This is a genomic window from Streptomyces sp. NPDC051109 (genome assembly GCF_044455885.1).
Taxonomy (GTDB): Bacteria; Actinomycetota; Actinomycetes; order Streptomycetales; family Streptomycetaceae; genus Streptomyces.
Genome location: NZ_JBITFF010000001.1, coordinates 182794 through 294900, shown reverse-complemented (window position 1 = coordinate 294900; position 112107 = coordinate 182794). Strand labels below are relative to the sequence as shown.

Annotated in this window: 99 protein-coding genes and 2 pseudogenes (1 of these 101 only partly in view); 51 read left to right on the top strand and 50 right to left on the bottom strand. The window is 74.2% G+C overall.

Annotated features, from left to right (window positions below; genetic code table 11):
* Window positions 1-273: 273 nt before the first annotated feature.
* The gene (locus ACIBAD_RS01260; protein WP_398903548.1) at window positions 274-3006 is read left to right on the top strand and encodes a DNRLRE domain-containing protein; all 2733 of its coding nucleotides are present in this window, start codon (window positions 274-276) and stop codon (window positions 3004-3006) included.
* Between the two features lie 71 nt (window positions 3007-3077).
* On the opposite strand, the gene ACIBAD_RS01255 is transcribed toward ACIBAD_RS01260, so the two are convergent.
* Complete coding sequence (locus tag ACIBAD_RS01255) at window positions 3078-3530, bottom strand: DUF3224 domain-containing protein (protein ID WP_398903546.1); 453 nt, start codon at window positions 3528-3530, stop codon at window positions 3078-3080.
* Window positions 3531-3645: 115 nt separating this feature from the next.
* On the opposite strand from ACIBAD_RS01255, the gene ACIBAD_RS01250 reads away from it, so the two are divergent.
* Window positions 3646-4626, top strand: coding sequence for a helix-turn-helix transcriptional regulator (locus tag ACIBAD_RS01250; RefSeq protein ID WP_398903544.1), 981 nt, complete (start codon window positions 3646-3648; stop codon window positions 4624-4626).
* Window positions 4627-4825: 199 nt separating this feature from the next.
* Here ACIBAD_RS01250 and ACIBAD_RS01245 read toward each other — a convergent pair whose 3' ends face one another.
* Complete coding sequence (locus tag ACIBAD_RS01245) at window positions 4826-5278, bottom strand: hypothetical protein (protein WP_398903542.1); 453 nt, start codon at window positions 5276-5278, stop codon at window positions 4826-4828.
* 96 nt (window positions 5279-5374) lie between these two features.
* Here ACIBAD_RS01245 and ACIBAD_RS01240 point away from each other — a divergent pair, with 96 nt between their 5' ends.
* Window positions 5375-5803: a hypothetical protein gene (locus ACIBAD_RS01240; RefSeq protein WP_398903540.1), complete on the top strand. Its 429-nt coding sequence runs from the start codon at window positions 5375-5377 to the stop codon at window positions 5801-5803.
* On the opposite strand, the gene ACIBAD_RS01235 is transcribed toward ACIBAD_RS01240, so the two are convergent.
* Entirely contained in the window at window positions 5716-6555 is an 840-nt protein-coding gene (locus ACIBAD_RS01235; protein WP_398903963.1) for a MerR family transcriptional regulator, read from the bottom strand. The genes ACIBAD_RS01240 and ACIBAD_RS01235 overlap by 88 nt on opposite strands.
* Before the next feature lie 62 nt (window positions 6556-6617).
* Window positions 6618-7058, bottom strand: coding sequence for a hypothetical protein (locus tag ACIBAD_RS01230; RefSeq protein WP_134068100.1), 441 nt, complete (start codon window positions 7056-7058; stop codon window positions 6618-6620).
* Window positions 7059-7525: 467 nt separating this feature from the next.
* Here ACIBAD_RS01230 and ACIBAD_RS01225 point away from each other — a divergent pair, with 467 nt between their 5' ends.
* The 3 genes from ACIBAD_RS01225 to ACIBAD_RS01215 all read left to right on the top strand — a co-directional run bounded on the left by ACIBAD_RS01225 (window position 7526) and on the right by ACIBAD_RS01215 (window position 10326).
* Window positions 7526-8278, top strand: a complete 753-nt coding sequence (locus ACIBAD_RS01225) for a peptidoglycan-binding protein (RefSeq protein WP_398903538.1) — start codon at window positions 7526-7528, stop codon at window positions 8276-8278.
* A 343-nt stretch (window positions 8279-8621) separates the two neighbouring features.
* Window positions 8622-9698: an RNA ligase (ATP) gene (locus tag ACIBAD_RS01220; protein WP_398903536.1), complete on the top strand. Its 1077-nt coding sequence runs from the start codon at window positions 8622-8624 to the stop codon at window positions 9696-9698.
* Between the two features lie 37 nt (window positions 9699-9735).
* Window positions 9736-10326 carry an HD domain-containing protein gene (locus ACIBAD_RS01215; protein ID WP_134068097.1) on the top strand — a complete coding sequence of 197 codons (591 nt, stop codon included), beginning with the start codon at window positions 9736-9738 and terminating at the stop codon, window positions 10324-10326.
* Between the two features lie 89 nt (window positions 10327-10415).
* On the opposite strand, the gene ACIBAD_RS01210 is transcribed toward ACIBAD_RS01215, so the two are convergent.
* Window positions 10416-11153 carry an SDR family oxidoreductase gene (locus ACIBAD_RS01210; RefSeq protein ID WP_134068096.1) on the bottom strand — a complete coding sequence of 246 codons (738 nt, stop codon included), beginning with the start codon at window positions 11151-11153 and terminating at the stop codon, window positions 10416-10418.
* Between the two features lie 154 nt (window positions 11154-11307).
* On the opposite strand from ACIBAD_RS01210, the gene ACIBAD_RS01205 reads away from it, so the two are divergent.
* Window positions 11308-12183, top strand: coding sequence for a LysR family transcriptional regulator (locus ACIBAD_RS01205; RefSeq protein ID WP_398903534.1), 876 nt, complete (start codon window positions 11308-11310; stop codon window positions 12181-12183).
* Window positions 12184-12185: 2 nt separating this feature from the next.
* Here ACIBAD_RS01205 and ACIBAD_RS01200 read toward each other — a convergent pair whose 3' ends face one another.
* The gene (locus tag ACIBAD_RS01200) at window positions 12186-13496 is read right to left on the bottom strand and encodes an ROK family transcriptional regulator (protein WP_134068094.1); all 1311 of its coding nucleotides are present in this window, start codon (window positions 13494-13496) and stop codon (window positions 12186-12188) included.
* A 228-nt stretch (window positions 13497-13724) separates the two neighbouring features.
* Here ACIBAD_RS01200 and ACIBAD_RS01195 point away from each other — a divergent pair, with 228 nt between their 5' ends.
* The 5 genes from ACIBAD_RS01195 (at window position 13725) to ACIBAD_RS01175 (ending at window position 19349) form a co-directional block, all read left to right on the top strand.
* The gene (locus ACIBAD_RS01195) at window positions 13725-15041 is read left to right on the top strand and encodes an ABC transporter substrate-binding protein (RefSeq protein WP_398903531.1); all 1317 of its coding nucleotides are present in this window, start codon (window positions 13725-13727) and stop codon (window positions 15039-15041) included.
* Between the two features lie 10 nt (window positions 15042-15051).
* Complete coding sequence (locus ACIBAD_RS01190; RefSeq protein WP_398903529.1) at window positions 15052-15981, top strand: carbohydrate ABC transporter permease; 930 nt, start codon at window positions 15052-15054, stop codon at window positions 15979-15981.
* On the top strand, window positions 15974-16867 hold the full coding sequence (locus ACIBAD_RS01185; protein ID WP_398903527.1) for a carbohydrate ABC transporter permease: 894 nt from the start codon (window positions 15974-15976) through the stop codon (window positions 16865-16867). The genes ACIBAD_RS01190 and ACIBAD_RS01185 overlap by 8 nt, the downstream gene beginning before the upstream one ends.
* Before the next feature lie 22 nt (window positions 16868-16889).
* A complete protein-coding gene (locus ACIBAD_RS01180) occupies window positions 16890-18275 on the top strand; it encodes a GH1 family beta-glucosidase (RefSeq protein ID WP_398903525.1) in 1386 nt (461 codons plus the stop codon).
* 156 nt (window positions 18276-18431) lie between these two features.
* Complete coding sequence (locus ACIBAD_RS01175) at window positions 18432-19349, top strand: NADP-dependent oxidoreductase (protein ID WP_208329051.1); 918 nt, start codon at window positions 18432-18434, stop codon at window positions 19347-19349.
* A gap of 71 nt (window positions 19350-19420) precedes the next feature.
* Here the strand turns inward: ACIBAD_RS01175 and ACIBAD_RS01170 are convergent, their stop codons facing one another.
* From ACIBAD_RS01170 to ACIBAD_RS01155, 4 genes are all read right to left on the bottom strand, one after another.
* Window positions 19421-21577: a discoidin domain-containing protein gene (locus ACIBAD_RS01170; protein WP_134068089.1), complete on the bottom strand. Its 2157-nt coding sequence runs from the start codon at window positions 21575-21577 to the stop codon at window positions 19421-19423.
* Between the two features lie 323 nt (window positions 21578-21900).
* Complete coding sequence (locus ACIBAD_RS01165) at window positions 21901-24828, bottom strand: poly(A) polymerase (RefSeq protein ID WP_398903523.1); 2928 nt, start codon at window positions 24826-24828, stop codon at window positions 21901-21903.
* Window positions 24828-26687, bottom strand: a complete 1860-nt coding sequence (locus ACIBAD_RS01160; RefSeq protein ID WP_398903520.1) for an RNA ligase family protein — start codon at window positions 26685-26687, stop codon at window positions 24828-24830. Before ACIBAD_RS01160 ends, ACIBAD_RS01165 begins: the two co-directional genes overlap by 1 nt.
* A gap of 116 nt (window positions 26688-26803) precedes the next feature.
* The gene (locus ACIBAD_RS01155; RefSeq protein ID WP_134068086.1) at window positions 26804-27457 is read right to left on the bottom strand and encodes a TIGR03086 family metal-binding protein; all 654 of its coding nucleotides are present in this window, start codon (window positions 27455-27457) and stop codon (window positions 26804-26806) included.
* A gap of 107 nt (window positions 27458-27564) precedes the next feature.
* Here ACIBAD_RS01155 and ACIBAD_RS01150 point away from each other — a divergent pair, with 107 nt between their 5' ends.
* Entirely contained in the window at window positions 27565-28551 is a 987-nt protein-coding gene (locus ACIBAD_RS01150; RefSeq protein WP_134068085.1) for a WYL domain-containing protein, read from the top strand.
* On the opposite strand, the gene ACIBAD_RS01145 is transcribed toward ACIBAD_RS01150, so the two are convergent.
* The 4 genes from ACIBAD_RS01145 to ACIBAD_RS01130 all read right to left on the bottom strand — a co-directional run bounded on the left by ACIBAD_RS01145 (window position 28545) and on the right by ACIBAD_RS01130 (window position 31291).
* Window positions 28545-29195: an NAD(P)-dependent oxidoreductase gene (locus tag ACIBAD_RS01145; RefSeq protein WP_398903518.1), complete on the bottom strand. Its 651-nt coding sequence runs from the start codon at window positions 29193-29195 to the stop codon at window positions 28545-28547. The two genes, ACIBAD_RS01150 and ACIBAD_RS01145, sit on opposite strands and share 7 nt — an antisense overlap.
* Before the next feature lie 207 nt (window positions 29196-29402).
* Complete coding sequence (locus tag ACIBAD_RS01140) at window positions 29403-29864, bottom strand: hypothetical protein (RefSeq protein WP_398903515.1); 462 nt, start codon at window positions 29862-29864, stop codon at window positions 29403-29405.
* Between the two features lie 33 nt (window positions 29865-29897).
* Window positions 29898-31148 (bottom strand): hypothetical protein, encoded by a 1251-nt coding sequence (locus ACIBAD_RS01135; RefSeq protein WP_398903513.1) that lies wholly within the window; start codon window positions 31146-31148, stop codon window positions 29898-29900.
* Window positions 31145-31291 carry a hypothetical protein gene (locus tag ACIBAD_RS01130; protein ID WP_398903511.1) on the bottom strand — a complete coding sequence of 49 codons (147 nt, stop codon included), beginning with the start codon at window positions 31289-31291 and terminating at the stop codon, window positions 31145-31147. Before ACIBAD_RS01130 ends, ACIBAD_RS01135 begins: the two co-directional genes overlap by 4 nt.
* Window positions 31292-31601: 310 nt before the next feature.
* Between ACIBAD_RS01130 and ACIBAD_RS01125 the strand changes: the two genes are divergently transcribed.
* The 4 genes from ACIBAD_RS01125 (at window position 31602) to ACIBAD_RS01110 (ending at window position 35136) form a co-directional block, all read left to right on the top strand.
* Entirely contained in the window at window positions 31602-32615 is a 1014-nt protein-coding gene (locus tag ACIBAD_RS01125) for an NUDIX hydrolase (protein WP_134068081.1), read from the top strand.
* 110 nt (window positions 32616-32725) lie between these two features.
* Complete coding sequence (locus tag ACIBAD_RS01120) at window positions 32726-33394, top strand: GNAT family N-acetyltransferase (protein ID WP_134068080.1); 669 nt, start codon at window positions 32726-32728, stop codon at window positions 33392-33394.
* Window positions 33395-33484: 90 nt separating this feature from the next.
* Window positions 33485-33979 carry a hypothetical protein gene (locus ACIBAD_RS01115; RefSeq protein ID WP_134068079.1) on the top strand — a complete coding sequence of 165 codons (495 nt, stop codon included), beginning with the start codon at window positions 33485-33487 and terminating at the stop codon, window positions 33977-33979.
* A gap of 212 nt (window positions 33980-34191) precedes the next feature.
* Window positions 34192-35136, top strand: a complete 945-nt coding sequence (locus ACIBAD_RS01110; protein WP_398903508.1) for a class I SAM-dependent methyltransferase — start codon at window positions 34192-34194, stop codon at window positions 35134-35136.
* Window positions 35137-35188: 52 nt separating this feature from the next.
* Here the strand turns inward: ACIBAD_RS01110 and ACIBAD_RS01105 are convergent, their stop codons facing one another.
* Both ACIBAD_RS01105 and ACIBAD_RS01100 read right to left on the bottom strand, forming a co-directional pair.
* Complete coding sequence (locus tag ACIBAD_RS01105) at window positions 35189-36688, bottom strand: DEAD/DEAH box helicase (RefSeq protein WP_398903506.1); 1500 nt, start codon at window positions 36686-36688, stop codon at window positions 35189-35191.
* 65 nt (window positions 36689-36753) lie between these two features.
* Window positions 36754-37248, bottom strand: a complete 495-nt coding sequence (locus ACIBAD_RS01100; RefSeq protein ID WP_134068076.1) for a MarR family transcriptional regulator — start codon at window positions 37246-37248, stop codon at window positions 36754-36756.
* Window positions 37249-37356: 108 nt separating this feature from the next.
* Between ACIBAD_RS01100 and ACIBAD_RS01095 the strand changes: the two genes are divergently transcribed.
* Both ACIBAD_RS01095 and ACIBAD_RS01090 read left to right on the top strand, forming a co-directional pair.
* Window positions 37357-37710: an HGxxPAAW family protein gene (locus ACIBAD_RS01095; RefSeq protein ID WP_134068075.1), complete on the top strand. Its 354-nt coding sequence runs from the start codon at window positions 37357-37359 to the stop codon at window positions 37708-37710.
* A 117-nt stretch (window positions 37711-37827) separates the two neighbouring features.
* Window positions 37828-38034: a cold-shock protein gene (locus tag ACIBAD_RS01090; RefSeq protein ID WP_134068074.1), complete on the top strand. Its 207-nt coding sequence runs from the start codon at window positions 37828-37830 to the stop codon at window positions 38032-38034.
* A gap of 134 nt (window positions 38035-38168) precedes the next feature.
* Here the strand turns inward: ACIBAD_RS01090 and ACIBAD_RS01085 are convergent, their stop codons facing one another.
* Both ACIBAD_RS01085 and ACIBAD_RS01080 read right to left on the bottom strand, forming a co-directional pair.
* Entirely contained in the window at window positions 38169-38777 is a 609-nt protein-coding gene (locus tag ACIBAD_RS01085) for a TetR/AcrR family transcriptional regulator (protein WP_398903503.1), read from the bottom strand.
* A gap of 19 nt (window positions 38778-38796) precedes the next feature.
* Window positions 38797-39150: a DUF1304 domain-containing protein gene (locus ACIBAD_RS01080; RefSeq protein WP_134068072.1), complete on the bottom strand. Its 354-nt coding sequence runs from the start codon at window positions 39148-39150 to the stop codon at window positions 38797-38799.
* 168 nt (window positions 39151-39318) lie between these two features.
* On the opposite strand from ACIBAD_RS01080, the gene ACIBAD_RS01075 reads away from it, so the two are divergent.
* Window positions 39319-40317, top strand: a complete 999-nt coding sequence (locus tag ACIBAD_RS01075) for a BtrH N-terminal domain-containing protein (RefSeq protein ID WP_134068071.1) — start codon at window positions 39319-39321, stop codon at window positions 40315-40317.
* A 44-nt stretch (window positions 40318-40361) separates the two neighbouring features.
* Here the strand turns inward: ACIBAD_RS01075 and ACIBAD_RS01070 are convergent, their stop codons facing one another.
* The 3 genes from ACIBAD_RS01070 to ACIBAD_RS01060 all read right to left on the bottom strand — a co-directional run bounded on the left by ACIBAD_RS01070 (window position 40362) and on the right by ACIBAD_RS01060 (window position 42233).
* Window positions 40362-40565, bottom strand: a complete 204-nt coding sequence (locus tag ACIBAD_RS01070; RefSeq protein ID WP_134068070.1) for a ferredoxin — start codon at window positions 40563-40565, stop codon at window positions 40362-40364.
* A gap of 5 nt (window positions 40566-40570) precedes the next feature.
* Window positions 40571-41758 carry a cytochrome P450 gene (locus ACIBAD_RS01065; RefSeq protein ID WP_398903499.1) on the bottom strand — a complete coding sequence of 396 codons (1188 nt, stop codon included), beginning with the start codon at window positions 41756-41758 and terminating at the stop codon, window positions 40571-40573.
* A gap of 136 nt (window positions 41759-41894) precedes the next feature.
* A complete protein-coding gene (locus ACIBAD_RS01060) occupies window positions 41895-42233 on the bottom strand; it encodes a thioredoxin domain-containing protein (protein ID WP_134068068.1) in 339 nt (112 codons plus the stop codon).
* 294 nt (window positions 42234-42527) lie between these two features.
* Here ACIBAD_RS01060 and ACIBAD_RS01055 point away from each other — a divergent pair, with 294 nt between their 5' ends.
* Window positions 42528-42797, top strand: coding sequence for a hypothetical protein (locus ACIBAD_RS01055; RefSeq protein WP_134068067.1), 270 nt, complete (start codon window positions 42528-42530; stop codon window positions 42795-42797).
* A gap of 50 nt (window positions 42798-42847) precedes the next feature.
* Here the strand turns inward: ACIBAD_RS01055 and ACIBAD_RS01050 are convergent, their stop codons facing one another.
* Window positions 42848-43234, bottom strand: coding sequence for a hypothetical protein (locus tag ACIBAD_RS01050; RefSeq protein ID WP_134068066.1), 387 nt, complete (start codon window positions 43232-43234; stop codon window positions 42848-42850).
* A 174-nt stretch (window positions 43235-43408) separates the two neighbouring features.
* Here ACIBAD_RS01050 and ACIBAD_RS01045 point away from each other — a divergent pair, with 174 nt between their 5' ends.
* Both ACIBAD_RS01045 and ACIBAD_RS01040 read left to right on the top strand, forming a co-directional pair.
* Entirely contained in the window at window positions 43409-43768 is a 360-nt protein-coding gene (locus ACIBAD_RS01045) for a YciI family protein (protein WP_134068065.1), read from the top strand.
* Between the two features lie 131 nt (window positions 43769-43899).
* Window positions 43900-45120 carry an RNA polymerase sigma factor gene (locus ACIBAD_RS01040; RefSeq protein ID WP_398903960.1) on the top strand — a complete coding sequence of 407 codons (1221 nt, stop codon included), beginning with the start codon at window positions 43900-43902 and terminating at the stop codon, window positions 45118-45120.
* A gap of 19 nt (window positions 45121-45139) precedes the next feature.
* Here the strand turns inward: ACIBAD_RS01040 and ACIBAD_RS01035 are convergent, their stop codons facing one another.
* The 4 genes from ACIBAD_RS01035 to ACIBAD_RS01020 all read right to left on the bottom strand — a co-directional run bounded on the left by ACIBAD_RS01035 (window position 45140) and on the right by ACIBAD_RS01020 (window position 54030).
* Entirely contained in the window at window positions 45140-46714 is a 1575-nt protein-coding gene (locus tag ACIBAD_RS01035) for a condensation domain-containing protein (protein WP_134068063.1), read from the bottom strand.
* 142 nt (window positions 46715-46856) lie between these two features.
* Window positions 46857-47870, bottom strand: coding sequence for an ABC transporter ATP-binding protein (locus ACIBAD_RS01030; RefSeq protein ID WP_134068062.1), 1014 nt, complete (start codon window positions 47868-47870; stop codon window positions 46857-46859).
* Complete coding sequence (locus ACIBAD_RS01025; RefSeq protein WP_398903495.1) at window positions 47867-50740, bottom strand: FtsX-like permease family protein; 2874 nt, start codon at window positions 50738-50740, stop codon at window positions 47867-47869. Before ACIBAD_RS01025 ends, ACIBAD_RS01030 begins: the two co-directional genes overlap by 4 nt.
* Entirely contained in the window at window positions 50737-54030 is a 3294-nt protein-coding gene (locus tag ACIBAD_RS01020) for an FtsX-like permease family protein (RefSeq protein WP_398903493.1), read from the bottom strand. Before ACIBAD_RS01020 ends, ACIBAD_RS01025 begins: the two co-directional genes overlap by 4 nt.
* Window positions 54031-54228: 198 nt before the next feature.
* Here ACIBAD_RS01020 and ACIBAD_RS01015 point away from each other — a divergent pair, with 198 nt between their 5' ends.
* Window positions 54229-54942: an ABC transporter ATP-binding protein gene (locus ACIBAD_RS01015; protein WP_134068059.1), complete on the top strand. Its 714-nt coding sequence runs from the start codon at window positions 54229-54231 to the stop codon at window positions 54940-54942.
* Here the strand turns inward: ACIBAD_RS01015 and ACIBAD_RS01010 are convergent.
* A complete protein-coding gene (locus tag ACIBAD_RS01010) occupies window positions 54931-55311 on the bottom strand; it encodes a hypothetical protein (protein ID WP_398903491.1) in 381 nt (126 codons plus the stop codon). The two genes, ACIBAD_RS01015 and ACIBAD_RS01010, sit on opposite strands and share 12 nt — an antisense overlap.
* A 22-nt stretch (window positions 55312-55333) precedes the next feature.
* On the opposite strand from ACIBAD_RS01010, the gene ACIBAD_RS01005 reads away from it, so the two are divergent.
* A complete protein-coding gene (locus tag ACIBAD_RS01005; protein WP_398903489.1) occupies window positions 55334-55603 on the top strand; it encodes a hypothetical protein in 270 nt (89 codons plus the stop codon).
* 89 nt (window positions 55604-55692) lie between these two features.
* Here the strand turns inward: ACIBAD_RS01005 and ACIBAD_RS01000 are convergent, their stop codons facing one another.
* Entirely contained in the window at window positions 55693-56274 is a 582-nt protein-coding gene (locus ACIBAD_RS01000; RefSeq protein ID WP_398903487.1) for a LysR substrate-binding domain-containing protein, read from the bottom strand.
* A 169-nt stretch (window positions 56275-56443) separates the two neighbouring features.
* Window positions 56444-56572: pseudogene (locus ACIBAD_RS00995) on the bottom strand (LysR family transcriptional regulator); the annotation flags it as partial.
* A 71-nt stretch (window positions 56573-56643) separates the two neighbouring features.
* Between ACIBAD_RS00995 and ACIBAD_RS00990 the strand changes: the two are divergent.
* A complete protein-coding gene (locus ACIBAD_RS00990; protein WP_398903485.1) occupies window positions 56644-57489 on the top strand; it encodes an NAD-dependent epimerase/dehydratase family protein in 846 nt (281 codons plus the stop codon).
* A gap of 4 nt (window positions 57490-57493) precedes the next feature.
* Here the strand turns inward: ACIBAD_RS00990 and ACIBAD_RS00985 are convergent, their stop codons facing one another.
* Entirely contained in the window at window positions 57494-58240 is a 747-nt protein-coding gene (locus ACIBAD_RS00985) for a GntR family transcriptional regulator (protein ID WP_134068055.1), read from the bottom strand.
* Window positions 58241-58484: 244 nt separating this feature from the next.
* Here ACIBAD_RS00985 and ACIBAD_RS00980 point away from each other — a divergent pair, with 244 nt between their 5' ends.
* The 5 genes from ACIBAD_RS00980 to ACIBAD_RS00960 are packed head-to-tail and all read left to right on the top strand — an operon-like array spanning window position 58485 to window position 63325.
* Window positions 58485-59648: an ABC transporter substrate-binding protein gene (locus tag ACIBAD_RS00980; RefSeq protein ID WP_398903482.1), complete on the top strand. Its 1164-nt coding sequence runs from the start codon at window positions 58485-58487 to the stop codon at window positions 59646-59648.
* A complete protein-coding gene (locus tag ACIBAD_RS00975) occupies window positions 59648-60556 on the top strand; it encodes an ABC transporter permease (RefSeq protein ID WP_398903480.1) in 909 nt (302 codons plus the stop codon). Before ACIBAD_RS00980 ends, ACIBAD_RS00975 begins: the two co-directional genes overlap by 1 nt.
* The gene (locus ACIBAD_RS00970) at window positions 60544-61503 is read left to right on the top strand and encodes an ABC transporter permease (protein WP_398903478.1); all 960 of its coding nucleotides are present in this window, start codon (window positions 60544-60546) and stop codon (window positions 61501-61503) included. Before ACIBAD_RS00975 ends, ACIBAD_RS00970 begins: the two co-directional genes overlap by 13 nt.
* 5 nt (window positions 61504-61508) lie before the next feature.
* Window positions 61509-62618 carry an ABC transporter ATP-binding protein gene (locus tag ACIBAD_RS00965; RefSeq protein WP_398903476.1) on the top strand — a complete coding sequence of 370 codons (1110 nt, stop codon included), beginning with the start codon at window positions 61509-61511 and terminating at the stop codon, window positions 62616-62618.
* A gap of 26 nt (window positions 62619-62644) precedes the next feature.
* Window positions 62645-63325, top strand: coding sequence for an HAD family hydrolase (locus ACIBAD_RS00960; protein WP_398903958.1), 681 nt, complete (start codon window positions 62645-62647; stop codon window positions 63323-63325).
* Here ACIBAD_RS00960 and ACIBAD_RS00955 read toward each other — a convergent pair.
* Window positions 63283-63765 (bottom strand): hypothetical protein, encoded by a 483-nt coding sequence (locus tag ACIBAD_RS00955; protein ID WP_398903474.1) that lies wholly within the window; start codon window positions 63763-63765, stop codon window positions 63283-63285. The two genes, ACIBAD_RS00960 and ACIBAD_RS00955, sit on opposite strands and share 43 nt — an antisense overlap.
* A gap of 115 nt (window positions 63766-63880) precedes the next feature.
* Between ACIBAD_RS00955 and ACIBAD_RS00950 the strand changes: the two genes are divergently transcribed.
* Window positions 63881-64948, top strand: a complete 1068-nt coding sequence (locus ACIBAD_RS00950; protein WP_134068049.1) for a DUF2330 domain-containing protein — start codon at window positions 63881-63883, stop codon at window positions 64946-64948.
* A 117-nt stretch (window positions 64949-65065) separates the two neighbouring features.
* Here ACIBAD_RS00950 and ACIBAD_RS00945 read toward each other — a convergent pair whose 3' ends face one another.
* From ACIBAD_RS00945 to ACIBAD_RS00935, 3 genes are all read right to left on the bottom strand, one after another.
* Complete coding sequence (locus ACIBAD_RS00945) at window positions 65066-66670, bottom strand: carboxylesterase/lipase family protein (RefSeq protein WP_398903472.1); 1605 nt, start codon at window positions 66668-66670, stop codon at window positions 65066-65068.
* Complete coding sequence (gene surE, locus ACIBAD_RS00940; protein WP_398903470.1) at window positions 66667-67599, bottom strand: 5'/3'-nucleotidase SurE; 933 nt, start codon at window positions 67597-67599, stop codon at window positions 66667-66669. The genes ACIBAD_RS00945 and surE overlap by 4 nt, the downstream gene beginning before the upstream one ends.
* Window positions 67600-67747: 148 nt before the next feature.
* Entirely contained in the window at window positions 67748-68995 is a 1248-nt protein-coding gene (locus tag ACIBAD_RS00935; RefSeq protein WP_398903468.1) for an MFS transporter, read from the bottom strand.
* A gap of 799 nt (window positions 68996-69794) precedes the next feature.
* On the opposite strand from ACIBAD_RS00935, the gene ACIBAD_RS00930 reads away from it, so the two are divergent.
* The 3 genes from ACIBAD_RS00930 (at window position 69795) to ACIBAD_RS00920 (ending at window position 73281) form a co-directional block, all read left to right on the top strand.
* The gene (locus ACIBAD_RS00930) at window positions 69795-70526 is read left to right on the top strand and encodes a phosphatase PAP2 family protein (protein ID WP_398903467.1); all 732 of its coding nucleotides are present in this window, start codon (window positions 69795-69797) and stop codon (window positions 70524-70526) included.
* 125 nt (window positions 70527-70651) lie between these two features.
* Entirely contained in the window at window positions 70652-72187 is a 1536-nt protein-coding gene (locus ACIBAD_RS00925) for a carboxylesterase/lipase family protein (RefSeq protein WP_398903465.1), read from the top strand.
* A 62-nt stretch (window positions 72188-72249) separates the two neighbouring features.
* A complete protein-coding gene (locus ACIBAD_RS00920) occupies window positions 72250-73281 on the top strand; it encodes a LacI family DNA-binding transcriptional regulator (protein WP_398903463.1) in 1032 nt (343 codons plus the stop codon).
* Between the two features lie 259 nt (window positions 73282-73540).
* Here ACIBAD_RS00920 and ACIBAD_RS00915 read toward each other — a convergent pair whose 3' ends face one another.
* Entirely contained in the window at window positions 73541-74305 is a 765-nt protein-coding gene (locus ACIBAD_RS00915) for a phosphatase PAP2 family protein (protein ID WP_398903461.1), read from the bottom strand.
* 165 nt (window positions 74306-74470) lie between these two features.
* Complete coding sequence (locus ACIBAD_RS00910; protein ID WP_134068042.1) at window positions 74471-75433, bottom strand: alpha/beta hydrolase; 963 nt, start codon at window positions 75431-75433, stop codon at window positions 74471-74473.
* A gap of 246 nt (window positions 75434-75679) precedes the next feature.
* On the opposite strand from ACIBAD_RS00910, the gene ACIBAD_RS00905 reads away from it, so the two are divergent.
* The 10 genes and pseudogenes from ACIBAD_RS00905 to ACIBAD_RS00860 all read left to right on the top strand — a co-directional run bounded on the left by ACIBAD_RS00905 (window position 75680) and on the right by ACIBAD_RS00860 (window position 86685).
* The gene (locus ACIBAD_RS00905) at window positions 75680-76183 is read left to right on the top strand and encodes an ATP-binding protein (protein WP_134068041.1); all 504 of its coding nucleotides are present in this window, start codon (window positions 75680-75682) and stop codon (window positions 76181-76183) included.
* A gap of 169 nt (window positions 76184-76352) precedes the next feature.
* Window positions 76353-77984, top strand: a pseudogene (locus ACIBAD_RS00900) (AMP-binding protein); the annotation flags it as partial.
* 144 nt (window positions 77985-78128) lie between these two features.
* The gene (locus ACIBAD_RS00895) at window positions 78129-78560 is read left to right on the top strand and encodes an acyl-CoA thioesterase (protein ID WP_398903956.1); all 432 of its coding nucleotides are present in this window, start codon (window positions 78129-78131) and stop codon (window positions 78558-78560) included.
* Between the two features lie 52 nt (window positions 78561-78612).
* Window positions 78613-80916, top strand: coding sequence for an FAD-dependent monooxygenase (locus ACIBAD_RS00890; protein ID WP_398903458.1), 2304 nt, complete (start codon window positions 78613-78615; stop codon window positions 80914-80916).
* A gap of 9 nt (window positions 80917-80925) precedes the next feature.
* Window positions 80926-82131 carry a carbon-nitrogen hydrolase family protein gene (locus ACIBAD_RS00885; RefSeq protein WP_398903455.1) on the top strand — a complete coding sequence of 402 codons (1206 nt, stop codon included), beginning with the start codon at window positions 80926-80928 and terminating at the stop codon, window positions 82129-82131.
* Window positions 82128-83282 (top strand): cupin domain-containing protein, encoded by a 1155-nt coding sequence (locus tag ACIBAD_RS00880; protein ID WP_398903454.1) that lies wholly within the window; start codon window positions 82128-82130, stop codon window positions 83280-83282. The genes ACIBAD_RS00885 and ACIBAD_RS00880 overlap by 4 nt, the downstream gene beginning before the upstream one ends.
* 17 nt (window positions 83283-83299) lie before the next feature.
* A complete protein-coding gene (locus ACIBAD_RS00875) occupies window positions 83300-84223 on the top strand; it encodes a fumarylacetoacetate hydrolase family protein (protein ID WP_398903452.1) in 924 nt (307 codons plus the stop codon).
* Between the two features lie 36 nt (window positions 84224-84259).
* On the top strand, window positions 84260-85042 hold the full coding sequence (locus tag ACIBAD_RS00870) for an Asp/Glu racemase (RefSeq protein WP_398903450.1): 783 nt from the start codon (window positions 84260-84262) through the stop codon (window positions 85040-85042).
* Between the two features lie 61 nt (window positions 85043-85103).
* Window positions 85104-85934 carry a PaaX family transcriptional regulator C-terminal domain-containing protein gene (locus ACIBAD_RS00865; RefSeq protein ID WP_134068037.1) on the top strand — a complete coding sequence of 277 codons (831 nt, stop codon included), beginning with the start codon at window positions 85104-85106 and terminating at the stop codon, window positions 85932-85934.
* 193 nt (window positions 85935-86127) lie between these two features.
* Window positions 86128-86685, top strand: coding sequence for a DUF3291 domain-containing protein (locus ACIBAD_RS00860; RefSeq protein ID WP_398903447.1), 558 nt, complete (start codon window positions 86128-86130; stop codon window positions 86683-86685).
* Window positions 86686-86687: 2 nt separating this feature from the next.
* Here the strand turns inward: ACIBAD_RS00860 and ACIBAD_RS00855 are convergent, their stop codons facing one another.
* The 7 genes from ACIBAD_RS00855 to ACIBAD_RS00825 all read right to left on the bottom strand — a co-directional run bounded on the left by ACIBAD_RS00855 (window position 86688) and on the right by ACIBAD_RS00825 (window position 95433).
* Window positions 86688-87542 (bottom strand): DMT family transporter, encoded by an 855-nt coding sequence (locus ACIBAD_RS00855; RefSeq protein ID WP_134068035.1) that lies wholly within the window; start codon window positions 87540-87542, stop codon window positions 86688-86690.
* A gap of 93 nt (window positions 87543-87635) precedes the next feature.
* Complete coding sequence (locus ACIBAD_RS00850) at window positions 87636-88442, bottom strand: RimK family alpha-L-glutamate ligase (RefSeq protein ID WP_398903445.1); 807 nt, start codon at window positions 88440-88442, stop codon at window positions 87636-87638.
* Window positions 88439-89359, bottom strand: coding sequence for a RimK family alpha-L-glutamate ligase (locus tag ACIBAD_RS00845; RefSeq protein WP_398903443.1), 921 nt, complete (start codon window positions 89357-89359; stop codon window positions 88439-88441). The genes ACIBAD_RS00850 and ACIBAD_RS00845 overlap by 4 nt, the downstream gene beginning before the upstream one ends.
* 129 nt (window positions 89360-89488) lie before the next feature.
* The gene (locus ACIBAD_RS00840) at window positions 89489-92860 is read right to left on the bottom strand and encodes a hypothetical protein (protein ID WP_398903441.1); all 3372 of its coding nucleotides are present in this window, start codon (window positions 92858-92860) and stop codon (window positions 89489-89491) included.
* Between the two features lie 145 nt (window positions 92861-93005).
* On the bottom strand, window positions 93006-93737 hold the full coding sequence (locus ACIBAD_RS00835) for a zf-HC2 domain-containing protein (protein WP_398903439.1): 732 nt from the start codon (window positions 93735-93737) through the stop codon (window positions 93006-93008).
* Window positions 93734-94339 carry a sigma-70 family RNA polymerase sigma factor gene (locus ACIBAD_RS00830; RefSeq protein WP_134068030.1) on the bottom strand — a complete coding sequence of 202 codons (606 nt, stop codon included), beginning with the start codon at window positions 94337-94339 and terminating at the stop codon, window positions 93734-93736. The genes ACIBAD_RS00835 and ACIBAD_RS00830 overlap by 4 nt, the downstream gene beginning before the upstream one ends.
* Before the next feature lie 98 nt (window positions 94340-94437).
* A complete protein-coding gene (locus ACIBAD_RS00825) occupies window positions 94438-95433 on the bottom strand; it encodes a DUF1996 domain-containing protein (RefSeq protein ID WP_134068029.1) in 996 nt (331 codons plus the stop codon).
* A 124-nt stretch (window positions 95434-95557) separates the two neighbouring features.
* Here ACIBAD_RS00825 and ACIBAD_RS00820 point away from each other — a divergent pair, with 124 nt between their 5' ends.
* The 3 genes from ACIBAD_RS00820 to ACIBAD_RS00810 all read left to right on the top strand — a co-directional run bounded on the left by ACIBAD_RS00820 (window position 95558) and on the right by ACIBAD_RS00810 (window position 101618).
* Window positions 95558-96295, top strand: a complete 738-nt coding sequence (locus tag ACIBAD_RS00820) for a DUF1838 family protein (RefSeq protein WP_134068028.1) — start codon at window positions 95558-95560, stop codon at window positions 96293-96295.
* A gap of 539 nt (window positions 96296-96834) precedes the next feature.
* A complete protein-coding gene (locus ACIBAD_RS00815; RefSeq protein WP_134074040.1) occupies window positions 96835-98619 on the top strand; it encodes a S8 family serine peptidase in 1785 nt (594 codons plus the stop codon).
* Window positions 98620-98816: 197 nt separating this feature from the next.
* Complete coding sequence (locus ACIBAD_RS00810; protein WP_398903434.1) at window positions 98817-101618, top strand: AAA family ATPase; 2802 nt, start codon at window positions 98817-98819, stop codon at window positions 101616-101618.
* A 36-nt stretch (window positions 101619-101654) separates the two neighbouring features.
* On the opposite strand, the gene ACIBAD_RS00805 is transcribed toward ACIBAD_RS00810, so the two are convergent.
* From ACIBAD_RS00805 to ACIBAD_RS00785, 5 genes are all read right to left on the bottom strand, one after another.
* Window positions 101655-102569 (bottom strand): glycoside hydrolase family 19 protein, encoded by a 915-nt coding sequence (locus ACIBAD_RS00805; RefSeq protein WP_398903432.1) that lies wholly within the window; start codon window positions 102567-102569, stop codon window positions 101655-101657.
* A 457-nt stretch (window positions 102570-103026) separates the two neighbouring features.
* Window positions 103027-103218 (bottom strand): DUF5302 domain-containing protein, encoded by a 192-nt coding sequence (locus ACIBAD_RS00800; protein WP_030160954.1) that lies wholly within the window; start codon window positions 103216-103218, stop codon window positions 103027-103029.
* A gap of 234 nt (window positions 103219-103452) precedes the next feature.
* On the bottom strand, window positions 103453-104379 hold the full coding sequence (locus tag ACIBAD_RS00795; RefSeq protein ID WP_134068027.1) for a ketopantoate reductase family protein: 927 nt from the start codon (window positions 104377-104379) through the stop codon (window positions 103453-103455).
* A gap of 59 nt (window positions 104380-104438) precedes the next feature.
* On the bottom strand, window positions 104439-104810 hold the full coding sequence (locus tag ACIBAD_RS00790; protein WP_030160958.1) for a hypothetical protein: 372 nt from the start codon (window positions 104808-104810) through the stop codon (window positions 104439-104441).
* Between the two features lie 315 nt (window positions 104811-105125).
* Window positions 105126-106046: a MurR/RpiR family transcriptional regulator gene (locus ACIBAD_RS00785; RefSeq protein WP_134068026.1), complete on the bottom strand. Its 921-nt coding sequence runs from the start codon at window positions 106044-106046 to the stop codon at window positions 105126-105128.
* 210 nt (window positions 106047-106256) lie between these two features.
* Between ACIBAD_RS00785 and ACIBAD_RS00780 the strand changes: the two genes are divergently transcribed.
* Window positions 106257-107087 carry a PP2C family protein-serine/threonine phosphatase gene (locus ACIBAD_RS00780; RefSeq protein ID WP_134068025.1) on the top strand — a complete coding sequence of 277 codons (831 nt, stop codon included), beginning with the start codon at window positions 106257-106259 and terminating at the stop codon, window positions 107085-107087.
* A gap of 45 nt (window positions 107088-107132) precedes the next feature.
* Window positions 107133-108086, top strand: coding sequence for an MASE1 domain-containing protein (locus ACIBAD_RS00775; protein WP_134074033.1), 954 nt, complete (start codon window positions 107133-107135; stop codon window positions 108084-108086).
* 10 nt (window positions 108087-108096) lie between these two features.
* Here the strand turns inward: ACIBAD_RS00775 and ACIBAD_RS00770 are convergent, their stop codons facing one another.
* Window positions 108097-110412, bottom strand: a complete 2316-nt coding sequence (locus ACIBAD_RS00770) for an alpha-N-acetylglucosaminidase (protein ID WP_134068024.1) — start codon at window positions 110410-110412, stop codon at window positions 108097-108099.
* A gap of 247 nt (window positions 110413-110659) precedes the next feature.
* The gene (locus tag ACIBAD_RS00765) at window positions 110660-111313 is read right to left on the bottom strand and encodes an RDD family protein (protein WP_398903429.1); all 654 of its coding nucleotides are present in this window, start codon (window positions 111311-111313) and stop codon (window positions 110660-110662) included.
* A 308-nt stretch (window positions 111314-111621) separates the two neighbouring features.
* On the opposite strand from ACIBAD_RS00765, the gene ACIBAD_RS00760 reads away from it, so the two are divergent.
* Window positions 111622-112107: the 5' portion of a phospholipase D-like domain-containing protein gene (locus tag ACIBAD_RS00760; protein ID WP_398903427.1), read on the top strand. Its footprint extends 1173 nt past the window's final position; 486 of the gene's 1659 nt are visible here — the first part of the coding sequence; its start codon is at window positions 111622-111624; its stop codon lies beyond the right edge, outside the window.

Sequence of the window (112107 nt, the reverse complement as noted above, 5' to 3'; positions counted from 1 at the left end):
GACGAGCACTCGACGAGCACCCCGTCGCAGTCGAATACGACGAGTTCGATCGGGTTCAGTAGAAGTGATCATGGCGCGAAGGACATGGGGCATGGGGCGCCCGATCCGCCTGCGGGGCCCTCGGGGCGTCCGCGAATTTGGCATCCGATGCGCCAAGAGGGGTGAACGGGGGAGCAAAGGGGCCTAGGGTGCGCCCGTAGGCACGGTCGAGGACGGCGGCTGAACGACTGTTTTCGGCCAATCAGCGCACAGTGACACCGAACTGGGGGGTTCATGCGTAGATCCAGAGGGCTCGCGGCCGCTCTCGCCCTGTCCCTGGCCGGGACCGGCGCGGGCATAGGCTTCGGCCTCGTCCCGCAGGCGGCGGCCGTCACCCCGCCCGTGGCCTTCACCGCCGACCCGCTGTCCACGTGGCAGCCCAACGGCGTCGTCTGGGCCCTCGCCGAGGCGGGCGGCACGGTGTTCGCCGGAGGCACCTTCTCCGCCGTCCGGCCTCCCGAGGGCGACGGCGGCGCGGAGCAGTCCGCGGTGAACTTCGCCGCGTTCGACGCCGCGACCGGCGCCCCTACCTCATGCCACCTCTCGTTCACGGTCGGCGGCGGCACCGCCACCGTCCGCGCGCTCACCCTCTCCCCGAACAAGCAGACCCTGTACGCGGGCGGCTACTTCGGCGCGGTCAACGGCACCCCGGTCTCCAGCCTCGCCGCCGTCGACGTGGCGACCTGCACCGTCAAGGCGTCCTTCCGCCCGGCCTTCGCGGCCACCGTGCGCGCCCTGGCCGTCACGAACGACACCGTCTACGCGGGCGGCGATTTCCTCACCGTCGCCGGCCAGCCGCGCGAGCGGTTCGCCGCCGTCGACGCGGCCGACGGCGCGCTGCGGCCTTTCCGGGCCGACGCCGACGAGCCCGGCCGCGCCGTCGAGGTCACCCCCGACGGCAACGACGTCATCCTCGGCGGCGACTTCTTCACCGTCAACGGCACGAACACGCATGCGCTGGCCGTCGTCGACTCCACCAGCGGCGCGCTCACCAAGGGCTACCCCGGCTTCATCGAGACCAACTCCGTCGTCAAGGACGTCGCGACCGACGCCACCGGGTTCTACACCGGCAACGAAGGCACCGGCGGCGGCGTCTTCGACGGCCGGATCGCGCTCAACCTCAGCGACTTCAACCAGCGCTGGCGCGACACCTGCCTCGGCGCCACGCAGGCCGTGCTGCCGTACCAGAACGTGCTGTACAGCGCCTCGCACGCGCACGACTGCTCCAGCGTGGGCGAGTACCCCGACGGGCAGCGCCACCACCTGCTCGCGCAGCCGACGACCGGCGTCGGAAAGCTGGGCTGGGCCCCCGACACCAACGACGGCATCGGCGAGGGCATCGGCCCGCGCGTGATGGCGGTCGGCTCCAAGGGAGGCGTCCAGTACCTGTGGGTCGGCGGCGAGTTCACCACCGTCAACGGCTCCGCGCAGCAGAGCCTGACCCGCTTCGCGTCCACCGGCGACACGGGCGCGCCCACCGTGCCCGTCGCGACCGCGGCGAGCTTCAAGCCCGGCGAGGTGCAGGTGCGCTGGCGCACCAGCCTCGACCTGGACGACAGCGCGCTGACGTACCGGGTCTACCGCAACGGCTCGGCTGCGCCGATCGCCACGGTCACGGCCGACTCGCTGTTCTTCAAGCGCCCGCAGGCCTCCTGGACCGACACGACCGTCACCGCGGGCCAGTCGTATACCTACCGGGTGACGGCCACCGACGCGGCCGGCAACACCAGCGCCCTGTCGGCGACCGCGAGCGTGACCGTCCCGACCTCGGCCGACGCGTACCCCAACCAGGTCCGCGCGGACGGCGCCCAGCTGTTCTGGCGCTACGACGACGCCTCCCTGCCGAACGCCGCCGACTCCTCCGCGAGCGGCAACCAGAACGGCGTGCACCTGAACGCCCCCGCCCTGCGCCAGACGCCCGCCGCCGTGTCGGGCGCGAGCACGGCGATCGGCTTCAACGGCACGGACAACCGGGTCTACGGGGACCTGCGCCAGAGCATCGGCAGCAGCTACACCATCGAGACCTGGTTCAAGACGAACACCACCCGGGGCGGCAAGCTCTTCGGCTTCGGCAACAACCAGGTGCGCGGCAGCAGCCAGTACGACAAGCACCTCTACATGACCAATGACGGGCGCCTCGTCTACGGCGTGTACACCGGCGCCACCCGCACCATCGCCACCGGCACCGCCTACAACGACAACAAGTGGCACCACGTCGTCGCCACCCAGGGACCCGGCGGCATGGTCCTCTACGTGGACGGCGCGCAGAAGGGCACCCTCGGCGTCACCACGCACGAGAACTACGCCGGCTACTGGCATGCCGGCGGCGACAGCCTCGGAGGCTGGCCGGACCGCCCGACGAGCGAGTTCTGGGCGGGCCAGCTCGACGAGACGGCCGTCTACCCGGGCGTCCTGAGCGCGGCCCAGGCGCAGAACCACTACGCCCTGGCCACCGCCCCGGCCGACTCGGTCGTCCAGGTGCAGGCCGCCGAGGACACGTACGCCAACGCGGGCGCACCGGACGGAAACTACGGGGCCTCGTCCTCGCTCGCGGTCCGCGGCACCTCGCCGTACACGAGCTACCTGCGCTTCGACCTGCCCGCCGCGCCCGCGGGCACCGTGCTGAAGTCGGCCTCCCTGAGCGTCAAGACCAGCACCATGAGCGGGGCCGGTACGACGGACACGGTCTCGGTGGTCCCGGTCACCGGTCCGTGGACGGAGGCGGGCACCACCTACAACAACCGTCCGGCCACGGGTGCTCCGGCGCTCGGCAGCTTCCCCGCGATCCCGGACGGCTCCGCGGTGCACACCACCGGGCTGAGCGCGGCCGCCCTCGCGGGCGCGCTCGGTACCGGCTACGGCCTGGCGCTGACCAGTGCGGGTACGGACGCGCTGTGGCTGTGGTCCTCCGAGGCGGCGGCGAACGAGGGCACGCCGCAGCTGACGCTGACCTTCGGCGCGCCGTAGCCGTAGCCGCGGCCGGCGGGACGTACGGGCAGGGGGCGCGGGCCGATGCGGTCCGCGCCCCCTGTGGCCGTCTACGCCGTGGTGTAGCTGAACTCGTACGCGACGGACGTGTCGCCGTGGCGGTAGGTGAACGCCCCCGAGCCCGACAGCCCGGCCAGCTCGCCCGACCCGGAGCCGGGGACCACCTCGAACGTGCAGCTGGTGCCAGAGGCGTCGAAGGTGCCCCGCTGCTCCAGGACGAACGCCCCCTTCCGGCCGTCCACGGCACCCGACAGCAGCTCCAGGCCGGTGTAGGAGCCGGTGCCCTCCCCGGTGTACGCGATCGTGTAGCCGGCGCTGGTCGCCGCGGCCTCGATGCCGCCCGTGAAGGCGTTGACGACCGTCGAGCGGGCGAGGCGCGGGGTGGAGTCGGCCGCACCGACCGGCTGCTCCTGCCAGTCGGCGAACGTGAAACGGCCGGTGGTAGTGGTGTGACCGGCGGCGCCGCCGGTGGGGGCGTCGGTACGGGCGGACATGGCGGACATGGAGGACCTCCTGGTGCACGGCCGGGCGGGCTCGATCCCCCCGGCGCGAGAGCAGCCTGTCAGGGATACCTGACACCTCCTGTCAGGTATCCGGAATCCCGGCCACAATGGCCCCATGCGCGCCGACCGGCTCCTCTCCCTGCTCCTCCTGCTGCAGAACCGCGGCCGGATGACCGCACCCGAACTCGCCGCCGAGCTGGAGGTGTCGGTCCGTACCGTCTACCGCGACATCGAGGCCCTCGGCGCCTCCGGCGTCCCCGTCCAAGCCGACCGCGGACCGGCCGGCGGCTACCGGCTGACGGACGGCTACCGCACCCGGCTGACCGGCCTCACCGACGCCCAGGCGGGCTCCCTCTTCCTGGCGGGTGCGCCGGGGCCCGCGCAGGACCTGGGCCTCGGCGCCGACCTGGCCGCCGCACAGCTCAAGCTCCAGGCGGCGCTGCCCGCAGCCCTCGCCGACCGGGCCCGCCGGCTCCAGGACCGCTTCCACCTGGACGCCCCGGCCTGGTTCCGTGACGCCGACCCCGTACCGCACCTCGCGCGGATCGCGCAGGCGGTGTGGGAGCAGCGCGTCCTGCTCACCCACTACCGCCGCTGGAGCGGTGAGGAGCGGGCCGGGCGCCCGCTGCACCCCCTCGGCCTCGTCCTGAAGGGCGGCATCTGGTACCTGGTGGCGCGCGCCGCCGACGAACGCGTACGCAGCTACCGGGTCTCCCGGTTCCTCGCCGTGGACGCCGCCGAGGAGGGCTTCGAGCGTCCGCCCGGCTTCGAACTCGCCGCGTACTGGGCGGAGTCCGCGCGCCGGATGGAGGCGGCGACCCGGCAGGGTACCGCCCGGCTGCTGCTGTCCCCGCGCGGGCGCAGACTGCTCGCGATGCAGTTCGGCGCCGCCGGCGTACGGGCCCTGGCCGGCGCCGGCCCCGCCGACCCCGGGGACCCAGAGGGCTGGATCCGCGTCGACCTGGAGGTCGAGTCCGAGGCCGTCGCGGTCGGAGACCTGCTCCGCCTCGGCACCGAGGCCGAAGTCCTCGCCCCACCCGAACTCCGCCGGGCCCTCGCGGCCACCGTCGCCGCACTGGCCGAGCGGTACGCCTGAACACACCGGAACTCGGGCGCCGGTGACGGGCGGCGCCGTCCGGCGGTGCTCCCAGCGGATCCGGCCGTCCTCGCGGTGTCGGGTCGGGGCGAAGTCCCGGCGCCGCCGGGGAGCGCCGACCACCCGGAGCAGGTACACCGTGCCGGAGACCCGGGCCGCCACGATGCCGCCGGGCTCGACGGGCGCGGGGTCGGGCCGGTCAGCGCGGCGGTTCCACCTCCAGAAAGCGGCGTCGGCGCGGGCCCCGGTAGAGCAGACAGCCCCAGCCCAGGGGTTCCAGCGCGGCCGCGCAGGCCGTCAGCCGCTCCCGCTCCGCCTCGGCCGCGCCGCCGCCGGGCGGCCCGAGCCAGGTCACCTCCACCGCCGCGCCCCCGGACGGACCGGGCGCCACCCGGTACCCCGTTCGCGTACGACGGCCCTGCGCGTCCACCGCCGACGGCGGGAGGCCCGCGGCCTCCAGTACGAGGGCCACGGCGCGCGGCATCTGCCGCAGCTCCCACGGCGCGGGAACCGCCGTACCCGCCCGGCCGTTCACCAGGCGGCGGATCTGCAGCAGGCCCTCGTACGCGGTGCGGACCTCGGCCTCCCGCGCCGCCGTGGCGGGCCGTGCCGGTCCGTCGCCGGTCGCCGGCTCGAAGGATGCCGTCACCACCCACCACCCTTCCTCGGTGCGTCTGAGTACCTCACACCCAACGGCCTGAGTATCCGCCCCGATTCCCCGTGATCCCGCCGCTGATCGAATAGGGGCATGACCTTCGACGCCGCCGCGGCCCGCCCGCGCCGCATGCAGCACGTGACCACCGCCGGCTCCGCCCTGGCCGTGGCCCTGGTCCCGCTCGTGGTCGGCGTCCTGGTGGCCAAGGGCATCGCCGCAGACCCGCACACCCCCGTCAACGCCCTCATCACCGGCGGCGGCCAGCGGGCGGGCCTGCCCCGAGCCGAGTGGCGCCGCCGCGGCCACGCCACGATGCACCGCCTGCGCACGGCCCGCCGGCGCACGGCCCGCCGCGCTGCCTGCCCCCGCCCCTGCCCCCGCCCCTGCCCCCGCCCCGCCGCCGTCCGACAGGGCCCGGGCCGGTCCGACGGCTCCTACACGACGGGTGCGAGCGGCTCCTGGAGTTCCGTGACCCACTGGGTCCGGTCCTCCGGGCAGGCGAGGGACACCTCGCGTGCGTAACCCGCCGAGCGGTGGCCGTTCGCGTCGATCCAGTGCGCGAGCGCCTGGGCGGTGGGCAGGACGGCGTCCATCGAACCCCGGTGCACCACGGTCGCGGCCCGCTCGACCCCGGGCAGCTCGACCACGCGTACCGCGCCCCCGAGCGCCTCGGCGCGCACCGAGGCCCCCACCGGCAGTCCGGCATGGACGAGGACGGCCCCGGGCTCCGTGTCCGGCGCGTCCTCGTAGTACGCGACGCCCGGGCCGGTCGGGACCACCCCGGCGGCCTCGATCCGGCGGCAGAGTTCGTCGTAGAGCGGGCCGATGACCGGCCCGATGTCCTGCGGTTCGTAGCTCCCCGCGATCCCGGTCAGCTCGACGAGCCGGACGGGCGGGAGGTTTTTGACGACGATGTCGACGGTGGACATGGATCCTTCGCTCTCGATGGTCCGGAGCCTCGTCTCGACCTGGGTCAGCCGGGCCGCCGCGGCGGCCACGGCCGACTCCAGTTCCGCCCGGCGCAGCCGGAGCATGCCGCGCAACTCCTCCGCGCCCAGCCGCTCGTCGAGGATCGACCCCACCTGGTCCAGGCTGAAGCCGAGCTCCTTGAGCGCGATGACACGGTTGAGGCGGGCGAGTTGCCCGGCCTCGTAGTAGCGGTAGCCGCTGGCGGGGTCGACACGCGCCGGGCGCAGCAGTCCGATGGCGTCGTAGTGGCGCAGCATGCGGACCGATACCCGGCCGTGCTTGGCGAAGTCTCCGATGGTGAACATGACGCCCTCCAGTGCAGGCCCTGACACGGGGGGAGGGTCAAGTCCTGAGCGATGTCTGCTGGTCAGCGGCCATATTGCCGGATGCAGAGATCGACGATGGAGGGCGGTACGGCCCCCTCGGCGGCCGCGCACAGCTCGTCCGGTCGGGGCACCCGCGGCGCGGCCGGCTGCCGCGGGGTGCGCGGCGGCGCGGGCTTGGGCGGGTGCGCCCGGCGGGGCGCCGCGGGCGGCTTCGCGCCGCGTGCGGCGGGCGGCCGCGCCGGGGCGGCCCGGACCGGCGGCTCGACGGGAGGCTCGGGGAGCCGTCCCAGCGGCAGGGGCAGGGACTCCGGCGGACCCGGCGGCAGGTCGGGGGCGGGCGGCCCCGCCGGTGTGTCCTGGGCGCCGGCCGGCGCCGAGGTGCCGCGAGCCGGAGCCGGGGCCGCCTCCGGGCCGACGGACACGCAGCCGGCGCTCGCGAGCAGCGCGGCGAGGGACAGGGGCAGGGCCCGGCGTAACTGCATCCGACCACCTTGCCGCACCGCAGGCCGCCCGACGGACCGTACTCACGCGTCCGGGTGAAGCGGCAGCGGAGTCGGCTGCGCCGCGCGCGCAGAGCCCGCAGCGCCCGCAGCGGAGCCGGTCCCCGGCGTCCTCATCGTCACGGTCCGGATGCCGAGGGCTACCGGGGCCGAAAAGCGGAACGGACGGATGGGGCAGTTCGGACACCCGGCTTGACCCGGGCCGTTCAGGGAGGAAAGAGTGCGCCGATCAAGCACTCAAGAACCACCGCATGAGCTGCACTTCGGAGATATCTCATATGTTCGTACCGGTCCGCGATTCGCTTGACCCCATGACAACCGCGGGCGCCCTCCAGCCGGGTGCCGCCACGGGCATGGTCCTGGTCGCGCGGCGGCGCAGGGCCTGACCGGCAGGGTGGGGGCCGACACCGCACCGCCGCGCCGGTCCCCACCCCCGCCGGGAGACAACCGTGTCCCACCACTCCGACTCCGACGGGAGCGCGGGCGTGCCCGACGACCGCCTGTTCGTGCGCCCGTACGCGACCCCCTCCGGGCGGGCACCCCGGGCGACGACGCCCGCGTGGCCGCACACCGGGCCCGTCCCCGTGTCCTTCCGCGCGCCCGAACCGCGGCGTGGCGAAGTACCCGGGCGCGCTCCCGGGGCGGAGCCGCCCGGTGCCGGCACCGGGCGGGAGCGCGGCAGCCGGGTCCCGCTGGTGGCCATGGCCCTGTTCGCCCTCGCCGCGGCCGGCGGGACGGCCTTCCTGCTGAGCGGACCCGACCCGGAGCCCCGGCGGGCCGTGAAGCCACCGGAGTTGTCCGTTCCCGTGCTCCCGGCGCGCAGTCCCGGAGCCGGCGCCGATCCCTCGCCCAAGGGCTCCGCACGGTCCTCCGCGCCCCCGTCGGCCGCATCGGCCTCGGCGTCGGGACCCGGACCGGCGGGAGCGTCCGCGGGACGGACCCCCAAGCCGGCGGCGCCGGAAGCCCCGTCCGGGCCGCCGTCGCCGGGGGCCTCCGGGACGCTGCGGATGGGCGACCGCGGGCCCGAGGTGCGCGCCCTCCAGGAGCGGCTCTACGGGCAGGGGTTCACGTACGTCTCGGTCACCGGCGAGTACGACAGCCAGACCAAGCGCGGGGTCGCACAGCTCCAGCGCGACCGGGACATCAAGGGCGACCAGCCCGGTGTCTACGGCCCAGCCACGCGGGCGGCCCTCGGAGGCTGACGCCGGAGCCGGCGGCCGCGGCCGCCGCCGTCGGCGGCCGCCCGAGACCCGCAGGACGGCGCCCGTCGTGTACGAGGCGTCTGGTGACGGCAGCCAGGCGCCGCCCGTGCGCGCTGCGCGACGGCCCCGGCGGCCGATGCCCCTGCCGCCCCCGGTGACGACGGTGACCGGACGACGTGGCACCGGGACCCGCCGGGCGGGGATGACGGGACGGCAGGGTGGCGGGGCGCGTCAGGCTAACACCGGGATATCGGCTGGACCAGCAGAAATGCCAGGTCGCACAGTGGACCCCGGTGCACACGGCACCGTCCGCCCCGTCCGCCCCGTCCGAGGAGTTGGGTACATGTCGACCCTGCGGGTCACCGCCGAGGAACTGACCGTCCACGAGCACCCGAACGCCGACGCGCTGGAGCTGGCCCAAGTGGGCCTCTACCGCGCCGTCGTCGCCAAGGTTGCCTACCGCACCGGCGAGTTCGCCCTCTACATACCCGAACAGGCCGTACTGCCCGCCGATCTGATCGAGGAGCTCGGCCTGACCGGCCGCCTCGCCGGAGGCGCCGCCGACCGGGTCAAGGCGGTCCGGCTGCGCGGCGAGCTGTCGCAGGGGCTGGTGTGCCGGCCGCGTGCGCTGGCCGATGTGGACCTGGCGCGGGCGGCCGAGGAGGGTACGGACTTCGCCGAGCTGCTCGGGATCACCAAATGGGCGCCGCCGGTCCCGACGGCGATGAGCGGCGAGGTGGAGGCCGCGCCCGAGTTGCTGCCGTGGGTGGACATCGAGAACCTCCAGCGCTACCCGGACCTCTTCGAGTCCGGCGAGCCGGTCGTCATCACCGAGAAACTGCACGGCACGGCCTGCCTGTTGACGTACGTCGCCGACGGCGGCCGGGTGCTGGTCTCCTCCAAGGGCTTCGGCTCGAAGGGGCTGGCCCTGCGCGAGGACGAGCGCAACCTGTACTGGCGGGCCGTACGCGGCCACGGCGTACCGGAGGTCGCCGCGAAGCTGGCCGAGCGGCTGGGCGCCACCCGGATCGGCGTCTTCGGCGAGGTGTACGGCGCGGGCGTCCAGGACCTCGCGTACGGTACGGACGCCCGTACGGCCGCCACCGGGCCGGGATACGCCGTCTTCGACGTATCAGCGGAGATCGACGGGCAGGTGCGGTGGCTGGACCCGCAGGAACTGCTCCCCGCCGGTGAAATACCCTTGGTGCCGAGGCTGTTCGAGGGGCCGTACGCGCTCGACACGGTACTGGAGCTGGCGACCGGCCGGGAGACGGTGTCCGGCCGGTCCATGCACCTGCGCGAGGGAGTCGTGATCCGCCCGGCGGTGGAGCGCCACAGCCCGGTGGTCGGTGGCCGCGCCGTGGCCAAGGCGGTCAGCCCGGCCTACCTCACCCGCAAGGGGGGCACGGAGTACGAGTGACCAGGGCGCGCGGCGGGGGTCCCGGTAGCCTGACGCCATGGCCGACCCCGCCGGACTGACCCGGGCCCTCAACGCAGCCGCGGATCCACCGCTGCGCGCATTGCCGCCCGGTGTGGGCGAGCTGCTGCGCGAGCTGGCCGCCCCGCCCCGACTGGTCGCGCACCTGCGGCTGGTCCACGACGTGGCCGGCCAACTCGCCGACTGGCTGGCGGCGTATTCTCCCGGCCTGTCCTTCGCCCGCGACGCCGTGCTCTTCGGCGCGGCCACGCACGACGTGGGGAAGGCCGTCCACACCGCCGAGCTCAGCGGACCCGGCTCCGCGCACGAGGAAGCCGGGCGGGAGCTGCTCCTCGCCCACGGGTTCACCGAAGGGCAGGCCCGCTTCGCCGCCACCCACGCCGACTGGGCGGCGCCCGGCGTCAGCGTCGAGGAGCTGCTGGTGAGCACGGCCGACAAGGTGTGGAAGGGCAAGCGCGTACCCGGACTCGAAGACCTCCTGGTCGCCCGGATCGCGGAGGCGGCGGGTACCGAGCCGTGGGCCGTCTTCCTCGACCTGGACGAGCTGCTCGGCACGATCGCCGACGGCGCCGACCGGCGGCTGGCCTTCCAGGGCGGGTTCCCGGTCTGACGCCGCAGCCCGGCGCGGCCGTCGCCGGCGCCCGCTTCGAACGGTGCCTGCGGCGCCGCGGACCGGCCCGCTGAGCCCGGGCGCGGGGTTCAGACGAGGCGGGCGCCGCCGTCCACGTGCAGGACGGTGCCGGTGACGAACGGGTTGGTGATCGCGTACAGCACCGACCGCACCACGTCCTGGGGGGTGCCGGACCTCCTGGCCGGGTTGCGGTCCGCGACCCCGCGCAGGAAGGACTCCTTGTCCTCGCCGAGCCGGTCCCACGCCCCGGAGTCGATGATGCCGGGGGAGACGGCGTTGACCCGCAGGGGCGCCAGCTCGACGGCCAGCGCCTCCACCAGGAAGGACAGGGCCCCGTTGGTGGTGGCCATGACCACCCGCTCCGGGGCGGGCCGCCAGGCCGCGAAGCCCGAGAAGAAGGTGAGGGAGCCGCCCTCGTCCATCCGCCCCGCCAGGTGCTTGGCGAGCAGCAGCGGCCCGAACACCTTCGCGGCGAAGGCCCGCTGGACGTCGGCCAGTACGAGATCCGACACCGGCCCGTTGGCGGGGAGGGCGGCCGTCGAGACGACGTGGTCGGCGCGGCCCGCGGCTTCGGCGAGGGCGGCGATCGACCGCTCGTCGGTGAGGTCGGTCGGCTGGATGCGCGCCGGTCCGGGCAGGGCGGCCGCCGTCGCCGACAGCCGGTCCGCGTCGGGTCCGGCGAGGACGAGCTCGGCACCGGCCGCCGACGCCGTGAGGGCCAGCGCCCGCCCGATGTGCGAGCCGGCGCCGACGACGACGAGCCGCTTGCCGTCGAGGGAGTCCTGGAAAAGGGCAGCAGTGGTCATGGGATGTCCTGGGTCGGGGGTATGAGGTCGGGGTGGTGAGGTCGGCTCCGGACCGCGGGGATCTGAGGTCCTCGTCCTGTGCCTCCCCGACTCTGCATCCGGCGGAGCCCATACGTCCAAGACATGGTTTTTACCGCTGTCATAAGATCTGTTCATGACTACCCTGCGGCAGCTGGAGTACCTCGTCACCGTCGTCGACACCGGCTCCTTCACCCGCGCCGCCGAACTCCTGCACGTCTCCCAGCCCGCCCTGTCCCATCAGGTCCGCGCGCTGGAGCGGGATGCCGGCGGGCCGCTGCTGGAGCGGCTGGCGCGCACGGTCCGGCTGACCCCGATGGGCCGCGCCATGCTCCCGCATGCCCGCGCCGCGCTCGCCGACGCCGAACGGGCCCGGACCGCCGCCCGCCGTGCCGTCGGCCTGGACGGCGGTGAGATCCAGGTCGCCGCCGTCTACTCGGTCACCCTCGGGATCCTGCTCCCGGTGCTGCGCACCTGGCACGAGAGCCACCCGCAGGTCCGCGTCCGGCTGATGGAGTTCCCGCACACCGACGCCCTGCTCGCCGCGATGACCGCGGGCCGCGCCGACCTCGCCGTGGGCCCCCGGCCGAACCAATGGGACGGTCCTGTAACGGAATTGGGCGAGGAGGAGTTCGTACTGGCCGTCCCCGCCGGCGATCCGGCTCCGGACCGGGTACGCCTCACGGACCTGGCGGACCGCTCATGGGTGCACTACGCCCCCGGCAACGGCCTGGCCGAGGTGGTGGACCAGGCCTGTGCGGCCGCCGGATTCCGGCCGCGGGCCGCCGTACGGACCGAACAGACCGCGGCGGCGCCCCTGTTGGCCGCCACCGGGCTCGGTCCGGCCCTGGTCCCCGAGAGCGTCGTGCCGGCCGGCTTCGCGGGCCGGGTGCTGCGCCCCGAGCCGCCCGTGCGCCGGATGCTGGCCGCCTACACGCGCCCGCACCCCGACCCGCTCACCACGGCCTTCCTGGACACCCTCGCCGGGCACGCGGCGGAGGGTGGCGCCTGAACTCAGGCCGGTCGGGCCGGAGATCCGGCGCGGACTTCCAGGGACGTGCGCCAGCCCGGGGCTTCCGGCTGCGGTGGCCGGGGCGTGGGGCGGCCGCCCGCGGCGAAGAACGCCGACAGCGGGAGCGTCGCCGCGCCGACCGTGACCGCGTCCGGGCCCAGGGAGCCCAGGTCGATGGTGACGCGCTCGGCGGGATGGCGCAGGGAGTACCGGGCCGCGTGCTCCCGTACGGCCGGCAGGATGTGCGGGCCCAGCAGCAGGCCCGCCCAGCCGCCGATCAGGATGCGCTCCGGCCGGAACAGGTTGACCAGGTCCGACAGGCCCGCGCCGAGGTACTCCGCGGTCTCCTCCAGGACCTCCAGGGCCACCGGATCCGCCGCGGCGGCGGCCGCCAGCAGGGCTGACAGGGCCTCCTCCTCGTCCGCCGCGTCCGGGGCGCCGCCGCCCCGCTCCGACCACCGCTGCAGCAGCGACTCCGCCCCCGTGTACGCCTCCAGGCAGCCCAGCGCACCGCACCGGCAGCGCCGTCCCCGTACCGAGACGGTCAGGTGCCCCCACTCCAGCGGGGTGCCCTCGGTCGTGTCCCCGTCGGGCGATCCGTCCGTGATCAGGCTGGCGCCGACGCCCGAGCCGAACAGGACGACGACGGCCTCGCGGGCGCCGCGCCCCGCCCCGAACCACATCTCGGCCTGGCCGAGCGTGCGCGCCCCGTTGTCGATGATGTACGGGACTTCCGGCGGTACGGCTTCCGTCGCCCGCAGCAGTGCCTCCAGCGGGACGGCGTCCCAGCCGATGGTCTGGCCGTGGACGACCGCTCCGCCCGGTGCCTCGCGGTCCACTATGCCGGGGACGCCCACGCCCACCCCCAGCAGCCGCACCGCCGCGACCCCGGCCTCCGCGAGGACGGAGGCGATCCCGTTCCGGACGTGGTCCACGATCGGGCCGACGTCGTAGCAGCCGCGCGGCTGCAACGGCAGCTCACTGCGCGCGAGTTCGGTCAGCGCCAGGTCGAACAGTTCGACGCGGACCCGGGTTTCGCCGACGTCGACCCCGATCATGTGGGCGCTGCCGGGGGCCACGCGCAGCAGGGTGCGGGGCCGACCGCCGTCCGAGTCGACGATGCCGGCCTCCTCCAGCAGTCCGTCCGCGACGAGTTCGCCGACCACGTTGCTGACGGAGCCGGAGCTCAGCCCGGTGGCGGGCCCGAGTTCCTGCCGGCTCATCGGCCCGCCGAAGTACAGCCGCTGGAGCACGGCGCTGCGGTTGCCGCGCCGCAGGTCCCGTACCGTACGGCCGCCACGCCCTGTGGTCATCTGGCTCCTTCCGTCCTGCCGTCCGCCCTGTCGTCGCTCGCAACATACCCTTGCGAGACCCCTTGACGCGACCCTTTCACGAGGCTTAACTCACGTCCTGAATTAAGGCCTTGAGGTGCTCGGCTCCGATGCGGTGAGCGCGCCGAAGCATCGCCACCGGAGCCTCGCCGCCCGGGCCGAGAACACCCGCCGGCCTTCCCCGACCCTGCCGAAAGGGGCCGATCCGCCATGCGCAGAACCCGAGCCGCCGCTGCCGCCGTCACCGCCTCCCTGCTCGCCGCCGCCACCGCCTGCGGCGGCGGCACCGCGGACACCGGGGGCGGCACCAACACCGCCCCCAGGGAACTCACGTACTGGGCCTCCAACCAGGGCCCGGACCTCGCGGCGGACCAGGCGACCCTCGGCCCGGAGCTGAAGAAGTTCGAGGAGCAGACCGGCATCAAGGTCAAGCTCGAAGTCGTCCCCTGGTCGGACCTGCTCAACCGGATCCTCGCCGCCACCGCCTCCGGCCAGGGACCCGACGTCCTCAACATCGGCAACACCTGGTCCTCCTCCCTCCAGGCCACCGGCGCCCTGCTCCCGTGGAACGCCGAGAACTTCGCGGCGATCGGCGGCAAGGACCGCTTCGTGGACTCGGCCATCGGCTCGGCGGGCGCCACCGGCCAGGACCCGGCCGCCGTCCCGCTGTACTCGATGGCGTACGCGCTCTACTACAACAAGAGGATGTTCCAGGAGGCGGGCATAGCGAAGCCCCCGGCCACGTGGGACGAGATGGTCACGACCGGGCAGCGGCTGTCCAAGGACGGCAAGTGGGCCCTCGGCGCCGAGGGCGCCAACCCCTCCAACAACATCCACCAGGCCTTCGTCCTCGCCAAGCAGCACGGCGCGGACTTCTTCGACGCCGCGGGCAGGCCCGCCTTCGACTCCCCGGGCGCCGTCGACGCCGTCAAGCAGTACGTCGACCTGATGGCCAAGGACAAGATCATCGCGCCGGGCAACGCCGAGTACGCCCAGAACCAGTCCCTCCAGGACTTCGCCAACGGCAAGACCGCCATGGTCCTGTGGCAGAGCGCCGCCTCCTCCTTCAAGAGCCACGGCATGAAGGAGGGCGACTGGGGCGTGGCCCCGGTCCCGGTGCCCGCGGGCGCCACACCCGGCTCGGGCGCGGGCACCAACTCCATGGTCGCCGGCATCAACCTCGCCGTCTTCAAGAACACCGACAACATCGACGGCTCCCTCAAGTTCGTGAAGTTCATGACCGGCGACGACGAGCAGAAGATCCTCAACAAGGCGTACGGCTCCATCCCGCCGGTCAAAGCCGCCCAGAGCGACCCCGCGTTCGCGAGCGACGACCTCACCGTGCTCCGCACCACCCTGGGCACCAGCGCCGCCCCGCTCCCGCAGGTCCCCCAGGAATCCCAGTTCGAGACCGCCGTCGGCACCGCCGTCAAGGAGCTCTTCGCCGACGCCGCGGCGGGCCGCCCCGTCACCACCGAATCCGTCAAGGCCAAGCTCACCAAGGCCCAGCAGCAGATGGCGAGCTGAGTCCGGCCCGATGAGCCTCATGTACGCGCGCCTGCGCCGCAGTTCCCTCCCGTACCTCCTGCTCCTGCCCGCCCTCCTCCTCGAACTGCTCATCCACCTCGTCCCGATGGTGATGGGCATCCTGATGAGCTTTCGCGGCCTGACCCAGTTCTTCATCCGCGACTGGTCCCGCGCCCCCTGGACGGGCTGGGCCAACTACGAACTCGTCCTCGACGTCAACCGGCCCGTCGGAGAAGCCCTCCTGCGCTCCTTCCTCACCACCTGCCTCTTCACCCTGCTCTCCGTGGGCCTGTGCTGGCTGCTGGGCACCGCGGCGGCGGTGTTCATGCAGGAGGGCTTCCGCGGCCGCGGCCTCCTGCGCGCCCTGTTCCTGGTCCCGTACGCCCTGCCCGTGTACGCGGCGGTCATCACCTGGGCGTTCATGTTCCAACGGGACAACGGCCTGGTGAACCACCTCCTGCACGACCAACTCGGCCTGATCGGAGGCGAGCACACCTTCTGGCTGCTGGGCGGCAACAGCTTCTGGGCCCTGTTGACCGTCTCCGTCTGGAAGGGCTGGCCGTTCGCCTTCCTCATCGTGACCGCCGCCCTCCAGAACATCCCCGGCGAGCTGTACGAGGCCGCCGCGCTGGACGGCGCCGGCGTCTGGCAGCAGATCCGCCGGATCACCCTGCCCTCGGTCGGGGCGGTCAACCAGGTACTGGTCCTGGTGCTGTTCCTGTGGACCTTCAACGACTTCAACACGCCGTTCGTCCTGTTCGGCAAGTCCGCCCCCGAGGCCGCCGACCTGATCTCCCTCCACATCTACCAATCCAGCTTCGTCACCTGGAACTTCGGCACCGGATCGGCCATGTCCGTCCTGCTGCTGCTCTTCCTGCTGCTGGTCACCGCCGGCCACCTGCTCGTCACGAGCCGCGGAAGGAGGAAGGGCCATGCCTGACCAGAGCAGGAGCAGCAGCGGCAGCAGGAGCCGCCGATCCTCGCCGCTGTCCCCGCCCCTCACCTTCCGGGTGATCCGCGCCGTCTTCCTCGGCCTGCTCTCCGGCTTCGTCCTGCTGCCCGTCTACGTCATGGTCACCAGCTCCCTCAAGCCGCTCCAGGACGTCGCCGGCCGCTTCCGCTGGATCCCCAGCGGGCTCACCGTCCGCCCCTACATCGACATCTGGCACACCGTCCCGCTCGCCCGGTACTTCGTGAACTCCCTGATCGTGGCGGGCGCGGCCACCGCCGCCTCCGTCGTCATCGCCGTCTTCGCGGCCTACGCGGTCAGCCGCCACCGCTTCCGCGGCAGGCGCCTGTTCACCGTCACCGTCCTCTCCACCCAGATGTTCCCCGGGATCCTCTTCCTCCTCCCGCTGTTCCTGATCTTCGTGAACATCGGCAACGCCACCGGAATCGCCCTCTACGGCTCCCGCGGCGCGCTGATCCTCACGTACCTGACCTTCTCCCTCCCCTTCTCCATCTGGATGCTCATCGGGTACTTCGACTCGGTGCCCCGGGACCTCGACGAGGCGGCCACCGTCGACGGCTGCGGCCCGCTCGGCGCACTGCTGCGCGTCGTGGTCCCGGCCGCCGTCCCCGGCATCGTCGCCGTCGCCGTGTACGCGTTCATGACCGCCTGGGGCGAGGTGCTCTTCGCCTCCGTCATGACCAACGACACCACCCGCACCCTCGCCGTCGGACTGCAGGGCTACTCCACGCAAACCGACGTCTACTGGAACCAGATCATGGCCGCCTCGCTCGTCGTCAGCATCCCCGTCGTCGCCGGATTCCTGCTGCTCCAGCGGTACTTGGTGGCCGGCCTCACGGCGGGAGCCGTCAAATGACCCTTTCGGCAGGAGCCGTCGAATGACCCTTTCCGGAACCCGTTCCGACACCAGCGAAGAACTCGGCTCCATCGACCTCGCCGCCCTGCCGCGCGAGTTCGCCTGGGGCACCGCGACCTCCGCCTACCAGATCGAGGGCGCCGTGGCCGAGGACGGCCGTGCCCCCTCCATCTGGGACACCTTCTCCCACACCCCGGGCGCCGTGGACGGCGGCCACACCGGTGACACCGCCTGCGACCACTACCACCGCTGGCGCGAGGACATCGCCCTGATGCGGGAGCTCGGCACCAACGCCTACCGGATGTCCATCGCCTGGCCGCGCGCGGTCCCCGGCGGCGACGGCCCGGCCAACCCCAAGGGCCTCGCCTTCTACGACCGGCTCGTCGACGGGCTGCTCGCCGCCGGGATCACGCCCTCCGTCACCCTCTACCACTGGGACCTGCCCCAGGCCCTCCAGGACCGGGGCGGCTGGCCGGAGCGGTCCACCGCCGAGCACTTCGCCGCGTACGCCGGGCTCGTCGCCGCCCGCCTCGGCGACCGGGTCACCCAGTGGGCCACCCTGAACGAGCCCCTGTGCTCGGCGTGGATCGGCCACCTGGAGGGGAGGATGGCCCCCGGCTGGACCGACCTGACCGCCGCCGTCCGCGCCTCGTACCACCTGCTGCTCGGCCACGGGCTCGCCACCCAGGCCGTGCGCGCCGCCGCCCCCGACGCGCAGATCGGCATCGTCAACAACCTCTCCACGATCGAGCCCGCCACCGACTCCGAGGCCGACCGGGCCGCGGCCCTGCGCATGGACGGCCACGTCAACCGCTGGTGGCTCGACCCGGTCCACGGCCGCGGCTTCCCCGCCGACATGCGCGAGGTCTACGCCGTCGACCTCCCCGAACGCCCCGGCGACCTCGCCGCCATCGCGACCCCGCTCGACTGGACCGGCCTGAACTACTACTTCCCGCAGACGGTCGCCGCCGACCCGGCCGGCCCCGCCCCGTACGCCCGCCAGATCGACCGGCCCGGCGTCGCGCGCACCGGCATGGACTGGGAGGTCGACGCGAACGGCCTGGAGGCCCTCCTCGTGCGGCTGACCGAGGAGTACGGGGCCCGGCGCATCCACGTCACCGAGAACGGCTCCTCGTACCACGACACGGTCGCCGCCGACGGCAGCGTCCACGACCCCGAGCGCGCCCGGTACCTCACCGGGCACCTGGCCGCCTGCGCCCGCGCCGCCCGCCGCGGCGCACCGCTGGCCGGCTACTACGCCTGGTCCCTCCTGGACAACTTCGAGTGGGCCTACGGCTACGACAAGCGCTTCGGCCTGGTCCGCGTCGACTACGACAGCCAGCGGCGCACGATCAAGACCAGCGGACGCCGCTACGCCGAGGTGATCGCCGCGCACCGGGCCCTGTGAGACAGCGCCTCCCGGCGCCTGCCCGCGCCGCGCCGCGCCGTGCCCGCCCCGCTTCTCGGGGCGGGCACGGCGTTTCGTGGTGGGATGGGAGACGGTGCTTCCACCAGCTCACGGCTCATGGCACACGGAGAGGTCGGGTAGATGTCCCAGGACACCATGCGGGCGATGGCGTACGAGACGTACGGCGGGACGGAGGTGCTGACCGAGACCGAGCTGCCGATGCCCAAGCTGGCCCCCGGCGAGATCCTCGTCCGGGTCAAATGCGCCTCGGTCAACCCCGTCGACTGGAAGATCATGGCGGGGGGCCTCGACCCCCTGATGGACGTCATGTTCCCGGTCGTCCCGGGCTGGGACGTCGCGGGGACGGTCGAGCGGGTCGGCATCGACGTGCCGGAGTTCGCCGTCGGCGACGAGGTCATGGCGTACGCCCGCAAGGACTACGTGCACGGCGGGACCTTCGCCGAGTACGTCAGCGTGCCGGTGCGGGCCGCGGCCGCCAAGCCCGCGTCGCTGTCCTGGCAGGAGGCGGCCGGCCTGCCGCTGGCCGGGCTCACCGCGTACCAGCTGCTCACCCGGCTCGCGACCGGCAAGGACGACACCGTCCTCATCCACGGGGCCGCGGGCGGAGTCGGGTCCTTCGGCGTGCAGATCGCCCGCGCGCTGGGCGCCCGGGTCATCGGCACCGCCTCCCCGCGCAATCACGACCGGCTGCGCGAACTCGGCTGCGAGCCCGTGCAGTACGGGGAGGGCCTGGTCGACCGGGTGCGCGCGCTCGCCCCCGACGGAGTCACCGTCGCCGCGGACTTCGTCGGCGGCGTCCTCGACGTCACCCAGGCAGTCCTCGCCAAGGGCGGCCGGCACGCCTCCATCGCCGACCACACCGTGCTCGGCGCGGGAGGCCAGTGGATGTGGGTCCGGCCGGACGCCGAAGGCCTGGCCGAACTGGCCCGGCTCGCCGAGGGCGGGCAGCTCAAGGTCACCATCGCCGAGACGTTCCCGCTCTCGCAGCTCGCGGAGGCCTTCGAACTCAGCCAGACGGGACGCGCCGCCGGAAAGATCGTCCTGGAGGTCTGACGCCCCGCGCGGACGCGCGGACGCGCGGGGCGGCCCCCCGGCCGCCCCGCGCCTCGCCGGCCTTGCGCGGGTCAGGGGAAGGAGACGACCGTGGAGGGGGTCGTCGACGTTCCCGAGGTGGGTGCGCCGGTGGTGTTGATGACGTGCTCGTACTGCCCCTGGCCGCCGAGCGAGACGACGAGCAGGTCGTGGAACTTCACGCCCGGCCTCACCGGCGCCTGGAACCCGTGGTCCTGACGGATCGTCGGGTCCACGTTGTAGTAGCAGTAGCTGCCCAGGCCCCAGCCCTCGTGGACGGTCACCGAGTCGGCCACCTTGTACGCGGCGTAGCCCTTGGTCGCGCCGTTCTGGACCGCCGCCTGGTTCGGGGCGTCGTACGCCTTCTCGTTCTGGAAGAAGACCGTGCGGCCGCGCTCGCCGTTCCACTGCACGTCGTACTTGTTGAAGTGCTCGACGAACAGCCCGGTGGCCAGTACGTCGTCACCGTTCACGCGGAACCCGTAGTCGGCGCGGTTGGTCTCCCAGCCCACCCCGTCTCCGTGGTCGGCGCGCCAGATCCAGGTGTGGTCGACGATCGTGTCATGGTTGTTGATCACCATCCCGACGGTGGCCTTGCCGGGGCCGGCGCCGCCGACCCGGATGAACACGTCCTGCACGGTCGTCGGGTTGCCGCCGTGGTCCGTCGTCGTGCCGGCCGGGCCGACCTCCAGCAGGCTGGGCGAGTTGACCGGACCGGCGTCGATCAGGAAGCCGGCGAGCCGCACCCCGTCCACGTCGGCGACCTTCATGGCCGTCACCCCGTTGTCCGGGACGATCGTGGCCAGGCCGAGACCCAGGACGACCGTGTCCGCGCGGTTCACCTGGAGGGTCCGGTCGACGTGGTAGACGCCCGGAGTGAAGAGCAGGTGCAGGCCCTGGGCCAGCGCCTGGTTCATCGTCGCGGCGGTCGTGCCCGGCTTGACCAGGTAGAACCGGCTCAGCGGGAGCGAGGTGCCCTGCGGCGCCCCGTTGCCCCACGAGGTCCCGCGCGCGTTCTCGCGCTTGGCCGGGACGAAGACCTTGTACTCGGTCCCGTCGAGGTAGAGGAAAGGCTTCTCCCGCGAGACGGGGGTGGTGTCGAGCGTGGTGTACGGCGGGTTCGGGAAGGACTGGGCGGGTGCGCCCTGGACCCCGGAGAAGACCTGGTTCCAGACGCCGTTGCCCCAGCCGCCGATCGCGCTGTCGCGCGTGTACCACTGCTGCTGCGAGTAGTTGCCCACCTGGCCGTCGATCTTCGAGTCGGCGATGTAGCCGCCGGAGGCCCAGCCGAAGCCGTCGGGGGCGAGGTTGAGTCCGCCCTTGACGTGCATACGGCGGAACGGCGCGGCCTGGGACACGGCCCAGCGGTCGGTGCCGTTCACGGGGTTGAGCGCCAGGTTCTCGGCCGAACGCCAGAAGTTCTGGGTGGCGTTGCCGCCGAACCAGCCCGCGTCGACGGTCACGTCGCCGTTGAGGGTGGTGTCGTCGGGGCTGAGGCCAAGACCCGAGACGGAGGTGTAGAAGCCGATCTGGGCGTTGAGGCCGTTGTACGTGCCCGGCTTGAAGAGGAACTGGTAGCGGCCGGCCCCGAACTGGGCCGACTCCTGCTGCCGGAACACCTCGTCCAGCCTGGCCTGGATGTTCGGGGTCGACGGGTCGAAGACGATCACGTTGGGGCCGAGGTCGCCACCGCCGGGGAGGGTGGGGCCGCCGCCTGAGGTGCCGAAGACCTGGAACTCGTAGAGGGAGTAGCCCCACTGGGTGGCGCGCTGGGTGCCGTACACGCGGACGTAGCGGGCGGTGCCGGTGATGTCGTGGGTGGCGACCCCGCCGGTGGCTGCGGCCGTGGAGTAGGCGGTGCTCCAATGGCTGCCGTCGTCGGACAGCTCGATGCGGTAGGCCTTCGCGTACGCGGCCTCCCAGCGCAGGACGACCTGGCTCAGCTGGGCAGGGGCGCCGAGGTCGACCTGGATCCACTGCGGATCGGCGAACTGGCTCGACCAGCGGGTGGCGTTGTCGCCGTCGACGGCGGCGGGGGCGGGCGTGCCGGCGTTCTCCTGGCTGGAGGCGGTGGCGGGCCTGCCTTGGGAGAGGAGGGCGGGCGCGGCCTGGGCGGTGGATTGCGGGAGGAGCACGAGGAGTGCCGCGATGAGCGCGGTGACGAGGGCCGCGGCCGTCAGCCGCGGCGGATGGTCCGAGAGGCGGGGCATGGGGGGCTCTCCTGACGTCGTGGATCCGGGGGGATCGAAGCGTGAGTGAAGCGCTCGCCATGGAGGCCGTCAAGGGTTTGAGCGTTCATGAAGTGAACGCCTGAGAAGGTGTCAATTGCGTTTGGCGGCTGTGAACTCGGAGTTTCTTCAGCCCTTGTGAAAAGTGTTGACGAAAAAAAGGGGCAGGGCTCTACTGAGACTCCTGGCCGCTCTGTCCCGCCACACCCGCTGGGCGGGACAGAGCCTGGCCGTCTTCGGGGAATGGCCCTGAGCGGAGGGCGAGGGCCGGTGTGCGTTCGCTACTTGGCGCCCCGAGGGGGCGGTCACCCGAGGGAGGGGACCGCTCCGCCCTCCGCCCAGGTGACTTCGACGCCGGGGAGGTCGGCGGACCAGCGGCCCGCGAGCGCGGCGAGCCCCGCCGCGTCGGGCGGGGCCGCGCCGAGCCCGATCGCGTACCGGGCCGAGTCGGGGCAGAGCGAGAACGGACGCGGCCAGGCGTGCGCGTCCCGGACACCGGCCTCCGCGAGGGCGCCGAGCAGCGCGCGCATCCGGCCCCGGACCCGGCCCACACGCTCCTCGAACTCCCGGGGTTCGCCGGCCCGTACGGTCACCACGGCCCATGCCGCGTGGCGGCGGTGCATCGGCGGGGCGGCGAGGGCGAGGTCGGGGGCGAGGGCCCCGGCGTCGCCCTCCGTCTCCAGGAGCTCCCAGGTGCGGTAGAGCTCCCGAACCAGCAGATCGCGCAGGCCCGGGCCGACCTGGGCCGTGCAGCTGCGGACCGGCGCGGAGGGGGTGAGGACCGTGACGGGGTCGGCGTCGGGGATGGCGTCGGGGTCGGGAGCTCGGGTCGGGTCCGGAGCCCGGCGCGGATCCTGGGCCCGGGGTGTCAGGGCGATCGGGTCGCGCCAGTCCCAGGCGGCCCAGGTCCCGAAGAACTCCCGGAGCAGGGCCGCGGGGGACAGGTCGGCGGCCTCCCGGACCGTACGAGCCGCCAGCACCGCCCAGGCCAGCCCCGGCAGCCCGCCGAACGGCGCCGAGTCCAGGCCCCGGGCGCGGGCCCACGCCTTGACCTCCCGGGCCAGCCGGACGAACTCCGCCTGCCGCGCGTCGCCTACGAAGTCCCGTACCGCATCGGCGTCGCTGACAGCGCTGAGCGCGATCGCGGCCGCCTCGCCGAACTCCGCCCGCGACTCCACCGCCTGTGCCGGGTCCACCGCGCCCGTGGCGACGACCACCAGGTCCACATCCCGACCGGCCGCGCGCAGGCGCAGCCCCGGGACCCGCGCCCCGACGACCTCCCGCAGCCGCTCGGCCTCCGGAAGCGCCGCCTCGACCCGCCTGCGCACCTCCGCGATCCCGGCCGCGCCCGGCAGGGCTGCGACCAGGTCCAGGTCCGCCCCCGGCAGGGCACAGCCCATGCGGCGGGACCCGGCGAGGTGCACCGCGCCGTCGCCCAGCGCCCGGGCGATCCGGGCGGTGACGGCCGCCGCCTCGGCCTCATGGGCCGACGGTGCCTCCGGTGCGGATACCGGTTCCGGTACCCACCGCCACGTACCCGTGCCGAGTTCCACCGTCGCCCGTACCCGCATCGGCCCGTCGCCGCGCCGGGACAGCACCGCGAGCTCCCCCACCCGGGCCGAAGTCCCGGCCCCGGTCCCGGATCCGCCGAGCCGCGCGGCGAACTCCGCCGACGCCCGCTGCGGATCCCTGCTGCGGCCGAGCGTCAGGTGCGGGGTGAAGCCCTCGCGCCCCCGGCACCCGGGGAACCGCTCGGCGAGCCCCCGCCGCAGCTGCTGCCACGGCTGGTCGCCGGCCGCCGCGGGGTCCAGCCACAGCGTGGCGTCCTCCCGGTGCCCGAAGCTGTGCACCCCGGCCAGCCGGGCCGTGAACGGCGCCGCCCGGGCGGCCGCTTCCGCCAGCAGCGGCAGGGCCGCCTCGAACGAGGACTCCGGTACGAACCCGAACAGCAGGTTCACGTGCGCCGGCCAGCGGCGGACCGCCGGGTCGTGCGCCCGGCGCAGCTCCTCGACCGCCGGATCGTGCGGCGGCAGCCAGGCCACCGCCGTCCGCGCGGTCGCCCGTACGCCGAGGACCGCGTGCCCGTCGCCCCGCTCTCCGAACTCCACGACCGCCTCCACCCCGAAGTGGTCGGAGACGAACAGCCCGTCCGGGCCGGGGGTGTCGCCCCGCAGGGCAGCCTCCCGCACCCGTGCCGCCGCCGAGCGCAGCAGGACCCGGTCCAACCGGCCGGGCCGCCCCGACAGCGAACCCACCGCGGCCAGCGGATTGGCCACCGGATCGAAGGTCGGCGTGGTGTCCCGCGCCCCGTGCACCTCGGTCCAGGCGTCCCGCATGCCCAGCGCCGCCGCCGGCCCCCGGGGTCCTGAGCGTCCGTCGTTGAAGTCGCCGAGCAGCGCGGCGTCCGCCTCGATGCCGCTCAACCCCTCGGCGATCCGGGCCAGTTCGGCGCTTCGCCGATCGGCGCCGTTCTCCGTGTGATCGCTCGTCAGATGAACGGAGGCGACGACGAGGGGGCCGCTCGCGGTGTCCACCGTCACCGCCGCGACCGCCTTGTGCGGCCCCAGCAGGTGCAGCCCCGCCTCCCGCACGGGCAGCCGGCTCAGCACCAGCAGCCCGCTCGCGGCGACGTCCTTGCCGCGCGGATCGGTGCCCACCGTGTAGGCGGCGCGCACCCACGGCTGTGCCAGCACCATGTCGAGCAGCGCCGGTTCCACCTCCTGGAGGGCGATCACATCGGCATCGGCGGCCGCCAGGTCGGCCAGCAGCATCGGCCTGCGCCGCGCGGTGTCGATGCGCGGGGCGTCGTACCGGTCCCACAGGGTGTTCCAGGTCAGCAGCCTTACACGCCCCGGCCCCGGCCCGGGGGCCGGTGTCACGGGCCCGGTACCTGCCGGCTCCTGCGCCGGGCGCCAGGCGCCGCCGCCCGCCGGATCCCATGTGTACGGGGTCCGGGCGGTGAAGAACGGGGCCCGCAGCAGCCGCGGTTCGCGGATCCGGCCGGCCTCGGTGGAGTCGATCCGGTCCACACCGCTCGCCCGGTCCCACACGAGCTCGCCGTCCGCCTCCACGAACAGCACCCGGTGCCAGGGGATGTCGCCGCCCGGTACGAAGGACGGCAGTGGCACCCGTTTCGGCGGCGCCCCGCGCTGGTGCAGCCCGAACACGAAGCGCGCGGGGTCGAAGCGGGGGTCCCAGCGGACCTGGTGGTAGAGCTCCTCACTGGTACGCATCAGCCGTCCTCGCCCACTGCCACTGCCACTGCCGCGGCCGCCGGCACCGAAGCCCGGGCCGGCGCCGTCCCGGCCGCGGTCCCGATCGTCCCCGCCGTGTCCTCCACCGTCCCGCCCGCCCCGATGTACCGGAGGCGGTGCGCGGCCCCGTGGCCCGGATACGGCGGGCTGAACCGGTGCAGCTGGGCGCTCAGCACCTGTGCCGGTACGGGATGGGGCCGAACGGCATTGCGCCGCACCAGCTCCGCCTCCTCGACCAGCAGCACGGCCTGGGTGACCAGCGCGTCCCGGCGCCGCGCGACCGCACCGGCCAGGCCCCGCTGCTGCTCGGTGAGGGAGGTGGCGTCCCACACCACCGTGGACCCGGCTCCCGCCGCCGCGGCCAGCGCGGCGTCCAGCCGGTCCAGGCCCTCGCGCAGCACGTCCGCGTTGGAGCGCTGGTCGGCCCGGGAGCCCCGGGCGGTGCGCAGATCGTCCAGACTGATGTACGCGGCCACGCCCGGCAGGCTCCGGGCGTACGTGCTCTTCCCGCTGCCCGAGGGCCCGCAGAGCTGCACCAGCCGCGGGAACCGGCCGTCCCGCCACCGCCAGGTCGCGGCCACCGCCTCCTCGGCGGTGGAGATCCCGCCCCGCCCGAACGCCTCCCGGGCCTCCGCCCAGCAGCGGTCCGCCGCGTCCGTGCCGAGACCCCCGAGGGCCTCCCGCAGTCCCGCGCGCAGCGGGCCCAGCGGATCGGGGCCGAGCAGCCCCGCCTCCTCGGCGCAGAGGGCGGACCACTCGACGCACTCCCGCGCCTGCGCCGCATCCCCCGCGGCCGCCCCCGCGAGCGCGTGCAGCACCCCGAGATCGGTGGCGACGGCCATCCGGACCAGCCCGGCCCGCCGCCCCTCGTCCGGGAACGGCCGCTGCAGGTACGGGTAGAGCCCGACCAGGTCGGCGACCTGCCGGGCGAGCGGCATCCCGACCGGGCCCGCGGCCAGCCGCGCCGCGATCCGGGCCCGCGGCGCGCGGTGCAGTACGGCGGCCAGTACCCCGGCCAACCGGGCCCCGCCGGTGCGGCCCGAAGCGTCGAGCCGGCCCGCCACCTCGGCGACGACCGGCCCGACCGCCGAGAGGTCCGGCTCGTTCCCCGCGACGACCGGCCCTGCTCCGCCGCCCTCGGGCACGGAATCCAGGCCGAGGGCGGCCGCCAGCTGCGCCGCGTCGGGTTCGGAGCCCGAGCGCACCGCCCACAGCGGGGCCTGCGGACCGAGTCCGTTGGGCACCACCTGCGCGTACATCCAGTGCGTGTCCGTTTGCACGTGGCCGCCCCGCACCCACTTGGCGACGGAGCGCCCGAAGTCGGCCCGCGCGAACCCGGCCACCGTCCGCACGACGTACCCCTCCTGCCGCGTGGTGTCGAGCCGCAGCTTGCGCAGCGCGCGTTCGTCGAAGACGCCCCGCCAGAGCACGCGCGGGGTGGGGACCCCGAGGCCGTGCAGGAAGCCCACGGTCCGGTCCCAGTCCAGGCAGTGCTCGCCGTCCCACACCGAGAACCCGTAGAACCAGCCGTCGAGGTCCTCGTACGGGAGCGAGTGGCGGGCGTACAGGTTCTCCCCGCACACCCGCCACCCCGCCGGTATGCCGGCGCCGATCCGGCTCTGGAGGCCCTTGACCGAGGCCCGCGAGGGGTGGTGGCCCGAATCCAGCGACCGCGCGTGGAGGCCGTCCGCGTACAGGGTGGTGTTCTCCCCGTCGAGCTTCTCGGTGACCACGACCTCGCGCCCGGCCAGCCCCGCGAGCCCGCAGGCGCGCACGTCGTCCGCCGCCGCCCCGGGGGACCAGGGCAGGTGCGGGGTACGGGGGTAGTGCGTGCGCATGGCCGGCTCCAGCTCGACGAGGGGTTCGTCGTCACTCTAGGTATCCGGAGCCGGGGCATCCAATCATTAACGCGGCCCTCGGCCTCGGCCCTTCGGGGCCGCGGGGCCCCGGAACCTCAGGGCCGGCGCCCGGCCCAGGCCACCAGCCGGTCGATGGCCGGGGCTTCGGGGTCCACGGTCACGACCTCGGCGAACGGGATCCGTCCGCCACGGGTTTCGGCGGGCAGCGCGCGGCGTACGACGCCGATCACCCGCTCGATCAGGGCCTGGTCCCAGTCCGGGTGCTGGCCGGTCGCCCGGGCCAGGTCCCAGGTGTGCACGGTGAGTTCGTGGGTGTACACGGCCGCGGCGGCCGCGCCCGGCAGGACACCCATCGGAAGGCGCAGCTGCCGGCCGAGGATGTCCGGGTCCGCCCACACCTCCGCGACCTCGCGGGCGCCCGGCTCCCAGGCCGCCGCCCATCCGCCGTCGGCGATCTCGTCGGCGAAGGAGGGGACGCTGAACGGGTCTTCGCCCCGCCCGATCACCGAGATCCTGCGGACGACGGCGACGAGGTGGCTGGACAGCCGCCGGACGTCGAACTCGTCGCAGGGCGTCGCGGCGTCGTACTGCTCGGGCCGGACGGCGGCGAGGGTCCGGCCCGCCAGTTCGACGGCCGCGGCGAGGTCGAGCCGCGGGTCGATGGAGGAGGTGACGACGGTGTCGGTAGCGGCGGCCGTCGCGTCGGAGTCGGCGGAGGGGGTCTCGATGAGCTGCTTGGTCTCGTTCATGTGCTCATCCTGTAATCCAAACTGGCCACCTTCTGGCCAGTTTCCCGAAGAGAATGAAACGGAACCGAAAAGACGGGAAAGACACCGACCCGCGAGGAAAGAGGCACATGAGAGCCGACCGCTTGGTGGCGACGCTGCTGTTCCTCCAAGAGCGCGGCCGCGTCACCGTCCCCGAAGTGGCCGCCGAACTGGAGGTGTCCGAGCGCACCGCGCGCCGCGATCTGGAGGCCTTGGCCGCGTCCGGCATCCCCGTCTACTCGCAGCGCGGCCGCGGCGGCGGCTGGTCCCTCGTCGGCGGGGCCCGTACCAACCTCACCGGCCTGACCACCGACGAGATCCGGGCGCTCTTCCTCGTCACCGGGCCCCTGACGGCCACCCCCGAACTGCGCACCACCCTGCGCAAGCTGGTCCGGGCCCTGCCGCCCACCCTGCGCGCCGAGGCCGAAGCCGCCACCCGCGCCGGAGTCGTCGACGCCACGGACTGGTCCCGCAACGCCGTCACGGCCGATGCCGCCCACCGCTCCGCGCTCCAGGGCGCCGTCGTCGACGGGATCCGAGTCCGCCTCGGGTACGCGGGCGTGGGCAAACCGGCCGGCGAGCGTACGGTCGACCCCCTCGGGCTCGTCACCAAGGCGGGGCTCGACTACCTGGTCGCCGGTACGGACAAGGGCCTGCGCACCTTCCGGCTCAGCCGGGTCACCTCCGTCGAGCCGACCGGCGAACCCGTGGTCCGGCCGCCCGACTTCGACCTCGCCACGGCCTGGCGGGCCCTGTCCGGGGCCTTCCAGGACGGCATGAACGCGGTGACCGCGCGGGCTCGCGTCCGCCCCGACAGGCTGGCCCTGCTGCAGCGGCTCCTCGGCGGCCGGGTGCGCGTCGGCGGCCCGCTGCCCGACGGCTGGACCGAGGTGTGGGTCGACGGCCCGGCCGCCGAGGCACTGGCCGGCCACCTGGCGGGGCTGGGTGCGGGGATCGAGGTCCTGGAGCCGCCCGGGGTACGGCGGCGGCTGGCCCGGCTCGGTGCCGAACTCACGGCGATGTACGCGGGGGACGACGCGGGGGAGGACGGGCCGGACGCACCGCCCGGTCAGTAGCCGATGGTGAACCGCTTGCCCGCGTGCGCGTCGCGCTCGATCTCGTCGACGAGGGCCACGGCGTAGTCCTCGACCGAGATGTGGCTGTCGCCGTCCTCGTCCACGACCAGGTCGTCGAGGGCCAGCCGGTACGTGCCCGTCCGCGTGCCCGGCGCGATCTGCGCGGCCGGGCTCAGACAGCTCCAGCTCACTTCCTCGACGGGCACGGTGTTCAGGAAGTCCAGGGCCTCCCCGTGGGCGTGCATGAGGGCGCGGACCGGCTCCGGGACGCCCGCCGCCTCCCAGACCAGCGGGCCGCCGGGGGTGCGCAGCGAGCCCGCCCCGCCCACGACGATCACCCGGGGGCGGGGGACGTCCGGGCCGAGGGTGCAGACGCCGCCGATCAGGGACTTGGCGGCGGCCACGAGGATGCCCGGGTCCCCGGAGCCGGGTCCTACGGCGCTGACGACCACGTCGCGGCCGTCGGCCACCTCGGCGACCGAATGCGGGTCGAGGACGTCGCCAGCCACCACCTCGGCTCCGGAATCCGCGAGCTTCGCGGGGTCGCGGACGACCGCGGTGACCTGGTGGCCGCGGTCGAGCGCTTCGTGCAGCACGCGGGCTCCGATGGTGCCGGTCGCGCCGAACAGGGCGATCTTCGCCATGGCGACTCCCTGGGGTGGTGACGGTACGGGCCTCAGGTCGGACCCGCGCCGCCCATCCAAGCGAACCGGTCCCCCGACACCGGGCAGCCGGGCCGAGTCCACACGGATGATCCGGACTGATCCGGAAGATGCGGCCCCAAGGAGTGCCGTCACAGCGGCGTCGGCCGCCCTGAGGGCGCCCGGCACGATTTCGCGGACACCCTCTGGCTAGTGGCACAGGGCGACGATGGCCGGGGAGACGGTGCCCTTGGCCGCCTCGCACAGGGGTGCCATGTCGTACGTGCGCGGCGGCTGCGGCGCGGGCCGGGGTTTCGGCTGTACGGGCCGGTGCTTGCGGGGCGCCGGCGCCGGGGCGGGGCGCACGGGCCGCGCCGGCCGGACCGGCGCGGGTTCGCGGGCCCGGGGATGTGCCCGCCGGCTCTCCTCTGCCGGCGCCGCGGCCGGCGCGGGAGACTCCGGCGCAGGCGCCGACGGGGTTTCCGACGCAGGCAGCCGCCCCAACGGCAGGGCCTCGACCGCCGCTGCCCGCCCGCCCGCGGTCCGGTCGGAGACCGGAGTCGTACGCGCCGCCTCCGCGGGCCGGTCCGGCCGTATGGTCACGCATCCGGTGGTCAGCGCCACCGCGGCGAGGATCAGGGCAAGGGGCTGGGCCGTCTGGCGCAACTGCATCCGCCCACCCTGCCGTACGACGGCCGCCGGAACCTACGCACCGTCACACACACGAGTGACGGCACGCCGGTCGGCCTCGAACGCGGCCCTGCGCGGCCAGTCGGAGCAGGTGCTCCAGCGGCCCCCGGCGCAGCGGACTGTCCGCCCAGAAGTGCTGCCAGGCCCGGGCCGCCGCCAGCGCCACGCCCGCGAAGGCCGCCAGCGCTCGCCCCAGGACGCGGCCCCGTGGGCCGGCCCGGCCAACACCGGCGCATGCAGGACGTACGCGCTGAGCGCCATCGCCCCGAGCGCGGCCGGCGGCCGCAGCAGCCGCGCTCCGGCCCGACCGCGCGCGGCGGGCGCGAAGAGCCCGATGAGCGCGCAGCCCACCCCCGCGTTGCCGATCGTCTCCGGCGGCGTCCGGCTGTACGGGTCCGCCACCAGCAGCCAGTCCCAGGAGGTGCTCGGCACGGCGCCGAACTGCCCCCGCAGCACCTCCCGTACGGGATCGGCCGCACCCAGGGCCTCCGGATGGCGGGCCGCGACCACGTCGAGCAGCCGCTCCCGGCCGCCGAGGACATGGGCGGCCACCCACGCGGCGCCGTAGCCCGCGGCGGCGGCGGCCGCGCCCCACAGCGCCATCCGCCGGGCGACCCGGCGTCCGCGCAGATCGCACAGCCGGCCGAGGGCCAGCCCGACCAGGACGTACGGGAAGTAGGTGGCCAGCGGATAGGCGCCCGTGAGCAGCAGTTCGCACAGCGTCCGGCCCGGCCCGTCCCAGCCGGTCGGGGAGGTGGGTTCGGGGACCGCGCCGCGCCCGGAGGCCTCGTACCCGAACACCGGGCCGAGCAGGAACGAGATCAGTGGACCCGCGACCACGGAGAACCCGGCGACGGCGGTCAGCACCGGGGTGGTCAGCCGGGTGAAGGGCTCGGCGGCGAGGAAGTAGACGGCGAAGAAGGCCAGGATGACGAGGATCCCGGGCCACAGTCCGGCCAGCAGCAGGCCCAGCCCGGCCAGGACCGCGCAGCGGATCAGCAGCGGGCGGTGGCGCCGCGCCCGGCCGGCCGGCTGCTGCGCGGGGGTGCGGCCGCGCTGGGCGAGGGCGAGCGAGAACCCGGCAAGGAGGGTGAACAGCGCCGGCGCCCGCCCGTCGGCCGCGAGAATCAGGTACGCGGCGGCCTCGGGCCGCGGGTCGGGGCCGACATGTACGGCGAACATCCCGAGGACGGCCACCCCGCGGACGGCGTCGGGCGGCAAGCCTGCTGTTGCCGCCGCCGCCGCCGCTGCCGCTGCCGCTGTCACGCGTCCCCGCATCCGCACGTGATGCCGTCTCGCGGCGCATTGCGGGTCTTCATCGTCTCCCGCTCGACCTCCCGGCCGCCCTGCACGAACACGTGGTCGACGGCGATGTCGAAGCTCGCGTGGAACCTCTCGCCCGGCGGCACTGGCGATCCGTTGAACAGCTGCGCCGCCCGCTCGACGGGCGCGGCCCTGTCGGCCGCAGCCGCGCCCGTGTCCGTAGGGGAAGCGCGTCGCCTACCGCTGCCTCTCCTCGGGGCCGGTGACGTGGTCGGACCGGCGGCTTTCACGCCAGTCCGCGAGGCGAACGTACCAACGAGGACGTAACCAGGTAATAAGGAGGTATAGGGGCGGTAAAGAGGTGGTCGGCCGCCGGAGTGGTGCAACCGGCGTAACTCCCGGGCCGTACGCCCTGTTGCACAGGCCGGGGGTCCATCCACGGTGAACGGAGTGCCGATGCCGCAGCTGACCGACGAGGCCTTGATCGAAAACCAGGGCGGCAGGCCGGGCACGTGGATGACCCCGCAGGAGTACGGGGCTTCCCGGGCTGCGCTCTGGACCGGCGCGGTCGTCCTGGTCACCGACACCGACGGCCGGGTCCTCGTCCAGAGCGTCGACTACCGACCGGACCGGCTGCTGCCCGGCGGCGCCGTGGACGCGGGCGAGTCCCCGTCCGCCGCCGCGGCCCGGGAGGTGCGGGAGGAACTCGGCGTCGACGGCCGCTACCCGCGAGGGCTCGCGGTGGACTGGATCCCGGCCGACACCCCCGGCATCCCGCCCGAGATGGGCTTCCCCGGGGAGATCCTGCACGTCTACGACGGCGGCACCTGGACCCCGGACCGGATCGACGGGATCCGCCTCCCGGCCCAGGAGATCACCGGCATCGACTTCGCCGAACCGGCCGACCTGGCCGCCCTGATGGACCCGGGCGACGCCCGCCGCGCCCTGTCGGCGCTGCGTGCCCGCATCAACGGCGGCGGTCCCGCCCTGCTGGAGGACGGCCGCCCCACCCTGCCGACGGCCCTGGACCGGCTCGGCGTCCTGCGGACCCGCCGGACCCCGCTCCACGGCACCTGGCACACCGGCCCGGTACCGGCGGGGGTGCCCGTACGGGAGCCCGAGGCCTGGCTGTTCGCCCCCGACGGGCGGGTCCTGCTCCTGATCTCCCGCGCCACGGGCGGCGCCCACCTCCCACCCCCGACGGAGGGCTCCACCCCGCTCGGCCACCGCCACGCCGACGGGGCGGCCCACCCCCGTCTGGTGGCCCGCCTCCCCTCCCCGCCCCCGGCCGAGGACCCGGCGTACGCGCGCCTGCTGGCCACTCCCGAGCAGGTTCGCGAACTCACCGACTGGGGCCCGGCCGGGCACGCCGAACTCGCCGCGGTCCACGAGGCCCGCACCGGTCTCTCCCTCCCGCGCCCGCCCCGCATCCCCCTCACCGAGCTCACCGAGGACGGCCTCGGCCGCTGATCGCGCCTGAGCCGGACCGCGGCCCCCGGTAGCGCGCGCAGCCCCCGCCGAACGGACGTACGGCGGGGGCTGCGATCATGATCGGCGACCACGGAACCGGGAGAGCAGCCATGAAACTCGGACAACACCGCGTCGCCGACACGCTTGCGGAGATCCTGGACGCGGCCGCCGCCGGGGAGTTCCCGCCGGCCGACGGCGGGACGACCGTGGTGCCCCAGCCGAGTCCCCGTGACGCGGGCGTCATCGCCTTCACCGCACACTCCGTCGTGTTCACCGACGAGGACCCTCAGTGGGTGCGCTCCACCCTCGCCGCCCTCGACTGCGACGCCTTGGCGGCCACCATGCACCCGCGGTTCCTCGCCGCCCTGCTGGACCGCACCCGCCGCACCACCGACACCGTCGACCTGCTCACCGTCGCCGGCCCACTGCCCGGCGACCCGCCGCTGGAGCTGCGGGAGGTCCACGACCCCGACCACCCGCGGGTGCGCCGGGCCCTGCGCCGCCGCGACGACGTACGGGTCTGGGCGGCCGACGGGGGAGTGCTCGTACTCGGCCGCGGCGTCGCGGGCCGCTGGGAGACGGCGATCGAGGTGGACGACGGCGCCCGCCACCGGGGCCTGGGCCGGGACTTGGCCCGCGCCGCCCGCCACCTCGTTCCCGACGGCGGTCCGGTCTGGTCCCAGCAGGCCGCGGGCAACGCCCGCAGCATCCGGGCCTTCCAGGCCGCCGGGTTCCGCCCGGTCGGCTCGGAGGCCCTGCTGCTGACGCCGCCGTCCTGAGGCTCCCGGTCCGAGGCACCCGGTCCGAGGCGCCCCGTCCGAGGCACCCCTGGGCACCGGGTGTTCAGCGGGGTCGTGTGGAATATGTGCATGGGGAGAAGCGAGAACCACATAGGGGTCGAAGCCACGGCCGTCGTGCCCGGGCACTGGCGTTACGGGCGCCACCTCGACGCCCTGGCCGCCGCGGCCGTCGGGGCGGGCGAGGCCGACGCGGTGGCCGCCGTGCTGCGCGATCGCGATCCGGTGATGGCCGAGAGCGCGGTGGTCACCCACCTCGACCGCCGCGCCGCCCAGCTGCTGACCGACCCGCGCTTCCCGGGCTGGGCCCGCGCCATGGGCAGCGTGATCGGCGCCCGCGCCTTCCCGGCCCGCCGGCTCCGCGAGTGGACCCTGCTCAAGGCGATCACCGATGGCGAGCCGTGGTCCGCGGCCGAGCTCACCGCGGCCTCCGACTGGTGCCAGCGCACCGCCGCACAGTCGCTGGGCTCGTACGAGGCCCTCGACGTGCTCGCCGCCACGGCCCGCACCCACCGCGTGCGCAGCGCCGCCGCCGCGAAGCTGCGCCGCCGGAACGCCACGGGCTGAGCCCGGCGCCGAGCCGCACGGGGAGCACCAAGGGAAGAAAAGGTCAATCGGGAGCAAGGTGGGAAAACGGAGCAAGGTGGGAAAACGGCGGGAGCGGTTTTGTGCGCTCCGTACAGGAGTCTCGTCACACGGCCGTTCGGGGGTTTAAGGTCTGCCTACCTGGCCGGGTATCAGCGTTGATTCCGATGCCGTTCCACTGGAGGCTGCTCTCCGTGTCGCACGTTTCCCAAGCTCCCGTCACCACCCCCGACGGTGAGCCGGCCCCGCCCGCACCGACCGCGTACGACCAGGTCAACGGTTGGTTCTCGGGCTATGACCAGGTGCTCTTCGACTGGTTCCTGACCCGCCGCAGCGGCGCGGAGGAGAAGCCGGGAGATCTTCTCGAACTCGGCGCGTTCATGGGGAAGAGCGCGATCTTCCTCGGGGGGTACCTGAGGGAGGGGGAGGAGTTCACCGTCTGCGACCTCTTCGACTCGCCCGCGCCGGACGACTCCAATCTCGCCGAGATGCAGGACTCGTACCCCACGCTGACCCGCCTCGGCTTCGAGACGAACTACCTGGCCTTCCGCGAGGCGCTCCCCACGATCATCCAGGCCCCGACCTTCGTCGTCGCCGACCGGGTGCGCCCGGCGAGCTGCCGGTTCATCCACATCGACGCCTCGCACCTCTACGAGCACGTCGTCCAGGACATCGCGTCCTCGCGCGTCGTGGCGGCCCCCGGCGCCGTCGTCGTCTTCGACGACTACCGCTCCGAGCACTGCCCGGGTGTGGCGGCCGCGGTCTGGGGCGCGGTGGCCACCGGCGAGCTGCACCTCATCTGCGTCTCGGCGTCGAAGCTGTACGCGACCTGGGACGACGCGGCGCCGTACCAGGCGGAGCTGCTCACCTGGCTGGAAGGCCGCAAGGACCTGTGGCACGGGGTGGACCTCGTGGCCGGCCAGTCGCTGGTCCGCATCGGCGACGAGGGGGCCGTCCCGCCGGCGCCGCCGCAGCCGCTGCGTCCGGCGCCCGAGCCGGTCGCGGAGGCCGTGCGGCAGGCGGCGCACCTGCCTGGACCCCGCCCGCGGGCGGGCACCGCCTGGCGCAGGCTGGCCAAGGACCTGCTCCCGCCGGTGGTCACCCGCGCGATCGTGTCCTGGCGGCGGCGCCGCCGCTGACGCACGGTGCCGGTCCCCTGCCGGGGGCCGGCACCGGCACGTCCGGAATGCGTCAGCCGCCCTTGCGGACCCGGGCCGCGCGGCGCGCCTCGGCGAGCTTGCGGGCCTCCGAGGTCTTGCGGGACTCCTTGCCCGCGCCCGGCCGGCCCGGACGCGTGCCGATCCCGCGGAAGCCGAGGTCCGAGCCCGAGGGCCGGCCCTTGGCGTCGGTCGGCTCGGCGCCCGCCAGCGGCACCCCGGACGGGGCCTTGGCCCCGGTGATCCGGCTCAGTGAGGCCTCGCCGGAGCGGACCTGGGTGGTGGTCGGCCGGATCTTGGCCTCGGCCATCAGCCGGACCATGTCCCGGCGCTGGTTCGGGGTGACCAGGGTGACGACCTTGCCGGACTCGCCCGCGCGGGCGGTGCGGCCGCCCCGGTGCAGGTAGTCCTTGTGGTCGGCCGGCGGGTCCACGTTCACGACGAGGTCGAGGTCGTCGATGTGGATGCCGCGCGCGGCGACGTTCGTCGCGACGAGGACCGTGACGGCCCCGGTCTTGAACTGCGCGAGCGTGCGCGTGCGCTGCGGCTGGGACTTGCCGCTGTGCAGCCCCTCCGCCCGTACGCCCATGGCCCGCAGGTGCTTCACGAACTGGTCCACGCCGTGCTTGGTGTCGAGGAACATCAGCACCCGGCCCTCGCGCGCCGCGATCTCGGTGGCGGCCGAGTACTTGTCGGCGGAGTGGATGTGCAGCACGTGGTGGTCCATCGTGCTCACCGAGGCCGCCGACGGGTCCACGGAGTGGGAGACGGGGTCCTTCAGGTAGCTGCGGACGAGCTGGTCCACATTGCGGTCCAGGGTGGCCGAGAACAGCATCCTCTGCCCGGCGTGGTGCACCTGGTCCAGGATCTCGGTGACCTGCGGCATGAAGCCCATGTCGCACATCTGGTCGGCCTCGTCGAGAACGGTGATCTTCACCCGCTCCAGGTGGACGTCGCGCCGCCCGACCAGGTCGCTGAGGCGTCCGGGGGTGGCCACGACCACCTCGGCGCCGGTGCGCAGCGCGCTCACCTGCCTGCCGATCGACAGCCCGCCGACCACCGTGGCCATCCGCAGCTCCAGGGCCTGGGCGTACGGAGTCAGCGCCTCGGTCACCTGCTGCGCCAGCTCGCGCGTCGGTACGAGGACCAGGGCCAGCGGGCGCTTCGGATCGGCCTTGCGGCCCGCCGTGCGCGCCAGCATCGCCAGGCCGAAGGCCAGGGTCTTGCCGGAGCCGGTCCGGCCGCGGCCGAGGATGTCCCGGCCGGCCAGGGAGTTGGGGAGCGTGGCCGCCTGGATGGGGAACGGCTGCGTCACTCCCAGCTCGGCCATCGTCGTCACCAGCTCACGGGGCAGGTCGAGCTCGGAGAAGGCCTCCACCGGCGGCAGCGCCGGCTCGACCGTCTTCGGCATCGCGAACTCGCCTTTCAGGGGGGCGGTACGGGGGGTCTTGCCGCCCGACTTCGCACCGCCCTTGGGACCTGCCTTGGCTCCGGCCTTGATGCCGAAGCGCCCGTGAACCGACGGGTTCTTCATGCAGAACCTTCCGTGAGACGTGAAAAGTCGAATTTTACCATCGGGTCCGCGGCCCCACGGGGGCGCTACGGCGCCGCGGGATCGAGCCGGCCGCTCCGCACCTCGGCGAGGTGGGCGGTCATCTCGACCGTCGCCCGCGCGAACCAGTCGGCGATGACGGCGATCTCGTCGGGGGAGTACTCGGCGAACACCGCGCCGAGCCGGGCGTAGAAGGGCTCGTACACGGCGAAGACGCGGGCGGTGGCCTCCGGGTCGGCCACGACGCGCACCCGGCGCCGGTCTGCGGGATCCGGCTGCCGGCGGGCGTATCCGGCCCGCTCCAGGCGGTTGAGCACCCCGGTCACGGCGCCGGTGGTCAGGTTCGTCAGCTCCGCGAGGTCGCCGGCGCCGAGCGGGTCCTCCCCGGCTCCCAGGATGTGGCCCAGGCAGGTCAGGTCGGTGACGTTCAGCCCGAGCAGCTGCGCGACTTCCTGCTGGCCGATGAGGCCCAGCGCGACGTACCGGTCCATGCGCGACAGCGCCTCCTGGGCCGTGGCCGCGGGGCGGGACTTGCCCTGCACGCGGATACTCCTTAGTGTCTAAGTAACTTAGCTCGTGAGATGCTTATCTTGTTCACTAAGGCATCTCGCCTTTCGAGCCTACTGCCGCCCGTCCGTCTGGGGAGAATCATGAGTGCGCACGGAGACGTCGACATGGGCCACACGGTCGCCGGCTGGACCGGCACCGCCCTGGCCCTGCTGGGCTCCACCGGAGCCGGGGCCGCCCTGTGCGCGGCCTGGGTCCCCGGGATCTGGCTCGGCCTCGGCCTCGTCGTGGTGGCCGGAGTCGTCACCTGGGTCCTGCACCTCGCGGGCTGGGGGAAGCCCAGCGGCCCCCGGCCCCGCGCCGAATGGGACTGGCGGACCAGGGACACCGCCGCGCGCACCGGGCACGCGCACTGCCTGGGCTGCCGGGCCGGCGGACCGCGCCGAGCCGCTGCGTCGGCCCCGCGGCCCCGACCCGCAGAGCTGGCCGGTCAGTAGTCCGAGCAGCCCCCGGTTGGCCGCGCTCCGGGTGTGGCGTGAGGGACGGGTGGGCAGGATCGGAACGGCTGCACCCCACGTGCGGCCCGCGCGGAACGTCGAGAAGGATCAGTACCGATGGCAACAGGCACCGTGAAGTGGTTCAACTCGGAGAAGGGGTTCGGCTTCATCCAGCAGGACGACGGCGGCCCCGACGTGTTCGTCCACTTCTCCGCCATCCAGACCACCGGCTTCAAGGAGCTGCAGGAAGGCGCGAAGGTCGAGTTCGACGTCTCCCAGGGCCCCAAGGGCCCGCAGGCGGAGAACGTGGTCCCCCTCGGGTGAATCCGCTTTCGGCGGCGCCGCAGTGACCCCGCTTCACGAGCCCGGCCCGTTACATGAGCCCCGCCGGTCGGCCCGGCGGGGCTCACGGCTGCCCGCGGCCGGTGCGGGCCGGCCCCGGGGTGCCGCGGGGGCCGTCACGCCGCCGGACGGGAGCCCGCGCGGTGCAGGGCCAGCAGCAGCGGCCAGAGGTGGTCCGCCAGCTCCGCGGGGGAGCCCGGGACGCTGTCGTGCAGCCAGTCGGCGAGGATCCCGGTGAACGTGGCGGACACCGCCGAGGCGACCAGGTCGGCGTGCGGGGCGCCGGCCGCCGCGCGCTCGGCGCGGGCCCGGGCGCGCAGCTCCCGGTGGAGCCGCTCACCGAGCGGGCCGCCGCCGCCCGGCAGGAGCAGGGTGCGGTACAGGGCCGCGTGCGCGGCGGCGTCGGCGAGGAACCCGGCCAGTGCGGCCGGGGGGCGGGCCGGGGCCCGCGCCCCGGGCTCCGTCTGCCAGGCGTGCAGGGCGTCGACCGCCGCGTGCACGACATCGGCGCAGGCGTCGACGGCCAGTGCCGGGAGGTCCTCGTAGTGCAGGTAGAACGTGGCGCGGCCGACCCCGGCCCGGCGGACCACCGCCGAGACGCTGACCTCCCCGAGCGGCCGGTCCGCGCACTCGGCGAGGAGGCTCTCGCGCAGCCGGGCCTTGGTGCGGGCGGTGCGCGGGTCTTCGGGGCTCACGGTCTCTCCGGATTCGAGGGGGCCCCGCATCCGAAGGGGCCCTCCGGGCTCACGCGGCCAGCAGCGCCGCGCCCAGGGCCAGGGCGCCGGGCAGCGCCTGGGCGACGAGGATGCGGCGGTTGGCGGTCGCGCCACCGTACAGCCCGGCGATGATCACGCAGGCGAGGAAGAAGATCTGCGTGGCCAGCGAGTCGATGGCCAGCGACCAGGCCAGGCCGGCGGCCAGGAAGCCGTTGTAGAGGCCCTGGTTGGCGGCGAGCGGCGCGGTGCGGCGGGCGAGGTCCTCGTCGAAGCCCGACAGGGCCCGGCCGGGCGGCCGCTGCCACAGGAACATCTCCAGGACCAGGAAGTACAGGTGCAGGGCGGCGACGACACCTATGAGGGCCTGAGCGACCGTGTGCACGGCCACCTCCGTTTCGCGGGCTGGTGGAGCAGCGTCAGTGGGTGCGCGACTCGACTTCCTGGACAACTGTACAGGAAATCGAGCGGCTGGTAGCCCGGTCGCCCGGTCGTCCGGAGGCCCGGACGCCGGCCGTCCGTTCACTCGATCGCGCGCGGCTACGCTGGCCGCATGACCCCGCTCGTCTATTCGGACTTCGGCACCGGCCGCCACCGCGAGAGCTCGCTCATCCGCCACGCCCTCGGGAGCGTGCACGACGAGGTGCTGGTCGCCGGCCTCGCGGGCGGGATCGGCTTCATGTATTTCGTCTTCGAGTACGCCGGCCACCTGCCGATGCCGACGATCGTCGCCCAGGCGCACCCCCAGCCCTGGGTGCAGACGGCTCTGGGCCGGCTGAACGTCCCGTACGAGGCCACGCGCAGTACCAAACCCCGCTGGGGCAGGGTGTGCGCGGCCCTGGACGACGGGCGGCCCGTGTTCTGCACCGTCGACCGGTCCCGGCTGCCCTGGCACCAGGGTGTCGCGGAGAGGGCGGGCGCGGATCCGTACACGGTGGTCGTGGCGGGGTACGAGGGCGCCGGGGGCGAGACCCTCTACGTCGAGGACGGGGCCGAGGTCCCGTACCGGATCGGCCGGGAGGAGTTCGGCGCCGCCTGGACGGGGCACGGCAAGGGCCACCACCAGATGGTGGTGCCCACCGGGCCGGCCACCGCAGGGCCGGACCTCGACGAGGCCGTCGCCACCACCGCCGCCCGGCTCACCGGGCCGGTCCTGGGCAACCAGTTCGACGTCAACTTCGGCTTCTCCGGCATGGCGAAGTTCGCCGCGCAGCTGCGCGACACCAGCACCCGGACGGGCTGGGAGCGCCGGTTCGCCGACCCGGAGGCCTTCCGGGTGGGCACCGGGCGGCTGTACGCCTGCCTGGAGGAGGAGTGGACCGCCCCCGGTGCCACCCGGCCGCTGTACGCCGACTTCCTCGACCTCGCCGGGCGGCCGGAGGCGGCCTCGCTCCTGCGGGATTCCGCCGGGCACTGGTCGCGGCTGGCGGCCTTGGCCCGTACGGCCGAGCCGGACTCCGACGCCGCCGCGCGGCGGGCCCTGTTCGACGAGTGCGCCGAACTGGTGGACCGCTCGCTGGAGCTGGAGCGCCGGGCCGTCGCCCTGGTCTGAACCGTACGGGCCGTGCGCCGGGGAAGCCGGCCGCAGTCGCCCGGTCACTCCTCCTTGATGCTGATGGCGGCCACCGGGCAGGCGCGGGCGGCCTCGCGCAGCAGCGGGCTGCCGTTGCCGTCCTCCCGGCCCGGGAGCACCTGGCTGAAGCCGTCGTCGTCCTGGGTGAACACGTCCGGCGCGGTCAGGGCGCACTGTCCGGCGCCGATGCAGATGTCCGTGTTGATGTCGATGCGCTGTGGCGACATGCCCCTCACCATGCCACGGGAAGTTCGATCATGCCCTGAATGGTGTCGCCGGGCCGGAACGGGATCCGGTCCGGCTCTGCCGCCAGCCGGAGCCCCGGCAGCCGCGCGAACAGCGTCCCGAGGGCGATCTCCATCTCGGCGCGGGCCAGGTTCTGCCCGAGGCACTGGTGGATGCCGAAGCCGAACGCGACGTGGTGCCGGGCGGACCGGTGCCAGTCCAGCGCGTCCGGCCGTTCGAACACCGCCGCGTCCCTGTTGATGACGGAGGTGGAGAAGACCACCCCGTCGTCGGGGCGGATCGTCACCCCGCCGATCTCGATGTCCTCGGTCGCCACCCGCAGCATCCCGTCCGCGATGGACAGGAAGCGCATCAGCTCCTCCACGGCCACCGAGATCAGCGACGGGTCGGCGCGCAGCTCGGCCAGCTGCTCCGGATGCCGCAGCAGCGTGAACGTACCGAGCGAGATCATGTTCGCGGTCGTCTCGTGGCCGGCGACCAGCAGGATCGCGGCGAGCGAGACCAGCTCCTCGACGTCGGTCTCACCGGTCTCCAGGCGGGTGGCGACGAGTTCGTCCAGCAGCCCGTCGCCCGGCTCCCTCCGCTTGCGCTCGATCAGGTCGGCCAGGTAGCCGTTGATCTGGTCCCGCGCGGCCTCCACGTCGGCGAGCTCGGGTCCGCGCAGGAGCCTTCGCGAGGCCCCCTCGAAGAACTCGTGGTCCTCGTACGGGACTCCGAGCAGGGCGCAGATCACCATCGAGGGGACGGGCAGGGCGAAGTCGCTCACGAGCTCCGCCGAGGGGCCCCGGGCGACCATCTCGTCGATCAGCCGGTCCACCGTCTCCTGGATGGCGGGCCGCAGGGCCGCGGTCCGCTTCAGGGTGAAGCTGGGGATCAGCATGCGGCGCTGGACGTTGTGCTCGGGGTCGTCGAGGCCGAGCAGCGCCGTGCGGCGGTTCTGGAGCCCCTTGAACCGCTTGGTGGGAGTGGGGAAGGCCTCGTTCTGCCGGTCGGCGGAGAGCCGTCCGTCGGAGAGCAGGGCGCGCGCCTCGGCGTGGCCGGTGACCACCCAGACCGAGCGGCCGTCGAAGAGGGTGACCCGGGAGAGCGGCCGGCCCTCGCGGAGCGGGTCGTACGCGGTCGGCGGGTGATAGGGGCAGGTTCGGTCCTGGGGGAAGGCAACGGTCTCTGACATGCAGCACCTCGTAAGCATGGTTCCGTGGGTCCGTCTCGCCGGAATCCATTACATGCCCTAGGCACCTATCTGACCTATGCCACTTTCGGCCAGATAGCCCACTTTGGCCCGCCGGACCGAGTGGGCGCCGGGACGCTCAGAGATGGGCGTCCAGGAAGGCCCGGAGTTCGGAACGGCTCATCGCCCCGGCGTGGCTCGCCACGGCCTCGCCGCCCTTGACGAGGACGACGGTGGGCGCCCCGGTCACGGCGAAACGCCTGGTCGGCTCCGGGCAGCGGGCCATGTCGGTGCGGACGGCCGTCAGGCGCGTGCCGTACTCCTCGGCCGCCTCGGACACGAGCGCGTCCATCGCGCGGCAGGCCTCCAGGGCCTTGGGCCAGGTCCCGATGAAGTAGGCGAGAACCGGCCCCTCGGTCATGCCGAGGATGAAGTCGAACTCCTGGTTCTCCAGCGGCTGGTGTACCCGACGTGCCATGGGCGGTGCTCCTGGTTCGTGTGCCGAGAGATGAACGGGCGGGCCCCCATCATCGCCGCCGGCTCCGTCCGGCCCAAGATTCCCCCTGCGCCTCACCCCTGCCGACCTGCGCAAGCCGCCCCAGTGCTCGGCGCCGTGCAGTTCACCACGCGGGCGCGACGGCGCTCGGGCGCGGATGCCCGTCTACGACGGCCTGCGCCCCGACGGCACGCCGGGCGCGGGGCTGCTCTTCGTCGCCTGAGGACCTCCGGCGCCCCGGGGCCCGTTGTCAGTGGTGGCTGTGAAGCTGGGCGCATGGACGACAGGATGCTCAGGCGCCGGGTCTACGGCGCCGACCACGACGACCCCGACCCCGGCCCGCGCCCCGGCCACGTCTACGGCGAACTCGTGGGCGGCCCGCTGGACGGGCTCCTCCTGGACATCACGGGCTGGAGCCCGCGCCGGCTCGCCGAAGAGGCCCGGCTCCCCACCGAGATAGGGCGCTACGGCGCCGGCGGCCGCTCCCACTACCGCCGCCGTGCGACCGGTCCGGACCACTGGGACTGGTCGGGGGACAGCCGCTGATCCGGGCGGCGCCGATCCGGGTGGCGGCTCGTCCGGGCGGCGGCGGAAGGTCAGCCGCCGACGCCGGCGCCGGCGCCCCGGCTCACGTTCCGGGCCCACAGGACCAGCGGGATCTGCAGCGGCAGCCGGGCGACCGTCGCGGCCCGCAGGGCGGCGGAGCGGCCGCCCGCGTCGACGGCCATCTTCACGTTCGCGGGGAACACCCCGACGAAGAACGCCGCCGCGGCCAGCGCCGCCACCCGGCGGGTCCGCGGATGGGCGACCCCGGCGGCGAGCGCCAGCTCGGCCGCGCCGCTCGCGTACGTCCACTGCCGGGCGGTGCCGGGCAGGGCGCTGGGGACGATCGCGTCGAACTGCCTCGGTGCGAGCGCGTGCGCGACGCCCGCGGTCGCCAGCAGGCCGGCGAGGAGAAGGGGGGAGGAAGGAGTGCGCGGCATCGGAAAGTCCTCTCGGATGGGCCGGGGGCCGCGATCCTACTCGCGGGTAGGGCTTTTCGGCCCGGAAGATTCTTTTTGAAGAAATCTTCGGGGAGCTGTCGATCCGGGCGTCTCCCGTTCGACGAAGCAGTGAGAGGCGGGGGAAGCCCCCGCCCGACCGACCGAGGAGTCACCATGCCGCGCTTCCTTTCCATGATCCGCATCGACGAGCAGGCCCTTCCCGCCAACACCGAGTTCCCGCCGGAGTTCGGGGAGCGCATGGGCGCGCTGATGGAGGAGATCACCAAGGCCGGGGTCATGCTCGACACCGCCGGGCTGCTCCCCACCGCCGAGGGGACCCGGGTGACCTGGTCCGGCGGCAAGCTGAGCTACACCGACGGGCCCTTCACCGAGACCAAGGAGGTCGTCGGCGGCTACGCCATCCTCCAGGCCAAGGACAAGGCCGAGGCGCTGGAGTGGACCAAGCGGTTCCTGGAGATCCACCCCGAGGAGTGGACGGTCGGCGCCGAGCTGCGCCAGATCGACGGGAGCTGACCGCGCCACGGCTTCGCCGAGCGCCACGACCGCGCCACGACCGCGCCACGACCGCGCGACGGCGGCACCGAGCGCCGCGCCGCGTTTGCCCTGCCCCGTCACGGCTGCTCTGATGGGTGGCCGTGACGGCAGTGAGTGCGACCCAGGCGGTCGAAACGGTGTTCCGGATCGAGTCGGCGCGGATCATCGCCGGTGTCGCGCGCATCGTGCGCGACGTCGGCATCGCCGAGGAGATCGCCCAGGACGCGCTGGTCGCCGCCCTGGAACAGTGGCCGGAGTCGGGTGTCCCGGACAGGCCGGGGGCCTGGCTCACGGCCACCGCCAAACACCGCGCGATCGACCTCGTGCGCCGCAAGGAGACCTACGCCCGCAAGCTCGCCGAGGTCGGCCGGACCCTGGAGGACGTACCGCCGCCCGCCGAGCCGGCGGCACCGGACGACATCGACGACGACCTGCTGCGGCTGATCTTCACCGCCTGCCATCCCGTCCTGGCCACCGAGGCCCGTATCGCGCTCACCCTGCGGCTGATGGGCGGGCTGACCACCCAGGAGATCGCCCGCGCCTTCCTCGCCCCGGAGCCCACCGTCGCCCAGCGCATCGTCCGGGCGAAACGGGCCCTGGCCAAGGCGGGGGTTCCCTTCGAAGTCCCGTACGGAGCCGACCGCGAGGAGCGGCTCGCCTCGGTCCTGGAGGTCATCTACCTGATCTTCAACGAGGGTTACTCGGCGACCGCCGGCGAGGACCTCGTCCGCCCCGCCCTGTGCGAGGACGCCCTGCGGCTGGCCCGGGTACTGGCCGCCCTGATGCCCAAGGAGCCCGAGGTGCACGGGCTGGCGGCGCTGCTGGAGTTCCAGGCCTCCCGGATCTCCGCCCGTACCGGCCCCGACGGCGAGCCGGTGCTGCTCGCCGACCAGAACCGGTCCAAGTGGAACCGGCTGCTGATCCACCGGGGCGCCCTGGCCATGCAGCACGCGGGGAGCGGCCCGTACTCCGTGCAGGCCGCGATCGCCGGCTGCCACGCGGAGGCCGTGCGCTACGAGGACACGGACTGGGCGACGATCGCCACCCTCTACGGACGGCTCGTCGAACTGGTCCCGTCGCCGGTCGTGGAACTCAACCGGGCGGTCGCCGTCTCGATGGCCGAGGGCCCGGAAGCCGCGCTCCCGCTGGTCGACGCCCTGGCCGGGGAGCCGGCCCTGCGCTCCTACCACCTGCTGCCGAGCGTGCGGGGCGACCTGCTGGAGCGGCTGGGCCGCGGGGAGGAGGCCCGGGCGGAGTTCGAACGCGCCGCCTCGCTCACGCACAACGCACGGGAGCGGGCCCTGCTGCTGGGGCGTGCCGCCCGCGTGTGAACACGGGTGGCGGGCGTCGTCAGGAGCGGTGGGTGTACGGGGCGTACGGGGCCGTGTCGTTCGGGAGCGAACCCGCGCCGATCGGAGCCGCCGCTCCGAGCCCAGCTCCGAACCCCGCTCCGAGCGGCTCGCCGGCGGGGCGCCGCGGGGCGGTCAGTGCGATCGGGCGGCGGAACGAGCCGTGCCGGGCGATCTCCCGGACCGTCGCGCGCAGCGCCTCCTGGAAGTCCTCCATCGTCCGGCGCGCGGCGGCGGTGTCCACGTAGAGCGAGTTCATGTGCAGGCCGTCCGTGTCCCGCTGGAACCAGGAGCAGGCGCCGTTGGCGCGCGCCGACCACACGTGTGACGTCGGCCGCCAGTCCTCGTGCCGCTCGGCTCCGGGACACTTGCGGGCGTCGATGTACGAGAAGAAGTTCACCGGGTACGGCCACGAGCGGGCGGCGAACTCGGTGGGTGCCAGCAGCTGCCAGGCCCGTACGAACGGCACGTCGATGTGCTCCATCATCGCGCCGAACCCGGCCCGGACCCCCGCGATGACCTGGGCGAAGTCCCGGCCGGGCGAGGCGTCGAACTCGATGGGCAGGGTGTTGACGAACCAGCCCACCGAGTTCGCCCAGCCGCCCCGGCCGCGCTCGCTGAGCGGCATGAAGCCCCGGTAGACGCCCGGTCCGCCGGCCTCGCGCAGACAGACCGCGACGGCGGCGAGGACCCCCATGAACGGTTTGCCGTCGACGGCCCGGCAGGCCTTCTCGAACACCTCGGCCTCGGCGGCGTCCAGCAGCGTCGAGGCCTCGTTGACGATCGGGTACATCCGGTCCGGCTCCACGCCGAGTTCGAGCGGGAACCGGGGGAAGAACTCGCCGCCGCCGCGCGCCATGAACGACTTCCAGTAGCCGAGGCGCTCGTCGTCGGCGTCGATGGAGAGGTAGCGGCGGCGCTGCTCCTCGGCGAAGTCGAGGTAGCTCGGCGCGGGCGGCAGATCGATCTCCTCGCCGCGGCACAGCGCCTCGTACGCGTTCTGCACCTCGTGGACGACGATCGGCATCGACAGGCCGTCGCAGACGATGTGGTCGAAGGCCAGGTAGACGGTCGCGGAGTCCTCGCGCAGGACGGCGCCCATGGTGAACAGCGGCCAGGAAAGGGTGTCGATGCTGCGCGTGAACCGCTCGGCGAGGAAGCCGCGCAGGGCCTCGGAGGTGTCGAAAGCGGCCACGGGAACGGCGTCGAGGGCGAGTTCACCGACCGGGATCGGCTCACACGCCAACTCGCCGGCGAGACGGCGGAATTCGCACCGCAACACCTCGTGCCGGCGGACGAAGGCCAGCAGGGCCCGGGTCAGCGACTGCTCGTCGAGCGCGCCCGCGACCTCGAAGGTGACCGCGACCCAGGACGCGACGGGGTCGTCGGCGCCGCGGCTCTCCTCGGCGACGGTGAAGTGCTTGTCCTGGTTGAAGGAAGCCCTCCTGCCCGCCGTGTCGTCCGGCGCACCGTCCGTGCCGCCGGTGCCCGCCGGCGCCCCGGTCGTGGACCGCAACCGCCACTCGACGACCCGTCCGGGTGCCATCTGGTGCATCTCCAGAGGAAACTGCCGCATTCCGTCATCCCTTCGCCCCCAGAGTCAACCCCGAGCGCCTAACGACACCCGCCCCAAGGAAGTGACGCCACCAGTTCGCTCACCGCCCGCTGCACCGTGCGGGCCGCATCACATCCCCAGGCCGAGGGCGCCGGAACGGGGCTCATGCACCGCCGTCGGCCGTGCTCCCCGCCGCGTCATGCGCCGTGTCCTCCGCGGTGTCCTCCGCGGTGTCGGGGCGGACCTCGATGTGGTCCGCGGCCAGGTCGACCGCCACGCGGTGTTCCATGCCCAGTGCCTCCAGGAACTTGTGCGGGAGCTGCACGCGACCGGTCCGGTCCAGCATCACGTACTCGCGCTCGCTCACCGACTCCGCGCCGTGCTCGTCCGTGACCGTGCGGCGCAGCACCTCGCTGCTGGTGCGGCCGTCGCGGATCGCCACCGTACGGCGGACCTCGCCCGCGACGAGCGGGTCGTGCGTCACGATGACCACGGTGGCTCCGAGCTCCCGGTTGACGGTGCGGAACGCCTCGAAGATCGCCGCTCCCGTCTCGGAGTCGAGCTCGCCGGTGGGCTCGTCCGCCAGCAGGACCGCCGGGTCGTTGGCCATGGCCACGGCGATGGCCACCCGCTGCTGCTGGCCGCCGGAGAGCTCGGCGGGGCGGCGGTGCGCGAGATCGGCGATGTCCAGAGCCTCCAGGAGGCGGGTGACCCGTTCCGTCTGCCGGTCCGCCGCGCCGCGTCCGCGCCGCCCCCGCAACTGCATGGGCAGAGCGATGTTCTGAGCTGCCGTCAGGAACGGCAGGAGGTTGCGGGCGGTCTGCTGCCAGACGAAGCCCACGGCGTCGCGCCGGTAGCGCAGCCGGTCCTTCGCCGACATCCCGAGCAGGTCGAAGCCCTCGACGGTGGCCGAACCGGCCGTGGGGACGTCCAGTCCGGCCAGGATGTTCAGCAGGGTGGACTTGCCGCTGCCGGACGCGCCGACCAGCGCGACCAGGTCGCCCCGCTCCACGGTCAGTTCCAGCCCCTGCAGGGCCTGCACCTCGACCCCGTCGGCGCTGAAGATGCGGACCAGGCGGTCGCAGGCGATGGCGGTGTCGGCCCGCCGGGTGCGCGGCGCGGCGGCGGCCACGGCCTGCCGGCGCAGCTCTTCGTAGGTCGGCTGGTCGCTGTTCAACGCTGGTCTCCCGCTCTCAACTCTGTGGTGATCTGGCGCCGTCCGGATATCGCCGCCTCGGCGAGCACGGCCACGGTGACCAGGAAGGCCAGCCCCAGTGCCTGGGTCAGCACGGGCGGCGCCGTCAGCCGGAGTCCCGTCGGCACGGTCGAGCCGACCAGGGCGGACAGGTCCATGGCCGGCCCCAGCAGGGCGACGGCCGCGGCCGCGACGAGCGCCCCGCCGAGGGTGGCGGCCAGGGCCTGCGGCAGCGCCTCCGTCAGGATCAGCCGGATGCCGTCCCGGGGCCGCAGCCCCATCGTGCGCAACCGCGCCAGCAGCGCGGCGCGTTCGGGCGCCGCCCGTACCAGGGTGAGCAGTACGGCCAGCAGCGCGAAGCCCGCGGCCCCGGCCACGGAGGCCCAGAACAGCCGGACCGCCGACCGCTGCAGCGGGTCGCTGCCCAGCTCGGCGGCCGTGGCGGCGCTGGTGCGGACGGCGAACTGCCCGGCGGTCCCCGCCGGGGCTGTTGCCCGGACGGCCTCGCGCAGCCGGTCCCCGTCGACCTCCCCGGTCGCCAACCACCGATCGGGATGAGCGGTTTTGGGCAGCAGGGCGGTGGTCGGCCCGGCCGGCAGGACGACCACGGCGCCGCCCGCCCCGGGCTTGGCAGGGGTCCCCTCGACCACGCCCACGGAGCCGATCTGCAGTTCGCCGCCGCCGCCGAGTGACAGCCGGTAGGTGCCGGCCTCGGCCAGCTTGGCCAGGTCGCTGCTGAACAGTGCCGGGACCGGGGCGCCGGCGGAGCCGTCGCCCCCCTTGCCCGCGAGCAGGGCCGGGTCGAACTGTCCCCGTCCCACCGTCTTCGCCAGTTCCGCGTACGCCACCGGCTCGGCGACGACCACCGTGACCTGGGTGGAGCCCTGGACGGTGCCGAACACGAACGCCTGGTCGTCCGTCCACACCGGGACCGACGTCCGCACTCCGGGCAGGGCGGCGGCGGCCTCCGTCGTCGCCGGGGGCAGGGCGCTCCCGTACGGCGCCGCGATCTGGACGTCGCCGCCGACGGCGAGGCGGGCCACCCGCAGCCGGCCGGCGTCCACCGAGTCCAGCACCGTGGCCCCGAACCCGCCCGTGGTGACGGCCAGCAGCAGGGCGATCAGCGGCAGCACCGAGGGGCGCGGCCGACCGCCGGTGCCCCGGGCGGCGCGGGCCAGCCCGAGGAAGCCGACGAGGCCGGGACGCCGGCCGGCCACCCGGGCCAAGGCCCCCACCAGGACGGGCTGGAGCCGGGCCAGGACCAGCCCGCCGCACAGCGCGAGCAGCAGCGGGGCGGCGACCAGCAGCGGATCCGGGCCCTCACCGGCCGGCGCCACCCCGCGCCGGCGGACCTCGAACACGGCCGCTGCGGTGGCGGCGACGAGCAGCAGCTCGGCGACCAGCCGGCGCCGCGGGGCCGGCCCGCGACGCCGCGCGGACAGCAGGACGGCGGCCCGTACCGGAAAGGCCAGCAGCGCGAGCAGGGTGACGGCGGCGGCCGCGAGCAGCGCGGCGGTCCAACGCGGGGTCGGCAACAGCCACAGCGCGAGTGCGGTCGCCACCGCGGCGGCGGGCAGGACGGTCACGGCGCCCTCGCCGAGCAGCCGGCCGACGATGCCGCGCGGCGAGCCGCCGCGGGCCAGCAGCAGCCGCAGCTCCGACTCCCGCCGGTCCCCGGTCAGGGCGGCGGCCAGGCAGAACACCACGGCCGCCACCCCGGCGACCCCCGCCGGGCCGATCGCGGCGAGCGGCGCGACCGCCTGCTGCCGGGCCTCGGCCTGCTTGAACAGCTCAGGAAGCCGGGACACGATCCGCAGGTCGCTCCGCTGCGTCGTACCGCGCAGGGCGGAGGCGGTCGGCCCGCCCACGTACGCGGCGACCTCCCGGGCGACGCCGGGCAGCAGGTCGGCGCGGAGCCGGCCGGTGTCCACCGGGAGCCGCCAGAAGTCCTCGGCGCCGTCGCCCCACGGCCCGAGCCGGTCGAGCCCGTCGGGCCCGACGAGGGCGGCGGTCTGCCAGTACCGCTGCGGCGGAACGTTGGGGGTGAAGCTCTGGCAGGCACGGGTGAGACAGGGCAGCCCGGTCCAGAAGACATCGGCCTCGTCGCCGGCCCGGTAGAGGCCCACCACCTCGGCGTTCATCGGGTCGGAGCTGTTCGCGACGGACTGCAGCACGGTGCCGACCCGCACCCCCAGGGTCTGCGCGGCCTGCTGGGACAGCGCCACCGGTACGGGCCCGTCGGGGACCCCGCCGCTCGGCCAGCGCCCCTCCACCAGCTCGGCGTGCGCGGTGGCCTCCCGCAGGTACAGCAGGTCCAGCCGGGGAAGGACGCCGTCGGGGCGGGGCAGTTCGGGGTTGGCGAGGCTGCGCGACTTGGCCGCCTGGGTGCCGTGGACCGGTCCGGAGGGGGCGATGGCGAAGCCGGCGCCGGTACGGGCGAGCAGCGCGTCCCGTACGGAGTCCAGGTTCTCGGGGGACTGCTTCCCGTAACGGGCGGTGGAGGTGGCCAGCAGGCTCGTCGCGGCGGGGCCGCGGTCGGCCAGGAACGAGCGCAGGGCCTGATCGGCGCCCCGGTCCAGGGCGCGCGGCAGGGCGGCCGCGAGCAGTACGGCGACGAAGGCGAGCGCCGCGGCGAGCAGGGCGCTCGACGGCGCCGACCGCAGCCGGGTGCGCACCCACGGCGCGGGCCGGACCCCGGACGGGGCCCCGGAGGGGGCCTCCGTCCGGACTCCGGAGGGGGCCGCGGTCCGTTTCCCGGGGTCTCGGGCCTGACCGGACGGGCGTGCACGCCCCGGCGGGCCGTCCGGTGCGCCGTCCTGCGCGCTGTCCGGGGTGTCTGCGGGCCTGGTCACAGCTCCTCCACGTGCCGCAGCCGGGCGGCCGCGTTCGAGACGTTCCGGTCGCGGCGGCCGCCGAGCACCGCCGACAGCAGCGGCACCGCCGCGATCGCGAGGGTCAGCAGCAGCGTCGTGCCGTTCGGCAGGTCGACGATCACCTGCGGCACCGGGCGGCGCGCGGCGGGCGTCAGCACCACCAGCGGCACCACGAGATGGACGATCGCGGCGCCCAGCCCGACCCCGACGGCGCAGCCGAGCCCGACCAGCAGGCAGCTCTCGGCCGCCGCCGTCCGGGCCAGGGTCCGCCCGGGCGCCCCGAGCGCCAGCAGGATCGCCGACTCCCGGGCCCGCTCCCGGGCTCCCGCCGCGGCGGAGGCCGCGAAGCCGATCGCCGCCAGCACCGCGCAGGCAGCGGCGAGGGCGGCCAGCGCGCTCTGCGGGCCGGCGCTCAGCGGGTCGTCCAGCAGCCCGGCGGCGACCTCCTCGCGCAGTCGTACCTGCTGCACCCCGGCGCCGGCCCGCAGTTCGGCCGCGGCACGGGCCGGCGCGGTGTCGGCGGCGGACTGAGCGGGCAGCCACCACTCGGTCGGCGCGGGCAGTTCACGTGCGCCGCCCGCCGCCAACAGGCGTCCCACGGAGCCCAGATCGACGGCGAGCGCGGTGTCTCCGGCCACCGGCAGCGAGCCGATCGCGGCCGTGATCCGCACCGGCACCGACACGCCGCCCAGCGGTACGGGGACCAGGTCGCCCACGGCCGCACCGACCCCGGCGAGGTAGGCGCGGGTGGCGATCCCCGGCACCTCGGCGGCGGTCTGCGCACCCGGCGGCGCCAGCGCCAGCTGGATCCCGGTCTTGGCGTCGTTGCCGCCCCGGTAGCGCAGCCGCAGCAGCTCCGAGCCGTCCTGTGCGCCCGGCAGCAGCTCCGCGGCGGCGGAGCCGTCGGTGAGCGCGGGTCCGGAAAGCGTCCACGCTCCTGCGCCTGCACCGGCCGCCACCGGTTCTGCCCGGCCGGCCGCGCTCTCGGCCACGGCCAGCCGTCGTACGGCCAACTCCGTCCCGGCCGCGGCCGCTTCACCCGTACCCGGGCCCGCGCCCTCCGCGCCCGAGCCGTACGACACCGCGATCCCGGCCAGGGTCAGCGGAGGTGCGGCGGAACCGAGCGGGGCGCCGGTCAGCGCACCGAGGTCCACCGAGGCGGTGGCCGCCCCGGTCGCGGGCAGCTGGACCATCGGAGTCCGGTAGGTCAGCCCGAACCGGTCGCGCAGCAGCAGCCCGATCCCGGGATGGCCGCTGTCACCGCCGGACACCCGCAGCTCCACGTCGAGGTCGACGCGCTGCGGCCTCCCGGGCAGGGTGATGCCGCCCGTACCGGCGGAGGTCGGTGCCGACAGGGGCGCGAACAGCTCCCGCATCCCGCGCCCGTCCCGCAAGTCGGCGCGCAGCGGCACCCGTTCGGCCACCCCGGCGGCGTCGAGCGCGAGCACCTGCGCGGCCCGGCCGCCCGGCAGCTCCTGCGGCTTCCGGATCACCGGGAGCACCCGTTCTCCGCCGGGCAGCGCGGCGTACCGGCCGGCCTGGCCCATCGGGGCGAGGTCGCTGCCGGAGATCCGAAGTCCCCCGGCGGTGGCGAACTCGGCCTGGTCGCGCTGGGAAGCGGACCAGGCCGTGTGCTGGCCGAGGGCCAGGACCCCGCTGGAGACGGCGAGTACGAGCAGCAGCACGGGCCCGGTGGCCCGCCCGGGCCGGCGGGCGAGCTGCCAGCCCACGAGCGCCGGGCCGAGCCCGCGGCCCCGGGCGGCGATCCGCCCGCCCAGCCGCGCGGCGAACGGCAGCAGCCGCAGCACCAGCAGCGTGCCCGCGCACAGCGCGAGCGTCGGCGCGGCCACCAGCACCGGGTCCACGCCGATCGGTCCGCCGTCGGCCGCCTGGCCGGCCGTGAGCCCGTCGCCGCTCTGCAGGGACAGCTGCTGGTAGGCGAGCGCGGCGAGTGCCAGCAGTGCCAGGTCGGCGCCCGAGCGGGCGGCCCCGGCCACCAGGGCCTGGCGGCGGCCGCTGCGGCGCAGGGCCGCGGCCGCGACGCCGCGCAGTACGGCGGGCAGCGCGGCCAGCAGTACGCAGGCCAGGGCGCAGCCGGCGGCGACCGGCCACAGCAGCCAGCTCCCGGCGGTGTGGAACGGCACCCGCGCGAGCGGGCCGAACCCGCCGAGCAGGCGCAGCAGCGGCGGGGTGAGCAGCGGTGCGAGGACGGCGGCGGGCAGGGCGAGCAGCAGCGCCTCTGCCGCGCTGAGCGCGCCGAGGCGGCGGCGGGACGCGCCGCGGGCGGCGAGCAGCACGCGTTCGCCCTCCTGGCGCTCCGTCAGGAGGTGTGCCACGAGCAGGAGGGCGGCCCCGGCCAGGACGGCGAGCTGCAGCGCGCCGATGAGCAGGGTCGACCGGGCGACCAGCTGCGCCGAGGCCAGTTCGCCGAGGAACTCAGGCAGTTCGGTCTTGGCCTGGAGGGACTCGGTGCGCTTCAGCGCTTCGGCGGCCGCGGCCGTACGGGCCCGGATCGCCTCGGCGTCGGAGCTGTCGGCGCCGGCGAGGTCCGGGGTCAGGAGCGAGCCGCGGTTGTTCTGCACCAGCCCGCCCGCGGTGAAGGCCGTGTCGTCCACGAGCAGCGGGCCGTACGTGGTGAAACTGCCGACCTGGAGTTCCCGGCCGGCGAGCGGGTCGAGCCGCCAGTAGGGCGCATCGGGGTCGGCCGCCCGGTAGACCCCGGTGACCAGCACGGTCAGCGGTGCGCCGCCGTAGCGGTCGTCGAGCCGGACCTCGGCGGGCAGCGCCTCCGGGCTCAGCCCGAGCCGGGTCAGTGCCGCCCGGGGGACGGCCACCGGCACCCGGCCGCCGGGGGCGCCGACCGGCTCGGGCCACTGGCCGGCGAGCAGACGTACGTTCTGGTGGCCGAAGGCGGCGAGCAGGGTCAGATCAGCGTCCCGGCCTGGGGTGCGCGCGCCGGGGAGCCCGTACGAACGGCTGCGCGCCACGCTCTCGACGGCGACGGGCAGCCGGCCGAACAGCCCGTCGGCGAAGGCCCGTACGGCTTTGTCGTCCTTGCCGCGGTCGGCCGCGGTGTGCTCGCCGGTGACCAGGACGGTGGTCCGGCCCCGGTCCGGCCCCTGCAGGGCCTGGCGCAGCCCGGCCTCGCCCACGCCCCGGGTGAACGCGGACAGTGCGGTCAGCACGGTCGTGGTGATCAGTACGGTCAGCAGCACGGCGACGGCGAGCGGCACTCGCCCGCGCAGCCGGCGCACGACGAAGCCGAGCATGTGCCGTTTTCCTCCCCCATCCGGACCGTGGGCACCGGATAGCGGACGATGCTGTCAGATTCGAACGCGCGACGGAAGGGGCTTGCGCGAAGGGTGGGGCGGATGAACAGAATTCGAAACGAAGCGATTGAGGGCGATTGAGGCGATTGCGTTGACCGCAGCGGCGATCGCCGGCCGATTCCAGGGGGAGTCCACACCATGACGCAGAACCAGGTCGACACGGCGGCGGCGCCCATGGTCGTGGCCGACGGCCTCCACCGCAGTTTCGGCAGCGGCGAGCGTGAGGTGCACGCCCTGCGCGGGGTGTCGTTCGAGGTCGAACGCGGCCGGCTCACCGCCCTCAAGGGCCGCTCCGGCTCCGGCAAGACCACCCTGCTGAACCTGGTCGGCGGACTCGACGCGCCGACCGGCGGCAGCGTCGTGCTCGACGGCACCGATCTCGCCGATCTGGACGAGGAGGGCCTGCTCGCGCTGCGCCGCGACCGGATCGGCTTCGTGTTCCAGTCCTTCGGGCTGATCCCCGTCCTGACCGCGGTCGAGAACGTCGGCGTCCCGATGCGGATGCGGAAGGTCCCGGCGAAGCAGCGCGAGGAGCGCGCCCGCACCCTGCTCGCGCTGGTCGGCCTGGCCGAGCACGCCGAGCAGCGGCCCGGCGAGCTCTCCGGCGGGCAGCAGCAGCGGGTCGCCGTCGCCCGCGCCCTGGCCAACGAGCCGGCCCTGATCATCGCCGACGAACCGACCGGCCAGCTCGACTCCGAGACGGGCCGCTCGATCATGCAGCTGCTGCGCGCGGTGGTCCGCAGCGAGGGGGTCACGGCCCTGGTCGCCACCCACGACCCGGCCCTGATCGAACTCGCGGACCGCGTGGTGGAGCTGCGCGACGGCCGGATCGTCGAAGACTCAGACGCCTGAACGGCTCCCCGCCCGCGGAGCGTCCGCGAGCAGCCCGGCCATCACGCCCACCGGCAGCGCCGGATTGGCGGCCGCTGCCCCGGCCACCTCGGGATCGGCGTCCGCAAGCAGGCCGACGAGGACCGCCGGGGCCAGTGCGGGGTGCCGGGCGGCGAGGCGGCGGGCCCGCTCGTCGGCGAGGCAGGGCAGCAGTGCCGCGGCCGTCGCGCGCGGGTGCCCGGCGATCTCGCGGTACGCCCGCCGCGCCGGCGGATCGTGCCGGGCCAGGTCCTCCAGCAGGGCGGGCGGGGCGTCCGGGTTGGCCGCCACCCGCGCGAGGACGTGGACGCCGTGCCGCGCGACCATGGCGCGCAGCAGCTCCTCGGACATACCCGGATGCGGGGCGACGGCCTTGACCACCGAAGCGTCCGGGTCGGGAGGTCAGGGCCTCGCGAATCCCCCGGTCCGGATGGGCGGCCAGCAGCCGGGCGTACTCGGGCGGGCCGGCGCCCTCGTCCAACAGGGCCAGGGCCACCGAGGGCCGGTCGGCCGGGTGTGCGTCGGCGGCGGTCAGCAGGCCCGCGCGGGCGAGGCGGATCGCGGCGTGTTCGTCGAGCGCGGCCAGCGCGGTCACCTGGGCGGGCGCGAGGTCCGTGCGCTCGCTCAGTGCGTCGGGGAGTGACGGGTCCGAGACCGCGCGCTCGATCAGCCGGTCGAGCAGCTCCGCGGGCAGCGCCGGGTTGGCCGCGAGGCCGGGGAGGAGGTGGTGGGTCACCGGCTCGCCGCCTCGGCCAGGGCCGCGGTCAGGGCCTGGGCGTGCGGGCGGCGGCGGTGGGGGGTGACCACACCGATGTGCCGGGCGGGGCGCGGCGGTTCGACCCGGACGAGGGCGACCGAGGCCTCCGGGGCCAGCGAGACCTGCGGGATCAGCGCGACGCCGACGCCCGCGGCGACCAGGGTCTGCGCGAAGAAGTAGTCGCTGGTGGAGGCCGCCACCCGCAGGTCGAAGCCCGCGAGCCCCGCGTACCGGCGCAGATAGGCCTCCGTCTTCAGGCAGCCCAACACCCAGCGTTCGGCGGCAAGTTCGGCCAGCGCAAGCGAGTCCCGGCCGGCGAGCCGGTGCTCCGGCGGCAGGGCCAGCCACAGCGGATCGTCCATCAGCGGTGTCCACTCCAGGGCGCCCCGCAGGGGCAGCGGACCGTCGAAGTGGTAGGCCAGGGCGAGGTCGGCCCCACCCCCGCGCACCATGGGCGCCGCGGCCTCCGGTTCGGCCTCCCGTACGGTCAACTCCACATCGGGATGCGCCGCCACGAACCCGGCCAGCGCCGCGGGCAGCAGCCGCCGGGCCCCCACTGGTGAACGTGGCCACCGTCAGCCGGGGCCGGTCCGCCGTCAGCCGCTCGATCTCGTGGCGGACCTGGTCCAGCTCCGCGGAGATCGTCTCCGCCGCCTCCACCAGCAGCCGCCCGGGCTCGGTCAGGGTGACCCCGCGGGTACTGCGCACCGCCACCGGATGGCCCAGGGTCCGCTCCAGCGAGGCGATGTGCTGCGACACCGCCGACGGGGTCAGCAGCAGGGCCCGGGCCGCCTTGTTGAAGCTGCCGTGCTCGGAGACGGCCCGCAGGATCCGCAGCCGCTGCACATCGATCATCAGTTTTCCTTCATACCCGTTCAGCGAGTGATCGGTTCCGCTGGGGACGATACAGCGGCACAGTCGAACCCATGCAGAAGATTCTCGTGATCGGCGGAAGCCGCTACTTCGGAAAGCATCTGGTCAGCCTGTTGCGCGACGCGGGCGACGAGGTCACCGTCCTCAACCGCGGCTCCGCCGCCCCACCACCCGGCGTCGGCCGCCTCGTCGCCGACCGCGACGACGAAGGGAGGCTGCTCGCCGCCCTGGGCGGGCGCACCTTCGACACCGTCGTCGACCAGGTCTGCTACACGCCGCACCAGGCCGCCGTCGCCCGCCGGGTGTTCGCCGGCCGGACCGCGCGGTACGTGATGACCTCGACGATGGAGGTCTACGATCCGGCGCCCCCCACCCCAGAAGCCCGCGCCTACGCCGAGGGCAAGCGCCGGGCCGAGGCCGTGCTCGGCGGGGCGGGCGAAGAGGGCAGCCCTTTCGGCTTCACCGCGGTGAGGACCGCGCACGTGCTCGGCGGCGGCCCGCAGGAGTTCACCGGGCGCCTCGCGCACTACGTCGGGCGGGTCGCCGCCGGAACCCCGGTGGACGTCCACGAGGCCCCCTACGCCACCTCGTTCGTCCACCACCGCGAGATCGCGCGGTTCCTGCAGTGGACGGCCGGGCAGTCCTTCACCGGGGCCGTCGACGCCGCCTCCCACGGGGTGCTGGACGTCCTCGGGCTGTGCGCGCTGGTCGCCGAGCGGGTCGGCCGACCCGCGCGCCTGCGGACCGTCGCAGCCGGGGCCCCGGCCTCGCCGTTCTCCTTCGACCGTGCTTACGCACTCGACAACAGCCGCGCCACGGAACTGGGTTACTCCTTCGGCGCGGTCGCCGACTGGCTGCCCGGGGCGATCGACGAAGCCGCCGCCGAGCTCGCGCTCTGAGCCGTCAGCCCTCGCCCGTACGGCGCTCCAGGGCAGGGGCCACCGCGGAGTTGCTCACACTGAACGTGACGCTGCCGGCACGGTAGCGGTCGTCGGTCCACTCGATCGGGCGTCCTGTGGCAGTGGCCGATACGTGCCGCTGGCGCAGCAGCGGGCTACCGCGCCGGATCTCCAGCAGTCGCGCGTCCTCGCTCCCGGCCGGAAGGGCGTCGATGAGGTGCTCGCCGTAGTGGGCGACGATTCCGGAGTCGTTCGCGAGGCTGTCCATCACCGAGCGGACGTCGTCCGCCAGCGCCTCGACCGCGCCCGCGACCCAGTCGGCGTACGCGGTCCGCTCCACCATGGTGGGCTCTCCGTCGAGCAGCCGCAGCCGTACCACGGCCAGGACCTCGGTGTCCGGCGCGAGCGCGAGCCGCTCCGCCTCCTCGGCGGTGGCCGGCCTGCGGACCCGGGAGAGGAAGCGGCTGGTGACCTGCTGGCCGAGCCCCTCGGCCCACTGGGCGAAGCTGTTGAGCTCGCCGAAGCTGTGCCGCCGCTCGTGGCGCAGGACGATCCTGCGGGCGCCCTGCCGGGAGCCGATCAGCCCCTCCGCGGCGAGCGTGGCCACCGCCTGCCGGACGGTTCCGCGCGAGGCGGACCAGCGGGCGGCCAGATCGCTCTCCGACGGCAGTTGAGCGCCCACCGCGTACTCGCCGGAGAGGATCGCCGCGCGCAGCGCGTCGGCGATCTCCAGATACCGGATCGTGCCCATTGCGTACCCCGCCCCCCACCTGTCGTCTCGCCGTCGACCGTATCCCGATGCGCCCGCCAACCCAGGCGTTGAAGATCATTGGACGCTCCCTGTCACGGCTTCTTTCGGTCATTCTCATCTCTTCGTCGAGCCGTGCCCCGCGGTCCAGCCCCCGTTCATCTCCCGTATGGCGAGGCCGGGCGAACTGGAGCCAACTTGTTCAGACAAGTCGACCCCCGTCAGGAACCCGTCTCCGGGAGAGACCGTGCTCAGTTCCTCCGCCCGCCGCAGTGCAGCCGTACTGCTCAGCGCCGCCGTCCTCACCACGCTCAGCGCGTGTGGCGCCGCTCCGGACAAGGCCGCCGGTACCGCCGGCGACGGCAAGTCCAAGGTCCAGCCGGGCGCCGCAGCCTCGGCCGCCGACCTCGGCGGCATGGACGCGCTCGTCGCGGCCGCCCAGAAGGAGGGCCAGCTCAACGTCATCGCGCTGCCGCCGGACTGGGCGAACTACGGCGAGATCATCAAGGCCTTCGAAGCCAAGTACAAGATCAAGGTCAACAGCGAGAACCCGGACGCCTCCAGCGCCGACGAGATCGCCGCGGTGAAGTCCCGCAAGGGCCAGAAGCGCGCCCCCGACGTCATGGACCTCGGCATCGCCTTCGCGCGCAGCGGCGCCGCCGAGAACCTCTTCGCCCCGTACAAGGTCACCGCCTGGGACAAGATCCCGGCCGGCCAGAAGGACGCCGACGCCCGCTGGTACAACGACTACGGCGGCTACGTCTCCATCGGCTGCGACGCGGCCAAGATCCCGAACTGCCCGACGACCTTCGCGGACCTGCTGAAGCCCGAGTACAAGGGCAAGGTCGCCCTCAACGGCAACCCGACCAAGTCCGGCTCCGCCTTCGGCGGCGTCTACGCGGCCGCCCTCGCCAACAAGGGCTCCTTCGCCGACATCCAGCCCGGCATCGACTTCTTCGGCCAGCTGCGCAAGAACGGCAACTTCATCCCGGTCGAGTCCACCCCGGCCACCGTCGAGAAGGGCGAGACGCCCATCTCCATCGACTGGGACTACCTGAACGCCGGCTACGCGGAGCAGTTCAAGGGCAAGGGCGTCGACTGGAAGGTCGCCGTCCCCACCGACGGCGTCTACGCCCAGTACTACTCGCAGGCCGTCAACAAGGAGGCCCCGAACCCGGCGGCCGCCCGCCTGTGGATGGAATTCCTGTACAGCGCCGAGGGCCAGAACCTCTACCTCAAGGGCCACGCCCGCGCGGTCCTGCTCCCGGTCCTGACCCAGGACGGCACCGTCGACAAGGACGCCGCCGCCAAGCTCCCGCAGATCCAGGGCATCCCGGCCTTCCCCGCCTCCGCGGAACTGGACAAGGCCAAGGCCACCCTCGCCGAGAAGTGGGACAAGGCCCTCTCCTGATGTCCCCCTCCACCCCCACCTCCCATCCGGAGGGGACCGCCGGCGGCAGCACCGCCAGCCGCCGGCGGCGCGGCCCGAGCACCTGGCTGGCCGCCCTCCCGCTCCTCACCTTCACCGGGCTCTGCTTCGGCATCCCGCTCGGCGCCATCGCGTTCGGCGCGGTCACCCGCACCGACCCGTCGACCGGCGCCACCCGGCTGACCGGCGAGCACCTCTCGCGCTCGCTCCAGGGCCCGTACCTCGACTCGCTCATCGGCAGCGTCCAGCTCTCCGCACTCACCGCGGCCGTGGGCGGCGTGCTCGGGGTCCTGATCGCGCAGGCCGTGGTCACCTCCCGGTCGCAGGCCCTGCGCAGCGCCGCGCTCACCGCGTCCGGCGTCCTCGCCAACTTCGGCGGCGTGCCCCTCGCGTTCGCGTTCATCGCCACCGTCGGCATATCCGGGGTCGTCACCCAGCTCGCCGATCTCACCGGATTCGGCTGGAACCTGTACTCCTTCACCGGCCTGACCGTGGTCTACCTGTACTTCCTCATCCCGCTCATGGTGCTCGTGATCGCCCCGGCGCTGGACGGACTGCGCCCGCAGTGGCGCGAGGCCGCCCAGAACAACGGGGCCACCGGTCGGCAGTTCTGGCGCCACGTCGGGCTGCCGGTCCTGGCACCCTCCCTGCTCGGCGGCTTCGTGCTGCTCTTCGGCACCGCCTTCGCCGCGCACGCCACGGCCGCCGCCCTGGTCGGCGGCTCCGTGCCGCTGGTCACGCTCAAGATCGCCGACGCGCTGTCCGGCAACGTGCTGACCGGAGAGGAGAACGTGGCGCTCGCCCTCGGCCTCGACATGATCCTGATCGCCGGCCTCGTCATGGCGGTCTACCTGCCCCTCCAGCGACGGAGCGCCCGATGGCTGCGATGACCCCGACGCCCGCACCGACCGCCCCGGACACCGGGGGCAGCGCCCCGGACACCGGGGCGGCGCCGACCGGCCTCACGGAACAGGTCCGCGCCCCGCGCCGCCGCCCCCGTCCCCGGATCTGGCGCGGAGCCGTACTCCTGCTCGCGGGCGCGTACTTCCTCGTCCCGCTCCTGGCCTCCTTCGTCTTCACCGTGCACGTGCCCGGCCAGGGCATCGGCTTCGAGGCGTACACCCAGCTCCTCGCCGCCGACGGCTTCACCGAGAGCATGCTGCTCTCCCTCGGCCTGGCCGCCGCCACCATCGCGACCTCGCTGCTGCTCGCCGTGCCCGCGCTGGTCGCCGTACGCCTCGGCTCGCCGCGGCTGCGCCCGGTCGTGGAGGTGATGTGCATGCTGCCGCTGGTGGTCCCGCCGATCGCGCTGGTCACCGGTATCACCACCGTGCTGCGCTGGGGCCCCGACCACCTGTCGCGGACCCCGCTCTACCAGACCTTCCTGGCCGTGCAGGACGAGCGGTTCCCCGTCGTCCTGGTCCTCGCCTACACCGTGCTGGCGCTGCCGTTCGTCTACCGCTCGCTCGACGCGGGCCTGCGCGCCATCGACGTGCCGACGCTGGTCGAGGCCGCCCGCAGCTGCGGCGCGAGCTGGCCGTACGTGGTCCTGCGCGTGCTCCTGCCCAACCTGCGGGCCTCGCTCGCCGGAGCCGCGTTCCTCACCCTGGCGCTGGTCCTCGGCGAGTTCACCATCGCCTCCCTGCTGGGCTTCCGGCCCTTCGCCGTGTGGATCGTCACGATCTCCGGTGCCCACGCCCGGATGTCGGTCGCCGTCTCCATCCTCAGCCTCCTCATCACGTGGCTGCTGCTGCTCGTCCTGTCGCGGGCCGGGACCAACCCCGCCACGGTGTCCTCCGCTCCCAGTACGTCCCCCACCTCCCGCAAGGAGCCCTGACCCCCATGTCCACCACCCTTCCCGCGGCCAGGCAGTCCAAGGGTTCCGACGGCCGCACGGACTCCGCGCCGGGCGCGCGCGTCGAATTCCGCGGCCTGCGGCGGGCGTTCGGCCAGACCGTAGCCCTCGACGGGCTCGACCTGACCATCGAGCCGGGCGAACTCGTCGCCCTGCTCGGCCCGTCGGGCTGCGGAAAGACCACCGCGCTGCGCGTGGTCGCGGGCTTCGAGCAGCCCGACTCCGGTGAAGTCCTGGTCGACGGCGAGGACATCACCCGCGTACCGGCCAACCGGCGCGACGCCGGGATGGTCTTCCAGTCGTACAGCCTCTTCCCGAACCTGAGCGCCCGCGACAACGTGGCCTTCGGTCTGCGCGTGCGCAAGGTCGGCGCGGCCCAGCGCCGCGAGCGCGCCGCCGAACTCCTCGACCTGGTCGGCCTGCCCGAGCACGGCGACCGCTACCCGCACCAGATGTCCGGCGGCCAGCAGCAGCGCGTGGCCCTCGCCCGCGCCCTGGCACTGCGCCCCCGCGTCCTGCTGCTCGACGAGCCGCTCTCCGCGCTCGACGCCAAAGTACGGGCCAACCTGCGCGACGAGATCCGCCGTCTCCAGCTCTCCCTCGGCATCACCACCGTGTTCGTCACGCACGACCAGGAGGAGGCGCTGTCGATGGCCGACCGGGTCGCCGTCCTGAACGCCGGCCGCCTCGAGCAGTGCGCCGCTCCCGCCGAACTGTACGAGCGCCCCGCGACACCGTTCGTCGCCGAGTTCGTCGGCACCATGAACCGGCTGCCCGGCCGGCTCACCGACTCCGGCCTGGTGGAGGTGGCCGGCACCCGGCTGCCCGTCGACGGACCGGCCCCGACGGCGACACGGGACGTGGAAGTGCTGGTCCGGCCCGAGAACGTCACCGCGACCGCCGACCCCGAGGGCACGGCCACCGTGGTCTCCGCCTCCTTCTTCGGCGCGGTGACCCGGCTCCACCTCGACCTGCCCGGCGGCACCTCCGTCAAGGCGGACCTGCCCTCGCGGGACGCGGGAGAGCTTGCGCCGGGTGCGCGGGCCGCCGTCGGCCTGGCCGAGCGACCGGTCCTCGTCGTGGCCAGGTCCGCGTGACCGGCCTCGCAGCCGTCCTGTTCGACATGGACGGCACCCTGGTCGACACCGAAGTGCTGTGGTGGCGCACCACCGAGCGGGTCGCGCAGGGCCTCGGCCACCAACTCACCGACGCGGACGCCCCCGAGGTCGTCGGGCGCGCCGTCCACGACACCGCCGCCCACCTCGTACGGATCTCGGGAGGGGGAGACCCGTCCGAGGTGGCGCAGGCGCTGACCGCCGACTTCTTCGGACGGGTGGAGGCCGGCGCGCCGATGCGGCCCGGCGCCGAGCGGCTGCTGACCGCGCTCGAAGCGGAGGGCGTGCCCTTCGCCCTCGTCAGCGCCTCGCCGCGGCTGGTCGTCGACTCGGTCGTCGGCGGTTCACTGGCCCACGTCCCGTTCGCGTTCACGCTGTCCGCCGACGACACGGACCGGACCAAGCCGCACCCCGACCCCTACCGCAGCGCCGCGGAGCGGCTCGGCGCCGACGTACGGGACTGCGTGGCGGTGGAGGACTCGCCGGACGGCGCGGCCTCCGCGGAGGCCGCCGGGTGCGGGGTACTGGTGGTGCCGTCGCTGCTGGAGGTACCGGCCTCGCCCGTGCGCACCTTCGCGCGGTCCCTGGAGGACGTCACCCCTCGGCTGCTGCGGAGCTGCCTCGGCGCCGCCGCGGGCGTTCCGCCTCAGGAGCCCAGGCCGAGCAGCTCCACGACGCCGTCCACGTAGGCGGCCGTCGGGGAGCCCGGAGCGGCGGCCGCCGCGCGGCGCAGCGAGGGCAGACCGGCGCGGACGAACGCCGCGCACTGCCCGTACAGCCCGGCCTCGTGCGAGGACCCGTCGTCCTCGGTGCCGAGCAGGGACAGCAGGGTCCACAGCAGCGCCTCGCGGGTGGCCAGCCGCGGCGGGCCCGCCGACCAGACGGCCATCAGCACCCCGCACACCGCGGGAGCGGGCGGGTGCAGGCGGCCGGAGAGGAAGGCGTGGCCCTCCAGGGCGCGGAAGGCGGCCGGATGTCCCTCGGCCGCCGCCCACAGGGTGTCCACGAGATGCCCCGCGCCGCGGCCGCAGCCGCAGCCGACCGCCTCCCAGTCGTGCAGGCCGATCTCCGCCCCCACCGCGTCGGGCACCAGGGGGCTGCTGCGCGGCGTGCTGTCCGTCCCTCTCATGCGAGCAGTATGGGCATCGGGAACCGGCCTGACCAGGGGGTTCCGCCAGTCGGAACGGGCCTGTGACCGTGGCCGGAACCGGATCACCAGCGCCTTCGTCTGTGACCCCGTGTGGATGAAACGAAGAATTGCCGCCCTCCTGCTGGCCCTGCTCGCGACGCAGTTGGGATCCCTGATCAGCCCGGCGTACGCCTGCGGTTGCGGGGCGATGATCCCCGAGGGCTACGCCCGGATCGGCGTCGAACGCGAGACGTCGGTCGTGGGCTTCGACGGCCGTACGGAACAGATCGTGATGCGGTTCGTCGTCCGTGGGGACGCCCCGCGGGCGGCCTGGATCATGCCGGTGCCGGGGCGGGCGACGGTGGAGCTGGGCGACGCGGAGATGTTCCGCCAGCTGACCTGGCTGACCCGGCCCGAGTTCAAGACGCGCAGCTACTTCTGGCCGCGCGACCAGGACTGGCCGTTCTCCTCCACCACCGGTGACTCCGCGGGAGCCGCACTGCCCGGCGCTGCGCCCCCGGTCGGCGTCGTCGGCCGCGAGCAGCTCGGCGACTTCGACGTCGCGCGGCTCACCGCGACCGATCCCGACGCGCTGCGCAACTGGCTGGAGACCAACGGCTTCAAGCTGCCCGACGGGCTCGCCGCCGAGCTGAAGCCGTACGTCGACCAGAAGTGGGAGTACGTCGCCGTACGCCTCGCCCCCCGCCAGCAGGGCAAGACCCTCATGGGCACCCTCGACCCGCTGAAGATCCGCTTCGACAGCGACCGGCTGGTCTACCCGATGCGACTGTCCCGGCTGGCCAAGACCCCGCAGTCGCTCGGCCTGTACATCCTGGCCGACCACCGGATGGAACCCGCCTCCGCGATCGGCGGCGCCAGGCCGAAGGTCACCTTCGCCGGCGAGGTCACCCCGGAAGGCGGCCTCGCCGCACTGACCGGCGGCAAGCCGGCCTTCCTGACGGCGATCGACCAGGAGTTCCCGGAGCCCGGCCGCATCGACGGGGACCACGAACTGCGCGCCACGGCCGCCGACACCCCCTACCGCAAGGTGATCTACCACGGAGAGCTGCTGACCCTCGGCGGGATACCCGCCTGGCTGCTGACCGTCGCGGCCGTCCTCGTCGCCCTCGCGGCGGCCGCGTTCACGCTGCGCCGCCGCAGGTCCCGTACCGCGGGCGCCTGACGCCCGCCCGCACGCGGCGCCGTGTCCGACCGTGCGCCGCGGAGGCGACGCGGCCGCGGCCCGGCGATCCGCGGCCCGGGACCGCCGGGATCCCGGGCCGCGGCCGCGCCCGGCCGGTCAGATCGGCCGGGGCGGCCGGGTCCTCCAGAACGCGCACTGGTGGTCCGAACCGAACGCGGTGCTCGTCCGCGTCGCCGCCGGGTCGAGGGTGAGGACCGCGGCCCGGGACCCGGTCGGCGGCCATGCGGTCTGACCCGGCACCGCCGGGGTGCCGTAGCGCGCGAAGGCACCCCAGTAGCGCTTCATCCGTGTCGCGAGCGCGACCTGACTCGACGTCAGCGGGCGTTCACCCATGGTGAAGTCGTACAGGTACGCCAGCTCCGCGCTGTGCGCGTTCGACATGTCCAGGCCGGGCACCTGCGCACCGTACAGCGTCGGCGAGTTCGGATCGTCGAACTCGTAGACGAAAGTCGGCACTTGGGAGGCGAACAGCTGCGCCGTCCAAGCCGTCTGGCACGCGAACGTCGAGTCCGTCATGACCGCCGACAGCGCCAGGTACGGCGACCCGTACGCCGACACCGGGTACCGGGCGAGCACCTCCGGCCCCGCGGCCCCGTACCCCGCCAGAACCTGCGCCGTGTACTGCTCCTGCGTCAGGTGCGGCTGCGTCAGCGCCACGAACAGGCGCGCCTCGGAACGGGTACTGCCGATCATCACCGGCACCCTGTTCCAGTTCCCGCTCCCGATGGCCGTCGCCGGATCGACCGGCAGCAGCCCGTCACCGGACGCCGGACCCGAGGTGGGCACCGTACGGGCCGCCTCGACCAGCGCCGTCCCGGAAGCGCCGCGCAGGCACGCGGCCAGCGCGGCCGGATCCGTACAGCCCGCGGCCGCGGCGAAGGCCCGCGCCTGCGACTCGGCCCGCGCGCCGTCCGGCGTACCGAGCAGTGTGCACGGCCCGCTCTGCAGCACGGCCCGGTGGAACAGCCCGGCGGCCGAGGGCGCCGCGAGCAGAGCGCAGACGGAACCGCTGCCCGCGGACTGCCCCGAGACCGTGACGTTCCCGGGGTTCCCGCCGAACGCGGCGACGTTCTCCCGGGTCCAGCGCAGCGCCGCCATCTGGTCCATCAGGCCGAAGGAGCCCGAGTGCTGGGCGTTCTGGCCCGTCACCTCGGGCAGCCCGAGGTAACCAAGCTGCCCCAGGCGGTAGTTGATGCTGACGACGACGCTGCCGGTGAGATCGGCCATGGTGCGGCCGCCGAACTGCGTACCCGTGCCCTGGCTGTACGCACCCCCGTGCACCCACACGATCACCGGCAGCCCGGCGCCGGGCCGGGCCGTGCGGGGCCGGTACACGTCGAGGTAGAGGCAGTCCTCGCTGACGGCCTGCGGATCGCGCAGCCCGAACGGCGAGAACTGCAGGCAGGCCGGGGCCTGTTGGACGGCATCGCGGACCCCGGTCCAGCGGCGCGGCGGCTGCGGCGGGCGCAGCCGGGCGTCCCCCACCGGGGGAGCGGCGTAGGGGACGCCGAGGAACTCCTGGGCACCGTCGTGGTCTTGCCCGCGCAGCACACCCTGCGCGACCGCGGCCTGCGGGCGCGGGGATCCGCCGGAGGAAGCCCCCGTGGCCGCCGCGGCGGGGAGTGCCGAGGTGAGCAGGGCCGCCACCGCGCAGGCGGCGGCGAGCAGCGACCGTGCCGTGTTCGTACGCGGCCTGCTCACGGGCGGATCCCCGCGAGCAGGGCCGCCGTGGCGGCGAACCCGCCCGGTCCGGTGTTCCAGTCGGCGTTCATCGGGCTGACGGCGATCTTGCCGGCGCCCACCGCCTCCACGTCCCCGCCCTTGGCGGCCGGCTGCGGGCGGAACTGTACGTTCACCTTCCAGGTGCCGTCCCCGGAGTCGGTGAAGTCCGGCTGGAGCGGGGCCTGCCGGTCCTGGAAGGTCGCGGCCACACCGGCGGCGGTGCCCGAGCCGTCCGCGCCGACCACCGGGTGGTTGACGTTCAGGCCGACGCCCTTGGGCAGCAGTGGTCCGGACTTCGCCCGGGTGCGCAGGCGGTCGATCAGCTTGACCGCGAAGTCCATCGTGGGGCCCATCGCGTTGATCGTGGCGGCCGGGTCGGGAACCGCCAGGCCACCGGTGCTCAGCGCGATGGCCGGGACGCCGCTCTCCAGGGCGGCGACGGCGCCGCCGACCGTACCGGAGTGGGTGGCGAGACCGGCGACGTTCGGACCGAAGTTGGTGCCGGAGACCACCAGGTCGGGGGCGTGGCCCCCGAAGACCTCGGAGAGGCCGAAGAGCACGGCGTCGCCGGGGGTGCCGTCGACCGCCCAGACCTTCGGCTCGGGGTGTTTCACCGCGATGGTGGGGGCGCTCGTCATCTTCGTTCCGGTGCCGCTCTGGTTGGTGAGCGGGGCGACGAGGGTGACGTCGTACCCGGCGGCGGTCAGCCGCTCGAACGCCTTGCGGATGCCGGGCGCGTTGTAGCCGTCGTCGTTCGTGAGCAGGATGCGCAGCGGGGCCGCGGGTGTTGCCGCAGGTCGCGCGGGCTCGGGCACGGTCAGCGGGGAGGCGACCGCGGGGGCCGTACCCGCGAGGGCGGCCGCGCACAGGATGAGCACGGTCGGCGGCAGGACTCGCTTGCGTCTCACAGGGAACTCCTTGAAAAGGGAGGGAAGGAGGCGAAAGTGCGGTGGGGGTGTGGGGTGGGGACCGGCGGGCGCACGACCCTCGGCATGCGCCCGCCGGAGTTCTGGAGCCGGGCCGCCCGTGAGTGCGGGAAGCACCGCCCGGCGGTGATCAGCGCACGCTGCGGATCGGGAGGATGGCGAGTGCGCCGATCAGCGAGAGGGCTCCGCCGACGAGGAAGAGCGGGGTGTAGCCGCCGAGGGCGGTCACGACGGCCGAGGCGACGAAGGGGGCGATGATCTGCGGCCCGGCGTTCGCGATGTTGAGGACGCCCATGTCGCGGGCGGCGTCCTCGGCCCGGGGCAGGACCAGCGTGACGAGGGCGGTGTCGACGGCCATGAAGCAGCCGAACGCGAGCCCGTTGAGCGCGCTGAAGACGAGCATGCCGGTCCAGGTGGGGCTGATCACGGGGACCACCATGACGAGTCCGGCGAGGGCGGCCGAGACGCCGACGAACACCTTGCGGCGGTCCCACCGGTCGGACAGCATCCCTCCCACTACGGTCGAGACGGCCATCGCGACCATCGACACGGGGGTCAGGACCGCCATCGCCGCGGGCGGGGTCAGCCCGGAGGGCAGGCTGACGTGGTCGTCCAGGATGTACAGCTGGTAGCCGACGACGGAGAAGTACCCGAGGACCATCAGGGCCCGGCCGATGAACGCCCACCGGAAGTCGTGATCGGCCAACGCGGAGAGGAAGGCCGCCAGTTGGGCCCGCTTCGAGACCGCTGCCGGGGCGGGACCGGTGCGCGGTACGTCCCGGCACAGGGTGGTGAGCAGCAGCGCGGAGGCGGCGACGATCGCGCCGAACACCAGGTACCCGGTGCGCAGGTGGTCCGCGGTGGCGGAGGCGATCAGCACGCCGGCCGTGCCGCCGATCGGCAGGCCCAGCCCGACCAGTGCGGACGCGGTGCCGCGCCGGGCGACGGGCACCCGGTCGGGGACGATCGCGGTGACAGCGGCCTGGTAGACGTTCATGGTCGCCTGTACGAGGCACCAGCCGGTGCCGACGAGCAGCGCGGTGGCCGCGTACCCGAGGAAGGCCAGGGCGGCGAGCGCGGCGAAGGCGCCGCCGAGGATCCAGGGGTTGCGACGGCCGCTGCGGTCGGAGAGGGCGCCGGCGATCGGGTTGAAGGCGGTCGCGAAGACCGCGCTGATCCCGCCGATCACGCCCAGTACGGCGACCTTGTTGCCGGGGTCGATGTCCGCGATCTGCGTGGGCAGCAGGACCGATCCGACGCCCATGTAGACCGCCAGGAGGGCGGAGTTCGCGACCAGCAGCAGGGGCAGGAGCGCGCGCTGGCGGGGAGGTTCCGGTTCCGCCTGGGCGGGCGGGTCGATGAGTTCGTTCTGGGCCATGGCTACTCCTCGGGGGACGGAGCGAGAAGGGGGTGCGGAGGTGCGGCGCGGGGGAGGGGGCGCGACCGGCGGCTTCGACAGGCGTGGCGGCGCGCGGGGGTGGAGCCCGGCAGGTGGTGACGGTTCACGCGATGTTGTTACACGTGTCACCTTCGGCGCTTGGACACTGTGTAGCACCCAATCCGGAGCCCCGCTAGAGGTTGATGCCGGGCGGTGTACGGATCGTGACCGGGGGACGGCGGCCGCTGCGAGGACGTGTAACCGTCCGCCCACGGCCACTGAGCAGGGAGGTCTTGTCCGGAATCCCTCTTGTGCTTGTGGCGGCGGTCACGAATCCGCAATACTCCGTGCCGCACCGCCACGACGTCCGCCGCCGCTCACCGGAAGGGCCCGCGGTCGGTCGGCCCGCCCGGTGCCCCCGGCGTCCCCGGTCCGCGCATCAGGCGTCGCCGGCATCCCCCGGTGTCCCCGATCCCCCGGTCTCCCCGACCGCCGGTTCTCCCGACCCCCGGTTTCCTGATCCCCGACCTGCCCCGGTCTCCCCGATCCGCGGCATCCCCGACCCCGGTTTTCCCGATCCCCGACATGCCCCGGTCTCCCCGCTCGCCGGTATCCCCGCTCCCCGGCATCCCCGACATGCCCGGTATCGCCGGCGCCCCCGGTATCCCCAGCGTCCCCGGCCGCGGCATCCCCTGTGTCCCCGGCCGCGGCGCCGGCCCCCGTGCAGTCCTCCACCCGCCCGTGCCTGCCTGCTCCCCGCGTGCCCCCACCGCTCGGAGGCCACCGTGAAAGGCCCGTCATGCCACGTCCCTCCGCCGTGCCCCCGCCCTCCCACCGCGCAGCCCGTTCCCTGATCCCCGCTCCCCGGCACCACCTCCCCGCGGCCCCGCCCCGCCACGCGGTCGCCGTCGGGGTCGCCCTCCTCCTCGGGGCGCTGCTGATCGGCCTCCTGGTCTCGATCTCCGAACGCCCCTTCTTCCAGGGGCTCGACGACGGCTGGGCCGCCTCCGTGAACGGCTCGCGCGGCGACGGCCTCACCGGTTTCGCCACCGTTCTCGACCGGCTCGGCGGCCCGCTCGGCACGGTCCTGCCGCTCGCCCTGATCGGCGGCCTCTGCGTCTACGGGCGCTGGCGGTCGGGGCTGTTCGCCCTCGCCGCCGGCATCGGGGCGAACGTCCTCGTGGTCCTCCCGCTCAAACAGCTCGTCGACCGTCCCCGGCCCCCGCACCCGTGGGTCCTGGTCAACGACGGCTCGTTCCCCTCGGGTCAGGTGTTCACCGCCGTGACGCTGGTGATGCTGGCCGCCGTGCTCGTGTTCCCGCCGCGGGCCCGCCGCTGGTGGTGGCTCTTCGGGGCGCTGTACGTCGTCGCCATGATGGGCAGCCGGACCTGGCTGCACGCCCAGTGGCTCAGCGACACCTTCGCCGGGGCGCTGGCCGGAGCGGGCAGCTGCATGCTGCTGTGGAGGGCCTTCGAACCGCTGCTGAGGGTCGAGGCCGAGCGGATGGCGGCCGACAGCCTGTGGCTGTGAGGGGCGCGGGCACCGCACATATCGAGAATCATTGACGGTCGTCCAATATTCGCCATACCCTCGTGATCGGGGCCGGCCTGCGCCCGGCGCACCCCCGGCCCCCGGAACGACGAAGGAAGGGCCCCATGGCACACACCGAGCACCGCACTCCGCCGCCCGTGGTCGGCCTCCCCGCAGGGCGGCTGCGCGGGGTCGTCGAAGACGGGCTCTCCGTCTTCCGGGCCGTCCCGTACGCCGCACCCCCGGTAGGCGACCTGCGCTGGCGGCCCGCCCGGCCGCACCCCGGCTGGAGCGGTACCCGCGACGCGAGCGCCGACGGCCCCAGCGCCCCGCAGATGTACATGGAAGGCGGCGACCCGGTCCTCGGCGGCCACGGGTCGCCCCCCTTCGACGAGGACTGCCTCACGCTCAACGTGTGGACGCCCGCCGCCGACGACGCCCGCCGCCCGGTGCTGCTGTGGATCCACGGCGGCGGATTCGTCTCCGGATCGGGCTCGCTGCCCGGCTACGGCGGCGCTGCCTTCGCGCGCGACGGCGACCTGGTGTTCGTCGGAATCAACTACCGCATCGGGCCGCTCGGCTACTTCTCCCCGGACGAGGACGGCGAGGCGGCCAACCCCTGGCTCTCCGACCAGCTCGCCGCCCTGAAGTGGGTACGGGAGAACATCGCCTCCTTCGGTGGCGACCCCGACCGGATCACCGTCGCCGGCCAGTCCGGCGGCGCCGTATCCACGGCCGCCCTCGCCGGGCACCCGCTGGCCGAAGGGATGATCCGCCGGGTGATCCTGCAGAGCCCGCCCTTCGGGCTGGACCTCCCCGACCCCGACACCTACCGGGAGCGCACCGCGCCCTTCCGGGAGCTGGCCGGCGCCGAGACCGCGCGGGAACTGCGCGCCCTGCCCTGGCCGGCCCTCATCGGCGCGACCGGCGGCCTGTTCGCCCGCACGACGCGCTGGGGCTACTGGCCGACGCCGTTCCTGCCCGTCATCGACGGGACCACCCTCGGGCGCCACCCGGTCGAGGCCCTGCTGCACGGTGCCGCGGCCGGCGTCGACGTCATGATCGGCTGGACCCGCGAGGAGGCCAACTTCGGCTTCGCGCTGGACCCGGGGTACGCCGGCGCCACCAGGGAGCAGGTGACCGACCGGATCGCCGAGACCTTCGGGCCCGAAGCCGCCCCCGGGGTCTACGCGGCGTACGAGGCGGCCCGCCCCGGCTCCCGCCCGGCCGACGTCCTCATGGACCTGATCTCGGACGAGCTCTTCCGCGTCCCCTCCCTCGGGCTGGCCGAGGCCCGGGCCGCCGCGGCGCACCCCGTCTGGGCCTACCAGTTCGACCTCAAGGCAGCCGCGTACGAGGGCCGGCTCGGCGCCGCGCACTGCCTCGAACTCCCCTTCGTATTCGACAACTTCGAGCAGTGGTCCCACGCGCCCTTCCTCGCCGGGCTCGCCCCCGCCGTACGCGACGGGCTCGCCTGCACCATGCACCGGGCGTGGATCGCGTTCGTCCGCACCGGCGACCCGAACCACCCCGGCATGCCGCAGTGGCAGCCGTACGACGCGCAGACGCGGACCACGATGCGCTTCGATTCGGCGGTCACCGCCGTCGACGACCTCGCCGGAGCTTCGCGCCGCCTGCACGAAGCCCGAAAGGCTCAATGATCTAACTCGTGTAACCTGGGGGGAAAGGCGATGGTGGTCGACCCGAGGGAGCACTGAGGACCATGCCCAGGGAGCCCAAGGCCAGGGAGACGAGCAGTCCCGCGTCGCCCGTTTCGATCACCAGCGCGGACGTGGCCCGGCTGGCCCGGGTGTCACGCGCCACCGTCTCTTTCGTGCTGAACGACACCCCCGGCCACCGGGTCAGCGCGAGCACGCGCACCCGAGTGCTCGACGCGGCCCGGCAGCTCGGCTACGTACCGCACGCCGCGGCCCGGTCCCTGCGCGCCGGGCGCAGCAACCTCGTCCTGATGCCCGCGTCGATCTCCGCGATCGGCCGGCTCGTCAGCGACTGGGTCGACGACCTGCACAGCGAGCTCGACCGGCACGGCTATACGGCCGTCCTGCACGCGGGCCGCTTCGCCGACCCCCTCGACGCGGCCCGCGCCTGGGCCGAGCTGCGCCCGGCCGCCGTCATCGCCCTCGACGGCGACCGCTTCACCGCCCAGGCCGCCGAACTCCTGAGCCGCGCCGGGGTGCGCGGCCTGCTCGCGTTCGCCGCCCGCCCGGTGGCGGGCGTCCACACCATCGGCTTCGACCACGCCGAGATCGGTGCCACCGCCGCCGAGCACCTCATCGCCAGGGGCCGCAAGCGGATCGGCGTGGTCCTGCCCCGGGAACGCGGCCTCGACGCCCTCGCCCGCCCGCGCCTCGCCGGAGCCGAGTCGGTCGCCGCCCGGCACATGGCGACGGTGACCCCGGTGGAGCTCGCGTACACCCGGGAGTCGGCGTCCGCTCTCGCCCGGCGCTGGCCGAGCCTGGGCCTGGACGCGGTCTTCGCGTACAACGACGAGTACGCGGCGCTGCTGCTGCACGCCCTCCGGGCGGAGGGCATCGCCGTGCCGGACGAGGTCGCGATCGTGGGCTCCGACGACCTGGTCCTCTCCGCCCTCCAGCAGCCGGCCCTGACCACGGTCCGGCTGGACCTGCCCTCGCCGGCGCGGGTCGCCGACGCCGTGCACGAGTTGATCGAGACGGGGACGACGTCCCCGGTCCCCGCCACAGAGGCCCTGCTCGTCCACCGCGCCACCTCCTGACCCCCCAGGGGGCCCGCCCGGCCGCCGTCCCCCGACGGCGGCCGCGCCCCGTTCCGGGCACCCCGGTGGCTTAAGGGGTGTCTCGCCGATCAGGCCGGGCTCGCGGCGGCGGGCGCCGTGCCTCGCCGCGTTGTCCTCGGTCGCCGACGCCCCACGGCTACCGCTGGGAGGTGCCCCCACCGCGTCGCCTCCCTCGTCCGCCTAGCGATCCACGGCGCCCGCAGCCGCTCCCCGATCCGGCCTGATCGACAAGACCCCCCTAGCCCCTCGCGGTCCGCCCCGGCCCCGGTGGTGCTCCGGTCTGTCGGGTCTGCGCGGGGGCCGCTCGCACCCGCCCGTCGCGCTCCCGGGCGAGGGCGGGGGAGAAGGCCCACCACGCCAGCAGCGCGACCCCTGCGCCGGCTGCCGCACCCGCCACCGTGTCGCTGAGCCAGTGGGCGTGCAGCCAGGTCCGGCTCCACATCATGGCCAGCGTGAACGCCGCCCCGCCGCCCCACCAGGCCCGCCGCCGGGCGGCCGGGACCAGCAGGACGCCGACCAGGACGACGAGCAGGGCAGCCCCCGCCGCATGGCCCGAGGGGAACGAGCCGTGGTCGACGCGGACCATCGGGCTCGCCGGGCGCGGACGGTCCACCAGGTGCTTGAGGCCCTGCACCACGAGCATGCCGCCCACCAGGTGCACGCCGAGCAGGAAGCCCGCCGAGACCCGGCGTCCGCGGACGAGCAGGAAGACCAGCAGCGCGAGCGGTACGACCACGCCCAGCGGGCCGCCGAACCAGTCGAGGACGGCCGCGACGGCCGCGGGCAGTCCCCCGTGCGGGCCTCCCATCCACTCCAGCCACCGCTCGTCCGCACCCTGGAACGGCGGGTTCGCGACGTCCGTGCGGACGGTGAGGGTCAGCGCCGCGGCCGAGCCGAGCATCAGTACGGCCAGGAGCAGGGTGCCGGGACTGCGGGGCGGCCGGTCCGCCGCCTGCGGCCCGGCCGCGGCGGCGGGCGGGGGAGTGAGCGTGTGCCGGGACATGACTGCCTTTCGACGTACGCGTGGGGGCGCGGCCGGGCCGCGCCCCCACGGTGGGACTGGTCTGCGAAGCGGTGTCCGGGCCGGGCCGTGTCTTTCGGATCGGGCCGGATCAGCCCGCGGTGCCGGACACGGCGGCCCGGCACGACCCGAAGGACGCGGCCCGGATCAGGCTCCCGCGCCCAGGTGGCGGGCCAGGAACGCCACGCTCTGCGCGACGATCGCGGGGATGTCGGCGGAGCCGAGGAAGATGTGGTCGGCGTCCGCCACGGGCTGCAGCGTCACCTCGCCGCCCGCGCCCGTCAGCGCCTCGGCGAGGATCTCGCTCTGGCTGTACGGGACGAGCCCGTCCGCGGTCCCGTGGACCAGCAGGAACGGCGGCGGGTTCGAGCCGGGGACGGCGTACGTGACCGGGCTCGCGGCCCGAGCCGGCTCCTCCTGCTCGGCCACGGGAACGCCCAGCAGGGCGTCGTACGGGTTCGGGAACTCGGCACCGGTCGGCATCGGCAGCGGGTGCGCGGCCAGGGCGACCAGGTCGTGGACCCCGTACCAGTCGACGACGGCCAGGATGCCGGTGTCGCCGGAGCCGACGCCGTGGGAGCCCTCCAGTGCCGCCAGGGTCTCGGCGTCCGCGCTGCCGGGGCGGACGAGCCCGGCGAGCGCGGCCAGGTGACCGCCCGCCGACTCGCCCCAGACGCCGATCCGGTCCGGGTCGATGCCGAGGCCCGGGGCGAACTGCCGCACGTAGCGGATCGCGGCCTTGACGTCGTGCAGCTGGGCCGGGAAGGGGGCTTCGAGGCTGTGCCGGTAGTCGATGGAGACGAGCGCGAGCCCGGCGCCCAGGACCGCACCGTGCAGCAGGGCGGCGGGCACGGTCGGCGGCGGGTAGCGGCGGTCGCCGTCCAGCCAGCCGCCGCCGTGGATCCAGACGACCGCCGGGAAGGGGCCCTCGCCCGCCGGGAGTTGTACGTCGAGCAGTCTGGGGCGGTAGCCGGGGGTGGTCGCGTACGTGATCCCGTCGAAGCGGCGTGCGCCGTCGGCGCCGGTCACGGGTGTGACGGGCGGCCGGTACGGAGGGGGCGGCCAGGTCATGTCGGCGATGTCGAACTCGGCCGGGGGGGATTGCGTCATTGAGGCTCTTCCCGATTCGGTGTGCGGCCTCGGCGGCCGGCGGGTCCGGTGCGGGCGGTCCGGGCTTCGTAACGTTTTGTCCGAAATGCTTGCGCGGGCACCGGGGGAGGCTTAGCGTGTTACACGTGTAATCACAACTCTAGCGACGCGTTTCCGCTGACCACAAGCCCAAGGGGCATCTGAGTTCCCGGGCAGTTACACGAGACACTCGCAGCGGGGCGTCGCCTTCCCCTTCGGGAGCACGTCATGCTCACCACCGCCACCCTCCCCGCCGGAGCGGGCGCCGCAGGCGCCGTCGCGGACACCGCGGCCGTCGGTGCCCCGGATTCCCCCCGCCTCCGCATCCGAGGCTTCGCCCACTGGGTGGCGGAGCCCGCCCCGGCCGCCGTCCCGCTGCTGCGGACCCGCGTCCGGGCCGTCCTGGAGGGCTGGCCGGTCTCCGCCGAGGCGGTGGACGTCCTGCTGCTGGCCGTGAGCGAGCTCGCCGGCAACGTCGTCCAGCACGCCGCCGCCGGCGGCCGGATGCGGGTCGGGCTGTCCATCGACGGGGGATGGCTGCGGCTGGAGGTCGCCGATCAGGGGGTCCGGCCGTCCCGGCCGCCGCACCCCGCCGACGAGGTCGACCCGGGCGCCGAGAGCGGCCGCGGGCTGCTGATCGTCCAGCTGCTCGCGGCCGAGGCGGGCGGCGAACTCTCCGTCGCGGCAAGCGAGTCCGGCACCTCCGTGCGGGTCTTCCTGCCGGTCTCCTGAATGCACGCGGCTCCCGCGGCCGGCCCGGAGGTCTCACGGGTGCGGCCCTGAGGCGTCGCGGCGGCGACCCGGTGTCCGTCAAAAATATCGAGCAATGTTGACGGGCGCAAAATTATCGAGATAACTTCCATGCGTCTCCCCCGCTGCTCCCTGATTGAGGTGCCGCCCCATGGAGCTCTCCCCTTCCGCCCACGCCGACTCCTTCTGCAGAGACCGGCTGCCGGCCTTCCCCCTCTGGCCCGAACTCCACTTCGACCTCCCCGAACTGGACTACCCGGACCGCCTCAACTGCGCCGCACGCCTGCTCGACGAAGCCGTCGAGCGCTGGGGCCCCGACCGCCCGTGTCTCCTCACCCCGACCGAGCGCTGGACGTACGGCGAGCTCCGGCAGCGCGCCAACCAGGTCGCGCAGGTGCTCACCGAGGACTTCGGCCTCGTACCCGGCAACCGCGTCCTGCTGCGCGCCCCCAACAACCCCTGGCTCGTGGCCGCCTGGTTCGGCGTCCTCAAGGCGGGCGGAGTCGCCGTCACGACGATGCCGCTGCTGCGCGCCGCCGAACTCACCGAGCTCTGCGAGATCAGCCGCCCCGCCGTCGCCCTCTGCGACCACCGCTACGTCGACGAACTCGCCGCCGCCGCGGCCCAAGCCCCCGCAGGCCCGCCGGTTCTCGCGTACGGCGGCCCCGGCGTCATGGACCTGACCGCGCGCTGCGCGGCCAAGAGCGGCGTGTTCGCCACCGTCCCCACCGCCGCGGACGACGTGGCGCTGATCGCCTTCACCTCCGGTACGACCGGGCGGCCCAAGGCGACCCTGCACTTCCACCGCGACGTCCTCGCCAACGCGGACACGTTCTCGCGGCACGTGCTCCGGCCCCGGCCCGACGACGTCTTCACGGGTACGCCGCCGCTCGCCTTCACCTTCGGGCTCGGCGGGCTCGTGGTCTTCCCGCTGCACGTCGGGGCCGCGACCCTGCTGATCGAGCAGGCGACCCCGGAGCAGCTGGCCGACCTGGTCGCCGCGCACGGCGTGACCGTCCTGTTCACCGCGCCCACCGCCTATCGCGCGATCATGGCGGCCGGTGCGGTGGGCCGACTGGCCGGCCTGCGCCGCTGCGTGTCCGCCGGAGAGGCGCTGCCCGCCGCCGTGTGGGAGGAGTTCCACGCCGCCACCGGGCTGCGCATCATCGACGGCATCGGCGCCACCGAGATGCTGCACGTCTTCATCTCCGCGGCCGACGAGGACATCCGGCCGGGCGCCACCGGCCGGCCCGTGCCCGGGTACCGCGCCGCCGTGGTGGACCAGTACGGCGAGCCCGTCGCCGACGGGCAGCCCGGCCTGCTCGCGGTCACCGGACCCACCGGCTGCCGCTACCTCGCCGATCCGCGCCAGACGGCGTACGTCAGGAACGGCTGGAACATCACCGGCGACACCTACGTCCGCGATGCGGACGGCTACTACTGGTACGTCGCCCGCAGTGACGACATGATCGTCTCCTCGGGCTACAACATCGCGGGCCCGGAGGTCGAGAAGGCCCTGGCCGCCCATCCGTACGTCGAGGAGTGCGGGGTCGTCGGCGCCCCCGACGAGCGGCGCGGCATGCTGGTCAAGGCGTACGTCGTGCTCGGCGCCGGGGTCCCGGCGGACGAGGCGACCGTCCGCGAGCTGCAGACCCACGTCAAGGGGGCCATCGCCCCCTACAAGTACCCCCGTGCCGTGGAGTTCGTCCCGCGGCTCCCGCGCACCGGCAACGGGAAGCTCCGGCGCGGCGAACTGCGCGCGTGGGCCCGGGCCTCCGCACCGGCGCCGGTCCAGCCGGTTCCGGCGCAGCCGCAGCCGGAGCCCGCCGGAGCAATCCCCGGTGCCCCGGCCCCGACCGCCCCCGCCGAGGCCGACACCGGCTGCGCCGCAGGCTGCCCGGAGGCCCTCGTCCCGCGCCACCCCGGCGTGGTCATCGAGCGCCGCGTCGAATGGCCCGACACGGACGCCGCCGGCCATTACCACCACTCCACCGTCGTGCGCTGGGTCGAAGCGGCCGAGGCCGTACTGCTGCGCCGCCTGGGTCTGGCGCACCTCTTCGGCAGCACCCCGCGCGTCCACTTCGAGGCCGACTACCGGGCCCGCCTCTGGTTCGGCGAGGCCGTGCGGATCGAGCTGAGCGTCGCCAAGGTCGGCTCCAGTTCGCTGACTTACGTGTTCACGGTCCAGGGCGAGGAGGGCGTCGAAGCCGCCACCGGGCGGATGGTGGTCGCCCACTCCGCCGCCCGTGCGACCGGGACCACCCCCTGGCCCGCCGACGTGCGCGAGGTGCTGACGAAATCGGGCCCGCAGGCGCCCGAACTCCTCACCCTCCCCGCGAGGAATGTCGAACGTTGTTGACGGTCGCCAAATTTGCGCCATATGTTGTTCCGGAACCACGAGGAGGTACGCCGTGCGCGTAGCAGTCATCGGAGGAGGGCCCGGCGGGCTGTACTTCGCAGCCCTGGCCAAGCAGCTCTCCCCCCACTGGGACGTCACCGTCTGGGAGCGCAACGCCCCCGACGACACGTTCGGCTTCGGGGTCGTCTTCTCCGACGAGACCCTCGACGGCATCGCGCAGGCCGATCCCGAGGTCTACGCGGCCATGTCGGCGGAGTTCGCCCGCTGGAGCGACATCGACGTCACCCACCGGAGCCGGACCCTCACCTCCGGCGGCCACGGCTTCGCCGCCCTCGGCCGCCGGCAGCTGCTGCGGATCCTCCAAGAGCGCTGCGCCTCGCTCGCCGTGGACGTCCGCTACCGCACGCAGTCCCCGCCGGCCTCCGAGCTGGCGGCCTCGTACGACCTCGTCGTCGCCTGCGACGGCGTGCGGTCCGCCACCCGCGCCGCCTACGCGGACACCTTCGGGCCCGATCTGGACGAACGCTCGGGCCGCTACATGTGGCTGGGCACGGACAAGGTCTTCGAAGCGTTCACCTTCCTCGTCGAGGAGCGGGACTTCGGCACCCTCCAGGTGCACGCCTACCCCTACGACGACACCCGCTCCACCTTCATCGTGGAGATGGACGAGGCCGCCTGGCGGCGGGCGGGCTTCGCGGAGTTCGCGGACCGCGACCACCCGCCCGGCACCAGCGACCTCGACAGCATCGGCCGCTGCGAGGAGCTGCTCGCCGAGCACCTCGACGGGCACCGGCTCCTGCCCAACAACTCCAAGTGGCTGCGCTTCACCACCGTGCGCAACCGGACCTGGCGCCACGAGAACGTGGTCCTGCTCGGGGACGCCGCCCACACCGCCCACTTCTCCATCGGCTCCGGCACCAAGCTGGCCATGGAGGACGCCCTCGCCCTGGCCGCCTGCCTGCACGAGCACCCGGACGTGCCGCGCGCGCTCGCCGCGTACGAGGACGAGCGCCGCCCGGTGGTGGAATCCACCCAGCGCGCCGCCCAGGCCAGCCTCGAATGGTTCGAGAACATCGGCCGGTACGTGGACCAGGAGCCGCCGCAGTTCGCCTTCAACCTGCTGACCCGCAGCCGCCGTGTCACCTACGACAACCTGCGGGTGCGCGACGAGGAGTTCACCGCCGCCGTCAACTCTTCCGCTCCCGTGCCGCCGATGTTCAGCCCCTTCCCCCTCGGCGGACTGCTCCTGCGCAACCGGGTCGTGGTGCCGCCCACCGCCCTCGGCACGGCGAGGGGCGGCGTCCCGGGCGACTTCGACCTCGTCCACCTGAGCACGCAGGCCCTCGGCGGTTCCGGGCTGGTCCTCGCCGGGATGACCGCCGTCAGCGCCGAAGGCCGCAGCACCCCCGGCTGCCCCGGCCTGTACACCGACGAACAGGAGGCCGCCTGGCGGAGGATCACCGAGTTCGTCCACGGCCAGTCCGACACCTGCCTCGGCGTCCAGCTCACCCATGCCGGCCGCCGCGCCGCCGCCGGCGACGCCCCGCCGATCGCGGCCTCGGCCGTCGCCTGGGACGAGCGGAGCCCGCTCCCGCGGGAGGCCACCGCGGCCGATATGGACCTCGTCGTACGGGACTTCGTCCGTGCGGCCCGGCGCGCCGACCGGGCCGGCTTCGACGCACTGGAACTCCAGTACGGGCACGGTCAGCTGCTCTCCGGGTTCCTCTCGCCGCTGACCAACCTGCGCACCGACGAGTACGGCGGCGGCCTCGCCGGGCGGCTGCGCTTCCCGCTCGAAGTGCTGCGCGCGGTACGGGAGGTGTGGCCCGCCGGCAAGGCCCTGCTCGTCCGGATATCGGCCGCCGACTGGGCCGAGGGGGGCATCAGCGAGGCCGACGCCGTGGCCGTCGCCCGGGCCCTCGCCGAGGCGGGGGCCGACGGGATCGACGTCTCCACCGGCGAGGTCGTGGCCCACGAGCGGCCCCGCTACGGCCGCAGCTACCAGACCCCGTACGCCGACCTGATCCGCAACGCCACGGGGGTGCCCACCATCGCCGTCGGGGCGATCTCCACGTACGACGACGTGAACTCGATCATCCTGGCCGGCCGGGCCGACCTGTGTGGGGTGGGCCGCGCCCAGCTCCACGACCCGCTGTGGACCCTGCACGCCGCGGCCGCCCAGGGCTACCGCGGGCCCGCCGCGCCCTGGGCGCCCGGCTGGCAGGCGGGCAGCGGCAGACCGCCCGCCGCCCGGACCGACCGGGTCCCGCCGCGCCTGGAACTGCTGCGGCAGCCCGCCGCGCCGGTACACCAGCGCTGGCTCCCACGCCTCGCCGCCACCGCGCCGGCCAACTGAGGAGACCCGATGGAGACCCTGCCGCCGAACGAGCCGCCGCCGAACGAGCCGCCGCCGAACGAGCCGTCCCCGAACGAGCCGTCCCCGAACGAGCCGCCGCCGAACGAGCCGTCCCCGAACGAGCCGCCGCCGAACGAGCCGCCGCCGAACGAGCCGTCCCCGAACGGCCCGTCCCCGAACGGCCCGTCCCCGAGCCGCCCGCCCCTGCCCCTGAGTCACCTGCCCCGCTTCACGGCGGCGGCCGTCCAGGCCTCGCCCGTCTACCTCGACCCCGCCGCCACCGTCGAGAAGGCCGTCGCGCTCATCGCGGAGGCGGCCGCGAACGGCGCCGAACTCGTCGTGTTCCCCGAGGTGTTCGTCCCCGGATATCCCTACTGGAACTGGACGATGAACCCCGTCCAGGGCTCGCCCTGGTTCGAGCGCCTGCAGCGCGCCTCGGTCGACGTCCCCGGCCCGTACGTCGACGCCCTGCGCGCGGCGGCCCGCCAGTACGGGGTCGTCCTCGTCATCGGCGTCAACGAGCGCGCCGCGCACAGCCTCGGCGTCCTCTACAACACGCTGCTCACCATCGGATCCGACGGCCGACTCCTCGGCGTGCACCGCAAACTGGTGCCCACCTGGGCCGAGAAGCTCACCTGGACCGGCGGCGACGGCAGCTCCCTGCGCGTGCACCCCACCCCCGTCGGCCCGCTCGGCGCCCTCGCCTGCGGCGAGAACACCAACACGCTGGCCCGGTTCACCCTGCTCGCGCAGGGCGAACTCGTCCACGCCTCCTGCTACATAGCCCTGCCCGTGGCCCCGGCCGACTACGACATGGCCGACGCCATCGCCGTCCGTACCGCCGCCCACAGCTTCGAGGGCAAGGTCTTCTCCGTCGTCTCCTGCTCCACCGTCTCCCCGGAGATCGTGGACCTGCTCGCCGGGGACGACGAGGAGCTGCGCGCCCTGTTCCAGCGGCCCCGCAGCGCCCTGTCCGGGATCTTCGGCCCCGACGGCCGCCCGGTCACCGAACCGCTCGTCGACGACGAGGGCATCGTCTACGGCGAGATCGACCTCGGCCGGTGCATCCAGCCCAAGCAGATGCACGACATCACCGGCCACTACAACCGCTTCGACATCTTCCGCCTCGAAGTCGACAACCGCCCGCGCCCGCCGGTGACCTTCACCGCGCCGCCCGCCGGCCCCCGGAACACCATGCCTGAGGAGGACGTATGACCATCGAGCAGGACGACACCGTGCTCGGCCGCGCCCGGGTCTTCGACACCCCCGAGCTCACCGCGTACTACGGCGAGCTCGAAGCCCTGGACGCCGGCGCCCTGTGGACCGTCGCCAACGACATCGAGCCCTGGTACCCGCAGCCCGAGTCCGTTCCCGTGCTGTGGCGTTACGAGGAGCTTCGGCCCCTCGTCCACAAGGCCCTCGGCCTGGTCAAGGCCGACGACGCGGGCCGGCGGGTCGTGATGCTGGTCAACCCCGGCCGCAAGGACGTCAGCGCCGCCGCCGGCCTCCTCTACACCGGGCTCCAGATCATGGGCCCCGGCGAGGCCATGACCGCCCACCGCCACCAGGCCGCCGCCCTGCGCTTCGTCCACGAGGGCACCGGCGCCTGGACCGTCGTCGACGGCCAGAAGCTGAAGGTCGGCCCGCGCGACTTCGCGATCACCCCCAACGGCACCTGGCACGAGCACGGCAACGACGGCGAGGACGGGCCGGTGATCTGGCAGGACGGCCTCGACATCCCGCTCGTCAACGCCTTGGACGCCGGGTTCTACGAGGTACACCCCGAGCTCCACCAGACGCCGGGCCAGGTGGTCGACTCCTCCGTGCTCCAGTACGCCGCCAACCTGCTCCCGTACGGCTCGGAGCGCTGGAGCCGGCCCTACTCGCCGCTGCTCGCCTACCCCTGGGAGCCGACGTACGAGGCCCTGCTCGGCCTGGCCAAGGCGAGCGAGGGCTCCCCGTACGACGGTGTCATCGCCGAGTACGCGAACCCGGTCACGGGCGGCCCGGTGATGCCCACCATGGGTGCCCACATGCAGCTGCTGCGCCCCGGGCAGGCCACCCGCGCCCACCGGCACACCGGCTCGGTGATCTACACGGCCGCCAAGGGGCACGGGGTCTCGGTCATCGCCGGACGGCGCTTCGATTGGCGCCAGGGCGACATCTTCTGCGTCCCGTCCTGGGCCTGGCACGAGCACCACAACCTGGACGCTTCCGAGGACGCCTGCCTGTTCTCCTTCAACGACTTCCCGGTCATGCGCTCGCTCGGCTTCCACCGCGAAGAGGCTTACCCGGACAACGACGGCCACCAGCCGATGCCCGCCGCCGCGCCGGACGCTGCCGCAGCCCCGACCGCCACCGCCTGACCCCGAGGAGCCCCACCATGCGTCTGCTCACCTTCAGCACCGGCGCCGCCACCGGCGAGGGCGCCCCGCGCCTCGGCGCCGAGGCCGACGGCCTCGTCCTCGACCTCGCCGTCCTGGCCGACCACGCCGGCGCGGACCTCCCGCGCGATCTGCTCTCCTTCGTCCAGGCGGGCCCCGCCGCCCGGGAGGCCGCGACCCGCCTCCTCGACGCCTATGCCGACGCCTCCGCCCGCCCGGAGGGGGCCGTGCACCGGCTCGAAGACGTCACCCTGGCCGCCCCGCTGCGCCCCGGCAAGATCATCGGCGTCGGCCTCAACTACGTCGAGCACGTCGAGGAGTCCAGCCGCAGCCTGGACACCGACAAGGAACTCCCGCCCCGCCCCGTCCTGTTCAGCAAGCCCGCCACCGCCGTCACCGGCCCCGGCGCGCCGATCCTCCACAACGGCGACCTCACCCAGCAGCTCGACTGGGAGTGCGAACTGGCCGTCGTCATCGGCCGTACCGCCTTCCGGGTGAGCGAGGAGGAGGCCTACGGGCACATCTTCGGCTTCAGCATCGTCAACGACGTCAGCGCCCGCGACCAGCGCCGCTCCGGCCAGTGGTTCTTCTCCAAGGGGCAGGACTCGTACGCCCCCTTCGGCCCGGTGGTGGTCACGGCGGACGAGATCCCCGACCCGATGGCCCTCGACCTCTCGCTGCGCGTCAACGGCGTCACCAAGCAGAAGTCGAACACCCGGCACATGCTGTTCCCGATCGCCCGCCTCATCGCCGACATCAGCTCCGGCGTGACCCTGGAACCCGGCGACGTCATCGCGACGGGATCGCCGTCCGGGGTCGGCGCCGGCATGGTGCCGCCGGAGTTCCTGGTTCCCGGTGACACCGTCGAGGCGACCGTCGAGCGCATCGGCACCCTGTCCAACCCCGTCGTCGACGCCCGCTGACCCCCGTACCCCACCCGTACGCCCCGAGGAGTACCCGTGCCGCCGCCCCGCACCTACCGCATCGGCCAGATCGTGCCGAGCTCGAACGTGACCATGGAGACCGAGGTCCCCGCCATCTTGCGCGCCCGCCAGGCGGTCCTGCCCGACGAGAGGTTCACCTTCCACTCCAGCCGGATGCGCATGACCCATGTGACCCCGGAACAGCTCAAGGCGATGGACGCCGACTCCGACCGCTGCGCGGTGGAGCTGTCGGACGCCCGGGTCGACGTGCTCGGCTACGCCTGCCTGGTCGCGATCATGAGCATGGGCCTCGGTTACCACCGCACCTCGGAGCGGCGCCTGCACACCCGCACGGTCGAGAACGGCGCCCCCGCACCCGTCGTCACCAGCGCGGGCGCCCTCGTCCACGGACTGCACACCATGGGCGCCCGCAAGATCGCCCTGCTCGCCCCGTACATGCGCCCGCTCACGCGGACCGTCGTGGACTACCTCACCCACGAGGGCATCGAGGTCCTCGACTACGAGGCCCTCGAAATCCCGGACAACCTCGACGTGGCCGCCCACGACCCGGCCCGGCTGCCCGGGCTCGCCCGCGCCCTGGAGTACGCGGACGCCGACGCGGTCGTTCTCTCCGCCTGCGTGCAGATGCCCTCCCTGGGCGCCATCGAGGAGGCCGAGCAGCTGCTGGGCAAGCCGGTGGTGTCGGCGGCCGTCTGTACCGCCCACCAGATGATGCGCGCCCTCGACCTGCCGGCGGTGGCCCCGGGCGCGGGCCATCTGCTCTCCGGCGCGTACGCGCAGGCGCCGCTCCCGCAGTAGGGGCGGGGGCCGCGGGAGAGGGGCTGGATATGATCGCGACCGCGCACAACGGAAGGCGATCATGTCGGACAGCCCCCCCAGGCCCAGCTCGTTGATCAACACGGTCTACGGAGCGTTCCTGCGCCGTCTCGGCGGCTGGATCTCCATCGCGGACCTGATCACGCTGATGGGCGAGCTGGACGTCGACGGCCCGGCGGTGCGGTCGGCGATCTCGCGGCTCAAGAAGCGCGGCGTACTGGAACCGGAGCGCCGGGGTGCCACCGGGTACCGGCTCAGCCCGGCGGTGCACCCCGTCTTCGACGAGGGCGACCGCCGCATCTTCGCCAGCCTCGAACCCGCCGACCTGGCCGACGGCTGGGCCATGGCGGTGTTCTCCGTACCGGAGTCCGAGCGCTCCCACCGCTACCAGCTGCGCACCCGGCTGACCTGGCTCGGCTTCGGCAACATCGCGCCGGGTGTGTGGCTGGCCCCCGGGCGGCTGCTCGACGACGCCCGGGTGATGCTCGTACGGCTGGGGCTGAGCGAGTACGTGCACCTGTTCTCCGCCGACTACGCCGCCTTCAGCGACCTGGCGCAGACGGTGAGCGACTGGTGGGACTTCCCGGCCATCCAGACCCAGTACGCGGCCTTCACCGACACGTACGCCCCCGTCGCCGCGCGCCTCGCGGCCGAGGGCGAGCCCGACCCGGCCGAGGCCTTCCGCCACTACGTGCCGCTGCTCACGCAGTGGCGCCGCCTCCCGTACCTCGACCCGGGCCTGCCGACCGAACTCCTGCCGTCCGACTGGAACGCGGTGGCGGCCCGCCAGCTCTTCCAGCAGCTCCACGCGGTCCTGCTGGACCCGAGCCTGCGCCACGTCCGCGCGATCACGGGCCTGGAGGACACGGCCTGAGCGGTCGCCCTCCCGGCCACCGCGACGACCGGTGCAAGAGGCCACTCGGACGCGGAAAACGCAACTTCGACACGGGCGGCGGAGGCGGCTACCTTCACCTGGTCCTCGGCGATCGCCCACGGTCGCACAGGAGTTCTTCCGGACCGAGCCGGCCGCGGGTCCGCACCACGCACCCCCAACCAGGGAGAGACGCATGCCCCGTCTTGCGCTGTACACGTTCGGCGTCCTGAAGTCACCTCTCGCCGATCCCGCCCCTCTCACGCGCGAGTTCTACGACGTCGGTGAGGCCGTCTACCGGAAGATCAGTCAGCACCCCGGGTACCTCGCGCGTGCCGAAGCGGCAGGCGGCGACCGGGGCATGCTCTTCGACGCGGACTGGGGCGCATGGGGAGAGTTCGCCGTACCGACCTGGTACGGCAAGGGCCGCACGGTGGAAACCACCGCCCTGGCCACGACCCTCTCGCTCTGGACCGACCTGCGCCCCGCCTTCGACGCCGTCTACAGCGGTCTGCACCGCGAGGCGCTGAACAGGCGTTACGACTGGTTCGAGAGGACGGGGCACCCGAACTACGTGTTCTGGTGGGTACCCGACGGCGCGATACCCACCTGGCAGGACGGGGTTTCCCGGCTGGAACACCTCCGTGACCACGGCTCCGCGCCGCACGCCTTCACCTACCACCACCCGTTCACCCCGGAGGGAACTGCGACCAGGATCGAAGGCATCGGGCCGAAGGGCGACCAGGTCCGCTGACATCAGGGGGCGCCCGTGCCCGCCCGGGCCAGGGCGACGACGCCCCCGCAGACCAGCGCCACGCCCAGCAGTTGGGGCAGCACCCACCAGCCCGTCCGCAGGTGCTCCTCGTACAGGACCACTCCGAGTGCGACGCTGATGCTCGCGTCGCCCAGCGTCAGCGCGGGCTGAGAGGCGACCAGCGGCCCGCCCTGCATGGCGTGTTCGAGCAGCAGCAGGGCGCAGATGCCGGTCGCCCCGAAGGCGTACGTCTGCCATGCGGTCAGGAACCCGACGACGCCGTGCTCGGTCAGCACGTACACGGAGTGCTTCATCAGGGCGGCCGTGATCGCGTAGCAGACGGCGGTGGCCGCCCCGAGGCAGCCGGCCCGGGCGCGCCCGGGCGGGCGGCGCAGCCCGGCCACCGCCAGGCCCGCGACGAGGGCCGCGCACGCCGCGAGGGCCGGGATCCACCGGTCGACCGGCACGTGCGTCCGGTTCCCGGTGGGGGAGGCCGCGGCGAGCGCCACCCCGAGCCCGGCCACCACCCCCGCCACGGCCAGCCACAGGGCCCCCGGCAGCCGCCGCCGGGCCACCAGTGAGGCGATCAGCAGCGCGAGCGGCAGCTCCAGTACGAACAGCGGCTGTACGAGGACCAGCGCACCGGTGGCCAGCGCCGCGGCCTGCCCCACTCCGGCGGCGATCACGGCCAGGATCCCGGCGACCCACACGGGCCGCCGCAGCAGGTCGAGGACCAGCCCGAACCGGAAGCCCCTGCTCTGCGGAACGGTGAGGGCGGCCCGCCGCTGGAGCACGGTGGCCAGCGCATTGCTGAGCGCCGCGAACAGCGCGAAGAAGACCGGCAGCACGACGCCCATCCGCCGATCCTCAGGGCGTCCGGGCGGCCCCGGCCCGCCGACACGCCCCGACGGGCGGATTCCCCCTGTCCGGTCCCACCGGCCCCGGCGGGATCAGCGAGGGGCGGCGGCGGCCCGGTCCAGGGCGAGGGCCGCCAGGGCCTCCGGGGCGCCGGCCTGGCCCCGGATGCCGGGGAAGGCGTTGACGTCCACGATGAGCGGGGTGCCGTCGCCGGTGTCGATGAGGTCCACCCCGTAGACGTCGAGCGAGAACACCGCGCCGGTGCGGCGGACCACGTCCGCCCAGCCGGGCGGCAGTTCGGCCAGGGGCAGCGGCCGGGTCGGTCCCCGTCCCTCCGGCGCGAGCTCGGAGCGGCGCAGGGCGGCGAAGACCCGGTCCCCGATCGCCCACAGCTTGTGGTCCCAGCCGCTGTTGGGCGCGAACTCCTGCACCACGACGGGCTCCTGCGGCCAGGCGTCCGCGAGCTCCCGCAGCCGGTCCCCGTCGTCGACCCGGGCGACCAGGTCGTGCCGGCGGCTGTGCCGGCTCTTGACCACCAGGGGCGAGCCGGCGATCGGTGCGCCGGCCGCCCAGGCCGCGAGGGAGCCGTAGGTGCGGGTGGCCGCGAACGGCAGACCACCGCGCAGGGCCGACTCCGCCATCCGCGTACGGTCCTGGCAGAGCGCGGTGGCCGCGGCCGAGTTCAGCACCGGGGCCCCGCGCCGCTCCAGCTCCCGCGCGAGGTCCAGCGCCCGCGGCGTCCGCGCCTTCAGCAGATACACGTCGGCCAGGTCCGCGGGAGCTGCGCCTGCGGCGCCCGGATCCAGCGACTCGACCCGGTGCCCGGCGGCTTCGAGCAGCGCCGTCGCGGCGGCCAGCAGCGGATGTCCGGGCTCCGGCGTGATCAGGCAGATCCTCACAGGGCGGCCTCGCCGGCCCGGGCTGCCGCCTGCGCCCCGGACGCCTGCGCCGGGATCGACAGCGGCAGGGCGTGGGCCGGCGCGGGACGGGCCGCTGCCGCCGGGCTGCCCGTCCGTGCCAGCCCCAGCACGGCCCGCCCCACCCGGGCCGCCGCGTCCGGGACCTGACGGAAGCTCGGGAAGTCGTTCACGTCCACCACCACCGGCCCGTCCGGACCCAGCAGCACGTCCACCCCGTACAGGTCGAGCCCGTACACCGTCCCCACCCGCGCGGCGATCTCCGCCACCTCGGCCGACAGCGGCACCCGCCGCTCCCGCACCGCCGGATCCGGGTGCAGGGGCGAGCAGCGCTCGGTGGCGAAGAGTTCCCCGCCGACCGCGTACACCTTGATGTCGGTGCCCGGATTGACCACGTACGGCTGGGCGATGAGCATGTGCTCGCCCGCCAGCTCCGGGAGCAGGGCTTCGAGCTCCCCGGGCGTGGACACCAGGTGCACGGCCCGCCCGGAACTGCCGTCCGCGGGCTTGACGACGAGCGGGTACTCCGCGGCGGGTATCTCCCGCAGCAGTTCCGGCCGCGCCACGGCGTAGGTCGGCGGCATCGGGAGCCCCCCGGTCCGGCCGATGGCGGCGGCCAGCGCCTTGTCCCGCACGCCCCGGATCGAGCGGGCGTCGTTGACGGTGGTCGTGCCCGCCGCGGCGGCGGCTTCGAGCAGGGTCAGCCCGGGACCGCCGGAGACGGTCTTGAGCACCCAGGCGTCGTGCGTGCCCGCGGCCACGACCTCGCCCATGCGCAGCAACGAGCCGCCCGGCCGCACCACATCGACCTGGTGCCCCCACGCGGTCAGCTGCCGGATCACCTCGTTCGGCATGCCGTCGTGGCGGTAGTGCTCCTCCACCAGGAAGCAGAGCCTCATCGACCTTCCCCATATTCCCCGGACGTCCGCCGATCCCGTCCGGCGAGTTGTGACGTCACAGGATGTCATGGAGCGCAATGTGATGATCGGTCCGGTTGGCGAAGGGCCCGCCGAGGCCCCGCGGGACGCTCACTCGCGGTGCGTGAACACCACCAGTGCCGCCTCCCGCACCTCCTGCTCCGGGTGCCGCCTCAGCCTCCGCAGCACCGCAGACCACTCCGGCAGCCAGCCGCAGCGCCGGCCCATCGCCGCGGTGAGCGCCACGGCGAACAACCCCGCCACCGGCGCCCCGTCCTGCGCGAGCCCGCGTACGGCCTCCAGCACCACGGCGGGATCCCGGACCCGGTCGCCGTGCCAGTTCCCGTCGCGCAGCGAGTTCGCCGTCGCCGCGGCCAGCCAGGGCCGGCCCGCGTGGACCTCGACGAGGGCGTCCAGGGCCGCCCGCAACCCCGGCAGGTCCGCGCGCAGGTCGACCGAACGCCGCAGCAGCGCCACGCGGGCCGTGGCCAGGGCGGGTTCGCCGGCGAGCTGCCGCACCAGGGCGTCGCGCAGTTCCCCGTGCTCCGCCGAGACGCTCAGGGTCAGGAACCGCACCCGCTGGAGCGCCGGAAGGTCCCGCTCGGCCCCGGCCTCCGGGTCGTCACCCGAGCGTACGGCGGCCAACAGCACCTCCACGGCGCGGTGGAACTGGCTCCCGGGCTCACCGCCACCGGCGGGGTGCGGCAGCCGCGAGCCGGCGATCTTCTCCAACGCCGTGGCCGCCGCCTTCCAGCCGGAGTCCGGCGCCAGGTCGCAGACGGCCCGCCGGACGGGGTCCGCCGCCTCGGGCGCGTAGGCGACCCAGTCCGGCAGGGCCGCGACCGCGAGAGCGGCCACGGACCGGTGCGGCGAAGCGGCGAGGAGCGCCATCAGCCGGGCGTAGCGCGGCCGGTGCCCCTGCGCCACCGAGAGCACCGGGGTGCGGGCGATTACCTCCCCGGCCTCCCGGGTGCCGGTCGCCGCGGCGGCCTCCAGCAGGCCCCAGACCTCCCCGGTCCCCAGGAGCCCGATCGCGAGGCTCACGGCGGCGGTCACCACATCGGGGTGGCTGTCGGCGTCGGCGGCGATGCGCTCCAGCAGCGCCGCGGCCCGGCGGGGCGGCAGGAACCGCGCGGTCAGCCGGACGGCCTCCTTGCGGCTGGTCACCTTGACCCCCGACGGCGTGCCCAACAGCCCGTCCAGCAGCGCCGCGAGCCGCGTCGGCGCGGTCGCGGCCGCCGCCCGCCCGGCGGCGTACACCGCGACCCGGGCACGGTCGTCCCCCGCGTGCGCGAGCAGGTCGGGCAGGACAGCCGCCGGCTCCGCCGTCCGGGCCGAGGCGGCGAGCGCCGTCTCCGCGAGCACCGTGTCCGCCGAGCGCGCGTGCCGTCGTACGAGCTCCAGCCCGTGGTCGGGGATCCGCGCCGCACCCCGGAGGATCCGGGAACGCTCGTACAGCGCCCGGGACTCGTCGCAGACGGCGACCTCGGCCAGCCAGGCCGCCTCCTCCAGCTGGCGGGGCACCCACCGCCCCGCCCGGTCGAACCGGGGGAGCGGCCGTACGGAGCCCTCGCGCAGGAACCGGCCGTACGGCGGGCGTGCGGCGAGGACGCGGTCCAGGAGATCGGTGCGGTGCGCCGACAGCACCTCCAGTACCGGCGCCAGCGCGACCGCGGACGGCTGCTGCTCCAGCAGCGCGGCCACCCGCTCGCCGCGCGTCGCCGGATCCGCGAGCCAGACCCGGGCGAACAGGGGGAAGTGCCCGTCGGGGCACCGGGTCCGGGCCTCGTCGAGCATCCGCTGGAGCTCGGGCAGGCGCTGGCCGCGGTCTCCCAGGTGCATCGCGAACGCGAGCAGCGGCCCGTACTCACCCTTGGCCGCGCGCAGGTCGAGCCAGGGACGCAGGACGTCGAAGACCTGCCGCGCGCGGCCGGGCGGCAGCACGCTCCCGTACGAGCCGTGCACGAGGCAGCCGGTGCGGGCGGTGAGCTCGTGGAGGGTGCGCAGTGCCCAGTCGAGGAGTACGGAGGAGGGGGCCGGGGTCTCCAGTACGGCGGACACCAGGCGTTCCAGGGCCGAGAAGGTCTCCGCGGAGCAGTCGCGGGCCTCGGCGGCCTCGGTGGCGATCCGCTCCAGGAGGGCGGCCGAGGACTCGTCGGCCAGCAGCGCCACCGGCACCCGGGCCAGGGCGGACAGCGCGGCCGCGCGCACGGGGTCGCGGTCGTTGCGCAGCCGCAGCACCATCAGTTCGAGTACCTCGCCCAGCGCTTCGGCGTCGCGCGCGTGGACCGCGTTCTCGACGAGCCGCGGCCACGCCGCCCTGCGGGTGTCGGCGTCGGACAGTCGCGTCGCGGCGAGGAGTTCGGGCCGCGCCTCGGCGACGGGTAGGTGCGCGAGCGCTTCGAGGAGCCGCTCGATCGGCAGCGCTTCACGGCGGGCCCGGTCGGCGTGGCGCCGCGCCTCGGCCCGGCGGCGCTCGCGCGGGAGCACGGCCAGGACGGGATCGGGAACGAGCCCCTCGGGAGCGGGGGCGTGCGCGATGGCCGCGTCGTGGAACTGCGCGCGCCGGCCCGGGGGCAGCGCCTTCAGCAGCGCGGCCAGGTACGCGGGACGCCCCGCCCAGCGGCGGCCGAGGTCGGGCAGGGACGGTGGATCGGCGCGCACGAGTTGCCGCAGCCGGGACGGCGGAAGGAGGTATTCCTGGTACCCGTCCGTCCGTTCGGGGGCGGTCAGCCAGCGTACGAACCGCTCCGCGTCCGCGGCGATCAGATCGCCGACCCCGTCCTCCAGGGGGCCGGGCAGCCGGCCCGGCCCGTACTGCTCCAGCAGCCCGAGCACACGGTCCGGGGCGGCGGGCAGCGCCGCGGCCACGCCCGCTGCCTGGCCGTGCCACCAGTGGGCGCGCAGGTTCTCCGGCAGATCCGCCAGTTCGCTCGCCGCCTGGTCCAGCACCGGGCCGGGATGGCAGCGGCCCAGCCGTACCCGGTGCGGGGCGGCGTGGGCCAGCTCCGGCAGCAGGGCGGAGACGAACTCCGGCCCGCAGGCAGGGAGCAGGGACGCGGCCTCGCCGTCGCCCCACTGGGCCCGCAGGACGGGCACCAGCCGCTGCGCGAGCGCCCGGCGCGAGCCCCGGAACACGGCCCGGGACAGCTCCCGGCGGATCTCGGCGGAGGCGTCGTCGTACGCCGCTTCGATCGCCTCGTCCGGAACGGGCAGCGTGCGCACGGCCCGGTGGGCGAAGGAGCGCACCACGGGGTCCGGGTCGGCCAGCCGCTGCGCCAGGTACCCGGTCTGCCGCCCCGCGAGCGCCGCCAGTGCGGCCAGCCGCCGCTCGTAGCGGCCCCGGCCGGCCAGCTCGGCCAGGACGCCGGGCAGTTCGCCTGTGAGGGCGAGGTCGCGGGCGGTGGTGGCGAGCAACCGCATCCGGTCGGCGTACGGGAGCGGGTCGAGGTCGGCGAGCAGGCGTTCGACGGGATGCGGCATGGGGCCAGTGTGCCGACCGGGGCCGGCGCGGAGAAAACGGATTTCGCGCAGGCCACGTACGGCAGGGAGCCCGGGCGGCCGTCGACACGGCCGCCCGGGCTCCGTCCGGGGCGGTCCCGCCGGCGGCACCGGCGGGACACGGGGGTCACACCGGCATGGGCACCGACACGAACCGCTTGCCCGACTCGTTCTCGACCACGACCTCCTTGACGTCGGCCGGGTCCACCGCCGCCGAACCGTCCAGCGAGGCGCCCTTGCCCTCGCCGTTCTGGCTGCCGACGACCCAGCTGCCGGCGGAGGTGCGCTTGCCGTCCTTCCCGACCACGATCAGCATGCAGCGCTCGCCCGGCGGGATCCCCGCCACGGCCGCGTGCACCCGGACCCACTTGGCCGCGGGCGTGACCTGTACGGTCATCCGCGCGCTGGTGCGCGGGTCGATCACCGAGGCCACCTTCGTACCCGCAGGCGGCGGCGAAGGCTGCGCCGAGACCGACGGCGAGGGCTGTGGCGGCAGGGCCACCTGATCGCCGTCCGCCGAGCCCCACTGCGCTCCGGCCCAGAACACGGCGGCCAGCGAGGCCGCTGCGGCCAGCCCCGCGACGCCCCACCGTCGGCGGCGATCGCCCGCCGACTCGCTCCGCACCTGCCGCAGCGTGCGCTGGAGCAGCAGGTCACCGCCCTGTGGCGGTCCGTCGAGGAAGGCCTCCGCAGGCACCTCGCCCAACGCCGCTTCCATCTCGCGCAACGCGGTCACCTCCTCTCGGCATTGCACGCAGCCGCTCATGTGCCCCTCGACCCGGCGGACCTCCTCCTCGCTCAGGACGCCGAGGACGTACGGGCCGAGAAGTTCCTCCTCCTCGTGCCGCTGCCGGTTCATGCCACCACCTCCCGCAGTCCAGCACCCTGCCGGGGCGGCCTGCCCATTCGATTGCCCGCCCGGCCCTCCGCGGCGCCGCCTTGGCGGAACACCTCGCGCAGTGCCTTGAGCGCGTAGTGCGCGCGTGATTTGACCGTGCCCGCCGGGATGCCGAGGCTGTCGGCCGCCTCGGCCACGCTCAGCTGGCGGTAGTACAGCTCCCTGAGCACGTCCCGGTGTTCCGGGGACAGCTGGTCGAGGGCCCCCAGCACGGCCATCGTGTCCACGATGGAGTCCGCGTGGTCCAGCTCCACCGGGGGAGCGGCCGCCTCTCCGGAAACCTCCGCGGGACGGGCCGCTTTGGCCCGGTACCGGTCGGTGATGATGTTGCGGGCCACCGTCAGCAGCCAGCCGCGCACCGAACCCTTCCCGTTGACCAGCACCTCGGAATGCCGCCAGGCGCGGATGAGCGTCTCCTGGACGACGTCCTCGGCGGTGGCCCGGTCTCCGGTCAGCCGGGTCGCGTACGCGAGCAGGGCGTGGCCGTGCTCCTCGTACACCGACCTGATCAGTGCCTCATCGGTCGAGCCCCGCCGTGTACGGGGCCACAGTGGTCCGGCCATCTCACCCTCTCCGTCTTCCTCGCCCATCTGGTGCGGTCAGAACACGCGCCCCGACAGGGCGCGGTTCATGTGACCCCCGTCACTTGGGGCGGTGGTGCTCAGGTGTGGCAGGTGCGCCCCTCGTTGAGACAGCCGACGACGGCGGCCATCTGCGCGTCCGTCATGGCGTCCACGAACATGGCGTGGTCCGTTTTCGGGCTGTGGTGCTGCTCGGGGAAGGAGTCGACCGCGACCGCCACCCCCGCCGGCACCTCGTACGCGAGGGAGACGCGCAGCTGCGGCACGGCGAAGGTGCCCTGCGGGCAGACGCCGTTGGCCGCGGGGAAGACGAGGTGCGCGCGGTGCCCCGGGCTCTCGGTGTCCAGCCCGTTCCAGCAGCTGGGGAAGGTGAGGGTACGGGTGAGGCGCTCGCCGGCGGGGCAGCGCGGGTAGCGGGTGGTGAACCGGTCCGGGGAGCCGGAACAGCCCCAGCGGGCCCGTACGTCCGCGTCGCTCGCCGCGGTGTACGCCACCGCGTCGCCGGTCATCGCGCGCAGGAAGCGCGGCATCGGCACGACCTTGCCCACCGGGTTGCCGCGGAACTCCACGGAGACCTGCGCCTCGGGCAGGATCTCGCCCGTGTTGCCGTGCCCGGCGGAGCCCTCGTGCGGGTGGCCGCCCGTACGGTCCGTCCTGCGCAGGACCGGCCAGTAGTAGGTGGACCGGTCCCCGCCGCGGCAACTGGTGGCGGCGGCGGCCAGGGAGGCGTCCGTCGACATCGCGTCCGTGGAGAGGTTCCCCACGTACGCGTGGGTGTGGTGGGCGCCGGAGCGCAGCCCCGGCGACACCACGATGTTGTCCTCGTTGTAGTGGCGCTCCTCGTTGCGCCCGCAGTCCACCGTCACGGTGCCCGTCGAGGCGTCGGGGCCGGGCGCCGGCAGATCGCGGGGGTCGGGCGGTACATCCCGTATGTCCACGTAGTCGCGGGAGTTCGTCCCGGAATGGGCGGTCGCCTCGGGGCCCGCCACCCGGGTGGCGCCCAGCACGGCGGCCGCCAGCCCGATGCCGAGCACCAGGCAGACGAGCAGTGTGAGCAGTCGGCGTTCGTTCCCCATGCGGGTCACGGTTGCCGTTGCGCGCCGCAGCGTCAACCTGGCGTCCCGCATGCCGGTCGGCGCCCCGCCGCCGAGGGCCGTGCGTGCTTGCCGACCCGTCGGGGGACCGCGCACAGTGGCCGGCATGACACCCGCTGAGCTCCTGCACGCGTTCGCCCGCACCCGCGCCTCGCTCGACGGCGGCGAGGTGGCCTTCTGGTGGTCCGGGGACATCTACTCCTGGGCCCCGGACCAGCCGTACCGGCGCCTCTTCGGCTTCGAGGGCCTCAACGTCTCCCGGCTCGTCGAGGACCCGGAGACCGGCGGCTTCCAACTGCTCACCCGGGAGGCCGCGTTCTACCTGGACCCGCAGACCCGGGAGATCCTGGAGACCTGGGAGGGCAAGCCGGTCGTGCACGTCTGGAACGATCCCGCCAATCTGAGGCTGCGGCCCTTCCCGGTCCCCCTGACCGAGCTCGGGGACCAGGTCTGCTTCAGCCTGGAGATCCCGCTCGCCTATCCGTCGCCGCTGCCGGTCGCCGACTACCCGCTCCACTCCGCCGGCGACACCTACAGGGCCCTGGAGCTCTTCCAGTTCTTCGCTCCGGGCGCGGTGCTGACCACCGACGAGCCGAGCGTCCCCTGCACCATGTCCTGGACGCGGATGTCCCCGTGGCTCCCGTGGATGGAGCAGGGCCAGCGCCCGGGCGGCCTCACCTTCCACTGCCGCGGCCGCAAGCTGGGGTCGTACGCCGAGGTCCCGGAGCGCACCCGCGCGTACATCGCGGCCCGCCACCCGGAGTACGCCCACGCCCCGGAGAAGTGGACCGAGCCCAACGAGACGAGCTGGACCTACTTCCGCACCCACCACGCCCGCCCCTGAAGCCCCCCGGCCCGCTCGGAGGCCCGTACGGGTGTCCGGGTTCGGGGGGTCTGGTACGGGTTGAAACGCGGCGGCGGCCGAGGGGGGTCCGGCGGGGGATCCGGGGGTGCGGGATACGGGGGACCTGGGGGTCGGGGGCGCAGGGGCGGGGGGTAGGGTCCGGGGGAGGTGTCAGGGGGGCGGCAGGGGTGCGGACAAGGGTTTTCCCTGTATCGGGTTCATCCCCGCGTTGCCTACTGTCTGCCCACCGGCGATCTCTCCCGCTCCGAACGGACCCCGCGCCAACCCCACATGGCGTGAAGCCGTCCGGGCGGGCCGATCGCCCGCACCGCCGTTGCCCCTGCCCCGCCGAAGCGGCCGGGACAACGCGGCGAGCAGCGGTGGCCGGGACGGGATTGACCGACCCGTCCCCGGCCCCGTAGCCGCCGGTTCACCTCCCACACAGCTCCAACCGCCCGCTCCGGCCTGCCCGGAAAGGGCTCGCGAAAGGGAACACCGTGCACGCAACGAGACGTAGCAGGCTCATATCCGTGGTGGCGATGTCCGTCACCCTGCTCGCCGGCTCCGCCACCGCTTCCGTGGCCCTCGCCGGCTCGGAGCCCGCTCCGGCCCAGGCCGCTGCCTCCACCCTGCCGGCCGCGGGGGCGCCGGCCGCCCCCGACGCCGCGCCGGTGCAGAACCTGATCGTCGGCTACAAGGCCTCGGCCACCGAGGCCAGCTCCAACAAGGCCGCCGCCGACGACGCGGCCGCCAAGGGCAAGAAGGCCGGCAAGAAGGCGAAGTTCGACCGCCGTCTCGGCACCGGTGCCGCCCTCGTCAACCTGGGCGGCTCGGTCGCCCCGGCCGCCGCGGCCGACGTGATGGCCCAGTTCCGCGCCGACCCGGACGTCGCGTACGTCGAGGCGGACTCCCGCGCCTACGCGATGGCCACCCCGAACGACACCGAGTACTCCAAGCAGTGGGACCTCTTCGAGCCCACCGGCGGCATGAACGTTCCTGCCGCCTGGGACAAGACCACCGGCTCCGGCGTCACCGTCGCGGTGATCGACACCGGCTACGTGGCCCACTCCGACGTCGCCCCCAACATCGTCGCCGGCTACGACTTCATCTCCGACGCCGCCGGCGCCCGTGACGGCAACGGCCGCGACAACAACCCCGCCGACGCGGGCGACTGGAGCGCGGCCGGCGAGTGCGGCACCGGCTCCCCGGCCAGCGGCTCCTCCTGGCACGGCACCCACGTCGCGGGCACCATCGCCGCCGCCACCAACAACGCCAAGGGCGTCGCGGGCATCGCGTACAACGCGAAGATCCAGCCCGTCCGCGTGCTCGGCAAGTGCGGCGGCGCCACCTCCGACATCGTCGACGCCATCACCTGGGCCTCCGGCGGCACCGTCGCGGGCATCCCGGCCAACGCCACCCCCGCCAAGGTCATCAACATGAGCCTCGGCGGCTCCGGCGCCTGCACCGCCAGCTACCAGAACGCCATCAACGCGGCCGTCGCCCGCGGCACCACGGTCGTGGTCGCCGCCGGCAACAGCAACGCGGACGCGGCCGGCTTCTCGCCCGCCAGCTGCAACAACGTGGTCTCCGTGGCCGCGACCAACCGCACCGGCGACCGCTCGTTCTACTCGAACTTCGGCAGCCGCGTCGACGTCTCCGCGCCGGGCGGTGAGACCCGCCGCGCCACCGACACGCCCGGCACCGTCACCACCCCCGAGAACGGCATCCTCTCCACGCTGAACAACGGCGCCACCACCCCGGGCTCGGAGATCTACAAGCCCTACCAGGGCACCAGCATGGCCGCCCCGCACATCGCGGGCCTCGCCGCGCTCGTCGTCGCCGCCAAGCCCTCGCTGACCCCGGCGCAGGTCGAGTCGGCCATCAAGGCCAACGCCCGCCCGCTGCCCGGCACCTGCACCGGCGGCTGCGGCACCGGCATCGCCGACGCGGCCGCGACCATCACCGCCGTCACCTCGACGCCCGCCCCGGGCTTCGAAAACGGTACGAACGTGAACATCCTCGACAACACCACCGTCGAGAGCCCGATCACCGTCAGCGGAGTCGCGGGCAACGCCCCGGCCGCGCTCACGGTGAACGTGAGCATCGTGCACACGTACATCGGTGACCTCAAGGTCGACCTGGTCGCCCCGGACGGCTCCGTCTACACCCTGCACAACCGCGCGGGCGGCAGCACCGCCAACATCAACCAGCAGTACACCGTGAACGCCTCCTCCGAGGTCGCCAACGGCACCTGGAAGCTCCGCGTCAACGACAACGCGGGCGGCGACACCGGCTACATCGACTCCTGGAGCCTCGGCTTCTGAGGACCTGACGGTCGCGGCCCCCGGACCGCACCGGCCAGGCGCTCAAGTACGGACCAATGAGCCCGCGGACCTGCCGATACACCTCGTATCGGCAGGTCCGCAGCCGTTTCCCGACAGCTGACTGAATTCTGCGTCACAATCCGGGTCCACCCGGCATCCGACCTCGTATTGTCGCGTCTCACAGGAGATGCACAGAAGTGGGGACGAGAGGCTGGTGGCTGTGCGTGGTGGCGGCGACGGGGAACGCTGACACGACCGTCGGACACGGTGAACTGATCAAGGAGGTCGAACGCGCGCTGACCACACACGGGCGGGCCCTCCTCACCGGACCCGCCGGCTCGGGCAAGACCGAGGTGGCCGCCGCGGTCGCGACCGCGGCCACGGCCCGCCACGAGACCGTGCTCCGCCTCGCCCCCGAGGCCGCCGACCAGTGGATACCGGAGGCCTCCGCCGCCGCACTCCTCGCCTCCGTGCCCTGCTCCGCGCTGGAACGGCTCTCCGGACCCCAGCGCACCGCCATCGCCCTCCTGCGCCGGGAGACCGACGCACCCCGCGCCGGCCGCGACCACGTGGCGCTGCGCCTCGCCGTCGTCGAGGTCCTGCGCACCCTCGCCGCCCGCACCCCGGTCCTGCTCGTCCTCGACAACGCCCAGTGGCTGGATGCGGAAAGCACCGATCTGCTCCGGTTCGCCCTGCGGCTGACCCCGCCCCGCGTACGGGTCCTCGTGGCCGAGTGCGTCCAGGGAGGCGCCCCCGTCGGCGGCCCCCTGTGCGGCCCCGGCACCCCCGCGATCCGCGTCCCCGCGCTCGGCGCCGACGAGGTCGCCGAACTCCTCGCCCGGCACGGCCTCCCCGCCCGCCTCGCCGGCCGCATCCACCAGGCCAGCGGCGGAAACCCGCGCCTCGCCCTCGCCCTCGGCCACTCCCTCGCCGAAGCCGCCGAGGCCCGCGACGGCAGCGCCCACCACGCCGACCCCCTGCCCCTGTCCGGCCAGGCCCGCGAGGTCGCCCGCCGGCTGCTCGCCGAAGCCCCGGCTCCCGCGCGCCGCACCCTGCTGCTCGCCGCCCTCGCGGCCCGCCCGACCACCGCCCTGCTGCGCCGGGCCGGGCGCCCCGACGCCGAGGCCGAACTCGCCGAAGCCGAACGGGCCGCGCTGGTCACCGTGGGAGAAGACGGCGCCGTCTCCTTCACCGCCGGGGCCCTGCCCATGGCCCTCGCCGCCGACGCCGGCTGGCCGGAACGCGCAGCCGGACACTCCGCGCTCGCCGCCGCCGTCGACGACCCCGTCCAGGCCGTACGCCACCGCGCCCTGGCCGTGGACACCCCCGACGAGGGGCTCGCCGCCGAGATCACCGAGGCCGCCGCGGCCTGCCGCAGACGCGGTCAGCGCGCCCTGGCCGCCGAGCTCGGCCTGCTCGCGGCCGAACGTACGCCGACCAATCGGCCCGGGGACGAACTGGCCCGCCTCGTCGCCGCCGCCGAGGACGCCGGCTGGGCCGGCCGCGCCGACCTCGCCCGCCGCGCCACCCGCGCCGTACTGGCCCGCGACGCCTCGCCCGCCGACCGGGTGCGGGCCCGGCTCGCCGTGATCGACGCCGCGGGACAGGCTCTCGCCGCCCTCGACGAGACGTTCGCGCACGCCATGGACGACGCCGCCGGGGACCCCGCCCTCCAGGCGGCCGTCCAGCTGCGCATCGCCACGAAGTACAACCTCAGCGACGGCGACCCCGTACGCTCCCGCGACGCCGCGGCCGAGGCCGGGGCGCTCGCCGCCCTCGGCGGCGACCAGGTCGCCGAGGCCATGGCCCTGACCGTACGGGCCCGGATGGGCCGCATCCTCGGGGACCCCGACGCCGAGGACATCCTGGCCGAGGCCCTGGCCCTGCCCGCCCCCGAGGTGCCGCTCGGCATGCGCAACGCGCCGCAGTACCTCGCCGTACGACACGCCCTGTTCGACGACCGCCTCGACGACGCCCGCAGCCAGCTCCTCGTCCTGCTCCCCGCCGTCCGGCGCACCGGCTCCGCGGAGGACGTCTTCGAGGTCCTGCGCAGCCTCACCGAGGTGGAGCTGCGCCGCGGCCGGTGCACGTCCGCGTCCGCGCACGCCCGCCGCGCCCTCGAACTCACCATCGAAGCGGGTCTCTCGCCCGGTCCCGCCTGGTACGCCTCCGCGATGGCAGAGGCCATGGGCGGCAGCTTCGCCCGCGCCGCCGGCTACGCCCGGCGCGGCATCCAGGCCTCCGAGGAGGAGCACGACCAGGTGTTCCTCTCGCGCAGCCTGTACGCGCTCGGCCTGACCGAGCTGGCGACCGGTGAGGCCGCCAGGGCCGTGGCCACCCTGCGCCGGGTCGCCGAACTGGAGGAGGCCCAGCAGGTCGTCGACCCCTCGATCCTGCGCTGGCACGGAGAGCTGGCCGAGGCCCTGGTGGCCGCAGACGCGCCCGACGAGGCCGCCGAACTGCTCGGCGCCGTCCGTCCGGTGGCCCTCGGCCTCGGCCGCACCGCGGTGGTCGCCGCGCTGGACCGGGCCCGCGGCCTGTGCCTGTCCGCGCACGGCGAGGCCGACGCCGCCGTGGACTTGCTGGAGGCCACGGCGCAGCGGTTCGCGGCGCTTGAGCTCCCGGTGGAACGCGGCCGTACGCTGCTCGCCCTGGCGCGAGTGGAACGGCGCCGGCGCCGGCGCGCCCCCGCCCGCGCCGCACTGCAGGCCGCCGCCGAGGTGTTCACCGCGGCCGGCGCGAAGCCCTGGGCCGAACTCGCCGCGGAGAACCGGGAGCCGGGCGCTGCCCCGGGCGGCGGCGCGGGCATGGTCCTGGCGGCGCTGACCGAGGCGGAGACCCGTCTCGCCCTGCTCGTGGCGGAGGGCGCCAGCAACCAGGAGGCGGCCGCGAAGCTGTTCGTCAGCGTCAAGACGGTCGAAGCCCGGCTGACCCGGATCTACCAGAAGCTCGACGTACGCTCCCGCGCCCAGCTGGCCACCACCCTGCGCACCCGCTGAGGGTGCGCGAGGCGGTGGCCTCGACCGGGGGCGGCCTCAGCAGCCGAGGTTGCCGCCCGGGCTCACGCCCAGGATCTGCGTGAACGACTGGTAGGCGTTGATCCGGCTCTGGACCTGGGCGGGGTTGCCGCCGTTGCACTCCAGGGAGCCGTTGATGGAGCGGATCGTCTCGCCGAAGCCGGCGCCGTTGACCATGGCGGCGTGGGCGGTCATGGTGCCCGGGCCGTTCTGGGTGTTCCAGTACCAGAGGGCGGTCTTCATGGCGACCGCCGGGTCCTGCTCCACGAGGTACGGGTTGGCGAGGAGGTTGATGCCGAGGGCGTCGCCGGCGGCCTTGTAGTTGAAGTTCCAGCTGAGCTGGATCGGGCCGCGGCCGTAGTAGGCGGCCTGTCCGGCGGGGCAGCCGTACGGCTGGCTCGCGTCGCAGTAGTGGGGGTAGTTGGCGGTGTTCTGTTCCACGATGTACACGAGCCCGCCCGTCTCGTGCGAGACGTTCGCCAGGAAGGCCGCCGCCTCGCGCCGCTTGACGGTGTCGTCACCGGTGTTGGCGAAGCCGGGGTACGCCGACAGGGCCGCGACCAGACCGTTGTAGGTGTAGAAGGGGTTCCGGTTCGGGAACATCTGGTTGAACTGGGCCTGGGAGACCACGAATCCGGAGGGGTTGCCGGGGTCCGGGTCCTGGCCGCCGCCACCGCCGCAGGTGCCGAGGTCGGACCAGACGCCCCACTGCCCGGTGGTGCCGGGCGTCTCGCCCTGCGTCCACCACTTGGCCTGCCAGTTGTGCCCGCTGTACGAGGCGCTCATGCCGTTGGTGTAGACGGCGGACGAGGACCACGGGGTGACGCAGGCCGCGGCCGCGGCGGCGGGCGAGGCGGGGAGGGCGACCGCGAGGCCGATGGTGGTGGCAGCGGCGGCGGCCAGGGCGAGTGCTCGGCGGCGAAGCGCACGCATCACGTAATTGCTCCTTCAGTGGGGGGAGTTGCCGTGGGGGGATTCCTGGCCACTGAACCGAAGCTGGTCTGGACCTGTCAAGGTCTAGACCAGTATTCATTCCGTTTGGACGACAAAGGGGCAGGGCCCGTACGCGCCGACGCGCATACGGGCCCTGCCGGTTGCCGCAGAGCGGTCGGCTGCCGGCCGAGAGGTTGCCGGAGAGGAGCGGGATGTTGCCGAGGATTGGCCGCCCCCGGCGGGACGAGCCGATCAACTGCAATCCGCGCGGGTTGTCGGCTGTCACCCGAGTGGCCGGCGCATCCGACGCGACCGGGCACGCGAAGGGGCCGTCTCCAGCTCCGTGAGCTGGAGACGGCCCCCTGGACCTCGTCTTTCGGATCGGGCCGGTCCCTTGTGGATCAGACGGCCTCGTCCGACGTCTTCAGGGCGTCGCCGTGGAGGCGACCGCGGGCGGTCAGCCCGTCTTGCGGCGGGTCTTCTTGTTCTTGCCGCCCGCGCCACCGCTGGCGCCCTGGATCTTCGCCCGGCTCTGGTGAGCCTGCTGTGCGTGGGCACTGCGGGCGTTGCGGTCAAGGGCCTCCCGGAACTTGCGCTTGGCCTCCTCGGCCGGCGATTCGTCCTGCGGGGTGTCCGACTCTTGTGCCATATGTCCTCCTGGGTCGACCTGAAGCCGTCCCAGTCTGTCACCCACCGTCCCCCCTGACCAGCGGGTTCCGTTCCACGGGTGTCGGGCGGGGCCGCGTCGGGGCCCCGACCGACCGGATCGGCCGGAGGGCCCGCGCGCGCGGAGACGCGAAGTCCCGGGCCTCGCGGGGAGACCCGGGACTTCACTGGTGCACTTCGCTTGACCGCCGTGTTCAACGACGGACCGCCCCCGAGGTCACGCCCCGAGGGACACGCGTCGTTGGTGCACCCGCAGCTGCAGGGTGGCGAGGTCCAGCAGCGGGGTGGGCACGGCGAGCGCGCGGGCCCGGGCGATCAGGTCGCCGAAGACGTGCTCCACCTCCGTGGGACGGCCGGCGACCAGGTCGCGGTACATCGACGGGGTGAGCGGGGAGCCGGGCGTGGTCACCGTACGGGCCGTGAAGGCGAGCTCGGCCTCCGGCACGGGATGGCCCGCCGCGGCCGAGACGGCCGCCGCCTCGGCGAGTACGGCCCGCCCGAGCCCGGCTCCACCGGGCACTGCGCCGACCTCGCCGACGGAGCCGCGCCCCAGGCAGGTGACGGCCGCCAGGGTGCTGATGAACACCCACTTGTGCCACATCGCGCCGACGACGTCCGCGGTCTCGGGGCTGTCGATGCCCGCCCCGTTGAGCACGGCGCGCACGGCGTCCACGCGGGCGGAGGGCCGGCCGTCGAGCTCGCCGGTGACCACGACGGACGGCGGGGCCATGCGCACGATGTCGCCGTGCTCGTTCAGGGTGGTGACCACCTTGGCGACGCCGCCGAGGACCGGCGCCCCGCCGAAGCGGTGCGTGAGGTGTTCGAGGTGGGCCATGCCGTTGAGCAGCGGCACGATCACGGTCCCCGGCCCGACCGCCGGGGCCAGGTCCTTGGCGGCGCGGTCAAGCGCCGTGGACTTCACCGAGAGCAGGAGGAGGTCGTACGGGCGGGTCAGCGTGTCCGCGGTCACCAACTCGGGAGTGAGCGTGAGGTCTTCGCCGAGGCCCGTCACCCGCAGCCCCCGCTCGCGCAGCACGGCGGCGCGCTCGCGGCGGACCAGGAAGGTGACGTCCTGCCCGGCCTGGGCGAGACGGGCGCCGAACCAGCCGCCCACGGCGCCGGCGCCGACTGTAAGGATCTTCATGGGGGCCAGCCTGTCATGGGACTGCGCGGTCCCGCCGGCTCCGTGACGGGAAAGGCGCCTCAGCTCTGTGTGACGCGCAGAGCGTCGCCGACCAGGCGTACCGCGCGGGAGAGGCGGCCCAGCTGCTGGAGTTCGACGGCGTACATCCGGATCGAGCTCTCGATGACGATCTCGGCCACGCCCATCGAGGGCAGTTCGGCCCGGCTGGTCTCCAGGGCGACCCGGACCGCGCGCATCTCGTGCTGCAGCTGGAGCTGGGCGTGCCGGGTGAGGAGGGCGGGGCTGCGGGTCAGCGTCGAGTAGCTGCCGTAGCGTGCCGGGAGCAGATCGCGCAGCCAGCGCATGGCCGTGCGTTCCCAGTCGTGGGTGCCGGGGGCCTTGACCTGGCAGGGCCAGTCCGGGCTGAGCGTGGTGGAGACCGTCTGGCGCATTCTCGTCGCTTCCGAGTGGTGTCGAACTCTGATCGAGACGTTGGTGGGCGGCCTCGGCCCAGGGGTTGACCGAGACCGCCACAAGCGCTCTGGTGGATACCGGTGCCGGGAACGGGCACCCTGCGCGGGGCGTGAGGAGGAGCCGTCCCGCGCGGGTGTCCGTTCTGGGAGGGCGTGGGGTCGCTCTCCTGGCGTCCGTGGATCCGGCGCGCTGCTCAGTAAACATATATACCGTCGAGTAGACAAGAGAATGAAAAATTACATACGAGTACAGGGCGTGAAAGTGGACTGTCCCGTACCGGTTGAAAATCGGCCTTACAGGAAGAATCCGTGCTGGTCGGCGACCTGCTCGTAGCCTTCGAGCCGCGCCTGGGTCCGCTCGGGATCCGCGTCGGCCATCGCCTGCAGCAGGGCCGCGGACAGCATCCCCGGGGCCGCGTACGAGTCGAACACCAGCCGCGCCCCGGTCCCGGCGGTCAGCGCCACGTCCGCCTCGTCCACCAGCGGGCCCAGGGTGGTGTCGGTGATCAGCGCGATCTTCAGCCCGGCGCTGCGGGCGGCCCGGAGCGCCGACAGGGTCTCCTTGGCGTGCCGCGGCATCGCGAAGGCCAGTGCCCAGGTCCCGCCGGCCTCCCGGGACTGCAGCAGGGCGTCGTAGGCGACGCTGCCTCCACGTGTCACCAGCCGGACATCGGGGTGGATGCGCCGTGCCGCGTACGCGAAGTACTCCGCCAGTGAGACCGAGATCCGCAGGCCGAGGACGGTCAGCGGGACAGAGCGGGCCAGCTCGCGGCCGATGTCGAGCACCTGGTCGGTGTCGGCGAGCAGGCGCCGTACGTTCTCCAGGTTCGCGATCTCGGCGTCCACGGCCGCCTGGAGTTCGTTGCGGCGGAACTGCTCGCGGCTCTCCGGGGAGCCCGCGACCGCACTCAGCGCCATCGGCTGCAGGGCGTCGCGCAGGGCCGGATAGCCGCTGAACCCGAGGGAGGTGGCGAAACGTGTCACCGACGGCTGGCTGACCCCCACCCGCTCCGCGAGCTCGGTGATCGAGAGGAACGCGGCCTCCGTGAGGTGGTCGACCAGGTACTGGGCGATCCGCCGCTGCCCCGGAGACAGCCGGTGGCCGTCGAAGAGGGCGCGGACCCGGTCGCCAGGGGCCCGCTCATGGGCCGGCGGCGCCTGCCCACTCGGCGTGATCGCAGCCGCCTGTGCGCGTGCCTGCTGCCCCGATGACACCGATGGGCCTCCCTCTCATGTCACTCGTCTTCAAACATAGCTCACGCCCTGTGGTCGGGCCGGGCCGGTGCCCTGGCCCCGGGCCGCATCTCTCGCGACCGCCGGATGGCGGAAATATGATGTGCACGGTTCTTTGGCGCAGCGCCCGCCGCGAGAGCCGAGAACCGAGTGCCGAGAGCAGGGACCTATGGATGCATCCGGGAGCGGTCCATGACCCGCCGCACCCCGAAGTCGGTGAGCGCCGCCGACCTCCTGAGCACCCTGGGACGGCTCACCGCCCGGGCCCGCGCGGGAGCGGAACTGCAACTGGCCAGGGTGGAGCTCGCCGAGGCCCTCCAGCGCGAGATGCTGCCGGGCTCCCTTCCCGCCCTGCCCGGGCTGCGCAGCGCGGCCCGCTACGCCCCCGCCCGGCACGGCCTGGACATCGGCGGTGACTGGTACGACGGCTTCCGGCTGTCCGGAGGCGGGCTCGCCTTCTCCATCGGCGACGTACAGGGCCACGACGTGGAGGCCGCCGCCTTCATGGGGCAGGTCCGCGTCGGCGTGCGCGCGGTGTCGACCGTCGTCGTGGACCCGGGCGAGGTGCTGAGCCGGGCCAACGACGTCCTGCTGTCGATGGACTGCGAGCTCTTCGCGACCTGCACCCTGCTCCGCTTCGACCCGCAGACCTGGGAGCTCGAAAGCGCCCGGGCCGGCCACGTGCCCTCCGTCTGGGCCACGGTCGACGGCCGCTACGGGATCACCGACGACGAGGGCGGCCCGCCGCTCGGAGTGGAACCCGGGGCCCGGTACGCGGTGACCCGGCGCCGGCTGGACCAGGCGGGATCCATCGTCCTGCTCACCGACGGCGTCGTCGAGGGGCCCTCGTTCCCGATCGACGTCGGACTCGACCGGGTGGCCCGCGTGGTCAGGGAGGCGGCGGGCGCCGACCCCGACGAGATCGCCGCCGAAATCATGAAGGTGGCCGATTCCACCGGCCACGCCGACGACGCGGCGGTACTCGTGCTCAGCCACGACGGGGCAGCGCCCCTGCGCGGGTAGCGCGTGTCACGGACCGCCCGGAGGCGGCGGTTGTTGTCTGATGCTGTGGTGCGCACCGAGGAATGGCGACGTTTCAGCGGAACCCTTCTCGGGATCCTCATCGTCGCCACCGCCTACTACGCCTCAGGACGGATCGGCCTCCTGCTGCGCGTGGAGGTCGACGGCGCGGTGGTGACGCCCCTGTGGCTGCCCACCGGCATCGCGGTCGCCGCCCTGTTGTGGTTCGGGCCGCGGATGTGGCCGGGCATCGCCCTCGGGACGTTCTTCGCCATCGAACACCTCGCCACCTTCCAGCTCGCCGACGCCGGCATCATCGCGGGCAACACCCTCGCGCCGCTGTGCGCGTACCTGCTGCTGCGCCGCGTGGGCTTCCGCGTCGAGATCGACCGGCTCCGGGACGGCCTGGCCCTGGTCTTCCTGGGCGGCCTGGTGCCGATGACGCTCAGCGCCTCCATCGGCACCGCGGTGCTGGTGGCCACCGGGGACCTCGACCCCGCCGGGTTCTGGCCGGTGTGGTCGGCGTGGTGGGCCGGCGACGCGATGGGGGTGCTCGTGCTGACCCCGCTGCTGCTCGTCGTGGCCCGGCTGCGGATGCCGCAGGACGCCTACCGGGTCGCCGAGGCGGTCGGGCTGACCGTCGCCGCCGGGGCCGTCGCCCTCGTGGCCACCCGGAGCTCGCTGTCGCTGCTCTTCCTCGTCTTCCCGCTGCTGATCTGGTCGGCCGTACGCTTCCAACTGGCCGGCAGCGCGCCCTGCGTCCTGCTCGTGTCCGTCCTGGCGATCTCGGCGGCGACCGACGGCGCCGGACCGTTCGCCGGACACAGCCTCTTCGAGGTCATGGTCAACCTCCAGGCCCTCAACGGCTCGGCGGCCCTGACCGCGCTGCTGCTGTCCGCACTGGTCACCGAGCAGAACAACATCCGCGAGGAGATCGAGCGGGTGTGCGAGGACCTGGCCGAGGTCGTCGAACGGCTCGCCCCGCCCAGGCCGGGGGAGTGACCGGCCCCGCTCACGTACGGGCGTCCGCGGGCGGCAGCGCGTCCGCCACGGCGCGCGCGAGGGCGTACGGATCCCCGCTCGGCTCGGTCGGATGGCCGGTCGTACGGTGCGCCCAGGCGTCCTCGACGGCGTACCAGTCGACGACCTCGGGTGCGGCCCCCGAGACCAGGGCCCGGTCCAGCGAGGCGAAGTACCGTGCCCAGCGCGGCGCGTAGAACTCCTCCAGAAGCCCGGACCACTCGCGGTTCGCGTAGTCGTGCAGCGAGGAGGGCGGCTCGCCGGCGGCGCGGGTGCCCCATGTGGTCAGCAGGGAGCGGACGTCGTACTCGCAGCGGTCGCGCTCCGCCTCGTCCGCTCCCCAGGACCGGGCGCCGGCCGTCCACCGCCCGAACAGGAAGTGCCGGTCGGATCCGGTCACGGCCGCCAGCAGCCGCTCGTCGCGCTGCCACTCCCCGACCAGCAGCCGGAACCGGCCCAGCTCCTTGGCTCCGTACGCGGCCTTGATCTGCGGCAGCAGCACCCGGGAGTGGTTGGCGAGGGCCTGGCGGGCCGTGTCCACGAGGTCGTAGCGGTACGCGCTCGAACCGCGCAGCCGGGGCGCGACCCCCAGCAGCGCGTCCAGCGCGGTGCGCACCGATGCCGCCGGGTAGCGCATGCCCCCGGGCGTCCAGGTGCTCGCCTTGTTCGCCGACAGGCTGGGGCGGGCCGTGAACAGGCCGTCCTGGGGCTGCGCGGAGTCCGTCCCGGTGCTGTAGGGGCCGCTGCGCAGCGCCTCCCAGGCGGCCGCCGCGTACCCGTCCTCGGCGCCGTAGCGGCGGCGCGCGTAGGCGGCGAACCACTTCTTCCGGTCCAGGGGGCCCGGCTCCCAGGCCAGATCGGTGAAGAGGGCGAAGGCCGCCGGATCGACGCCTGCCGCCTCCGGCATGTACGCGATGCCGGCCAGCGCGCCGTCCGGCTTGGCCCGCCACTGGTCGAACCGCTCGACCCAGACACCGGTGTTGGCGCCGATCGTCGTGTGCCCGCCGAAGTTGTGGATCGTGCCCAGCGCGTACGGGGTGTGCGCCCAGGAGGTCTCGCGGTCCAGGTTCTCGTAGCGCTCGGACATTCCGTCCACGATCAGCATCCGGGAGGTGTCCACCCCGGAGAGCAGCTCTCTCGTCGGATCGTCCTGCCAGCCCAGTACGGCCCAGATCGCACCCGGGTGCGCCGTGTCGAGGGCCCGCTGTACGGCGCCCGCGGCCGCCTTCACGTCGACGGAGGCCGCCGTACCGCCCTCGTGCAGCGGGCTCATCCGGTACATCCCGCTGTCGCCGAACCGGGCGCGCTGGGCGGCGTAGTAGTCGGCCGCGAGCGCGGCGAAGACGGGACCGGCCGGGTCCAGCCAGTCCGGGCGGGCGAAGCCGTCCCACGTGCCCTGCGGGTGGACCCGGGCGCCGGGGTTGCGGTCGGCGAAGCCGGGCGGAACCGTGCCGAAGTAGCCGGGCAGGACCGGGGCCATGCCGAGGGCGCGCAGCTCGTCGGCGACCCGCCCGCCGAGCGCCGCCCGCTCCTCGACCAGCTGCTCGCTGACCGGCCCGCCGAACCCGCTCAGGTTCTGCAGCAGCCACCAGCTCTGGTGCGCGGGGCCCGGGATCCATGCGCGCAGCTCCGCCGCCGTGTAGCCGTGCCTTCGCAGGGCCGCGTAGTACGGGTACTCCGCGCCGACCTGGACCAGTACCTCGTTGATGCCGTGCAGGGCGAGCAGGTCGATCTGCCGCCGGCGCTCCTCCCAGGTGCGGTACGCGCCCGCGTACCCCTCGTCGGTGTCGTTGAGGGCGTACCGGTGTCGGACGAGGGCGGTGCGGGTGACGGGCTGCGGGACGCCGGGCAGGACGTCGGGGAGCGCGTCCAGGCTGTCGCCCGGCCAGCCGACGTCCACTTGGGCCACGTGCCGGAGGTACCAGCCGACTCCGGTCAGCACGGTCGCGGGCGTACTGCCCCGGACGACCACGGCGCCCGCCCGGCCGGACACCGTGAAGCGGTCCTGGCCCTCGGCGCTGCGGGGGCCGGGCAGGAGGGTGAACTGGAGGGCGTGGCGCGGCGGCAGCAGCCGGCGGAGCGCGGCCTCGGCGGCCGGGACACGGGTGCGCGCCGACTGGGCGGACTGGGCGGACTCGGCGGACTCGGTGGACACGGAGGCCTGGACCGGGGCCGGTTCGGCTGCGGCCGCCGGCCGAGGGGCGGGCAGGGCCGTGGCCCCGCCCGGTGCGGCCGCCAGGGCCGGCAGCACGAGGAGGGCCGGAAGCCAGGCCCGGAGGGAGGGCCGGGGCCGGTCGGATCGTGGCATCGGGGGTCCTCCCGGGTCGGCGTCCCCGCAGGGCGGCAGCCCGATAACGCGGCCGGGGGCGAGGAGGTGACGGGCCGACAGGTGCCCACCGCCCGTACTGCCGCACAGGCATCTGCAACGACCTCGGCCGATACCGGGGCGCAAACGCGCCCACCCGGCAGCGGAGGAGCTCCGCTGCCGGGTGGGCGGTGGGGAGGGGGAGGGGGAGGAGCGGCCTCGTCCCCCGGGTGTTCGGCCCCCCGGGTGTTCAGCCCTTGGGGACCTGGATGACGACGGTGTTGCACACCTTGTCGGCGAAGGTCTGCTTCTTCTCGTCCCACAGCGGCCACAGGAAGCCGATGTAGCAGGGGAGGCCGTCGAGGACGTGCGCGAGCTTGCGGACGAAGGCCATGCCGAACCCGAGGAAGGCGCCGTCGGCCTCGCGGCGCAGGCTGACGCCCACGACCTTCTTGCCGATCGTCTGGCCGGTGCTGCCTTCCTTGTAGAGCTGGAAGATGGCCATGCCCAGCGCGTACAGCCAGCCGATGACGAAGAACACGCCGGGGCCGGCGTTGGCGGGGTCGCTGCTGGCGGCCAGGTCGATGAAGCCGAGGGCGTACATCGGGCCCGCGATGATGAGCCCGTCGAGCAGGTACGCACCGAAGCGCTGCCCCCAGTGGGCGAGCGGCGGCATGCCCGAACCCGGCATGCCGGCCATGCCGGGCGGCGGGTAGGCGCCGTACGGCGGCGGGGTCTGCTGCGGGGCCTGCTGGGGGTAGCCGTACTGCGGCGGAACGCCCTGCGGGGGCTGCTGCGGGTAGCCGTACTGCGGGGGCACGCCCTGGGGGGCCTGCTGCGGGTAGCCGGGCTGACCCTGCGGGGGCTGCTGGCCGTACGGGTTGTTCGGGTCGCCGAAGCTCATGGCGAAAACTCTCCGGTGTCGGAAACGGGGACGTAGCGGATGGATCGGAGGAACATCACCATGTATCCGGTTTGCCCCCCTGAGCTGCCGCGATCTAGCGCGCATCATCGTGGTCGCTCCATCGACCACTTGTCCAATCCGGCCATACGGGCTGCTTTTCGGTCGGTCTTGCGCGGCAGTCGCACCGTGGTGGCTGGATCCGATATGTGCGAATTCCCCGGTGTTCTGACCTGGTGGTAACTTCCGCGAGTTGATCTTGCCGGTCGCCCCCTCGCGGCGACGGCGATCCCTCTCGCAAGGAAGTCACCGTGCACCGCCATACCCTGCACCGCTCGTCCTCCCGCCGCTCGTCAGCCCTGGCCGCTCGCGCGGCGGTGCCGGCGGTCCTGCTGGCCCTGTTCGCCGCCGTTCCGGCCACGGCCGCCCCCGCGGCCGGCTCCGGACCCACCGCCCCGGCGCCCCACCTCGACGCGGTGGAGCAGACGCTCCGCCAGGTTTCCCCCGGCCTCGAAGGCCAGGTATGGGAACGAACAGGCGGCAACGTCCTCGACGCCTCGACGCCCGGCGGTGCCGACTGGCTGCTGCAGACCCCCGGTTGCTGGGGCGACGACAAGTGCGCCGCGCGCCCGGGGACGGAGCAGCTGCTCTCGAAGATGACGCGGAACATCTCCCAGGCGACGCGGACCGTCGACATATCGACCCTGGCGCCGTTCCCCAACGGTGCGTTCCAGGACGCGGTCGTCGCGGGCCTCAAGTCCTCGGCCGCGCGCGGGAACAAGCTCAAGGTGCGCGTG

Bases quoted from the DNA above. Each gene is read 5' to 3' on its own strand.
- ACIBAD_RS01260 (WP_398903548.1), top strand. From the start codon at position 274: ATGCGTAGATCCAGAGGGCTCGCGGCCGCTCTCGCCCTGTCCCTGGCC.
- ACIBAD_RS01255 (WP_398903546.1), bottom strand. From the start codon at position 3,530: ATGTCCGCCATGTCCGCCCGTACCGACGCCCCCACCGGCGGCGCCGCC.
- ACIBAD_RS01250 (WP_398903544.1), top strand. From the start codon at position 3,646: ATGCGCGCCGACCGGCTCCTCTCCCTGCTCCTCCTGCTGCAGAACCGC.
- ACIBAD_RS01240 (WP_398903540.1), top strand. From the start codon at position 5,375: ATGACCTTCGACGCCGCCGCGGCCCGCCCGCGCCGCATGCAGCACGTG.
- ACIBAD_RS01235 (WP_398903963.1), bottom strand. From the start codon at position 6,555: ATGTTCACCATCGGAGACTTCGCCAAGCACGGCCGGGTATCGGTCCGC.
- ACIBAD_RS01230 (WP_134068100.1), bottom strand. From the start codon at position 7,058: ATGCAGTTACGCCGGGCCCTGCCCCTGTCCCTCGCCGCGCTGCTCGCG.
- ACIBAD_RS01220 (WP_398903536.1), top strand. From the start codon at position 8,622: ATGTCGACCCTGCGGGTCACCGCCGAGGAACTGACCGTCCACGAGCAC.
- ACIBAD_RS01215 (WP_134068097.1), top strand. From the start codon at position 9,736: ATGGCCGACCCCGCCGGACTGACCCGGGCCCTCAACGCAGCCGCGGAT.
- ACIBAD_RS01210 (WP_134068096.1), bottom strand. From the start codon at position 11,153: ATGACCACTGCTGCCCTTTTCCAGGACTCCCTCGACGGCAAGCGGCTC.
- ACIBAD_RS01205 (WP_398903534.1), top strand. From the start codon at position 11,308: ATGACTACCCTGCGGCAGCTGGAGTACCTCGTCACCGTCGTCGACACC.
- ACIBAD_RS01200 (WP_134068094.1), bottom strand. From the start codon at position 13,496: ATGACCACAGGGCGTGGCGGCCGTACGGTACGGGACCTGCGGCGCGGC.
- ACIBAD_RS01195 (WP_398903531.1), top strand. From the start codon at position 13,725: ATGCGCAGAACCCGAGCCGCCGCTGCCGCCGTCACCGCCTCCCTGCTC.
- ACIBAD_RS01190 (WP_398903529.1), top strand. From the start codon at position 15,052: ATGAGCCTCATGTACGCGCGCCTGCGCCGCAGTTCCCTCCCGTACCTC.
- ACIBAD_RS01185 (WP_398903527.1), top strand. From the start codon at position 15,974: ATGCCTGACCAGAGCAGGAGCAGCAGCGGCAGCAGGAGCCGCCGATCC.
- ACIBAD_RS01180 (WP_398903525.1), top strand. From the start codon at position 16,890: ATGACCCTTTCCGGAACCCGTTCCGACACCAGCGAAGAACTCGGCTCC.
- ACIBAD_RS01175 (WP_208329051.1), top strand. From the start codon at position 18,432: ATGCGGGCGATGGCGTACGAGACGTACGGCGGGACGGAGGTGCTGACC.
- ACIBAD_RS01170 (WP_134068089.1), bottom strand. From the start codon at position 21,577: ATGCCCCGCCTCTCGGACCATCCGCCGCGGCTGACGGCCGCGGCCCTC.
- ACIBAD_RS01165 (WP_398903523.1), bottom strand. From the start codon at position 24,828: ATGCGTACCAGTGAGGAGCTCTACCACCAGGTCCGCTGGGACCCCCGC.
- ACIBAD_RS01160 (WP_398903520.1), bottom strand. From the start codon at position 26,687: ATGCGCACGCACTACCCCCGTACCCCGCACCTGCCCTGGTCCCCCGGG.
- ACIBAD_RS01155 (WP_134068086.1), bottom strand. From the start codon at position 27,457: ATGAACGAGACCAAGCAGCTCATCGAGACCCCCTCCGCCGACTCCGAC.
- ACIBAD_RS01150 (WP_134068085.1), top strand. From the start codon at position 27,565: ATGAGAGCCGACCGCTTGGTGGCGACGCTGCTGTTCCTCCAAGAGCGC.
- ACIBAD_RS01145 (WP_398903518.1), bottom strand. From the start codon at position 29,195: ATGGCGAAGATCGCCCTGTTCGGCGCGACCGGCACCATCGGAGCCCGC.
- ACIBAD_RS01140 (WP_398903515.1), bottom strand. From the start codon at position 29,864: ATGCAGTTGCGCCAGACGGCCCAGCCCCTTGCCCTGATCCTCGCCGCG.
- ACIBAD_RS01125 (WP_134068081.1), top strand. From the start codon at position 31,602: ATGCCGCAGCTGACCGACGAGGCCTTGATCGAAAACCAGGGCGGCAGG.
- ACIBAD_RS01120 (WP_134068080.1), top strand. From the start codon at position 32,726: ATGAAACTCGGACAACACCGCGTCGCCGACACGCTTGCGGAGATCCTG.
- ACIBAD_RS01115 (WP_134068079.1), top strand. From the start codon at position 33,485: ATGGGGAGAAGCGAGAACCACATAGGGGTCGAAGCCACGGCCGTCGTG.
- ACIBAD_RS01105 (WP_398903506.1), bottom strand. From the start codon at position 36,688: ATGAAGAACCCGTCGGTTCACGGGCGCTTCGGCATCAAGGCCGGAGCC.
- ACIBAD_RS01095 (WP_134068075.1), top strand. From the start codon at position 37,357: ATGAGTGCGCACGGAGACGTCGACATGGGCCACACGGTCGCCGGCTGG.
- ACIBAD_RS01090 (WP_134068074.1), top strand. From the start codon at position 37,828: ATGGCAACAGGCACCGTGAAGTGGTTCAACTCGGAGAAGGGGTTCGGC.
- ACIBAD_RS01085 (WP_398903503.1), bottom strand. From the start codon at position 38,777: ATGCGGGGCCCCCTCGAATCCGGAGAGACCGTGAGCCCCGAAGACCCG.
- ACIBAD_RS01075 (WP_134068071.1), top strand. From the start codon at position 39,319: ATGACCCCGCTCGTCTATTCGGACTTCGGCACCGGCCGCCACCGCGAG.
- ACIBAD_RS01070 (WP_134068070.1), bottom strand. From the start codon at position 40,565: ATGTCGCCACAGCGCATCGACATCAACACGGACATCTGCATCGGCGCC.
- ACIBAD_RS01065 (WP_398903499.1), bottom strand. From the start codon at position 41,758: ATGTCAGAGACCGTTGCCTTCCCCCAGGACCGAACCTGCCCCTATCAC.
- ACIBAD_RS01060 (WP_134068068.1), bottom strand. From the start codon at position 42,233: ATGGCACGTCGGGTACACCAGCCGCTGGAGAACCAGGAGTTCGACTTC.
- ACIBAD_RS01055 (WP_134068067.1), top strand. From the start codon at position 42,528: ATGGACGACAGGATGCTCAGGCGCCGGGTCTACGGCGCCGACCACGAC.
- ACIBAD_RS01050 (WP_134068066.1), bottom strand. From the start codon at position 43,234: ATGCCGCGCACTCCTTCCTCCCCCCTTCTCCTCGCCGGCCTGCTGGCG.
- ACIBAD_RS01045 (WP_134068065.1), top strand. From the start codon at position 43,409: ATGCCGCGCTTCCTTTCCATGATCCGCATCGACGAGCAGGCCCTTCCC.
- ACIBAD_RS01035 (WP_134068063.1), bottom strand. From the start codon at position 46,714: ATGCGGCAGTTTCCTCTGGAGATGCACCAGATGGCACCCGGACGGGTC.
- ACIBAD_RS01020 (WP_398903493.1), bottom strand. From the start codon at position 54,030: ATGCTCGGCTTCGTCGTGCGCCGGCTGCGCGGGCGAGTGCCGCTCGCC.
- ACIBAD_RS01015 (WP_134068059.1), top strand. From the start codon at position 54,229: ATGACGCAGAACCAGGTCGACACGGCGGCGGCGCCCATGGTCGTGGCC.
- ACIBAD_RS01010 (WP_398903491.1), bottom strand. From the start codon at position 55,311: ATGTCCGAGGAGCTGCTGCGCGCCATGGTCGCGCGGCACGGCGTCCAC.
- ACIBAD_RS00990 (WP_398903485.1), top strand. From the start codon at position 56,644: ATGCAGAAGATTCTCGTGATCGGCGGAAGCCGCTACTTCGGAAAGCAT.
- ACIBAD_RS00985 (WP_134068055.1), bottom strand. From the start codon at position 58,240: ATGGGCACGATCCGGTATCTGGAGATCGCCGACGCGCTGCGCGCGGCG.
- ACIBAD_RS00975 (WP_398903480.1), top strand. From the start codon at position 59,648: ATGTCCCCCTCCACCCCCACCTCCCATCCGGAGGGGACCGCCGGCGGC.
- ACIBAD_RS00970 (WP_398903478.1), top strand. From the start codon at position 60,544: ATGGCTGCGATGACCCCGACGCCCGCACCGACCGCCCCGGACACCGGG.
- ACIBAD_RS00965 (WP_398903476.1), top strand. From the start codon at position 61,509: ATGTCCACCACCCTTCCCGCGGCCAGGCAGTCCAAGGGTTCCGACGGC.
- ACIBAD_RS00960 (WP_398903958.1), top strand. From the start codon at position 62,645: ATGGACGGCACCCTGGTCGACACCGAAGTGCTGTGGTGGCGCACCACC.
- ACIBAD_RS00955 (WP_398903474.1), bottom strand. From the start codon at position 63,765: ATGAGAGGGACGGACAGCACGCCGCGCAGCAGCCCCCTGGTGCCCGAC.
- ACIBAD_RS00950 (WP_134068049.1), top strand. From the start codon at position 63,881: ATGAAACGAAGAATTGCCGCCCTCCTGCTGGCCCTGCTCGCGACGCAG.
- ACIBAD_RS00935 (WP_398903468.1), bottom strand. From the start codon at position 68,995: ATGGCCCAGAACGAACTCATCGACCCGCCCGCCCAGGCGGAACCGGAA.
- ACIBAD_RS00930 (WP_398903467.1), top strand. From the start codon at position 69,795: ATGCCACGTCCCTCCGCCGTGCCCCCGCCCTCCCACCGCGCAGCCCGT.
- ACIBAD_RS00925 (WP_398903465.1), top strand. From the start codon at position 70,652: ATGGCACACACCGAGCACCGCACTCCGCCGCCCGTGGTCGGCCTCCCC.
- ACIBAD_RS00920 (WP_398903463.1), top strand. From the start codon at position 72,250: ATGCCCAGGGAGCCCAAGGCCAGGGAGACGAGCAGTCCCGCGTCGCCC.
- ACIBAD_RS00915 (WP_398903461.1), bottom strand. From the start codon at position 74,305: ATGTCCCGGCACACGCTCACTCCCCCGCCCGCCGCCGCGGCCGGGCCG.
- ACIBAD_RS00910 (WP_134068042.1), bottom strand. From the start codon at position 75,433: ATGACGCAATCCCCCCCGGCCGAGTTCGACATCGCCGACATGACCTGG.
- ACIBAD_RS00905 (WP_134068041.1), top strand. From the start codon at position 75,680: ATGCTCACCACCGCCACCCTCCCCGCCGGAGCGGGCGCCGCAGGCGCC.
- ACIBAD_RS00885 (WP_398903455.1), top strand. From the start codon at position 80,926: ATGGAGACCCTGCCGCCGAACGAGCCGCCGCCGAACGAGCCGCCGCCG.
- ACIBAD_RS00880 (WP_398903454.1), top strand. From the start codon at position 82,128: ATGACCATCGAGCAGGACGACACCGTGCTCGGCCGCGCCCGGGTCTTC.
- ACIBAD_RS00875 (WP_398903452.1), top strand. From the start codon at position 83,300: ATGCGTCTGCTCACCTTCAGCACCGGCGCCGCCACCGGCGAGGGCGCC.
- ACIBAD_RS00865 (WP_134068037.1), top strand. From the start codon at position 85,104: ATGTCGGACAGCCCCCCCAGGCCCAGCTCGTTGATCAACACGGTCTAC.
- ACIBAD_RS00860 (WP_398903447.1), top strand. From the start codon at position 86,128: ATGCCCCGTCTTGCGCTGTACACGTTCGGCGTCCTGAAGTCACCTCTC.
- ACIBAD_RS00855 (WP_134068035.1), bottom strand. From the start codon at position 87,542: ATGGGCGTCGTGCTGCCGGTCTTCTTCGCGCTGTTCGCGGCGCTCAGC.
- ACIBAD_RS00845 (WP_398903443.1), bottom strand. From the start codon at position 89,359: ATGAGGCTCTGCTTCCTGGTGGAGGAGCACTACCGCCACGACGGCATG.
- ACIBAD_RS00840 (WP_398903441.1), bottom strand. From the start codon at position 92,860: ATGCCGCATCCCGTCGAACGCCTGCTCGCCGACCTCGACCCGCTCCCG.
- ACIBAD_RS00835 (WP_398903439.1), bottom strand. From the start codon at position 93,737: ATGAACCGGCAGCGGCACGAGGAGGAGGAACTTCTCGGCCCGTACGTC.
- ACIBAD_RS00830 (WP_134068030.1), bottom strand. From the start codon at position 94,339: ATGGCCGGACCACTGTGGCCCCGTACACGGCGGGGCTCGACCGATGAG.
- ACIBAD_RS00825 (WP_134068029.1), bottom strand. From the start codon at position 95,433: ATGGGGAACGAACGCCGACTGCTCACACTGCTCGTCTGCCTGGTGCTC.
- ACIBAD_RS00820 (WP_134068028.1), top strand. From the start codon at position 95,558: ATGACACCCGCTGAGCTCCTGCACGCGTTCGCCCGCACCCGCGCCTCG.
- ACIBAD_RS00815 (WP_134074040.1), top strand. From the start codon at position 96,835: ATGTCCGTCACCCTGCTCGCCGGCTCCGCCACCGCTTCCGTGGCCCTC.
- ACIBAD_RS00805 (WP_398903432.1), bottom strand. From the start codon at position 102,569: ATGCGTGCGCTTCGCCGCCGAGCACTCGCCCTGGCCGCCGCCGCTGCC.
- ACIBAD_RS00800 (WP_030160954.1), bottom strand. From the start codon at position 103,218: ATGGCACAAGAGTCGGACACCCCGCAGGACGAATCGCCGGCCGAGGAG.
- ACIBAD_RS00795 (WP_134068027.1), bottom strand. From the start codon at position 104,379: ATGAAGATCCTTACAGTCGGCGCCGGCGCCGTGGGCGGCTGGTTCGGC.
- ACIBAD_RS00790 (WP_030160958.1), bottom strand. From the start codon at position 104,810: ATGCGCCAGACGGTCTCCACCACGCTCAGCCCGGACTGGCCCTGCCAG.
- ACIBAD_RS00780 (WP_134068025.1), top strand. From the start codon at position 106,257: ATGACCCGCCGCACCCCGAAGTCGGTGAGCGCCGCCGACCTCCTGAGC.
- ACIBAD_RS00770 (WP_134068024.1), bottom strand. From the start codon at position 110,412: ATGCCACGATCCGACCGGCCCCGGCCCTCCCTCCGGGCCTGGCTTCCG.
- ACIBAD_RS00765 (WP_398903429.1), bottom strand. From the start codon at position 111,313: ATGAGCTTCGGCGACCCGAACAACCCGTACGGCCAGCAGCCCCCGCAG.